This window comes from Caproiciproducens sp. MSJ-32 (genome assembly GCF_018918055.1).
GTDB lineage: Bacteria > Bacillota > Clostridia > Clostridiales > Clostridiaceae > Clostridium.
Genome location: NZ_JAHLPS010000073.1, coordinates 1 through 93,513 on the forward strand (window position 1 = coordinate 1; position 93,513 = coordinate 93,513).

Annotated in this window: 92 protein-coding genes and 18 tRNA genes; 104 read left to right on the forward strand and 6 right to left on the reverse strand. The window is 28.9% G+C overall.

Annotated elements, in window-relative coordinates; all coding sequences use genetic code 11:
* The first annotated feature begins 40 nt into the window (after positions 1-40).
* The 15 genes from KQI16_RS08400 to KQI16_RS08470 all read left to right on the forward strand — a co-directional run bounded on the left by KQI16_RS08400 (position 41) and on the right by KQI16_RS08470 (position 1,423).
* Positions 41-117 (forward strand) — tRNA-Asp (locus KQI16_RS08400).
* 4 nt (positions 118-121) lie between these two features.
* Positions 122-197: transfer RNA gene (locus tag KQI16_RS08405), tRNA-Thr, on the forward strand.
* 11 nt (positions 198-208) lie between these two features.
* Positions 209-294: transfer RNA gene (locus KQI16_RS08410), tRNA-Tyr, on the forward strand.
* A gap of 4 nt (positions 295-298) precedes the next feature.
* Positions 299-372 (forward strand) — tRNA-Gly (locus tag KQI16_RS08415).
* An 8-nt stretch (positions 373-380) separates the two neighbouring features.
* Positions 381-457: transfer RNA gene (locus KQI16_RS08420), tRNA-Arg, on the forward strand.
* Positions 458-461: 4 nt separating this feature from the next.
* Positions 462-538 (forward strand) — tRNA-Gln (locus tag KQI16_RS08425).
* Between the two features lie 6 nt (positions 539-544).
* Positions 545-620, forward strand: a tRNA-Lys gene (locus tag KQI16_RS08430).
* Positions 621-693: 73 nt separating this feature from the next.
* Positions 694-784: transfer RNA gene (locus KQI16_RS08435), tRNA-Ser, on the forward strand.
* An 8-nt stretch (positions 785-792) separates the two neighbouring features.
* Positions 793-884, forward strand: a tRNA-Ser gene (locus tag KQI16_RS08440).
* A gap of 11 nt (positions 885-895) precedes the next feature.
* Positions 896-972: transfer RNA gene (locus tag KQI16_RS08445), tRNA-Ile, on the forward strand.
* 4 nt (positions 973-976) lie between these two features.
* A tRNA-Phe gene (locus KQI16_RS08450) sits at positions 977-1,052 on the forward strand.
* 15 nt (positions 1,053-1,067) lie between these two features.
* A tRNA-Ile gene (locus KQI16_RS08455) sits at positions 1,068-1,144 on the forward strand.
* A gap of 7 nt (positions 1,145-1,151) precedes the next feature.
* Positions 1,152-1,227, forward strand: a tRNA-Trp gene (locus KQI16_RS08460).
* Between the two features lie 35 nt (positions 1,228-1,262).
* Positions 1,263-1,339, forward strand: a tRNA-Ile gene (locus tag KQI16_RS08465).
* Positions 1,340-1,346: 7 nt separating this feature from the next.
* A tRNA-Ile gene (locus KQI16_RS08470) sits at positions 1,347-1,423 on the forward strand.
* A 54-nt stretch (positions 1,424-1,477) separates the two neighbouring features.
* Here the strand turns inward: KQI16_RS08470 and KQI16_RS08475 are convergent.
* Positions 1,478-2,467 carry a ribonuclease H-like domain-containing protein gene (locus tag KQI16_RS08475; protein ID WP_216433561.1) on the reverse strand — a complete coding sequence of 330 codons (990 nt, stop codon included), beginning with the start codon at positions 2,465-2,467 and terminating at the stop codon, positions 1,478-1,480.
* A gap of 87 nt (positions 2,468-2,554) precedes the next feature.
* Between KQI16_RS08475 and KQI16_RS08480 the strand changes: the two genes are divergently transcribed.
* The 8 genes from KQI16_RS08480 to KQI16_RS08515 all read left to right on the forward strand — a co-directional run bounded on the left by KQI16_RS08480 (position 2,555) and on the right by KQI16_RS08515 (position 10,776).
* A complete protein-coding gene (locus KQI16_RS08480) occupies positions 2,555-4,156 on the forward strand; it encodes a gamma-glutamyltransferase family protein (RefSeq protein WP_216433563.1) in 1,602 nt (533 codons plus the stop codon).
* A 21-nt stretch (positions 4,157-4,177) separates the two neighbouring features.
* Positions 4,178-5,656, forward strand: coding sequence for a hypothetical protein (locus tag KQI16_RS08485; RefSeq protein WP_216433565.1), 1,479 nt, complete (start codon positions 4,178-4,180; stop codon positions 5,654-5,656).
* 86 nt (positions 5,657-5,742) lie between these two features.
* Entirely contained in the window at positions 5,743-6,741 is a 999-nt protein-coding gene (locus KQI16_RS13250) for an acyl-CoA dehydratase activase-related protein (protein WP_216433567.1), read from the forward strand.
* Positions 6,713-7,804, forward strand: a complete 1,092-nt coding sequence (locus tag KQI16_RS08495) for an acyl-CoA dehydratase activase-related protein (RefSeq protein WP_216433569.1) — start codon at positions 6,713-6,715, stop codon at positions 7,802-7,804. Before KQI16_RS13250 ends, KQI16_RS08495 begins: the two co-directional genes overlap by 29 nt.
* Positions 7,805-7,811: 7 nt before the next feature.
* The gene (locus tag KQI16_RS08500; protein ID WP_216433683.1) at positions 7,812-8,777 is read left to right on the forward strand and encodes an acyl-CoA dehydratase activase; all 966 of its coding nucleotides are present in this window, start codon (positions 7,812-7,814) and stop codon (positions 8,775-8,777) included.
* A 72-nt stretch (positions 8,778-8,849) separates the two neighbouring features.
* Positions 8,850-9,266 (forward strand): nucleoside recognition domain-containing protein, encoded by a 417-nt coding sequence (locus KQI16_RS08505; protein ID WP_216433571.1) that lies wholly within the window; start codon positions 8,850-8,852, stop codon positions 9,264-9,266.
* Positions 9,267-9,277: 11 nt separating this feature from the next.
* Positions 9,278-9,730: a nucleoside recognition domain-containing protein gene (locus tag KQI16_RS08510; RefSeq protein WP_216433573.1), complete on the forward strand. Its 453-nt coding sequence runs from the start codon at positions 9,278-9,280 to the stop codon at positions 9,728-9,730.
* An 11-nt stretch (positions 9,731-9,741) separates the two neighbouring features.
* Complete coding sequence (locus tag KQI16_RS08515; RefSeq protein ID WP_216433574.1) at positions 9,742-10,776, forward strand: HD-GYP domain-containing protein; 1,035 nt, start codon at positions 9,742-9,744, stop codon at positions 10,774-10,776.
* A gap of 37 nt (positions 10,777-10,813) precedes the next feature.
* Here KQI16_RS08515 and KQI16_RS08520 read toward each other — a convergent pair whose 3' ends face one another.
* Entirely contained in the window at positions 10,814-11,800 is a 987-nt protein-coding gene (locus KQI16_RS08520; RefSeq protein WP_216433575.1) for a hypothetical protein, read from the reverse strand.
* Positions 11,801-11,950: 150 nt separating this feature from the next.
* Between KQI16_RS08520 and KQI16_RS08525 the strand changes: the two genes are divergently transcribed.
* From KQI16_RS08525 to KQI16_RS08585, 13 genes are all read left to right on the forward strand, one after another.
* Positions 11,951-13,195: a hypothetical protein gene (locus tag KQI16_RS08525; protein ID WP_216433577.1), complete on the forward strand. Its 1,245-nt coding sequence runs from the start codon at positions 11,951-11,953 to the stop codon at positions 13,193-13,195.
* Between the two features lie 337 nt (positions 13,196-13,532).
* A complete protein-coding gene (locus KQI16_RS08530) occupies positions 13,533-14,138 on the forward strand; it encodes a lactate utilization protein (protein WP_132025689.1) in 606 nt (201 codons plus the stop codon).
* Between the two features lie 19 nt (positions 14,139-14,157).
* Positions 14,158-15,315: a cysteine desulfurase family protein gene (locus KQI16_RS08535; protein WP_216433579.1), complete on the forward strand. Its 1,158-nt coding sequence runs from the start codon at positions 14,158-14,160 to the stop codon at positions 15,313-15,315.
* Between the two features lie 6 nt (positions 15,316-15,321).
* A complete protein-coding gene (thiI, locus tag KQI16_RS08540) occupies positions 15,322-16,488 on the forward strand; it encodes a tRNA uracil 4-sulfurtransferase ThiI (protein ID WP_216433581.1) in 1,167 nt (388 codons plus the stop codon).
* 106 nt (positions 16,489-16,594) lie between these two features.
* Entirely contained in the window at positions 16,595-17,182 is a 588-nt protein-coding gene (locus KQI16_RS08545) for a TetR/AcrR family transcriptional regulator (RefSeq protein WP_216433583.1), read from the forward strand.
* Between the two features lie 18 nt (positions 17,183-17,200).
* Positions 17,201-18,580 (forward strand): radical SAM protein, encoded by a 1,380-nt coding sequence (locus tag KQI16_RS08550; RefSeq protein WP_216433584.1) that lies wholly within the window; start codon positions 17,201-17,203, stop codon positions 18,578-18,580.
* 274 nt (positions 18,581-18,854) lie between these two features.
* The gene (locus KQI16_RS08555; RefSeq protein WP_216433586.1) at positions 18,855-19,394 is read left to right on the forward strand and encodes a helix-turn-helix domain-containing protein; all 540 of its coding nucleotides are present in this window, start codon (positions 18,855-18,857) and stop codon (positions 19,392-19,394) included.
* 25 nt (positions 19,395-19,419) lie between these two features.
* Positions 19,420-20,478 carry a spermidine/putrescine ABC transporter ATP-binding protein gene (gene potA / locus KQI16_RS08560; RefSeq protein WP_202690613.1) on the forward strand — a complete coding sequence of 353 codons (1,059 nt, stop codon included), beginning with the start codon at positions 19,420-19,422 and terminating at the stop codon, positions 20,476-20,478.
* Positions 20,468-21,301: an ABC transporter permease gene (locus KQI16_RS08565; protein WP_216433588.1), complete on the forward strand. Its 834-nt coding sequence runs from the start codon at positions 20,468-20,470 to the stop codon at positions 21,299-21,301. The genes potA and KQI16_RS08565 overlap by 11 nt, the downstream gene beginning before the upstream one ends.
* Complete coding sequence (locus KQI16_RS08570; RefSeq protein ID WP_216433590.1) at positions 21,295-22,086, forward strand: ABC transporter permease; 792 nt, start codon at positions 21,295-21,297, stop codon at positions 22,084-22,086. Before KQI16_RS08565 ends, KQI16_RS08570 begins: the two co-directional genes overlap by 7 nt.
* Positions 22,083-23,129, forward strand: a complete 1,047-nt coding sequence (locus KQI16_RS08575) for an ABC transporter substrate-binding protein (RefSeq protein WP_216433592.1) — start codon at positions 22,083-22,085, stop codon at positions 23,127-23,129. Before KQI16_RS08570 ends, KQI16_RS08575 begins: the two co-directional genes overlap by 4 nt.
* A 137-nt stretch (positions 23,130-23,266) precedes the next feature.
* Positions 23,267-24,232, forward strand: coding sequence for a dipeptidase (locus KQI16_RS08580; protein WP_132025708.1), 966 nt, complete (start codon positions 23,267-23,269; stop codon positions 24,230-24,232).
* 30 nt (positions 24,233-24,262) lie between these two features.
* The gene (locus tag KQI16_RS08585) at positions 24,263-25,894 is read left to right on the forward strand and encodes an MBL fold metallo-hydrolase RNA specificity domain-containing protein (RefSeq protein ID WP_132025710.1); all 1,632 of its coding nucleotides are present in this window, start codon (positions 24,263-24,265) and stop codon (positions 25,892-25,894) included.
* A gap of 136 nt (positions 25,895-26,030) precedes the next feature.
* Here the strand turns inward: KQI16_RS08585 and KQI16_RS08590 are convergent.
* Positions 26,031-26,119, reverse strand: a tRNA-Leu gene (locus tag KQI16_RS08590).
* A gap of 163 nt (positions 26,120-26,282) precedes the next feature.
* Here KQI16_RS08590 and polA point away from each other — a divergent pair.
* From polA to KQI16_RS08785, 39 genes are all read left to right on the forward strand, one after another.
* A complete protein-coding gene (gene polA / locus KQI16_RS08595; protein ID WP_216433593.1) occupies positions 26,283-28,961 on the forward strand; it encodes a DNA polymerase I in 2,679 nt (892 codons plus the stop codon).
* Positions 28,948-29,565: a dephospho-CoA kinase gene (gene coaE, locus KQI16_RS08600; protein ID WP_216433595.1), complete on the forward strand. Its 618-nt coding sequence runs from the start codon at positions 28,948-28,950 to the stop codon at positions 29,563-29,565. Before polA ends, coaE begins: the two co-directional genes overlap by 14 nt.
* A gap of 18 nt (positions 29,566-29,583) precedes the next feature.
* Positions 29,584-30,237, forward strand: coding sequence for a lytic transglycosylase domain-containing protein (locus tag KQI16_RS08605; protein ID WP_202690614.1), 654 nt, complete (start codon positions 29,584-29,586; stop codon positions 30,235-30,237).
* Positions 30,238-30,263: 26 nt separating this feature from the next.
* The gene (locus KQI16_RS08610; protein WP_216433597.1) at positions 30,264-32,021 is read left to right on the forward strand and encodes a peptide ABC transporter substrate-binding protein; all 1,758 of its coding nucleotides are present in this window, start codon (positions 30,264-30,266) and stop codon (positions 32,019-32,021) included.
* Positions 32,022-32,059: 38 nt separating this feature from the next.
* A tRNA-Leu gene (locus KQI16_RS08615) sits at positions 32,060-32,143 on the forward strand.
* A gap of 79 nt (positions 32,144-32,222) precedes the next feature.
* A complete protein-coding gene (locus KQI16_RS08620; RefSeq protein ID WP_216433599.1) occupies positions 32,223-33,272 on the forward strand; it encodes a DNA polymerase IV in 1,050 nt (349 codons plus the stop codon).
* 318 nt (positions 33,273-33,590) lie between these two features.
* Positions 33,591-34,919, forward strand: a complete 1,329-nt coding sequence (gene rsxC, locus KQI16_RS08625) for an electron transport complex subunit RsxC (protein WP_216433685.1) — start codon at positions 33,591-33,593, stop codon at positions 34,917-34,919.
* A 1-nt stretch (position 34,920) separates the two neighbouring features.
* Positions 34,921-35,910, forward strand: a complete 990-nt coding sequence (locus KQI16_RS08630; RefSeq protein WP_442861806.1) for an RnfABCDGE type electron transport complex subunit D — start codon at positions 34,921-34,923, stop codon at positions 35,908-35,910.
* Entirely contained in the window at positions 35,911-36,486 is a 576-nt protein-coding gene (locus tag KQI16_RS08635; RefSeq protein ID WP_216433601.1) for an RnfABCDGE type electron transport complex subunit G, read from the forward strand.
* A gap of 21 nt (positions 36,487-36,507) precedes the next feature.
* Complete coding sequence (gene rsxE, locus KQI16_RS08640; protein WP_216433603.1) at positions 36,508-37,110, forward strand: electron transport complex subunit RsxE; 603 nt, start codon at positions 36,508-36,510, stop codon at positions 37,108-37,110.
* 18 nt (positions 37,111-37,128) lie between these two features.
* Positions 37,129-37,701: an electron transport complex subunit RsxA gene (gene rsxA / locus KQI16_RS08645; protein WP_216433606.1), complete on the forward strand. Its 573-nt coding sequence runs from the start codon at positions 37,129-37,131 to the stop codon at positions 37,699-37,701.
* Between the two features lie 11 nt (positions 37,702-37,712).
* Positions 37,713-38,513, forward strand: a complete 801-nt coding sequence (rnfB, locus tag KQI16_RS08650; RefSeq protein WP_216433608.1) for an RnfABCDGE type electron transport complex subunit B — start codon at positions 37,713-37,715, stop codon at positions 38,511-38,513.
* 205 nt (positions 38,514-38,718) lie between these two features.
* Positions 38,719-39,099, forward strand: coding sequence for a NusG domain II-containing protein (locus KQI16_RS08655; protein ID WP_202690651.1), 381 nt, complete (start codon positions 38,719-38,721; stop codon positions 39,097-39,099).
* A 15-nt stretch (positions 39,100-39,114) separates the two neighbouring features.
* Entirely contained in the window at positions 39,115-39,612 is a 498-nt protein-coding gene (locus KQI16_RS08660) for a Gx transporter family protein (RefSeq protein WP_216433611.1), read from the forward strand.
* A 15-nt stretch (positions 39,613-39,627) separates the two neighbouring features.
* The gene (locus tag KQI16_RS08665; RefSeq protein WP_132025736.1) at positions 39,628-40,209 is read left to right on the forward strand and encodes a Maf family protein; all 582 of its coding nucleotides are present in this window, start codon (positions 39,628-39,630) and stop codon (positions 40,207-40,209) included.
* 37 nt (positions 40,210-40,246) lie between these two features.
* Positions 40,247-40,936 carry a RadC family protein gene (gene radC, locus KQI16_RS08670; protein ID WP_330654186.1) on the forward strand — a complete coding sequence of 230 codons (690 nt, stop codon included), beginning with the start codon at positions 40,247-40,249 and terminating at the stop codon, positions 40,934-40,936.
* 26 nt (positions 40,937-40,962) lie between these two features.
* Entirely contained in the window at positions 40,963-41,994 is a 1,032-nt protein-coding gene (locus KQI16_RS08675) for a rod shape-determining protein (RefSeq protein ID WP_132025741.1), read from the forward strand.
* A gap of 11 nt (positions 41,995-42,005) precedes the next feature.
* Positions 42,006-42,842, forward strand: coding sequence for a rod shape-determining protein MreC (mreC, locus tag KQI16_RS08680; protein ID WP_216433615.1), 837 nt, complete (start codon positions 42,006-42,008; stop codon positions 42,840-42,842).
* Positions 42,843-42,850: 8 nt separating this feature from the next.
* Positions 42,851-43,360 (forward strand): rod shape-determining protein MreD, encoded by a 510-nt coding sequence (gene mreD / locus KQI16_RS08685; protein ID WP_330654184.1) that lies wholly within the window; start codon positions 42,851-42,853, stop codon positions 43,358-43,360.
* A 12-nt stretch (positions 43,361-43,372) separates the two neighbouring features.
* A complete protein-coding gene (locus KQI16_RS08690; RefSeq protein WP_216433619.1) occupies positions 43,373-46,708 on the forward strand; it encodes a penicillin-binding transpeptidase domain-containing protein in 3,336 nt (1,111 codons plus the stop codon).
* A gap of 89 nt (positions 46,709-46,797) precedes the next feature.
* Positions 46,798-47,418: a septum site-determining protein MinC gene (gene minC / locus KQI16_RS08695; RefSeq protein WP_132025747.1), complete on the forward strand. Its 621-nt coding sequence runs from the start codon at positions 46,798-46,800 to the stop codon at positions 47,416-47,418.
* 22 nt (positions 47,419-47,440) lie between these two features.
* Positions 47,441-48,235 (forward strand): septum site-determining protein MinD, encoded by a 795-nt coding sequence (gene minD / locus KQI16_RS08700; protein WP_216433621.1) that lies wholly within the window; start codon positions 47,441-47,443, stop codon positions 48,233-48,235.
* Positions 48,236-48,249: 14 nt separating this feature from the next.
* Complete coding sequence (gene minE / locus KQI16_RS08705) at positions 48,250-48,531, forward strand: cell division topological specificity factor MinE (protein WP_132025751.1); 282 nt, start codon at positions 48,250-48,252, stop codon at positions 48,529-48,531.
* A gap of 34 nt (positions 48,532-48,565) precedes the next feature.
* Positions 48,566-49,618 (forward strand): FAD:protein FMN transferase, encoded by a 1,053-nt coding sequence (locus KQI16_RS08710; RefSeq protein WP_216433623.1) that lies wholly within the window; start codon positions 48,566-48,568, stop codon positions 49,616-49,618.
* A 58-nt stretch (positions 49,619-49,676) separates the two neighbouring features.
* Positions 49,677-50,360, forward strand: coding sequence for a M23 family metallopeptidase (locus tag KQI16_RS08715; RefSeq protein ID WP_216433625.1), 684 nt, complete (start codon positions 49,677-49,679; stop codon positions 50,358-50,360).
* 95 nt (positions 50,361-50,455) lie between these two features.
* Positions 50,456-52,300: a TIGR03960 family B12-binding radical SAM protein gene (locus KQI16_RS08720; RefSeq protein ID WP_216433627.1), complete on the forward strand. Its 1,845-nt coding sequence runs from the start codon at positions 50,456-50,458 to the stop codon at positions 52,298-52,300.
* A complete protein-coding gene (locus tag KQI16_RS08725; RefSeq protein ID WP_132025760.1) occupies positions 52,297-53,025 on the forward strand; it encodes a TIGR03936 family radical SAM-associated protein in 729 nt (242 codons plus the stop codon). Before KQI16_RS08720 ends, KQI16_RS08725 begins: the two co-directional genes overlap by 4 nt.
* Positions 53,026-53,042: 17 nt before the next feature.
* Positions 53,043-54,299 (forward strand): Rne/Rng family ribonuclease, encoded by a 1,257-nt coding sequence (locus tag KQI16_RS08730; RefSeq protein WP_216433628.1) that lies wholly within the window; start codon positions 53,043-53,045, stop codon positions 54,297-54,299.
* A 91-nt stretch (positions 54,300-54,390) separates the two neighbouring features.
* Complete coding sequence (rplU, locus tag KQI16_RS08735; protein ID WP_132025764.1) at positions 54,391-54,702, forward strand: 50S ribosomal protein L21; 312 nt, start codon at positions 54,391-54,393, stop codon at positions 54,700-54,702.
* A 4-nt stretch (positions 54,703-54,706) separates the two neighbouring features.
* Positions 54,707-55,063 carry a ribosomal-processing cysteine protease Prp gene (locus KQI16_RS08740; RefSeq protein WP_216433630.1) on the forward strand — a complete coding sequence of 119 codons (357 nt, stop codon included), beginning with the start codon at positions 54,707-54,709 and terminating at the stop codon, positions 55,061-55,063.
* A complete protein-coding gene (gene rpmA, locus KQI16_RS08745) occupies positions 55,057-55,335 on the forward strand; it encodes a 50S ribosomal protein L27 (protein ID WP_132025768.1) in 279 nt (92 codons plus the stop codon). The genes KQI16_RS08740 and rpmA overlap by 7 nt, the downstream gene beginning before the upstream one ends.
* A gap of 161 nt (positions 55,336-55,496) precedes the next feature.
* A complete protein-coding gene (obgE, locus tag KQI16_RS08750; protein WP_216433633.1) occupies positions 55,497-56,768 on the forward strand; it encodes a GTPase ObgE in 1,272 nt (423 codons plus the stop codon).
* Positions 56,769-56,787: 19 nt separating this feature from the next.
* Positions 56,788-56,991 carry a hypothetical protein gene (locus tag KQI16_RS08755; RefSeq protein ID WP_216433635.1) on the forward strand — a complete coding sequence of 68 codons (204 nt, stop codon included), beginning with the start codon at positions 56,788-56,790 and terminating at the stop codon, positions 56,989-56,991.
* Positions 56,992-57,285 (forward strand): ribosome assembly RNA-binding protein YhbY, encoded by a 294-nt coding sequence (gene yhbY, locus KQI16_RS08760; protein ID WP_216433637.1) that lies wholly within the window; start codon positions 56,992-56,994, stop codon positions 57,283-57,285.
* A gap of 67 nt (positions 57,286-57,352) precedes the next feature.
* A complete protein-coding gene (gene nadD / locus KQI16_RS08765; protein ID WP_216433639.1) occupies positions 57,353-57,961 on the forward strand; it encodes a nicotinate-nucleotide adenylyltransferase in 609 nt (202 codons plus the stop codon).
* A gap of 12 nt (positions 57,962-57,973) precedes the next feature.
* Positions 57,974-58,546, forward strand: a complete 573-nt coding sequence (yqeK, locus tag KQI16_RS08770) for a bis(5'-nucleosyl)-tetraphosphatase (symmetrical) YqeK (RefSeq protein ID WP_216433641.1) — start codon at positions 57,974-57,976, stop codon at positions 58,544-58,546.
* Positions 58,547-58,552: 6 nt separating this feature from the next.
* Positions 58,553-59,491 carry an LCP family protein gene (locus tag KQI16_RS08775; protein ID WP_216433643.1) on the forward strand — a complete coding sequence of 313 codons (939 nt, stop codon included), beginning with the start codon at positions 58,553-58,555 and terminating at the stop codon, positions 59,489-59,491.
* Positions 59,492-59,523: 32 nt separating this feature from the next.
* Positions 59,524-59,868 (forward strand): ribosome silencing factor, encoded by a 345-nt coding sequence (gene rsfS / locus KQI16_RS08780; RefSeq protein WP_216433645.1) that lies wholly within the window; start codon positions 59,524-59,526, stop codon positions 59,866-59,868.
* 49 nt (positions 59,869-59,917) lie between these two features.
* Positions 59,918-60,298, forward strand: coding sequence for a RidA family protein (locus tag KQI16_RS08785; RefSeq protein WP_132025784.1), 381 nt, complete (start codon positions 59,918-59,920; stop codon positions 60,296-60,298).
* Here the strand turns inward: KQI16_RS08785 and KQI16_RS08790 are convergent.
* On the reverse strand, positions 60,193-61,608 hold the full coding sequence (locus tag KQI16_RS08790) for a D-alanyl-D-alanine carboxypeptidase family protein (protein ID WP_216433647.1): 1,416 nt from the start codon (positions 61,606-61,608) through the stop codon (positions 60,193-60,195). The genes KQI16_RS08785 and KQI16_RS08790 overlap by 106 nt on opposite strands.
* Before the next feature lie 182 nt (positions 61,609-61,790).
* Between KQI16_RS08790 and KQI16_RS08795 the strand changes: the two genes are divergently transcribed.
* The 9 genes from KQI16_RS08795 to KQI16_RS08835 all read left to right on the forward strand — a co-directional run bounded on the left by KQI16_RS08795 (position 61,791) and on the right by KQI16_RS08835 (position 69,855).
* Positions 61,791-62,423, forward strand: a complete 633-nt coding sequence (locus tag KQI16_RS08795; RefSeq protein ID WP_216433649.1) for a helix-hairpin-helix domain-containing protein — start codon at positions 61,791-61,793, stop codon at positions 62,421-62,423.
* Positions 62,424-62,436: 13 nt separating this feature from the next.
* A complete protein-coding gene (selD, locus tag KQI16_RS08800; RefSeq protein WP_216433651.1) occupies positions 62,437-63,468 on the forward strand; it encodes a selenide, water dikinase SelD in 1,032 nt (343 codons plus the stop codon).
* Positions 63,469-63,488: 20 nt separating this feature from the next.
* Complete coding sequence (selA, locus tag KQI16_RS08805; RefSeq protein ID WP_216433653.1) at positions 63,489-64,916, forward strand: L-seryl-tRNA(Sec) selenium transferase; 1,428 nt, start codon at positions 63,489-63,491, stop codon at positions 64,914-64,916.
* Entirely contained in the window at positions 64,917-66,839 is a 1,923-nt protein-coding gene (gene selB / locus KQI16_RS08810) for a selenocysteine-specific translation elongation factor (RefSeq protein WP_216433655.1), read from the forward strand.
* 16 nt (positions 66,840-66,855) lie between these two features.
* Complete coding sequence (locus tag KQI16_RS08815; protein WP_132025796.1) at positions 66,856-67,581, forward strand: response regulator transcription factor; 726 nt, start codon at positions 66,856-66,858, stop codon at positions 67,579-67,581.
* 127 nt (positions 67,582-67,708) lie between these two features.
* A tRNA-Sec gene (locus KQI16_RS08820) sits at positions 67,709-67,805 on the forward strand.
* 138 nt (positions 67,806-67,943) lie between these two features.
* The gene (locus KQI16_RS08825; RefSeq protein WP_132025798.1) at positions 67,944-68,147 is read left to right on the forward strand and encodes an alpha/beta-type small acid-soluble spore protein; all 204 of its coding nucleotides are present in this window, start codon (positions 67,944-67,946) and stop codon (positions 68,145-68,147) included.
* Positions 68,148-68,274: 127 nt separating this feature from the next.
* Positions 68,275-68,655 carry a universal stress protein gene (locus KQI16_RS08830; protein WP_132025800.1) on the forward strand — a complete coding sequence of 127 codons (381 nt, stop codon included), beginning with the start codon at positions 68,275-68,277 and terminating at the stop codon, positions 68,653-68,655.
* Between the two features lie 138 nt (positions 68,656-68,793).
* On the forward strand, positions 68,794-69,855 hold the full coding sequence (locus tag KQI16_RS08835) for a hypothetical protein (protein WP_216433657.1): 1,062 nt from the start codon (positions 68,794-68,796) through the stop codon (positions 69,853-69,855).
* Between the two features lie 79 nt (positions 69,856-69,934).
* On the opposite strand, the gene KQI16_RS08840 is transcribed toward KQI16_RS08835, so the two are convergent.
* Positions 69,935-71,131 carry an alanyl-tRNA editing protein gene (locus tag KQI16_RS08840; protein WP_216433659.1) on the reverse strand — a complete coding sequence of 399 codons (1,197 nt, stop codon included), beginning with the start codon at positions 71,129-71,131 and terminating at the stop codon, positions 69,935-69,937.
* Between the two features lie 256 nt (positions 71,132-71,387).
* Here KQI16_RS08840 and KQI16_RS08845 point away from each other — a divergent pair, with 256 nt between their 5' ends.
* Positions 71,388-73,838 carry a DNA internalization-related competence protein ComEC/Rec2 gene (locus KQI16_RS08845; RefSeq protein ID WP_286173005.1) on the forward strand — a complete coding sequence of 817 codons (2,451 nt, stop codon included), beginning with the start codon at positions 71,388-71,390 and terminating at the stop codon, positions 73,836-73,838.
* The gene (holA, locus tag KQI16_RS08850) at positions 73,828-74,886 is read left to right on the forward strand and encodes a DNA polymerase III subunit delta (RefSeq protein ID WP_216433664.1); all 1,059 of its coding nucleotides are present in this window, start codon (positions 73,828-73,830) and stop codon (positions 74,884-74,886) included. The genes KQI16_RS08845 and holA overlap by 11 nt, the downstream gene beginning before the upstream one ends.
* Positions 74,887-74,919: 33 nt before the next feature.
* Here holA and rpsT read toward each other — a convergent pair whose 3' ends face one another.
* Positions 74,920-75,198, reverse strand: coding sequence for a 30S ribosomal protein S20 (gene rpsT, locus KQI16_RS08855; RefSeq protein ID WP_216433666.1), 279 nt, complete (start codon positions 75,196-75,198; stop codon positions 74,920-74,922).
* A gap of 138 nt (positions 75,199-75,336) precedes the next feature.
* Here rpsT and gpr point away from each other — a divergent pair, with 138 nt between their 5' ends.
* The 18 genes from gpr (at position 75,337) to KQI16_RS08945 (ending at position 93,473) form a co-directional block, all read left to right on the forward strand.
* On the forward strand, positions 75,337-76,308 hold the full coding sequence (gene gpr, locus KQI16_RS08860; protein WP_216433668.1) for a GPR endopeptidase: 972 nt from the start codon (positions 75,337-75,339) through the stop codon (positions 76,306-76,308).
* Between the two features lie 86 nt (positions 76,309-76,394).
* Positions 76,395-77,567: a stage II sporulation protein P gene (gene spoIIP / locus KQI16_RS08865; RefSeq protein ID WP_216433670.1), complete on the forward strand. Its 1,173-nt coding sequence runs from the start codon at positions 76,395-76,397 to the stop codon at positions 77,565-77,567.
* Between the two features lie 66 nt (positions 77,568-77,633).
* Positions 77,634-78,182 carry a signal peptidase I gene (gene lepB / locus KQI16_RS08870; protein WP_132025816.1) on the forward strand — a complete coding sequence of 183 codons (549 nt, stop codon included), beginning with the start codon at positions 77,634-77,636 and terminating at the stop codon, positions 78,180-78,182.
* Positions 78,183-78,208: 26 nt separating this feature from the next.
* Positions 78,209-78,457: a hypothetical protein gene (locus KQI16_RS08875; protein WP_216433672.1), complete on the forward strand. Its 249-nt coding sequence runs from the start codon at positions 78,209-78,211 to the stop codon at positions 78,455-78,457.
* Positions 78,458-78,551: 94 nt separating this feature from the next.
* Positions 78,552-80,363 (forward strand): translation elongation factor 4, encoded by a 1,812-nt coding sequence (lepA, locus tag KQI16_RS08880; protein ID WP_216433674.1) that lies wholly within the window; start codon positions 78,552-78,554, stop codon positions 80,361-80,363.
* Between the two features lie 49 nt (positions 80,364-80,412).
* Positions 80,413-81,549 (forward strand): radical SAM family heme chaperone HemW, encoded by a 1,137-nt coding sequence (hemW, locus tag KQI16_RS08885; protein ID WP_216433676.1) that lies wholly within the window; start codon positions 80,413-80,415, stop codon positions 81,547-81,549.
* A gap of 120 nt (positions 81,550-81,669) precedes the next feature.
* Positions 81,670-82,713, forward strand: a complete 1,044-nt coding sequence (gene hrcA, locus KQI16_RS08890) for a heat-inducible transcriptional repressor HrcA (RefSeq protein WP_286173006.1) — start codon at positions 81,670-81,672, stop codon at positions 82,711-82,713.
* Between the two features lie 55 nt (positions 82,714-82,768).
* A complete protein-coding gene (gene grpE, locus KQI16_RS08895) occupies positions 82,769-83,329 on the forward strand; it encodes a nucleotide exchange factor GrpE (protein WP_132025827.1) in 561 nt (186 codons plus the stop codon).
* Positions 83,330-83,349: 20 nt separating this feature from the next.
* Positions 83,350-85,185 carry a molecular chaperone DnaK gene (gene dnaK, locus KQI16_RS08900; RefSeq protein WP_132025829.1) on the forward strand — a complete coding sequence of 612 codons (1,836 nt, stop codon included), beginning with the start codon at positions 83,350-83,352 and terminating at the stop codon, positions 85,183-85,185.
* Positions 85,186-85,267: 82 nt separating this feature from the next.
* Positions 85,268-86,395: a molecular chaperone DnaJ gene (gene dnaJ / locus KQI16_RS08905; RefSeq protein ID WP_216433678.1), complete on the forward strand. Its 1,128-nt coding sequence runs from the start codon at positions 85,268-85,270 to the stop codon at positions 86,393-86,395.
* 97 nt (positions 86,396-86,492) lie between these two features.
* Positions 86,493-87,440: a 50S ribosomal protein L11 methyltransferase gene (prmA, locus tag KQI16_RS08910; protein ID WP_132025833.1), complete on the forward strand. Its 948-nt coding sequence runs from the start codon at positions 86,493-86,495 to the stop codon at positions 87,438-87,440.
* Positions 87,441-87,442: 2 nt separating this feature from the next.
* A complete protein-coding gene (locus tag KQI16_RS08915; RefSeq protein WP_132025835.1) occupies positions 87,443-88,189 on the forward strand; it encodes a 16S rRNA (uracil(1498)-N(3))-methyltransferase in 747 nt (248 codons plus the stop codon).
* Positions 88,186-89,493 (forward strand): tRNA (N(6)-L-threonylcarbamoyladenosine(37)-C(2))-methylthiotransferase MtaB, encoded by a 1,308-nt coding sequence (gene mtaB / locus KQI16_RS08920; protein WP_132025837.1) that lies wholly within the window; start codon positions 88,186-88,188, stop codon positions 89,491-89,493. The genes KQI16_RS08915 and mtaB overlap by 4 nt, the downstream gene beginning before the upstream one ends.
* Before the next feature lie 77 nt (positions 89,494-89,570).
* On the forward strand, positions 89,571-89,915 hold the full coding sequence (locus KQI16_RS08925; RefSeq protein ID WP_132025839.1) for a histidine triad nucleotide-binding protein: 345 nt from the start codon (positions 89,571-89,573) through the stop codon (positions 89,913-89,915).
* 110 nt (positions 89,916-90,025) lie between these two features.
* Entirely contained in the window at positions 90,026-90,205 is a 180-nt protein-coding gene (rpsU, locus tag KQI16_RS08930) for a 30S ribosomal protein S21 (RefSeq protein WP_132025841.1), read from the forward strand.
* Positions 90,206-90,230: 25 nt separating this feature from the next.
* The gene (locus KQI16_RS08935; RefSeq protein ID WP_132025843.1) at positions 90,231-90,674 is read left to right on the forward strand and encodes a GatB/YqeY domain-containing protein; all 444 of its coding nucleotides are present in this window, start codon (positions 90,231-90,233) and stop codon (positions 90,672-90,674) included.
* 109 nt (positions 90,675-90,783) lie between these two features.
* A complete protein-coding gene (locus tag KQI16_RS08940; RefSeq protein WP_216433681.1) occupies positions 90,784-92,094 on the forward strand; it encodes an NfeD family protein in 1,311 nt (436 codons plus the stop codon).
* Positions 92,095-92,186: 92 nt separating this feature from the next.
* Positions 92,187-93,473, forward strand: a complete 1,287-nt coding sequence (locus KQI16_RS08945; RefSeq protein WP_191864955.1) for an IS110 family transposase — start codon at positions 92,187-92,189, stop codon at positions 93,471-93,473.
* Positions 93,474-93,513 lie beyond the last annotated feature (40 nt).

The following is a 93,513-nucleotide window of genomic DNA, read 5'->3' on the forward strand; positions in this document are numbered from 1 at the left end:
TATAATTTAAAATAAAATAATGATTGTAGCTCTATTTATTGGCCCGGTAGTTCAGATGGTTAGAATGCCAGCCTGTCACGCTGGAGGTCGAGGGTTCGAGTCCCTTCCGGGTCGCCATGTTGCTGGTGTAGCTCAATTGGCAGAGCAACTGACTTGTAATCAGTAGGTTGGGGGTTCAAGTCCTCTCACCAGCTCCATTAAATAACATGGAGGAGTTCCCGAGTTGGCCAAAGGGGACGGACTGTAAATCCGTTGGCTTAGCCTTCACTGGTTCGAATCCAGTCTCCTCCACCATGATGCGGGTGTAGCTCAGTGGTAGAGCCCCAGCCTTCCAAGCTGGTTGCGAGGGTTCGATTCCCTTCACCCGCTCCATATATTAAGCACCTATAGCTCAGTTGGATAGAGCAACGGACTTCTAATCCGTGTGCCGGGGGTTCGAATCCTCCTAGGTGCACCATAATTGGGGCGTAGCCAAGGCGGTAAGGCACTAGACTTTGACTCTAGGATTTCACAGGTTCGAGTCCTGTCGCCCCAGCCATTTTATGACCCATTAGCTCAGGCGGTAGAGCACCTGACTTTTAATCAGGGCGTCCGGCGTTCGAGTCGCCGATGGGTCACCAACTTTAGTATAAGTATTTGTATATTATTTAGATAAAAGCTAATATTTTATATGGTCTATATATAGGTTTTAATGGAGAGGTACCGAAGAGGTCATAACGGGGCGGTCTTGAAAACCGTTAGGGTCTTGTGGCCCACGTGGGTTCGAATCCCACCCTCTCCGCCAACTTTTATGGAGAAGTACTCAAGAGGCTGAAGAGGCTCCCCTGCTAAGGGAGTAGGTCCTTTATTAGGGCGCGAGGGTTCAAATCCCTCCTTCTCCGCCAATAATTACTGGGGGCCTTTAGCTCAGTTGGTTAGAGCGCCCGGCTCATAACCGGTAGGTCCGGGGTTCGAGTCCCTGAAGGCCCACCAACTAGCCCAGATAGCTCAGTCGGTAGAGCAGGGGACTGAAAATCCCCGTGTCGGTGGTTCGATTCCGCCTCTGGGCACCATTTGAATAAAAATTAGGGCCTTTAGCTCAGTTGGTTAGAGCGCCCGGCTCATAACCGGTAGGTCCGGGGTTCGAGTCCCTGAAGGCCCACCAATAGTTTAGGGGTGTAGTTCAGTTGGTAGAACGTCGGTCTCCAAAACCGAATGTCGTGGGTTCGAGTCCTGCCACCCCTGCCAGTTTGTTGTATTAAAATTAAATATGAAAAACACATGGGCTTGTAGCTCAGGTGGTTAGAGCGCACGCCTGATAAGCGTGAGGTCGGTGGTTCAAGTCCACCCAGGCCCACCATTAATTAGGGCCTTTAGCTCAGTTGGTTAGAGCGCCCGGCTCATAACCGGTAGGTCCGGGGTTCGAGTCCCTGAAGGCCCACCAATAAATAAAGACAGTAGACTTTGAAGCTAAGGTCTACTGTCTTTATTTTTTATATTAAAAATTAAGTATATAAAGCATTAATTGTTTGATTAATTTTTTAATATTTTTCATCTGATATTTGTTTTCTATCTTTAAAATAAAAACATCTTCTGGAAGCATGTATTCAGTCATATCTTCTAAATAAATGCTTGGAGGAAGTTTTGATTTGTTTATAAATAAGCATTTCTTAGTAGGAGTAATAAATCCTTCATTCACTTCTAGTTTTATAATCATATGGTTTTTATCTTTCTGTATAATATTAAAAGTATCTCCAAAATATATGAAATTTATATCTGGTTTTTCAACTAATATATTACAATATATATTTATAATATCACCAGTTAAATTTATTTCATCAATTTCTATAGAGATAAATTTATCATTGTATTCTATATCAAAATTTTTGATATTTTGTATTACATCAAATATTTGCATAATATCTAATAAATAATACAAATCATCAAAATTGTGTTTTAAAATTTTATCCTTTAATGTGTCATCTTTAGTGTTAATATATTCATAATAGAAATTTATGCAATCTTTTCCAGTATATTTGTCTTCTCTAAAAATATTTAAATTTTTTTCAATAGTTTTCAGTTTTAAATTATCAAAAGGAAGATAAGAGTCATATTTTTTTATTTTTCTATATATATCAAAACTGTCTGTGCTTGAAATATTATTATTTATTTTATGAATTTTGAATCTATGTTTAATAAAAGGTATATCAAAACTATCTCCATTATAAGTAACTAACAGATTAAACTTTGAAATAAATTTATTTACTTGTTCTAGTAATATGTGTTCTTCATTAATATTGTTAGCAAAGAATTGAGAAAGATACCAACTTTTATTTTTATTATTAAAATATACTAATCCAATTAAATATATTTGGTTAAATTTCCTACTAAGACCAGTGGTTTCTATATCTAAAAAGCACACATTTTTATCATGAAAGTATTTGTGCTTGTTAAACTTTGAGTTAATTAAATAATCATGTTTTTCCATATATGATTCTCCTTTAAGTTTACTATTATGATATAATAAAATTATATAAAATTATTTAAACATTATCAAACAAGAGGGAGATGAAATATGAAGTTTAATTATTTTGAACATAAATATCCTTCACGTAGAAATGTTATGTTTGCAAAAAATGGTATGGTTTCTACAACTCAGCCTTTAGCTGCAGAAGCAGGATTAGGGATATTAAAAAAAGGAGGTAATGCAGTAGACGCTGCTATAGCTACAGCAGCTAGTTTAACTGTTTTAGAACCTACTTCAAATGGGTTAGGAGGAGACGGTTTTGCAATTATATGGTATGAAGATGAATTATATGGTTTAAATGCTAGTGGATGGGCTCCAAGTAATATTAGTATTGATAAAGTAAAGAATTTAGGATACAATACTATTCCTAAATACGGCTTTATACCTGTAACTATTCCAGGGATGCTTTATGGATGGAGGGAAATGTCCAATAGATTTGGGAAACTACCTTTTGAGGATTTATTATTACCCGCAATTCATTATGCTCGAGAAGGATATCCTGTATCTCCTACTGTATCTTATAATTGGAATAAAGCATTTAAGCTTTATAAAAAGCAATTAAAAGGTAGAGAGTTTGATGAATGGTTTAAAACTTTTTCTATAGAAGGAAGAGCACCAAAACCAGGAGAGATATGGAGTTCAAAGGAACTAAGTTATACACTCGAGGAATTAGCTAAATCTAAATGCCTTTCATTTTATGAAGGAGACATAGCTGATAAAATTGATAAATTTTCAAGAGAATATGGGGGATTTATTACAAAGAAAGATTTAAAAACTTATAGACCAGAATGGGTAAGACCTATATCAGTTAATTATAGAGGCTACGATATATGGGAGTTGCCACCAAATACTCATGGGATGGTGGTATTATTAGCTTTAAATATACTTAAAAATTTTGATATAAATATAGATTCGTTGCAATCATATCATTATATGATTGAAGCTATGAAATTAGCTTATGCAGACGGTTTATATTATATTACAGATACAAGAGAAATGGGAGATAATCTTAAATATTTATTAGATGATAATTACGCATTAAGTAGAAGTAAATTAATAGAAAATAAAGCTATATTGCCAAAGTATAGTGCATTAAATAGTGGAGGTACGGTATATTTGGCAACTGGGGATAAATATGGAAATATGGTAAGTTATATTCAAAGCAATTTTATGGGATTTGGTTCAGGTTTAGTAGTACCTAAAACTGGAATAAGCCTTCATAATAGAGGATATACTTTTAGTCTTAATGATAAGGATTATAATCGATTAGCACCTAATAAAAAAACTTATCACACTATAATTCCTGGATTTATTACTAAAGAGGGTAAGGCTTTAGGTCCTTTTGGAGTTATGGGAGCATATATGCAACCTCAGGGGCATCTACAATCAATAGTCAATATGATTGATTTTAATTTAAATCCTCAAGAGGCATTAGATAAATATAGATGGCAATGGATAAAAGAAAAAGAAGTATTAGTTGAAGAGGATTTTCCAAAACATATTGCAGATTTTTTAATTAGAAAAGACCATAATATTCGATATTCTAAAGATGTAGGTAGTTTTGGAAGAGGACAAATTATTTTGAGAGATGTAAAAACATATATAGGTGGAACGGAAAAAAGAGCGGATGGACATATTGCAGTTTGGTAAATTATTGAGAGGTGAGAAGCAATGGTTGAAGAGAAAAAAGATAAAAATATGCTAGATGAAAAAAATATAAAAGAATTAAAAGATGATGAATTAAAGGATAAAATATTGGATATTAATGAGCTTCAATTATGTAAAATAGGCGAAATGTCCTATTACTATTTTATAAATACAAGTATGGATTTAATCCAATTAATTGAAGAAAATAATTTTTTTGAAAAATTAAATTCTAATAAAGAAAAAGAAATAATAAAAACAATTTTTGAACATGTTACAAATACTTTTAAAAAGTTAAATACAAGGATGAATGAATGTGAAATAGAAAATGAAATAAATATTTTACTCGATATGAGAGAGCAACTTTATAATCTACTTAAAAGTATCCGAGGTTATAAAATAGAATTATTTTATATTAAAGATTATATGGATTATTATATGATGAAATCTATTGGAGAAAAAGAATATAATAATATGCTAGTAAACCAAAATGAATTGGCTTTGATAATAAATAAAATCGAAAAAGTATTGGCAGATAATATAAATAATCATATTACATTTATAAACATTGTTTCCGATATATTAGAGATACTTCCTTTTAGAATGAGTAAATATAAGTATTTTGATGTAATAAAAGAAACTCTTTCTAGGAATTTAAGGGAATATCCAACAGATTTGGTAGAAAGTGAAATTGAATATTACAAGATGATTTTTGATAGTTCTACAATGGGAGATTATGGGGTGATGTTTGATGATTATTTTACCAATATACAGTTATTTAAAAATATTGATTATAAATCTTTATCTATAGATGAAATGGAAGAGCAATTTGATGAAATATTTAAATTAATATTAGAATTTGAAGAGATAGAAATGTTTATTATGACTTTAGGGATGTTAATAAATAGATTAATATCTATGTTATTAATTATTAGTAAATCTACATTAGATATTATAGATTCAAATAAATTGTATTCTATATGGGAAAAACAAGAGAGAAATTTTGATAAGCAAAGTATGTCTAGGTTGAAAAAGTTAACTGACAAGGCTTTTATTAATGCAGAAAAGGATTTAGTACAGTATGTAAAATATTTTGAAACTTTAAATAATGAAGCACTAAGAAGACCAGATTTTTTAGATGAAGAATTAAATAAAAAATTATTATTTACTAATAAAGTACTTACTTTTTATAATGATACAAGTTTAGTTGAATATGAGAAATTATTTCCTGAAGATGTAGAAATTATAAAAGAATATTATTTAAAACAATTAATAGATAGTTTAATTCAATATATAAATAGAAGCATATCTACAATGGACAATATTGAGAGAAAACTTAGAATGAGAAGACTGTTATCTGCAATGGAACTACCATTTAAAGATATAGATGAATTTATATCCTATATAGCATATTCATTAGATGAGAGAGTAGTTAGCAAAGAGGAAATATTATTTATAATAGAGATATTAAATAACTGGTTAGATAGTAGAGAAGAAGGGCAATGATTTTAGCCCTTTTTTATTTTGTATATTTATATAATATTTCTCATTCTTATTGGCAATAATAGATTAATGTAGAATGGAGGGATATTGTGCATAAAACAGTAGGCATACCTAGAGGTATGTTTTATTATGATTATTATTTTTTATGGAAGAAATTTTTTAATAATTTAGATGTAGAGGTGATTGTTTCAACAAAAACTAATAAGGAAATTTTGGATGCTGGTATATTTAACTGTGTTGATGAAGCTTGTTTACCTGTAAAGGTGTTTCATGGACATGTAGAGTATTTAAAAGACAAAGTAGATTATTTATTTATACCTAAATTTATAAGTTTATATAAGATGGAGTATTGTTGCCCAAAACATTTAGGTTTACCAGACATGATAAAACATAGCATAGAAGGATTACCAGAGATTATTACTCCTGTAATAAATTTGAGAAAATCAAATAAAAGTTTAAAAAAATCCATATTATATACAGGTAAATATTTTATAAATAGTAATTATAAGATATTAAAAGCCTATGATAAAGCTTTTAAAGAATTTGTAGAATATAATGAGCTATTAGATCAAGGGATTGTTTCTTTAAATGCCATAGAATTTGATAGTTTAAATATGAGACCAAATACTTTTAGTGAAAATCATGAAATGAATATATTATTATTGGGTCATTCTTATAATATATATGATGATTATATAAATATGAATATAGCTAATAAGCTAAAAAGAAATGGTATAGGGTTAATTACTGCTGAGATGATAAAAGAAGAAATTGCAAGGCAATACGCAACTCAGTTATCAAAACGAATGTTTTGGACGCATGGGCAGAGAATAGTAGGAAGTGCTTTTTATTTAATAGAAAAAGGAATGATAGATGGGATCATATATATATCAGCTTTTGGGTGTGGGTTAGATTCAGTTCTTATGGATTTAGTAGAAAGAAAAGCAAGGCAATATAAAGTACCATTTACTTTATTGACTATAGATGAACAAACAGGTGAAGCTGGAATAAATACAAGAATAGAGGCTTTTGTTGATATGTTAAAATGGAGGGATAATCATGAAGATAACATTTCCACATATGGGTAATGTGTATATAGCTACCAAAGCCTTTTTTGAAGAATTAGGACAAGAGGTGGTACCCCCTCCTATATGTAGTAGAAAGACTTTGGAAATAGGCACAAAGTATTCTCCAGAAACTATATGTTTACCATTAAAAATAATGACAGGTAATTTTATAGAAAGCATTGAAAAAGGAGCAGATACTGTATTATTGGTAGGAAGTTGTGGGCCATGTCGATTTGGATTTTATTCTACATTAGAGAAACATATATTAGAAGATATGGGTTATAATGTGGATTTTATAGTATTTGATCCTATATATGAAGGTATAAAACCTATAAAGGATAATATAGTAAAGGTTTTTAAGGTAGAAAGTATAGGGGAGTTAATAAGAGCAGGTAAATTGAGTTGGCAAATAATAAAAACTGCTGATTATATAACACAATTATCCAATAAAGTTAGAGCTTATGCTGTAGATAGCTATCAAGTGGATTTAATTATTAATAGCTATTATAGACAAATAGAAAAAGTATATGGAGGGGAAGAAACAATTGAATTGATGAATAAAACTATAGATAATTTGAACAAAATAAAGTTAGATAATAGCAAAGAACCTATAAAAATAGGACTCATTGGAGAGATATATACTATAATAGAACCTTTTGTCAATTTAGAAGTAGAAAGGAAATTAGGACATATGGGTGTTTTAGTGGAGAAATCTCTTACTCCGACTACATGGGTAGAACATCATATAGCAAAATTTCCTTTTGGTTCAAAAACAGAAAATGAAAAATATAGACTTGCTAAACCATATTTGGAGACTCTTGTAGGAGGTCATGGTCGAGAAACAGTGGGATCTGCTATATATTATGCTAATAAGGGTTTTGATGGAGTAATCCAGTTATTACCTTTAAATTGTATGCCTGAGATAGTTGCTAAAAGCATATTATGCAATGTAAGCAAGGATTTAAATTTTCCAATTATGACATTAATATTGGATGAAATGACAGGAGAAGCAGGTTATCTAACAAGATTAGAAGCTTTTGTAGATTTACTCAAGAGGAGAAGGGAGGAAAAGTCAGTTGGCTAAATATTATATGGGTATTGATGTTGGTTCTGTTAGCACCAATATTGTATTGATGGATGAAAATAATAATGTACAGTATAAAAAATATATGAGGACTCAAGGGAAACCAATAGAAGTTTTAAAGGATGGTATAGGGGAAATTGAGACATTAAAAGATGATATTGATATAATAGGAGTGGGAGTTACAGGGAGTGGAAGAAATTTAGCTAGTATAATTGTAGGTGCAGATGTGGTTAAGAATGAAATCACAGCTCATGCTGTAGCGGGATTAGATTTTCTACCTGATGTAAAAACAATAATTGAAATTGGAGGACAGGATTCAAAAATAATAATTTTAAGAGATAAGATAGTTACAGATTTTGCTATGAATACTGTATGTGCAGCAGGTACTGGCTCTTTTTTAGATAGGCAAGCTATAAGATTAGGTATAGATATTAGTGAGTTTGGAGACTTAGCTTTACAATCTAATAATTCTGTAAGAATTGCTGGTAGATGTGCTGTATTTGCTGAGTCAGATATGATACACAAGCAACAATTAGGGCATAATCAAGCGGATATAGCTAAAGGGTTATGTGAAGCTTTGGTAAGGAACTATTTAAACAATGTTGGAAAGGGAAAAGAGATACTTTCGCCTATTTTATTTCAAGGTGGTGTAGCAGCAAATGTTGGTATTATAAAGGCATTTGAAGAAATTTTTGGAGAAAAGATTTATATACCGGATAATTATGATGTAATGGGTGCTATTGGAGTAGCAATTCTTGCTAAAGAAGAAGTGAAAAAGACAGGTTATACAAAATTCAAAGGGATTTCAATTCATAAATCAAATTATAATGTAAATGGATTTGAATGTGAAGGCTGTTCTAATGTATGTGAGGTAATTGAAATAAGAGAAGATGGAAGAATTTTAGCTAGATATGGCGATAAATGTGGAAAGTGGTCTAATTCTTTAGAAAGTAAGGATTCAAAATTGGCATAACCTTAAGTATATACACTTAAGGTTTTTCTATGTTATAATATTTTTATATTAATGTAATTGAGGGGGAGACAATTGTATAAAGAAAGTATACTAAATGGTTTTAAAAAAGGCATATCCACTTTATGGGAATTATCAAAAGTAGTAGTCCCAGTTTATTTTTTTGTTACTTTTTTAGGGTACACTCCATTATTAAATATTATATCTAATTTTTTTGAACCAGGAATGAAATTGTTAGGACTTCCAGGTGAAGCAGCTGTACCTTTAGTATTGGGTAATTTTATCAATTTATATGCAGCAATAGGAGCTATGGCAAGTATAAGCTTATCTGCTAGACAAGCTACCATATTAGCTATTATGTTATCTTTTTCTCATAGTTTGTTGTTGGAATCTGCAATTGTAAAAAAAACTAGCGTTAACTTAGCATTAATAATATTTATAAGGATAATATTAGCTATATTATCCGGAATTATTTTTAACTTGATACTGTAGGAGGTATATATATGAATTTTAGTTCTTATTTAAAAGAGAGTACAATAGGTAGCATTGATTCAGTTTTATCTATGGCAAAGATAATAATTCCCCTTATGATAGTGATGGAAATATTAAAAGATGCAAAAATATTAGAAAAAATCTCAAAAAAGCTAAAGCCTATAGCAAAATTATTCGATATATCTAATGAGTCAGTTTTTCCACTTATGATTGGTATGGTTTTTGGTTTAATATATGGAGCAGGAATTATAATAGAAAGTATAGAAGAAGAGAATTTAAAGAAGAAGGATTTATACATAATTATAATATTTCTTGTTGCTTGTCATGCTATATTTGAAGATACTTTTATATTTGTTGCAGTAGGAGCTAATTTATGGTTACTTTTTTTTACTAGATTAACTGTAGCATTAGTAGTTGCTTATTTTGCATCCAAAGTTATTGATAGGGTTAAAAGGTTTAATTAAGGGGGTATTAAATGGTTAAAGTTTATACTAATGAGTTAAAGCCAGGAATGGTATTGTCTAAGGATGTAGGTAGTTTAAAAAGTGGAGCTATTTTAGCTTCAAAAGGTACAGTATTAAATAAAAAAATTATTAGAAAGATCCGAAATCAAGGGGTAAAATATGTTTTTATATATGACCCAGAAGAAGATTCAGAGGATATAAGACAAAATAATTTAATTATTAGATATGAGATTTTTTCAGATAAAGTAGAAAAAGTATTTTCAGATGTTAAACTAGGGAAAAAAATAATACTGAGTGAAATAAATGATGAACTGGATGAATTAATTGTAGAAATAATTCAAAATAATAATATACTAGGAAGACTAAGACAGTTAGAAGAAAAGGATGATTATACATTTAATCATAGTTTAAATGTTTCTATGTTAGCTACAATGATTGCTAAATGGCTTAATTACACAGATAAACAGATAAAACAAATAGCATTAACTGGTTTATTTCATGATATTGGAAAGCTTAAAATATCAGATGATATATTGCATAAACCAGGGAAATTAACAAATGAGGAACAAGAAATTATGATGAAACATCCAATATATAGTTATAATATACTTTTAGATACAGTGGGTATAAGTAAAAATATATTGGTTGATGTTCTTCAGCATCATGAAAGAGAAGACGGTAGCGGTTATCCTTATGGATTAAAAGGGGATAAAATTCATGAATATGCGAAAATTATTGCTGTTTGCGATGTTTATGATGCGTTGACATCAGATAGATATTATAAAAAAAAGATATCACCTTTTTATGCTGCAGAAGTATTAGAAGAACAAAGCTTTGGTATTTTAGATCCTAAAATTACTCAGTTATTTTTAAATAAAGTATCTGAATTTTATGTTGGATGCAAAGTGTTATTGAGTAATGGGAAAGAGGGAGAAATTATATATGTCCATCCTCAAAGACCAACTAGAACTATAGTTAAATCAGGAGATGAATATATAAATTTTTTAGAATCTCAAGATGTATTTATAGTGGATATAATAGAATGATGCTCCAATTGGAGCATCATTCTATTAATTTTTTGTACTAATCGAAAGTTTTAAAATCAATGTCTTCTGTATCTTCTATAAAATCATCTGCATCTAAGGAGAACTTTGGTTTACATGGTGGTCTTGGCTCTATGCTATCTTCATCTATTTGTTTAGGAAATAGAGATGGGAAAGTAGTACATATAGGGGAAATTTCTGGAGATAATTCTGGGTATCCAGTAGATAAAACACAAATTTGAACTGGTACTATAATTTTCTTTTCACAAGATATACATATTGCAATTATTAGATCTATGCTAATTTCACCTGTTTCTGGATTAATATTTATATCTCTTGAGATACTATTTGTTGCTAATCTAGTTTCACATAGTATATTACAGAATTCAGCAAATCTTGGGAAGAATGCTGAATTATATATTGAAGGTATACACAATTCAAAGAAATTAGTTAATTCCACTGGAGTAATTGGAACATTAGCAGTTAAAGTTATAGTTCTTCTTCTAGAACCAGAAGTTTGAATTATAGCATCAATTTCTACTATAACATTACCACTAATTCTTACTTTTTGAGTACCAAAAACTGGTGTCCCTTTTCCTTCTTTATCACATTCAGAAGTATCAGCAAATATTATTTTTTCAGATCTAAATCCATTTGGTCCTACTACTTCTATAGGGCTACCTTTTCCATCTTTTACAAATCGTCCTCCAGATAACATGGTTTCAGGCTCTACTAATAGATTGCGAGGATCATTTATATTTTCTGGATTAAAAAATTTTTTACATCTGATGTTTGATATTTTTATAATTCTAGCATTTCTACCTAACTTAGGTGTAAACCTTACATTATTTACAGTGCTCAATGCTTGTAAGTTAACTAAAGTAGCATCAAATACTTTTTGAACGAATATTGGTTCTACTTTAACATTTCTCAATGTGCCATCCCATTCACATCCAGCATTTCCCACACAACATCTATCTGTTACTCCTAAACTAATACTTTCAGGTTTAATATTTGAACAGTTCATATTTTTCCTCCTTCCAATAAACAGTATTAAATTTATGTCTCATTCATAATATATTCTTTTACCTTTGCAGTTGTTACATATATGAATAGGAATAATTTGTGATACATATTAATATCATTTAAAAGAAGTATAAATAGGTGGTGAAATAAAATGTTTTATAATGATAAAATTGTGATAATAAAGGATATTGAAAGCAAAATAATTATGTTTAGATTAATAAATCAAAATATAATTAAATATACTTTTTATAATACTGGAAACTTAGATGAAGAGAGTATAGTTGGTGAAAAAGTACATATGGATTTTGATGTTTCGATTGATAAAGAAAATACTATATTTGTTTTATATCAGGATATGTCATTTAATTTAATTTTAACAGTATTAAAAGAGGATCAAATTGAAAATATAAAATTAACTAAAGAAGCTATACCAGAAACATATAACTTAAATATAATTGTAAAAGATGATAGTATGCATATATTTTATTGCATTTCTCTGACAAAAAATAGCAATATCTATAGAATATATCATCATTATTATAATGGTAATTGTTGGAACACAAATATAGTAGACGAAATAAATTCAGGGGCGGTTTTAAACCCTTTTAAAATAGTGGAATGTGACAAAGGATTGATAATAGCCTATCATGATAAACAAGAGAATAATAATGTATATTTAAATTTTTTTAATATTATCAATAAAAAATGGGGAAAGAAGTTAAAGATTGTTGATAGTAATCAAGGATTATTATATTTAGATATGCTTTTAAAGGATAATAAATTACATATAGTATATTGTCAATATGATGAAAATTTAGTAGTAAAATATGAAAGATTTATTATTAATGACAAAATAATAAAGGATATAAGTGAGATATTATCTAATGAAGAAGGTATTATGTATCCAACTTTAGTATATTATGAAGATAAGCTTTGGGCGGTGTGGCTTGAATATGAAAATATAATGAGTAGATATAGTAAAGACAATGGTACTACCTGGAGTCCAATTTATCTATGGGAAGATTCAAGACAAAAAAAGATTGTTAGATATAAATATATAGATAAATCTTCTTATAATGAAGATTTATTAAATTATTCTTTTGGTAGCATAAAGCCACATGTTGAATTTATAGGATTTGGAAATATTGAGGATGCTATTGAAGTTCCATTAAAAAAAAAGATTTCATCCTCTGATATTTTGAATTCTTGTAAAGAGATAAAGAAGGAGATTCAAGAAATATATGATAGATTGGATTTATTAGAAAAAAATATAGATATTTCATTACAACAAGACGGTGTTAAGGAATTAAGACTATTAAAAGATAAAGTAAATCAAATAGAAGAATTTTTGATAAGAAGAACTAGAGGTTTTTACTTAAAGGATATAAATAGATAGGTGCATGCACCTATCTATTTATATTGAAACATATTATAATATTTATGTTTTTATAAATTGATGAATGGAATATACAAAAAATGAAAAAAGGCTCCAAAAGGAGCCCCCATCCATAGTGGATGTAAATAAACCGTTCAAAAGGGGTATTGGGAATAGAGATCTTATCTGAGGTTACCAGGGGGATAACCACGTACAAATTATAGCAAATTACGACAGAGTTTGCAAGGGTTTTTTTAAAAAAATTTAAAATAATTTTTTATATATCTTTTTCCTTTAATATTATGTAAATATCTTATATAATAATACTTATAACTAATAGGTTATTGGAGGGTCCACTATGGATAGAAATCTTTTATTAGCAAAATCAAATTTGGAAAAGAACGAATTTAAAGTAAAGATATTTGAAAGTATAGATGAAATGAAAAAAGATCTTTTAAATGAAATTGAAATTAATAAAACTATAGCTTTTGGTGGTTCAATGACATTATTTGACATGGGTCTATATGAGGATTTTAAAAAACGAGGTAATAAAATATTTTGGCATTGGAAAGCAAAAGATAAGGATAAAGAGTTAGAATTAGCTAAAAACAGTCAAATTTATATATCTAGTACTAATGCTTTAACCTTGGATGGGAAATTGGTAAACATAGATGGAGTTGGCAATAGAGTTTCTTCTATGTTTTATGGACATGAAAGAGTATATATAATAGCTGGTAGGAATAAAATATGTAAAGATTATGATGAAGCTATAGAAAGGGTTAAGAACGTAGCAGCACCTAAAAATGCTTGCAGATTAGATATTAATACGCCCTGTAAATTTACGGGAAAATGTAATAATTGTAATTCGCCTGATAGAATATGTAGAGTAGAGGTAATAATTCATAAAAATCCAACAGGAGGAGATATTCGAATTTATTTAATTGATGAAGAATTAGGATATTAAAATTAGATGAGGTGATATTTTGGAAGTATATTTAGATAATTGTGCCACGACAAAACCTAGAGAAGAAGTAATTGAAGAAATGTTACACGTGTTAAGGGAAGAATATGGGAATCCCTCATCTCTTCATAGAAAAGGTTTTAATGCAGAAAAAAAGATAGAAGAAGTTAGAGAAAACATTGGAAGATTTTTAAATGTTAGTAGTGATGAAATATATTTCACTTCTGGAGGCACGGAAAGCAATAATCTTGCTATTCAAAGTATAATAGATAAATGTCATAAGAAAGGTAAGCATATAATAACTAGTAAAATAGAACATCCATCAGTATTAAATGTTTTAGAATATTATGAACAAAAAGGATATGAAATTACTTATTTGGATGTAGATAGCAATGGATTAATTTCTTTAGAGCAATTTAGAGATAGTATTAGAGATGATACTATTTTAGTTTGTATAATGTTAGTAAATAATGAAGTAGGAAGTATACAACCAATTGATAAAATAAAGGATATTTTACGAAAAGAAAAGTCTAAAGCCCTGTTACATGTAGATGGGATTCAAGCTTTTGGGAAAGTACCTGTAAATATAAAAGGATGGGGAATAGATACTTTTTCATTTAGTGGACATAAAATATATGGACCTAAAGGAATTGGAGGACTATTTGTAGATAAAAAAATAAAATTAAATCCAATAATATTTGGAGGCAATCAAGAAAGAGGTCTTCGTTCTGGTACGGAAAATGTTCCTGGTATAGTTGGCTTAGGTAAAGCAGTTGAAATTATAGAGAAAAATTATGAAAAAGAAAGAGAAAAAGTAAAAAGAATAAAAAATTATTTCATAAAAAGATTGAGAGAGAATATTGAGCTTATTAAAATAAATAGTCCTATGAGTGAGAAATGTTCTCCATATATATTAAATGTATCTTTTAAATATGTTAAAGGTGAAGTGCTACTACATTATTTAGAGGATAAAGAAATATACGTATCTACTGGTTCTGCATGTTCTTCAAAGGGGACTGAGAAAAGTCATGTATTGAAAGCTATGGGGCTATCTTCTTTAGATATTGATGGAGCTATTAGATTCTGCTTTTCCTATGAAAATACAATAGAGGATATTGATTATACTGTGGATGTATTAAAAAATTCAGTAGAAGAAATACGACAAATAACTATGAGGTGATTGTAGGTGGATAAAGTAATAAGTGTTAGCTTAGGAGAGATCGCATTAAAAGGATTAAATAGAAAATATTTTGAGGATGAACTTATATCAAGAATTAAAGAAAATTTAAAGGATATAGGTTATGAAAGGATATATAAAGAACAAGGAAAATTTTATATTGAAGCACAGGAAAAAGATTTTGATATGATAATTTATAGATTAAAGAAAATATTTGGACTGGTTTATATAAGTCCTTGTATTAGAATAGATAAGAACATGGGAAAAATTGAAGAAGCTTCTATACAGATGATAGGGGAAAAATTATCCAATGAAAATATAAAAACTTTTAAAGTAGTTACTAAGAGGATAGATAAAAGTTTTCCAATTAAATCTCCAGATGTATCAAAAGAGATAGGAGCTGTAATATTAAAAGAGTATGATGATTTAAAAGTAGATGTTCATAATCCTGATATATATTTATATATAGACATAAAAGAAAATTGTTATGTGTATATAGACAAAATAAGAGGTTATGGAGGACTACCGGTTGGTACTAATGGTCATGGATTACTTTTACTATCAGGTGGGATTGACAGCCCAGTAGCTGGATTTATGATGGCAAAACGTGGGGTTAAAATAAGTGTTGTCCATTTTCATAGCTATCCTTTTACTAGTGAAAGGGCAGAGGAAAAAGTTAAAAAATTGGCTAAAATATTAAGTTTATATACTGGTCCAATAAAGTTTTATAGTGTAAATATATTGGAGATACAAAAGGAGTTAAATTCTAAATGCCCTGAAGATGAGATGACTATCCTATCTAGGAGATTTATGATGAGAATATCTGAAAGAATAGCAAATAAAAATCATATTAATGCCCTTATTACAGGAGAAAACTTAGGGCAAGTTGCATCCCAAACCATAGAAGGCATATCTGTTATTAATGCAGTGGTAAATATTCCTATATTAAGACCTTTAATTGGATTTGATAAGGTAGATATAATAGATTTAGCAAAGGAAATAGAAACATATGAAACTTCTATATTACCTTATGAAGATTGTTGTACTTTATTTTTACCTAAACATCCTGTAACTAGACCTAAATTAGAGAATATAGAAAAATCAGAGGGAAATATAGATATAGAAAGATTAATTGAAAATGCTTTAAAAACCATGAAAATATATGATATTTTATAAAGTATTAAATGGGAAAAAATGATATTTTATATTGACATACCTGTCGAATAAGTATAAAATATAATAAAGGCAATTTTCATCATATTGAAAGGAGGATAGTAATAAATTGCCTAAAATTGTAGATTATGATAAAAAAAAGCAGGAAATAATTGAAAAAGCTAAAATAGTGTTTGCAAAGCGTGGGTACCATGATACTAGCCTTTCTCATATATCAAAGAAATGTGGAATGGGTAGAACAACTATATATCAGTATTTTAAAAATAAAGATGAAATATTTTATCATACTGTAGGAAGTACTTTAGAAGAAATACAAACACAGGTTGAAGTAATAGTAACCAATGAAGAATTATCTTTTACAGAAAAGTTAAAACAAGTAATACATCAATTAACAGAAGGACAGGAGGATAATAACACATTTATATTGCTTTTAGAGACATTACTTATAATAAATAGAGGAACAAATGAAGTATTAGAAAAAATAAAGGACGATATCCAGAAATTAAAAAATACTATTGAAGACTTAATTAAAGGAGCTATTGAAAAAAAAGAAATTAAACCAGTAGATAGTAAAAGTTTTGCAGAAACTATCTATACATTTATTGAAACCTTTACACTTAAAAAGATTTCTAATAAAGGTGATTCAAAAGTTAAAGTTGAGTTTTTAAATCTATTAATTGATGGTTTAAAAATTTAAAATAAGGGGGGAGTTATAATGGCGAGTGTAAAACAATTAGTTAGCACTGCAGTGATAAATGAGGGGTTAAAATATATTGAAAAGGATCCAATGAAAAATATGCCTAAATTATTAGATTGGGCAGATAAACTTATTACAAGGGAGAATCATAAGAAATATCTTCAAACGTTTAGGGATATAGTAGCAAATCCAGATAGCAACTGGTATAAACTTATGGAAAGGTATTTTGATGAGTTATCCCCTGCATCAAGGAAAAAGTTTTTAATAAACTACATGGTAAATTCTGGTATAGTTGGTATACCTCTTCAAGATAAAGCAAAGAAAAAATATAATTGTAATATACCATGGGCAATACTTATGGATCCGACTAGTGCTTGTAATTTAAAATGTACTGGATGCTGGGCAGCAGAATACGATAAAACGGATTCATTAAGTTATGATCTTTTAGACAGGATTATAAGAGAAGGAAAAGAACTGGGAATTTATATGTATATATATTCTGGTGGTGAGCCATTAGTAAGAAAAGATGATTTGATAAGGTTAGCAGAGGAACATAGTGATTGTTCTTTCTTAGCATTTACCAATGCTACCTTAGTAGATGAAGAATTTGCTAAAAAACTAGGTGAATTAGGCAATTTTGGATTGGCTATTAGTGTAGAAGGTTATGAAGAAGATACTGATATGAGAAGAGGAAAAGGTACTTATAATAAGGTTATGGAAGCAATGGATCTATTGAAAAAAGAAGGAGTAATATTTGGTTTTTCAACTTGTTATCATAGATATAATACAGAATCAGTGGTTGATGAAGAATATGTGGATTTCTTAGTAGATAAAGGATGTATGTTTGGTTGGTATTTTACCTATATGCCAATTGGTAAAGATGCTGTTACTGACTTGCTTGTAACGCCTGAGCAGAGAAAATATATGTACCATCAGATAAGAGAGTTAAGATCTAAGAAACCAATATTTTTAATAGATTTCTGGAATGATGGAGAATATGTCAATGGTTGTATTGCTGGAGGAAGGAATTATCTTCATATTAATGCAAATGGAGATGTAGAACCTTGTGCATTTGTACATTATTCTAATGTTAATATTAAGGATGTAAGTTTAATAGAGGCATTACAATCTCCATTATTTATGCAATATAAAAAGAATCAGCCATTTAATGAGAATCATCTAAGACCTTGTCCTATATTGGATAATCCTGAAAAGATTGTAGAGATGGTAGAGGCATCAGGTGCTTATTCTACTCAACCAATAGATAGAGAAGATGCAAGAGAGTTAGCTGAAAAGACTAAACCTGCAGCTGAAAAATGGGCTCCTGTAGCAGATGAATTATGGGAGAAACATTTAGAAGAAAAATCTAAAGAGAAAGCAGAAGTTGCAAGTGAATAATTATAAATAAAAGCTGGGAAACCAGCTTTTATTATTTCTAACCAGTTAAATACTGGTTTTTTATTGAGTAAAATAATTTATATATTAAGTTAAGTAAGATAATCTGTTATCTAAAATGTGTCATAATTGTAGTAGTATGTATAAAGAAAATATTTTTTAATTTGTATTGACATTTTATTATATTAGTGCTTATAATGGTATAGTTAAAATAATAGTTTAGTAATTATAAACATATAGTTTAATATAATGTCAATTTATTGATAGGAGGATAAAGGTGAAAATTGGTGAAAAGATAAGACGCCTTAGAATAAAAAATTCTTTAACCCAAGAGGAATTAGCAGATAGATGTGAACTTACAAAGGGATTTATTTCCCAAGTAGAAAGGGATTTAACTTCACCTTCCATTGCTACTTTAGTAGATATATTAGATGGATTAGGGACAAATTTAAAGGATTTTTTTAATGAGATGGATGATGAGCAAATAGTATTTACTAAAGAAGATGTATTTATTACAGAAAATGAAGATTTAAAGTATAAATTGAGCTGGGTGATACCTAATGCCCAGAAAAATGTAATGGAACCAATTCTTGTAGAATTAAAACCTGAAGGGAAGACTAAGGAAGACTCCCCTCATGAAGGTGAAGAATTTGGATATGTGATTAATGGTAGCATTTTTGTTCATTTTGGAAATGAAAAGTATAAAGCTAAAAAAGGAGAAAGTTTTTATTTTAAAGCTAGTGCTAATCATTATATATCTAACGCAGGAAAAACAATAGCTAGGATTATTTGGGTGAGTACACCACCAAGTTTTTAAATAGCATTATAGAGGGGGTTATGATGTGGAAAAAATTCATGCCATAGACTTAAAAAATATATCAAAGGAATATAATGGAGTTCAAGTTCTTAATAATATAAATTTATATATTAGAAAAAATGAATTTTTAACATTATTAGGTCCAAGCGGATGTGGTAAAACTACTACTCTTAGAATTATAGGAGGATTTGAACAACCTACTGAAGGTCAGGTAATTTTTGAAGGAAAGGATATTACTAATTTACCACCTTATGAGAGACAAATAAATACTGTGTTTCAAAAATATGCTCTATTTCCTCATATGAATGTATTTGAAAATATAGCTTTTGGATTAAAAATAAAAAAACTTCCAAAGGATAAAATAAAAATTAAAGTTAAAGAAATGTTAAAATTAGTAAATTTACAGGGATTTGAAAATCGAACTATAGATTCCCTAAGCGGTGGGCAACAGCAGAGAGTAGCTATTGCTAGAGCTTTAGTAAATGAACCTAAGGTATTACTATTAGATGAACCTTTAGGTGCTTTAGATTTAAAGCTTAGAAAAGAGATGCAAACTGAACTTAAAAAGATGCAGCGAAAGGTTGGTATTACTTTCATATATGTTACCCATGATCAAGAAGAAGCACTTACTATGTCTGATACAATTGTGGTGATGGATAAAGGAACTATCCAACAAATTGGTACACCAGTTGATATATATAATGAACCTAAGAATGCTTTTGTAGCTAAGTTTATAGGAGAAAGTAATATTGTGGATGGAATTATGCATGAAGATTATGTGGTAGAGTTTGCTGGAAGAATATTTGAATGTGTAGATAAAGGATTTGATAAAAAAGAGAATGTAGATGTGGTAATTAGACCTGAGGATTTGGAAATAACTTCTCCAGATGAAGGGCAACTAAGGGGAATAGTTACTTCTGTTACCTTTAAAGGTGTTCATTATGAAATATTGGTGCAAGATGGAAATATTGAATGGATGATTCATAGCACTATCATGAAGCCTGTAGGTAGTGAAATAGGAATGAATATAATTCCTGAGAATATTCACATAATGAAGAAGGCGGTGGATCAATATGAGGACTAAGAGAATAGCCTATCCTTATATCTTATGGATGATCATATTTATAGTAGTACCCTTAGGTTTAATACTTTTATATTCTTTTACCACAGGAGATGGGGATATAAGAAATATTCAATTTACATTGGATAATTTTAAAAAATTTTTAGATCCTAGGTATATAGATGTATTATGGCGTTCTATAAATCTTGCATTAAAATCTACAGTTATTACTTTAATATTAGGATACCCTATGGCTATGATAATTTCAAAGGAAAATATAAAAAAGAGAAATGTAATGATATTATTATTTGTAATACCTATGTGGATGAATTTTTTATTAAGAACTTATGCATGGTTAACTTTATTGGGGAAAAATGGATTTATTAATTATATATTGACTAAATTAAGACTAAAACCTTTAAATTTAATATATAATGATGGAGCAGTATTATTAGGTATGGTATATAATTTTTTACCTTTTATGGTACTTCCCATATATTCAGTATTGATAAAGATTGACAAAAGTTTAATTGAAGCAGCAGAAGATTTAGGAGCAGGTAAGATAAAAGTTTTTACAAAAATTATATTTCCCTTAAGTATTCCTGGTATAATTACGGGGATTACTATGGTTTTTATGCCTGCAGTTAGTACTTTTGTAATTTCAAGATTATTAGGTGGAGGCCAATATATGCTTATTGGTAATTTAATAGAACAACAATTTTTAGGAACTGGAGATTGGCATTTTGGGTCTGCTATATCCATAATAATGATGGTTATAATATTAATTACTATGGCAATAACGGCTAAATTTGATAAAGATAATGAAGGTGGTGGAGGACTATGGTAAGTAAAGGAATGAAAAAGATATATACTTTTTTAATTTTTTTATTTTTATATGCACCAATTATTGTATTGATAGTGTTTTCTTTTAATAATTCTAAATCTAGGGGAGTATGGAATGGATTTACTCTAAAATGGTATGTTGAATTATTTAAAAATGATGAAATACTTATGGCTTTATACTATACATTAATAATTGCAGTTTTATCATCAGTTTTGTCCACCATAATTGGTACTTTTGCTGCTATAGGTATATATGGGATGCCTGGAATTAGCAAAAAAGTAGTATTAAATTTAAATTATTTGCCTGTATTAAACCCAGATATTGTAACAGCTGTATCCTTGATGACTTTATTTAGATTTATAAATGTGGAATTTGGATTTTTAACTATGCTATTATCTCATATTACATTTTCTATACCTTATGTAATATTATCTATACTGCCAAAGCTTAAACAGATGAACAAACATTTGGCAGAAGCAGCTATGGATTTAGGAGCCACTCCTTTTTATGCCTTAAGGAAGGTGGTAATTCCTGAGATAATGCCAGGTATAATATCGGGTGCACTTATAGCTTTTACGTTATCTATTGATGATTTTGTTATATCCTTTTTTAATAAAGGACCAGGAGTTACAAATTTAAGTATTACTATATTTTCTATGGCACGAAGGGGAATTAATCCAGTTATTAATGCATTATCCACTTTGATGTTTGTAAGTTTACTCATATTATTGTTAATAATAAATAGTAAATCATCAAATAATATTGGCGAAAGAGGCGATATAATATGACAAGGAATATAAAGATGTTAATTATAGTGAGTTTAATTTTAACTACTAGTATACTATTAACTGGTTGTGGTGATAAAAAACCTGTTCTTAATGTATATAATTGGGGAGATTATATTGATCCTTCTGTAATAAGAGATTTTGAAAAGGAATTTAATGTAAAGGTAAATTACAATACCTTTGCAACCAACGAAGATATGTATGTAAGTATAAAAAAAGGAGGTACTAGTTATGATGTAGCTTTTCCTTCAGATTATATGATTGAAAGAATGATAAATGAAGGCTTATTAGAAAAGATAGATAAGGAAAACATTCCCAATATAAAGTATATAGAGGATAGGTTTTTAAATTTAGAATTTGATCCAAACAATGATTATTCAGTACCTTATATGTGGGGAACTTTTGGTATTATATATAATAAAAACATGGTTTTAGAAGAAGTGGATAGTTGGAATATACTATGGGATGAGAAATACAAAGATCAAATATTGATGCTAGATAGTCAAAGGGATTCTATAGCTGTAGCTTTAAAAAAACTTGGATATTCTATGAATTCTAGGAATATAGATGAATTGGAAGAAGCTAAAGAAGAATTGATAAAACAAAAACCTTTGGTATATGCATATGTAGGAGATGAAGTAAAAGATATGATGATTGGTGAAGAAGCAGCATTAGCAGTTGTATGGTCAGGAGATGCAGTAGCCATGATTAGAGAAAATGATAATTTAGAATATGTTATTCCAAGAGAAGGAACTAATCTATGGTTTGATAGTATGGTAATTCCTAAAAATAGCAAAAATAAGGAGTTAGCGGAACAGTTTATAAATTTTATGAATAGACCTGAAATAGCTGCAAGAAATACCGATTATATTGGATATTCTACTCCTAATTACAAAGCCATGGAATTATTGCCAGAGGATATAATAAATAGCAAAGTAGCTTATCCTACTGATGAAGAAATAGGGGATGTAGAAATATTTAAAGATCCAAAGGATATTATTAAAGTATATGATGAAATTTGGTTGGAGGTAAAGGCACAAAGATAATTATTTAAGGGGTATGAGTTTAAATTTCAAACTATACCCCTTTTTTAAAATTTATAGAGAAATTTATGTTATTATAGATATATAAAATAAGTTATAGTATCATTAAAGATATAAGATTAATGAAGGAGGTAAGTTTTATGAAGTATATTGATTTTCATTGTGACACTCTTTTAAAGATCATAGATGAAAAGGGACAAAGTTTATATTCCAATACAGTGGCAAGTGTAGATTTTAAAAGATTAAAAAAGGCAGAAGCTATGGCACAATTTTTTGCAATATTTTTAATTGATAAGGACACATTAGAAGAAAAGTTTGATTCTGATGATGATTATATTAAAAAATTGGCAAAAATTTTGAAAGATGAAGTGGCTAAAAATAATGATATTATTTCTATGGCATATAATGCTGAAGATCTAATAAAAAATTATGCTTCGGGAAAAGTATCAGCTTTTTTAACCATTGAAGATGGAAGAAGTGTAGATGGGAAATTGGAAAAGTTAGATGAATATTACGATTTAGGAATAAGATTATTAACATTAACTTGGAATTATGAGAATTGCTTTGGCTATCCAAATTCTGAAGATTTAGATATAATGAATAAAGGTCTTAAACCTTTTGGTAAAGAGGCAGTTGAATACATGAATCATATAGGTATGATTATAGATGTTTCACATCTTTCAGATGGAGGATTTTATGATGTAGCAAAAATTAGTAAAAAACCTTTTATTGCGTCTCATTCCAACTCAAGGGAATTATCACCTCATCCAAGAAATTTAACCGATGATATGATTAAAATTTTAGCACAAAAAGGTGGCGTTATGGGACTTAACTTTGCACCCCAGTTTTTAAATGAAGATATATCTTTAAAAGATAGTAAGGTTGAACTTATGGTAAAACATTTAAATCATATAAAGAATGTAGGAGGAGAAGATGTATTAGCATTAGGTTCTGATTTTGATGGAATTGGCGGAAACTTAGAAATAAATAGCTCTGATAAGATGTATTTACTATTTGATGCTCTAAAAAAATATGGTTGGAGTGAAAGATTAATTGAAAAACTTGCATACAAAAATGCTATTAGAGTTATAGGAGATATTTTGTAATGTATAATAAATTTACAAGGGGGAATATCAGTGGATATTCAATTTTTTGGTGCAGCTAAGATGGTTACTGGTTCGAACCATTTAATTAAAACTGATAAGTATAATATTTTGATAGATTGTGGGATGTTTCAAGGTTCTTCAGAAATAGAAAGATTAAATTATGAAGATTTTCCCTATGATCCTCGTGATATTGATTATTTAATATTAACTCATGCTCATATTGATCATAGCGGAAGAATACCAAAGCTTGTAAAAGATGGATTTAAAGGTAAAATTATAACAACTAAACCTACTTATGATTTATGTAAAATAATGCTAAAAGATTCTGCTAAAATTCAAGAAGCAGATGTGGAATGGGAAAATAGGAAACGACAAAGAGCTGGTAAGGAATTTATAGAGCCTTTATATACTATTGAAGAAGCAGAAATTAGTTTAAAATTCTTTGAAACTTATTTATATAATCAAAGAATAAAAATAAATGATGATATCTTACTTAAGTTTAGAGATGCAGGACATATGTTAGGTTCTGCTATTATAGAGTTATGGATAAAAGAAAATGGGCAATATGTTAAATTAGTTTTTTCAGGGGATTTAGGTATGCCTGATAGACCAATTATAAATGATCCTGAGTATATTGATAGTGCTGATTATTTAATAATTGAATCTACATATGGAAATAGAGTTCATGAAAAATTTAAGGAAAGTGCAGAAAAATTGGTAGACATAATAAATAGAACAGTAGTAAAAGGTGGAACTGTAATTATACCTTCTTTTGCAGTAGGAAGAACTCAAGAAATTATATATGAATTAAATAAGCATTATGAGTATAATAATAATATTGAAGAATATATGAAAATTCCTATATATGTAGATAGCCCTATGGCTGTATTAGCTACAGAAGCATTTCAAGCTAATTCTAGTAGTTTTAACGAAGAAGCAAAAAAACTTATTTTAAAAGGAGATAATCCATTTATATTTCCAAACTTAAGATATATAAAAGATCAAAAGGAATCTATAGCATTAAATAAATATAAGTTTCCAAAAGTTATAATTTCTTCCAGTGGTATGGCTACAGGAGGCAGAGTAAGGCATCATCTAAAACATAATTTGTGGGATGAAAAAAACAGTTTAGTATTTGTTGGATATCAAGCAGAAGGAACTTTAGGTAGAATTATATTAAATGGAGCTAAAAAAGTAAAAATATTAGGGGAAGAGGTAGCAGTAAAGGCAGAAATATATGATCTGCAAGGTTTTTCTGGGCATGCAGATCAGTTAATGCTTATGGATTGGATAAGGAAATTTAAAACTAAACCACAAAAGATATTTATTGTTCATGGTGAAGAAGATGCATCGGAAGTTTTTGCACAGTTAATAGAAAAGGAATTTAATATAGAAACTATAATACCTAATTTAGGAGATAAATATAGTATTAAAAAAGAAACTGTAGAATTTACTGAAAGGGAATTAATTGAATCTCATGCTTTAAAAAGTGATATTTTAGAAGAGTTAGAAGATATATATCTTCAACTTCAATCTTTGAATAGAAGAAAATTCCAGTTAGTAGATCCTAAATTATTAGAAAAGAATTATGACACTATTAAAAATATATTAATAGATTTACAACAAAATTTAATGGATTTAAATATTATATTAGGGAAATAAGTTGTAGAAGGTGATGTAATGTCAAATAAAATAGAAGGTAAATTAAATAAAATAAGGGACTGAAATGTTTATAAAAACACAAAAAGCCATCTTCAATATTAAGAAGATGGTTTCATTATAAACTTAAAATTTTAATTGGTGCCGAAGGCGGGAATCGAACCCGCACGGAGTTTGAGCTCCATTGGATTTTGAGTCCAACGCGTCTGCCAGTTCCACCACTTCGGCGTATTGTTTACAAGGATAATAATAACATATATCTTAAAAATAATCAAGAATTTTTTATTTTTAATTTGTTTACTAGAAAGTACATTTATTATATACTTATAAATATGTAAGTTTTTAGTGAATTAATATTAATGTTTAAACATAATATATGAGGAGTGGTATTGTGAGTGAAGAAAAATTGATGGTTATAGATGGCAATAGCTTATTACATAGGGCTTTTTATGCTTTACCCTTATTATCAACTAAAGATGGAATTTATACGAATGGTGTTTATGGATTTTTAACTATGTTACATAAAATTCAGGAAGATTATGATATAGATTATATCTGTGTAGCTTTTGATAAGAAAGGACCTACTTTTAGGCACGAAGCTTTTGAACAATATAAAGCTAATAGAGACTCTACACCTAATGAATTAGCTTTGCAATTTTCTATACTAAAGGAGATATTAAACGCTATGAATATTCGTCAAATAGAATTGGAAGGTTATGAAGCAGATGATATAGCAGGAACTCTATCTAGAATTGGTGAAGAAAATGGAATGGAGGTAATATTAGTTACAGGTGATAAAGATTATTTACAATTATTATCTTCAGATAATATAAAAGTTTTAATAACCAAGAAAGGAATTACAGAGTTAGAAGAATATAGTAGAGATAAGATTATAGAAGAGTACGGTATTACTCCAGAACAATTTATAGATCTAAAAGGGCTTATGGGGGATAAATCAGATAATATACCAGGAATACCAGGGATTGGAGAAAAAACTGGCATAAAATTATTGAAACAATTTGGTTCAATTGAAAATATTTATGATAATATAGATGAAGTGGGAGGAAAGAAAACTAAAGAAGCTTTAATAGAACATAAAAATATTGCATTTTTAAGTAAAAAATTAGGGGAAATTATAAAAAACGTCCCAATTCAAATTTCCATGGAAGAGTTAAAGATAAAAGAACCTGATTGGAATAAATTAGTTGAACTTTATAAGAAGTTTGAGTTTAATAGTCTATTATCCAAAATACCTGATAGCAAATTAAAAATACAAGAAGAGTCTTCTCATAAAGTTAAATATAAATTAATAAAGGATAATAAGTTTAGAGATATTATAGATGAGCTAGATTCCAATGAAGAATTTGGATTTAAATTTGTATTTGAACATGAAAATTATATGAAAAGTTCTATGTTAGGTATAGGAATAAAGATTGCAGATAATTCACCTTATTATATTGATTTTTCAGAAAATAATATAGATGTTTTCATAACTACATTTAAAAAATATTTTGAATCTAAAGACATAAAAAAGTATGGTCATATGATGAAGGTTGATATAATAGGATTATTAAGGATGGATATCCATATAAAAGGTATTGAATTTGATACTATGATAGGAGAATATATATTAGATCCTGCACAATCGAATTATAGTGTTAATCAATTAGCTATGAAATATTTAAATAGCTCTTGTAAAGAAGAAGAGCAATTACTAGGTAAGGGTAAACACAAAAAAACTTACGGAGATTTATCAGTTGAAACTAGAGCAAAGTATGTTTCCACTATATTAGATTTGGTTTACAGAGTTAAAAAACCAATAAGGGAAAAGATAAAAGAATTGAAAATGGATTGCCTGTACTATGAAGTAGAATTACCTTTAGTAGAAGTATTAGCGGATATGGAATATAATGGATTTAAAGTTGATTTAGAAGTACTTAAACAACTAGGTGATGAGTTTGAATCTCAAATAAATAATTTAACAAATGAAATTTATGAATTAGCAGGACAAGAGTTTAATATAAATTCTCCAAAACAACTAGGTGAAGTGTTATTTGATAAGTTAAAATTACCTGTGATAAAAAGAACTAAGACAGGATATTCTACTGATGCAGAAGTATTAGATAAATTAAGAGGGCAGCATGAAATTATAGAAAAAATACTTAAGTATAGGCAACTGGTAAAGCTAAAAACTACATATATAGATGGGCTCATAAATTTAGTAGATGAAAAAACACATAAAATCCATTCAAGTTTTAATCAAACGGTAACCAACACAGGGAGAATTTCAAGTACTGAACCTAATCTACAGAATATACCTATAAAAACTGAGGAAGGTAGAAAAATTAGAAAAGCTTTTGTACCTAAATCTAAGGATTATGTTCTTGTAGATGGCGATTATTCTCAAATAGAATTGAGGGTGTTAGCCCATCTTTCTAAAGATCCAAAACTTATGGAGGCTTTTTTTCGGGATGAAGACATTCATACTAAAACAGCTTCTGAAATATTTGGTATCCCCAAAGATGAAGTTACTCCAGCAATGAGAAATAAGGCCAAAGCAGTTAATTTTGGTATAATTTATGGGATAAGCGATTATGGACTCTCTAGAGATTTAAATATACCTAGAAAGGAAGCAAAGGAATATATAGATAATTATCTAGAAAATTATAAGATGGTAAAGAAATACATGGAAGATATTATAGAAATAGGTAGAAAAAAAGGCTATGTAGAAACCATACTAAATAGAAGGAGATATGTACCAGAATTAAAATCTAAAAATTTCAATGTAAGATCTTTTGGAGAGAGAATAGCTATGAATACTCCAATACAAGGTAGTGCTGCTGATATAATAAAAGTTGCTATGGTGAAGATATATAAAGAATTAAAGGATAGAAATTTAAGATCTAAATTGATACTTCAAGTGCATGATGAACTTATTATTGAAACGCATAAGGATGAATTAGAAGAAGTAAAACAGCTTATGAAGTATACTATGGAAAATGCTATAAAATTAGATGTACCATTAAAGGTGGAAATAAAGGTAGGGAATAATTGGTATGAAACACAATAATTGTAAAATCATAGGAATAACTGGCGGTATTGCTACTGGTAAATCTACGGTTACATCTATGTTAATAGAAAAAGGATACAAAGTAATAGATGCTGACAAAATAGCAAAACAAGTAGTAAGCAAAGATTCTTCTGTATATAGAGAGATAGTTACTTATTTTGGAGAGGATATATTAAAAAATGATGGAACTATAGATAGAAAAAAACTTGGAAATTTAGTATTTAGAGATGAATACAGTAGAAAAAAATTAAATGATATAGTGCATCCTCATGTACTTTTAACTATAAAAGAAACTATAAAGAGAAATATGGAAAAAGAAAAGATTTTGTTTATTGATGTACCTTTATTAATAGAGGAAATAGATAATTTAAAAAAGTATGGAATAGTATTTGATGAGATATGGCTGGTTTATACAGATGAAAAGACTCAATTAAATAGATTGATTAGACGAAATGGTATAAGTGAAGAGGAGGCAATTTATAGGATTAAGTCTCAGATGCCAATAGATGTGAAAAAAAGATATGTTACAAGAATTATAGATAATAGAGGAGATAAAAAAAGACTCGAAGAACAAGTAGATGAAGTTTTAAAAGAAATAATATAAGATTTTGGAGGGTTACCTTTGATATGGAAGGGTAAATTATTTAAAAATGTACTAATTTTTTTAACAATATTTTTTAGTATGTTATTGATTATAAATTTATATTTTAATATCTCCTATCCTCTGTCATACAAAAATATAATTAGAAAATATTCTAAACAATTTGATGTGGATCCTTATTTAGTAGCAGCAATAATAAATGTTGAGAGTAATTTTAATAAAGATGCTATATCTTCTAAAGATGCCCGAGGGCTTATGCAAATTTCCCCAACTACAGGCAAATGGGCATCAGAGGTTTTAACAATAGAAAATTTTACTTTGGATAGATTATTTGAACCAGATGTAAATATAATGATAGGGACTTGGTATATAAATATGTTATCCAAAGAATTTAACAATGATTTATATTTAGTATTAGCAGCCTATAATGGCGGTAGTGGTAATGTAAGTAAGTGGCTAGAGGACAAAAAATATTGTGATGATGGAGAAAATTTAAGAAAAATTCCATTTAAGGAAACAGAGCAATATGTAGAGAAAGTGATTAAAAATTATGAAATATACAAGAAATTGTATGATGGTCAATTTGAAAATCTCAATGATGATAATAGTTCTTTGCTTATAATATTATTTCATAATATAAAAAAATTAATTAAAGCTTTTATAATATATAAATAATATAGATGGCAAAAGGGGGAGTGGATTTGAATTTTAATAAGGTGATACTTATAATATTGGCTTTAATCATGTTAATTGTAACAGTAGGATGTGAAAAAGATTTTCAAGATGACCATATGGTTGATTTAGATGTAGATGTAAATGTAGAAAAAGAGTATAAGCCTGAGTTTGGTGGTGAATTAATACTTCCTTTAACTATTATAAAAACATTAAATCCTTTAATAAACGAAAATGCAAGTTATTACTATTTTAGTAAACTTATATATGAAGGATTATTTGAGTTAGATGATAATTTGAATATTAAAAATCAATTAGCTGAAGATTATACTGTTAAGGACGGAGGAAGAGTAATTAGTATTAAACTTAGAGAAGATGTATTGTGGCATGATGGTGAAAAGTTTACGGCAGAAGATGTTGCTTTTACTATAAACACAATTAAATATGCTAATAATGATATTGGTTATAAAAAGATGTTTGATAATGCATTTGGCAGTTTCATAAATTCAGATATACGTAAAATTATAGATGTACAGGTGATTGATAGCTATAATATAGATATAATATTTAATAAAAAATTTAGTCATGAATTGGAAATATTGACATTTCCAATTTTACCAAAACATAAATTTGTATTAGAAAAGGAAGATAAAAATGCCTATATAAATGCATTAGCAGAAGAGGATTTTGTTCCTATTGGTACGGGACCATATATGTTTGAAAAATACGATAAACATAAAACTATTTTTTTAAAAGCTTATGAACAATATAGAGAAGGTAGACCTTATATAGATAGTATAGTTGGGAAAATGTTAGAGGATGATGAATTATCTTTAGTAGCTTTTGAAACTGGACAAGTTCATCTTACTACAGCTTTAGATATAGATTGGGAAAAATATGATCAAAACAATAGAATTAGAATATATGAATTTATTTCGCCTAATTATGAATTTTTAGGATTTAATTTTTCAAATAGTATTTTTAGGAAAGAGGGAAGTAATAAACTAAGAAAGGCATTTGCTTATGGGATAGACAGACAGTCTATAATTCAGAGGGTGTATTTAGGGCATGGGACTCAAACAGATTTACCAATTTACCCTAATTCATGGCTTTTATCAGAAGATTCTAATATCTATGGATACAATCCGTCCAAAGCCAAAGAAGAATTAGATAAATTAGGTTGGAAAGATGTAGATGGAGATGGGTTTTATGAAGATGAGCAAGGTAAAAAAGTTCAATTAAGGCTTATTACTAATTCATATAATCCTTTAAGATTAAAAGTGGCAGACATGATAGTAGAGAATTTGAATGACATAGGCATTTTTGTAGTTAAGGATTATCCAGAAAAAATACCTGAAAATATAACAGAGGAAATGAGAGAAGAACAATGGGAGCAAGTAAAAAACCGAATATTAAAAGGAGATTATGATATAGCCTTATTAGGTTGGCATTTATCAGTAATTCCAGAATTATCTTTTGCTTTTCATTCTACTCAAATAAAAGCAGGTACTAATTTTATTAGGTACAATAATAAAATGATGGATGAAGCTTTAATTGAAACTTTTATTTCAGTGAATAGAAATGATAAACTAAGAGCTTATGAAAAATTACAAACTATAATAAATGAAGATTTACCTTATGTAAGTTTGTTTTTTATAAATGAGGCTTTGCTTGTGGATAAAAAGGTTATGGGAGATATAGATCCAACATTTTTTAATATTTATAGGAATATTGAAAAATGGTATATACCTAAGGAATTTCAGCAGGAGACAGTTGATAAAAAATGAAAATGTATTATAATGTATATATACAACTAATATTAATTGCAGGAGTGGTGGAATAGGCAGACACGTACGCTTGAGGGGCGTATGGCACAGCCGTGAGGGTTCGAATCCCTTCTCCTGCACCAGATAAACACAGGTAGACGTTTCTCCTGTGTTATTTTTATAATATAGTATAAACAAATTATCATATTAAGGTGATAACTTATGACACATAGATCTATTATTCATGTGGATATGGATGCTTTTTATGCACAAATAGAGCAAAGAGATAATCCTAAATTAGTGGGTAAGCCTGTGATTATTGGCGGGACAAGTTCTAGAGGCGTAGTATCTACTGCTTCTTATGAAGCAAGAAGATATGGTGTTTATTCTGCAATGCCCATAGAAGCTGCAAAAAAACTTTGCCCAGAAGGAATATATTTACCAGTAAATATGGAAAAGTATAAGAAAGTATCAAGTGAAATTTATAATATATTTAAAAGGTATACTAAAATATATGAACCTATTTCCATAGATGAAGCTTTTTTAGATGTAACTGGTAAAGATGCTCTAGAAATTGCTAAAGCTATAAAAAGTGATATAAAGAATGAACTTAAACTTACAGCATCAGTAGGTATATCTATAAATAAATTTTTAGCAAAATTAGCATCGGAAGCAGATAAACCTGATGGGCTAACTATTATAAAAAAAGATGAAATTTTATCTTTTTTAAGACCTTTACCTGTTAATAAAATTTGGGGTGTAGGTCCTAAAATGAATAGAGAATTAAATAAACTAGGGATTTATTATGTAAGAGATATACAAAATTACGATATAGAAGTATTAATGTCATTATTTGGCAAATGGGGCAAAGAAATATATGAACTTGCTTATGGAATAGATGAAAGGCCAGTAGAGCCTAATAATTTAAGTAAATCTATTGGAGAGGAAAAAACTTTTTTGAAGGATGTGTGTGATGTAAATATATTACTCAAGGCTCTAAAGAATTATTCCATTAATCTTTCAAATAAACTTAAAAAAAGAGGATACTTAGCTAGAACCATTAGTATAAAAATAAAATACAAAGATTTTACTATAGAAAATAGAAGTGTAACATTAAGTATTCCTACAAGAGATGAAAATATAATTTTTGATACAGCTAAATATATATTATTAAACAAATTTAATATAAATAAGGAAATTAGACTTATAGGGCTTATCCTTTCAAATTTAATATATCCTGAGGATCCTTTACAGTTAAGTATGAAAATATAAAAGGAAACTATAGTTTTTTATATTTACAAACTATTATCTATATAAATTAATATATTATGAGCAAAATCTATCTTTAATAAATTAGACTATAATATTTTCATTCAATAATTAGCCTTAGGCATAATATAGTTAAAAATCTCAATACGTCTATAGAGTATACATATAGCTAAAATAATGTTATAATAAATTATAAGAAGATGTGGTATGAGCCCTTTTGGGTGTTAGAAGGTGTTTTTTAATTATAGCAGTTTAAAGGTAAAAAATGTTTTTGTTGATTATTAACTAAAGAATAGAGAAAATGAGGTGAAAAAGATGAGTTTGAAAAATCTTACTTTTAAAGGTGGAGTTATGGTGCCTGGATATAAAGAATTTACGAGAGAAAAACCAATAGAAAGGGCTATAGAACCTTCTGTTGTAGCTATTCCATTGCATCAACATACTGGTGCACCTTGTGAGCCAATAGTAAAGGTTGGGGATAGCGTGAAGGTAGGTCAAAAGATTGGGCAATCAGATGCTTTTGTTTCAGCACCAGTTCATTCATCTATATCTGGTATTGTAAAGAGCATAACTCCTATGGCTATACCTACAGGACTTACTGTTAATTGTGTAGTCATTGAGTCTGATGGGAAAAATGAATTGCATGAACTAGTAAAGCCTTATAAAAGTTTAAAAGAATTAACTTCTGAAGAAATAATAAATATAATAAAGGAAGCTGGTATAACAGGAATGGGAGGTGCAGGATTTCCTACTCATGTAAAACTATCACCACCACCGGAAAAAAAGATTGATACCATTATAATAAATGGTGCTGAATGTGAACCATATATAACGGCAGATCATAGAAATATGGTGGAAGAACCTGAAAAAATAATATTTGGTTTGAGAGCTATTATGAAAGCAGTAGTAGGAGTTGAAAAAGGAATTGTTGCTGTAGAAGAAAACAAACCTGATGCAATAGAAGCTTTAAAAAATGTTTGTAAGGATTATGAAAGTATCAAAGTAGTATCTTTAAAAGCAAAATATCCTCAAGGGGATGAAAAGAGATTAATAGATGCTATTTTAGGGCGTCAAGTCCCATCTGGTGGACTTCCAATGGATGTAGGAGCTGTTGTATGCAATGTATCTACTACTAAAGCTGTTGCAGAAGCAATAAGTATGGGAAAACCTTTGTATGAAAGAGTAGTAACTGTTACTGGAAGAGGTATAAAGGAACCTAAAAATTTAATAGTGAAAATAGGGACTAGCTTTAAGGATATAATAGAACAATGTGGCGGATTTACAGAAAACGCTCCGGGCAAGATAATTATGGGAGGACCTATGATGGGAATAAGTCAATTTTCAATAAATGTACCAGTTATTAAAGGTACAGGTAGCATACTGATATTAACAAAAGAAGAAGCAGAACCAGTACAAGTTTCTTCTTGTATTAAATGTGGTAAATGTGTTGAAGTTTGTCCAGTACATTTACAGCCACTATATTTAAGTACTTATTCTTTGAAAGAAAAGTTTGAAAAGGCAGAAGAATTTCATGCTCTTGATTGCATAGAATGTGGGGCATGTTCATATATATGTCCAGCAAAAAGGCCATTAGTTGAATCTATTCGTATTGCTAAAAGAGAAATAATTGCGAAAAGAAGGGGGATATGAAATGAAAAACAAAGCGGCAACTACTTCTAAAGTTGATGAAATGGACTTTGAAGGGATGTTATTAGTTTCTTCATCTCCTCATATAAGATCAGATGAAACTGTACAGAGGATAATGCTTGATGTAATAATAGCTCTAATACCAGCTATGATAGGAAGTGTCTATTTTTTTGGTATAAGTGCACTTAAGCTTATTTTAATTTCTGTTGCTTCATCTGTTTTGTTTGAAGCTTTAATCCAAAAGGCTTTTAAAAGAGAAGTTACCATAAATGATTTATCGGCAGTTATAACAGGAATTTTAATTGCTTTCAATTTGCCAGCCAATGCACCGTTGTGGTTACCAATAATTGGTTCAGCATTTGCAATTATTATAGTAAAGCAATTTTTTGGAGGATTGGGTTCTAATTTTATGAATCCAGCTTTAGCAGCTAGAGCAATGCTTTTAACATCTTGGCCTAACCATATGTCAAGTTTTACAGGACCACGACCTGATGTAATAACAACTGCCACTCCTTTGACTATAATGAAAACTGGTGGGACTCAGTTAACAGGATCAGAGTTACCTTCTCTTATGGATATGTTTGTTGGAAATATTCCTGGAGCTATAGGTGAAACATCTGCACTATTGTTATTGATAGGAGCTATATATTTAATAATAAGACAAGTTATTGATTGGCGAATACCAGTATTCTATATTGGAACAACTTTTATAATGTTAATATTATTAGGAGTGGAATCAGAGTTTTTACTTTACCATATATTAGGTGGAGGTTTAATCCTTGGAGCTTTTTATATGGCTACAGATTATGCTTCATCGCCTGTAACGTCTAAAGGTAGGATTATATATGGTATTGGAGCGGGGATACTTACTGCAATAATTAGAGTAAAGGGCGGATACCCAGAAGGAGTATCTTATTCAATTTTGCTTATGAATATAGCAACTCCAATAATTGAAAAAATTACAAGACCTAGAGTTTTTGGGGAGGTGAAGTAAATGAATGAAACATTAAAATTAGGATTAATATTGTTTATTATAACTGCTGTATCAGCATCGGTTCTAGCAGTTTCAAATAATATAACTTCACCTAAAATAGCAGAAGCTGATAGAATAGCAGATCAAAAAGCAAAAGCTGAAATATTACCCCAAGGAGATGAATTTAGACTATTAAGTGAAGAAAAATTCAATGAAATAAAAGAAGAATATCCTAATGTAACTGAAATATTTGAAGCTTATAAAGGTGAAAAATTAGTGGGATATACTATTAAAAACATATCAAAAGGTTATGGTGGGGACATAGAAATTATGACTGGGATATCAACAGATGGAATGATCACGGGAATTAAAATTTTAAATCATTCTGAGACACCTGGGCTTGGAGCGAATCTTACTAAACCACATTTTATAAATTCATTTAAAAATAAACCGATAGATAAAGAATTGGTAGCATCTAAAAGTCCAGAGAATGATAATGAAATACAAGCTTTAACTAGTGCTACCATAACTACTAATGCAGTATTAGATGGTGTCAATGTTGCTCGTGAAATATATAATTTAAAATTAGCTGATTAGCTGATAATGGAGGTGTAAATAGTGAAATTATCCAAAGTATTTTATAATGGATTAATAAAAGAAAATCCAATATTTGTACAATTAATAGGTATGTGTTCGGTTTTAGCAGTAACATCTTCAGCTGTAAATGGTTTGGCTATGGGATTGGCAGTTACTGGAGTATTAGTTGGTTCAAATTTAGTAATATCTCTTCTTAGAAAGGTAATTCCAGATAAAATTCGTATACCTGCCTTCGTAGTGGTTATAGCTACTTTTGTTACTATAGTGGAGATGTTTATGAAAGCGTATACTCAAGATTTATACAATGCTTTAGGTATATTTATACCATTGATAGTAGTTAACTGTATTATATTAGCAAGGGCAGAAGCTTTTGCATCTAAAAATGGGGTTTTAGCTTCAGTAGTTGACGGACTAGGCATGGGTCTTGGATATACTCTAGCTTTATTAATATTAGGTAGTTTAAGGGAAATATTAGGTGCTGGTAGTATATTTGGGAAGCAATTATTTGGTTCTTCCTTTGAGCCAGCATTAATTTTTATAATGCCTCCAGGAGCATTCATATTATTAGGAATATTGATAGCTATTTTCAATACTATTAGGAAGAAAAAATCAATTATAGAATAGGATTAGAGGAGGAGAAAAATGAATATATTTACAATATTGATAAGTACTATATTTGTAAACAATTTTGTATTGGCTCGTTTTTTAGGTATATGTCCTTTTTTGGGGGTATCTAATAAAACAGAAACAGCAACAGGTATGAGTATTGCTGTAACTTTTGTTGTTACTTTATCATCTATAATTACTTATGGAATTCAGAAAGGAATCTTAGATAAACTTGGATTAGAATATCTTCAAACTATAGTATTTATATTGGTTATTGCTGCATTGGTTCAATTTGTTGAGATGGTAATGAAAAAAACTAGCCCAACTTTATATAGTGCATTAGGAGTATATCTTCCTTTAATAACTACAAATTGTGTGGTATTAGGAGTTGCAATATTAAATATACAAGAAGGTTATAATTTAGTTGAAACTATATTTAATGCTATAGGTGCGTCTCTTGGATTTGGATTAGCTTTGATATTAATATCAGGGATAAGAGAACAATTAGAATTAAATGATGTACCAGAAGCTTTGGAAGGTTTTCCTATTGCATTAATAACTGCAGGTCTGATGTCTATCGCATTTTTAGGATTTAATGGACTAGCATAGGAGGTGAAATAATGAGCATTATATATCCAATTGCTGTATTAGGAGGATTGGGACTATTATTTGGATTAGGTTTATCTTTAGCATCTAAGGCTTTTTCAGTAGAAAGGGATCCAAGGATTGATGAGATAAGAGAAGTTTTACCTGGCGCTAATTGTGGGGCATGTGGTTATCCTGGTTGTGATGGATTGGCTTCAGCAATTGTTGCAGGAGAAGCACCAGTAGATGCTTGTAATGTTGGTGGTACACCAGTAGCTGAAAAAATAGCAGATATTATGGGAGTAAATGTTACGGAAAGTGTTAGATATGTTGCTACGGTACTTTGTCAAGGGGATTTTAATAAAGCTAAGGAAAAATATATTTATGATGGAATCATGGATTGTAGAGCACAGAATATGTTAGCTGGTGGGAGCAAATCTTGCTCTTATGGATGTTTAGGTTATGGTACATGTAAAGATGTTTGTGAATTTGATGCAATTCAAATTATAGATGGAATTGCAGTTATAGATAAAGATAAGTGTACTGCTTGTAAAAGATGTATAAGCGTATGCCCTAAAGGAATCATTGAACTAATACCCTATGAACAAGAGGTAATTATAAAATGTAAAAGTAGAGATCCAGGTAAAATAGTTAGAAATAATTGTAATATTGGTTGTATTGGTTGCGGAATTTGTGCTAAAAATTGTCCTCAAGAAGCTATTGAACTTGAAAATAATTTAGCAAAAATTGATTATGAAAAATGTGTTAATTGTGGAATTTGTGCAGAGAAATGTCCTACTAAAGCTATTTATGCGAATTTAAAAATAAAAAAATAGAAATTTCCAGTTAGAGCCTATATATAGGCTCTTTCATTTTTTAAGAAATTCATTTATAATAATAAGGTAAGGATAATTTGAGAACAGTAGAAATTTGAGTTTCAATAATTTTTTGGGATAACTTTAACTTGTAAACAAAAAGTATAAATGATAAACTAATTATGATATATTAGAAATCAACGCCTTAAGTTAAAGGGTGAACATGTTGACAAAAGGAGATAAATATCTGATAGTTTTTATTATAATAATTAGCTTATTATCACTAGTATATGTAAATAAATCAGCTTTAAATTATAATAAAAAATATATAAGTATTCAAGTAGATGGGAAAGAAATAAAAAAAATAATATTTGATAAGAATATTATTGGGAAAACTATTCCCATTAAAACAGAATTTGGTTATAATTTGATAGAAATAGGAGATGAAAAAGTTAGAGTAATTGAGGCAGATTGTCCTGATAAATTAGATGTGAAACAAGGTTATATATCTAAAGTGGGTGAAGTTATAGTATGTTTACCAAATAAATTGGTAATAGAGATAAAAGGCATAGATGATGAAAGAGATGTAGATTATATAAGCTATTAAAGGTGGATTACAATTATGAAAAGATTAAAAAAATTAATTTTTTTATCTTTATTGGTTTCTATTGGATTAGCTCTAGGGGTTGTTGAGTCAATGATGCCAGTGCCTTTTATAGTACCAGGAGCAAAATTGGGATTATCAAATATGGTTATATTAATTACTTTAGTATTATTTGGTTTTAAAGAAGCCATGATAGTTGGGATTCTTAAATCCATAATATTTACATTGATTGCAGGAAGTGTTTCAAGCCTTTTTTATAGCCTATCTGGTTTTTTATTAAGTTGCTTAACTATGTATATAGTATATAGAAATTTTTCAGAAGTATTTAGTTTAATAGGGGTTAGTATATTTGGATCAGTAGCACATAATTTTGCTCAGATAATAGTGGCAAGTATCATGATGAATAATATAAAAGTGTTTTCTTATTTACCCATACTTCTATTGACGAGTCTTTTTACAGGATATTTTATAGGATTGACTTCAATTTTTGCAATCAAAAATTTAAAAAATTTTTAGCTATAAGGTGATAAAATGAATACTATAGTACTTGCTTCTTCTTCACCTAGAAGAAGAAAATTATTAGAAAAGTATAATGTCAAACCCGTTGTAGTAAAATCGAATATACATGAAAAAATAAATTCCAATGAAACTATAGAACAAATAGCAATGGCATTAGCTTTTGAAAAAGCTAATCAATTAGAAGATAGGTTTTCTAATGGAGAAATAATTATAGGGGCTGATACAATTGTAGCTTGTAATGATAAAATTCTCGGTAAGCCTAAAGATGAATATGATGCTTTTAATATGCTTAAATTTTTAAGTGATAAGGAACATTTAGTATTAACAGGAATTTGTATCATAAAAGCTAATTCTAATATAAAAGTTATTGATTACGAGAAGACTATAGTTAAATTTAGAAAACTTAGTGATAAAAAGATACAAAAGTATATTGAAACTAAAGAATATATAGATAAAGCAGGAGCATATGGTATACAAGGATTAGGAGGAGTGCTGGTAGAATGGATTAAAGGTTGTTATTTTAATGTTGTAGGGTTACCTATATATAAATTAGACATTTTATTAGAAAGGCATTTTGACATAAGCTTATTATAATAAAGTGTGGTGGAATAATATGGAAAAGAGCACAGATATAAAAAAAACCTATACTATAAAGGATCTTCCATTGAATGAAAGACCTAGAGAAAAATTATATAAATATGGGGTTAAATCCTTATCAAATGCAGAATTAATTGCAGTAATTATTAGAACTGGTCATAGAGAAGATACAGCAATAGATTTGGCTAACAGGATACTAAGTATGGATAAAAGTGGAATAAGTTATTTATCGCATGTTACAGTAGAAGAATTGACAACCATAAAAGGAATAGGAAATTGTAAAGCTGGACAAATAATAGCAGCTATAGAGTTAGGAAAAAGGATATCTAGATATGGAGGAGAAGATAAGATAAAAGTAGATTCACCAATAGTGCTTGTACAGTTACTTATGGAGGAAATGAGGTATTTAAAAAAGGAATATTTTAAAATAGCAATTTTAGATACTAAAAATCAGATAATAAGTATTGAAAATATATCTATAGGTAATTTAAATGCATCTATAGTACATCCCCGGGAGGTATTTAATATAGCTATAAAGCGAAATGCAAATTCAATTATATTAATACATAATCACCCTAGTGGTGATCCAACTCCAAGTGAGGAAGACATAAACATTACACATAGACTTATAGATGCAGGAAATATAATTGGAATTAAAGTTTTAGATCATATTATATTTGGTGATAATAAGTATGTAAGTTTTAAACAAAGAAATATTATTTAGTTTAGAGAAAGGAAGGAGCAAATCATATGGGAATATTTAGTGCATTTACAAAAGATATGGGAATTGATCTTGGAACAGCTAATACATTAGTTTATGTGAAAGGAAAGGATATAGTAATTAGGGAGCCTTCTGTAGTTGCAATTCAAACTAATACTAAGCAAGTATTAGCTGTAGGTGAAGAAGCGAAAAAAATGATAGGTAGAACCCCAGGTAATATAGTTGCAATTAGACCTTTAAGGGATGGGGTTATTGCCGATTTTGATATAACTCAAAGTATGCTTAAATATTTTATACAAAGAGCAGTTCAAAGACGTTCTTTATTCCAACCAAGAGTGGTTGTATGTGTTCCAAGTGGAGTTACTGAGGTTGAAAAAAGAGCTGTAGAAGAAGCTGCTATACATGCTGGAGCTAGAGATGCTTATTTAATAGAAGAGCCTATGGCTGCAGCTATTGGCGCAGGGCTACCTGTGCATGAAGCAACAGGTAGTCTTATAGTAGATATAGGAGGAGGCACAACGGAGGTAGCTGTTATATCCTTAGGAGGAATAGTTACAAGCAAATCTATCAGAGTAGGTGGCGATGAGTTAGATGAGGCTATAGTAAATTATATTAAAAAAGAATATAGCTTAATGATTGGGGAACGTACAGCTGAGGATATTAAGATTACTATTGGCTCTGCAAATGTAAAAAACAAGGAATCTAAGATGAATATTAGAGGAAGAGACTTAATATCTGGATTGCCAAAAACAGTAACTGTTACGTCTAAAGAAATATACGAAGCAATGAGAGAGCCTATTTACAATATAGTAGATGCGATTAAATCTACGTTGGAAAAAACGCCTCCTGAGTTAGCCGCTGATATAATGGAACAAGGCATAATGCTCACTGGTGGTGGAGCACTACTTGATGGAATTGATTTATTGATAAAAAGTGAAACAGGCATGCCAGTTAATATAGCAGAGAACCCTTTAGATTGTGTTGCTATAGGTACAGGTAAAGCATTAGAAAGTATTGAAGTACTTAAAAAAACATCATATAATAACAAAAAAATGGGTTAATAGGTGATACTATGTTTTTTTTAAAAAAATATAAAAACAGAATGATAGTAACTGCAGTTGCTATCATTCTGATTATTATTATCGGTGTAACTAGTACTGAAAGAATGTCTTTAACAAAAGTAGAGAAGGTAATAGGAAATATATTTGCACCAATAGGAAAGTTTTTTTACAATATCAGTATGAAAGTATCAGATTTTTTTGCTTCCGTTAAAAATATAGGTAAATTAGAAACGGAAAATGAAGAATTGAAAAATAGAGTTATAGAACTAGAAGAACAAAATAGAAAATATGAAGATTTAATTGGGAAGTCTGATTATTTAAAAAATGAATCAGAACTTATGAAAAAAGCTAAGTATAATTTAATTCCAGCTCAAGTTATTGGGAAAGAGCCAGGAAATTGGTTTAATAGATTTGTAATTGATAAAGGTCTTAAAGATGGTATAAAAAAAGATGATACAGTAATACAAGCTGTAGAAACTGAAAAAGGCATAGTGGAAGAGGGAATTGTAGGAAGAGTTGTTGAAGTAGAAGATAACTTTGCTAAAGTTGTTTCTATAATTGATGAGAATAACAAAATTGCGTTTAAGGTAATTAGAACTCAGGATGGTGGAATAATTTCTGGTATTGTTGATGAAAAATTAAGTGGATATTTGTTTGACATGAAAGCAGATGTTATAAAAGGAGACAAGCTTTTTACTTCTGGACTTGGTGGTATATATGTTAAAGATATTTATATAGGAGAAATAAAAGATGTAGTAAAAAATGATGAGGATTTGATGAAAAATGTATATGTAGAACCAGCAGTAGATTTTAAAAAAATATATAGAGTTTTCGTTATATCAAAATAAAAGTTTAGGTGATTTTGTTGGAAATATTGATAATGTTATTAATAATAATAGGCAATTTTATATTACAAAGTACTGTGTTACCTCATATCAATATATTTGGTGTAACACCCAATACAGCCCTTATTATAGTAGTAGCGATAGGGCTTCTAAGGGGTAGAATATTTGGAAGTACAGTAGGTTTAATTATAGGTTTGCTGCATGATGTAATATTTTGTCCTGTAATAGGTGTAAATGGATTTATATATTTTTTTGTAGGTTATTTTGTAGGAATGACTGAAAATAAATTAGCAAAAGATAATCTATTGATACCTTTCCTGGCAACAGCAATTTCTACTATAGTTTATCATGGGCTTTATTATATTTTTATGTTTTTTTTAGGATACAATATAGATTTTTCTGTTTTTTTTAAAAATGTAGTGATATTGGAAACTTTGTATAATAGTTTGATATCCATGTTGATTTATAAGTGGTTTTCCAATATATTTATTGTACCTTCCATAAGGTTTACAAGGAGATAGGGGTGAGTTTGTTTGAAATTCTTAGAAAAACTAAAAGATAGATATAACATATTAATATTAATATTAGTTGTAATGTTTTTAACCCTTTCCTTTAGATTAGCAACATTAACTATTGTTCAAGGAGATTATTATAGAGATATTTCAGATAATAATAGGATTAAAGAGGTATATATTACTGCACCTAGAGGTGAAATACGTGATAGGAATGGGCGATTACTAGCAGGTAATAAGCCTAGTTTTACAGTACAAATATTAAAAGATGAGATAGAAATTAAAAATAAAAAAGATACCAATAATACTTTATTGACATTAATTAGATTATTAGAGGAAGATGGAGTAGATTATGTTGATGATTTTCCGATAAAGTTTAACATATTTAAATTCAGCAATGAGAATATGTATTTAACTGAAAATATGTCACCTGATGATAAAGTTATTGATATTATAATTGAAAATGATTTACTTTACTCAATTTTGGATACTTATTATATCTATCCTGATTACGAAGAGCATTTTCAATTTATAACGATAAACAAAGCAATAAATGCTTTAGAAAGTAAAGGTATAGAAGTACCAGTGATTGCTACGTTGACGTCTAATGGACTAACTATAAATTTTGATGAAACTAAAGATATAGATGTATGGAAAAAACAATATGAGATAGAAAGTGATGCGACACCTAAACAAGCCATAATAAGTCTTATAGATAAAAACAAGAATATTATAAGAAAAATAATTGATCATTCTATTTCTAGAGAATTGGTATTTAATATATTACAAGAGAGAAATTTAAGTCAAGGATTGATACTAGAAGAGTATTCTATAACCTATGACGAAGAATATTTACAACAGAAAAGAAGTTTAATGAAGGATTTTAACGACATTTCTTTTGATACAAGTGCAAAAGATGATTTTGTAAATATCGTAACATCAACTTCATTGAAAAATTTATTGGAAAAAGTTGTAGAGCAAGAAGATGATAAAGGAGATTCTATAAAGATAGTGCCTGGTAAATTGCTAATTGAAAAAATTGAACAGAAAGGATTAAATTCGCCAGTGGATATAGAAATAAATGAGGAAAATAATACAGTGTTATATGTCCATAAGGATAAGAAATTATCATCTAAAGAAAATCCTTTAGATACTTTAATTGCTTTTAGCAAAGAAAATGATTTACTTAAAGATTTTATTACAGATAATAAAATCAAGGGGATAGCTCAAGAAACAATATTAGAAAATGGAATTAATCCAAAGATATCCATATCAAAATGGGAATATGTTTCATTAATTAACAAAGAAGATTGGCTAGATAAATATAAAATATCTAAAAACAAAAATGCAGAAGAAATATTTTTATATTTAAAGAAATATTTTGAAATAGATGATGATTTGAGTAAATATGAAGCTAGAGCTATTATGTCTCTATATGATCAATTAGATAAACAAAAACATAGGGCATATCAACCTATTAATATTGCTTATGGCATAAGGGATTCAACAGTAGCAAAAATAGAAGAAGGCATGATGGAGATGCCTGGCATACAGGTATCTATAGAGCCAATAAGATATTATCCAGAAGGCGAATTAGCTGCTCATTTATTGGGTTATTTAGGGAAAATATCCCAACCATCAGAAATTGAAAAGTATGTAAATGAAAATAAGTATTCTCCTAATGATATTATAGGGAAAACTGGTATAGAAGAAAAATTTGAACATGAGCTTAGAGGAAAACCTGGAATAAAGAGAGTAGAAGTAGATGTGTATGGTAACACCACTAAAGTAATTAATAAGAAGCAAGCTATACCAGGAAACAATGTATATTTAACTATAGATGGGGAATTGCAAAAAGTAGCAGAAGATTCTTTAAAACATGCATTAGAAGAAATTCAAAAAGGTGGTACATTTAAAAGTAAGTGGGGAGATTATAAATTTGGAATTAATAGAAGTAAAGGAAGACCATATATTAATGCAACCTCTGGATCGGTTGTAGCCATAGATGTTAAAACTGGAGAATTATTAGCATTAGCTAATTATCCTGCATATGATCCTAATTTATTTTCTACAGGGATTTCTGATTCTGATTGGGTTTCTTTGTTCCCAGAAAATGAAAATGATCCATTAGCCCCAAGACCACTTTATAATATTGCAATACAGACTGCAATTCAGCCAGGTTCAACATTTAAAATGGTACCTGCCCTAGCTGCATTGGAAAAGGGATTTAGTCCCAATAAAACTATTAGAGATATGGGTTATATAGATATAGGAACTAAAAGATTTGGATGTTGGATTTGGCATTCTTATAAGGGTACTCATGGTTCAGTAAATCTATATGAAGCTCTTAGGGATTCTTGTAACTATTATTTTTATTCTTTAGCTTTTGGTAGAAATCCAAGAACTGGAGAGTCTTTAGGTGTAAGAGTAGATATAGAGGATATTGCTAACATGTCTAAAAAGTTAGGATTAAATGATAAAACAGGCATAGAAATAGATATTCCTAATGAAGTTGCTGGAGGAGTACCAGATCCTCAAAGGAAAATAATGACTACAAAGGCTATGTTAAAACGTTACTTAAATAACAATATTAAGTATTATATCAAAGAGGATGTTAAGTTAAAAGACGAAGAGATAGCAGAGAGAATTGATGAAATAGTAAGTTGGATTGAAGAGCCAGAGCCGATAACTAGAAATGAAGTGATTAGAAGACTTGAAGAGATGGGTATATATGCGGAAAAAGTGCTTCCTGGAGACAGAAATGGATTAGCTGATAAAATAAAATTTGATTATATGAATCAAGCTAGCTGGAATATTACTGATACATTAAATGTAGTTATTGGACAGGGTCAAAATGCATATACACCAATTCAAATGGCTAATTTTATTGCTACTATTGCCAATGGTGGATATAGACATAAAGTTACTGCTATAGATAATATTAAGAATTTCGATAATTCTAAAGTAATTATGGAAAATAATGAAAAACCAGAAAGAATTAAATTAAATAACTATGAAAACTTGGAACATGTGAAATTGGGTATGAAAAAGGTTTCAACAGAGGGAACAGCTAGAAGTTTGTTTAGCAATTTTCCTGTTACTGTAGGTTCTAAAACTGGAACTGCTCAAAAAAGTGGAATAAATCCTGCCACAGGTGATACTTATGATGATTATGCATGGTTTGTTGCTTTTGCACCTTATGAAGATCCAGAAATAGCAGTAGCTGTAGTACTATTCCAAGGAGGTAGTGGTGGATATGCTGGACCTATTGCTAGAGAAATTATAGCGGAATATCTTGGATTTAATGATACAGATGAGAAAGGTACACTTCCTTTTGAAATTGAATTGGCTAGGTAAATACCTTCCAATTCAATTTTTAAAATAAGAAGGATTTTCAAAATATATGAAGAAATATATATATAAGGGAAGATGGAGGTTGCATAAGAGTGAAAGAAGGACTGATTAGTTTTAAAGGTATCAAGGAAGGAATATATGTATATATAAAAGATGGAGAATTTCAGGATATATTAAATGAACTTGATAAAAAATTAAAAAATGGTTTAGATTTTTATCAAGAAGCAAATTTTTTAGGGATTAAAGCAGAAAAATTAAATTCAAGTCAAATTCTTGAACTATTATTTTTGATGAAGTATAGATATAATTTAAATATAATAGAAGAGGGATTAACTGATTATTTAAAAGCCCCTAAGTATTATACAGATATAGATGAAGGTATGACCAAATTTATACATTCAACTATAAGATCGGGTCAGGTTGTAGAATACAATGGAAATATAGTGATAATTGGAGATGTAAATCCAGGAGCTCTAGTTAAAGCAAAAGGTAATATTATAATACTAGGAACCTTAAGAGGGGTAGCCCATGCTGGAATAGATGGAAATAAAAATGCCATAATTGCTGCATATGATTTGAGACCAACTCAATTAAGAATTGCTAATATAATTAGCAGAAAGCCAGATGAGGAAGTAGCAACTTCAGGTATACCTGAAGTTGCTAAAGTAAAGGATGGGGAAGTCTATATAGAACCATATTTACCGAATAAATAATAGAGGGAGGAATGATGATAATATGGGAAAAGCTATTGTAATAACATCAGGTAAAGGCGGAGTAGGAAAAACTACTGCAACAGCTAATATAGGTACTGGATTAGCTATATTAGGTAATAAAGTTGTAGTAGTGGATACAGATATCGGTCTTAGAAATCTAGATGTTGTTATGGGATTAGAAAATAGGATAGTATATGATATAGTAGATGTAGTAGAGAAAACTTGTAGATTAAAGCAAGGATTGATAAGAGATAAAAGATATGATGGATTATTTTTATTACCAGCAGCTCAAACGAAGGATAAAACTGCTATAAAACCAGAGCAAATGTTGGAATTAATAAGTGAATTAAAAGAAGAATTTGATTACATAATAATTGATTCTCCAGCTGGAATTGAACAAGGTTTTCAAAATTCTATTGCTGGAGCAGATGAGGCCTATATAGTAACTACGCCTGAAATTGCAGCTGTAAGAGATGCTGATCGAGTTATAGGGTTGCTGGAAGCTAAAGGTATAACTCATCCTAAATTAATAATTAATAGAATAAGACAAGATATGGTGAAAAGAGGAGATATGATGAATGTAGAAGATATTGTAGATATTTTAGCTATAGATTTATTAGGAATAGTACCTGATGATGAGGCTATTGTTGTTTCCACTAATAAAGGAGAGCCTGTAGTTGTTGAAGATAGTCCACTATCTGCAAAAGCTTTTAAAAATATCTGTAGACGAATTACAGGAGAAGAAGTAGAGTTACTTAATTTGGAAGATTGTGAAGGTAAATTTAGTAAATTAATAAAATTACTTTTTAATAAGTAAAGGGGGTATAAAGCTTGGATTTTTTTAAAAAGTTAGGGATAAGAAATGAGCAGAGTAAAGATATAGCTAAAGAAAGGTTAAAATTAGTATTGGTTCATGATAGATCTGATTTATCTCCAAAATTTTTAGAAATGATAGAAGGAGATATCATAAGAGTCATAAAAGAATATGCTGAGATTGATGAAGAAGCATTAGACATTAAACTTACTAGAATGAGAAGAGAAACAGATAATATGCCAATGTCAGCTTTAGTAGCTAATATTCCAATAATCAAGATAAAGGATAATATAGGATAGAAAAGTATATAAAAATTATGGAGAGATATTAAGTATGAATTTTAAAAAAAACAGTATTTATGCAATATTTATATTATTAATAATTTTATTTGTTGTTGGTTGTACAAATAATCAATCTCAGCCCCTTGAGAAAACAGATTTTTTAATGGATACAGTTATTAATATAAAAATATATGATAATCAGGATAAAAAAATAATGGATATGGCTATGGATAGGCTGAAAGAGATTGAAAGTAGAATGAGTGTCACTATTGCTAATAGTGATATAAGTAAAATTAATGAAAATGCAGGTATAAAGCCTGTACAAGTTCATGAAGATGTATATTATGTAATAAAAAAAGCAAAATATTTTGCAGAATTGTCTCAAGGTGCATATGAGCCTACTATTGGTCCTTTAGTAGAATTATGGAATATAACTGATGTACATGGAGAAGAACGGAAGTCTATACCCACAGAAGAAGAAATAGAAGAAAAAATGAGTCTAATTAATTATAATGATTTGGTTTTAATGGAAGACAATCAAGTATATTTAAAAAGAAAGGGTATGAAATTAGATTTGGGAGGTATTGTGAAAGGTTACGCGGCAGATGAAGTTAAAAGGATATTTGAAAATAATGGAATTCAATCAGCTATTATAGATTTGGGAGGTAATGTTTATGCTTTAGGAGAGAAAGTTAATGGAGAGCCTTGGCGAATAGGAATACAAGATCCTTTTAATATTATTGGCAACTATATAGGCATATTAAGTGTTAAGAATCAATCTATAGTTACTTCTGGAGATTATGAAAGATATTTTTTATATAAAGGAGAAAGGTATCATCATATTATAGATCCTAAAACTGGTTATCCTGTGAAAAATGGATTAGCTGGAGTAAGTGTAGTATCAGATAAGTCCATAGATGGTGATGCTTTATCTACAGCATTATTTGTATTAGGAATAGAAGAAGGAACTGAATTAATAAATCAATTAGAAGACATAGATGAAATATTTATAACTAAACAAAAAGAAGTTTATATTCAAGAAAAACTAAAAGATAAATTTATATTAAAAGATAAGAATTTTAAATTAATATACAATCCTTATTGATAGGAATAAAACCCACCTTATATAAATATCATAGTAGTAGATTAAGGTGGGTGAAAATATGAATAAAAAAATATATAGTAATAAATATAGAGGAATTAAAAATTTTTTGAGAAAAAGATTTCATTATAAAAGGCAGTTAAAAAGATTTATATGTATATTAATAATATTATCTCTTATATTGATATTAAAAGTAATAAATAACAAGTTAACTTCCAATATAATACAGATTATAAATAAAGGGATAAATTATGAGTTTAGTATAAAAGGAGATGGGAAAAAAATATTAAATTATAGTAAAAAGTTATTAGAATTATCAGGGAAAACTTTAGAAGCATTAAATATAAAGAACAAGCCAATGTATTCTTCTCCTATAGAGGGAGCTGTATATAAACCTTTTGGAGAAGTTAAACATTTAGATGGTAGTGTAAATTTTAATAATGGAGTAGACATTATACCAAAAGATGAAAAAGAACCAATAGTTATCGAAAAGGGTATAGTGTCTAAAATAGAAGACAAAAACACTAAAGGTTATTTTGTAACAATACAACACGAAAATATGACAACAGTTTATGGATACTTGATAGAAGTATATTTGAGAGAAGGAGAAAGGGTAAATATAGGAGATAAAATAGGAACTCTTGGAACTAATAAAGATGGAAATAAGTATTTACATTTTGAAATATGGATTGATAACGTACCTGTAAATCCCATGGAATACATAAAATTTAGTAAGAGTATTTAAAACTGTCTTGGACAGTTTTATTTTTTCTATTAAAATTCTTTAAAAAGTGGTAACATAGTAATAGTATATATAATAAAAGACGAAAGGTGATACTTATGATAGATATAGAAAAATTTAATAAAATACTAAAAAGAGTAGAAAAACCTGCTAGATATATAGGTTTAGAAAAAAATTCAGTAAAGAAAAATTTAAAGGATATGGAAGTAAAATTTGCTTTTGCATTTCCAGATATATATGAAGTAGGTATGTCTCATCTAGGCCTTCATATATTATATAATTTGATAAATGAAGAAGAAGGAGTTGTTTGTGAAAGAGTGTTTGCTCCTTGGGTAGATATGGAAAAAGAAATGATTCGAGAGGGAATTCCTCTGTTTACTTTAGAAAGTAGGGAACCTGTAAAAAATTTTGATTTTTTAGGCTTCACTTTACAATATGAGATGAGTTATACAAATGTAATTAATATGTTACATTTAAGTGGTATTCCTATATTGTCAAAAGAAAGAGGTTTAGAGGATCCTTTTGTAATAGCTGGTGGTCCTTGTGTATACAATCCTGAACCATTGGCTGATATAATTGATTTTTTTGTGATAGGAGAAGGAGAAGAAGTTACATTAGAAATATTAAATAGATATAAAGATTTTAAAAAATCAGGAAAAGATAAACAAGACTTTCTTAAAGAAGTAAGTAAATTAGAAGGAATATATGTACCATCTTTCTATCAAGTAAGCTATAATGAAGATGGAACAATAAAAAACATGATGCCTCTAATAAAAGGGGCACCAAAGACTATAAAAAAAAGAATAATAAAGGATTTGAATAAAGCATATTTCCCAGAAAAATTAATAGTTCCTTATATAGAAATAGTTCATGATAGGATTCCACTAGAAATATTTAGAGGATGTACTAGGGGATGCAGATTTTGTCAAGCAGGGATAATATATAGACCAGTAAGAGAAAAAAGTATTCTTAAACTATTAGAATTAGCTGATAATCTTGTAAAAAATACAGGATATGAAGATATATCTTTAACCTCTTTAAGTTCTTGCGATTATTCACAACTTAAATTACTAGTATCAGAATTGATAAATCGATATGAAGAAAAAAAAGTTGGTATATCCTTACCTTCACTAAGGCTTGATTCTTTTAGCTTAGATATATTAAAGGAAATAGAAAAAGTAAGAAAAACTGGACTTACTTTTGCACCAGAGGCAGGTAGCCAAAGATTAAGAGATGTAATCAATAAAGGGGTAACAGAAGATGATTTAACAACAGCTGTATCCTATGCTTTTAAAGAAGGTTGGTCTAGTATAAAATTATACTTTATGATAGGATTGCCCACTGAAACAGATGAAGATATATTAGGAATTAAGGATTTAGGATATAAGGTTAAAGATATGTTTTTTAGTCAACCAAAGGATAAACGAAAGGGTAATTTAAAAATAACCTTAAGTACATCATGTTTTGTACCTAAACCTTTTACACCTTTTCAATGGGTAGGGCAGGATTCTATAGATGAGTTTAATAGAAAGATCAATTTGTTAAAGGACAACATAAAGGATAGAAAGATAACATTTAATTATCATGATCCTAAACTAAGCTATTTAGAAGCTGTATTAGCTAGAGGGGACAGAAGGTTAGGGAAAACTTTAATAAAAGCTTGGGAAAAAGGTTGTAAATTTGATGGATGGTCAGAATTGTTTGATTATGACAAATGGATAGAGGCTTTTTATGAAACGAAAGTTCAAGGCGATTTTTATGCATTAAGGGAGAGAGACTTGGAGGAAATATTACCTTGGGATTTTATAGATTCAGGAGTAAGTAAAGAATATTTGGTAAAGGAATATAAAAAAGCTAAAGCTCAAGAATTAACTAGGGATTGTAGACTAGGTTGTACAGGATGTGGAATTAATAAAAGTTTTTCAGGTGGTGTTTGTAATTGAATTTAAGAATAAAGTTTACTAAAAAAAATTATTTAAGATATATATCCCATCACGATTTAATGCGATTATTTAAAAGGGCATTTAGAAGAGCTGATATTCCAATAAAATACTCAGAAGGATTTAATCCTCAACCTAGACTTTCTATTGCTAATCCATTAGCATTAGGTATTGCTAGTTGTAGTGAATATATGGATATAGAGTTACAGGAAAGAATGTCAGAGCATGTATTTATGGATAGAGTAAATGAGGAACTTCCAGATGATATTAAAATTTTAGAAGTAAAATATATAGAGAACACTAAATCCTTGCCTTCGCTTATTAGATGGGGTTTTTACGAAATAGAGTTTAAGGCTAAAAATTTAAAAGAGGTTGAAGAATTAAAAAAATTGATAAAAAACTGGTTAAAAGAAGACGAGATATTGATGAAAAAGGTAAAACGTAAGGGTAATAAAGTTATTGAAAAAGAACTTAATATTAGAAAGTTAATAGGGAATGTAGTAGTTAAAGATAAAGATATAATAGATAGCGATATAAAAAAGGATGTCAATTGTATAGTTTTAAATTGTCTATTAAAGGCAGGAGATAAAGGAAATTTAAATCCTATGGATTTTATGTTATCAATGGACAAATATCTTAATTTAGATATTGATTGGGATACAGTAGATATTGTTAGATTAGCATTATTTATTGAAGAAGATGGGAAAATCAAATTACCCATTTATTGAGTAGGAGAGATATTATTATGAATTATATATTTATAGATTCCAAAGGTCTTGAAGAGAAAGTTGGAATTATTGAAGAAGGAAGACTAGTAGAATATTATATTGACAAAAAGAAGAATGAAAAATGCGTTGGTAATATATATAGGGGAAAAGTAATAAATGTGCTTCCAGGAATGGAAGCTGCATTTGTAGATATAGGTGAGAAAAAAAATGCATATTTGTATGTAAAAGATGCACTACCAAAAGATATGATTTATAAAAATTCTTATGTAAAAATTGAAAAAGTGATTAAAAAAGGGCAGGAAGTTATAGTACAAGTTTTAAAAGAATCTAGTAAAAACAAAGGTCCTAAAGTAACAACTCATATTACTTTGCCAGGTAGATATTTAGTATTGACTCCTTATTCTTCTAAAATAAATATATCTAGAAAAATACATGATGAAGAAGAAATTAAAAGATTATTGAAAATAGGTATGGAAATTAAAAAAGATGATATTGGATTTATTTTTAGAACTCAAGCAGAGGGTATAGAAAAGGATAAATTATTTGATGAATATACTAAACTTATTAATCTATATAGTAAATTAGAAAGAGAGAGAAATTTTTTACCTTGTCCTAAGTTACTATATAGAGATGTGGACTTAGGTTATAAAATAGTAAGAGATGCTTTTAATGATAAAATACACAAAATTATAGTCAATGATAAAGAAAAATATGATAGGCTATTGGATTTACAGGATATGATTTCTTCAGAGTTAAAGGATAAGCTTTTTTTTCAAGAAGATTTTACCGTAGAAAAGCAAGAATATATTATGAAGGATATAAATTTAGCATTGGAAAGAAAGGTACCTTTAAAAAGTGGAGGTTATATTGTAATTGATGAAACTGAAGCATTAACAGCTATTGATGTAAATACAGGTAAATATATTGGAAGTAAAAGTTTAGAGGACACGATAGTTAAAACTAATTTGGAAGCTGCAGAGGAAATAGCTAGGCAAATAAGATTGAGGGATATTGGAGGAATTATTATAATAGATTTTATAGATATGAAAAATAACCAGGATGTAAATGCGGTAGTAGCTGAACTGGAAAAATATTTAAGTTTTGATAGGAATAAAACTAATATAGTTGGGATGACTAAATTGGGATTAGTTGAAATGACAAGACATAAAGTAAGAAATAGTCTTGGTTATAACTTTATCAAAATATGTCCTTATTGCTATGGTAAAGGTAAAATTTTAGAAAGTGCTATTGACAAAAGGAGTTCAATCTGCTAAAATTTTTGTTTGTAGGTGGCCGCTCAGTATGGGTTTTTAAAGCATAGTCACCTAATACTGGCGAGACTGGTTAGAGGAGGTGCAATTAATAATGTATGCTGTAATTGAAACTGGTGGTAAACAATACAAAGTTCGAGAAGGAGATACAATTTTTGTTGAGAAGATTGATTCTAAAGAAGGAGATAAAATTGATTTTTCAAAAGTTCTTCTTATATCAAAGGAAGATGGACTTGTAGTTGGTAAACCTTATATAGAAAATGCAAAAGTAGAAGGAACTATATTAAAACAAGGTAAAGGCAAGAAGATTATAGTATTTAAATACAAACCTAAGAAAAACTACAAGAAAAAACAAGGACATCGTCAACCTTATACAAAAGTAAAAATTGAAAAAATAGTGGGTTAATTCTATGATAGAGGTAAAAATATACGTAGACAGTGAAGATAATATTATCAGATATACTATATCTGGGCATTCAGGTTATGATGTAAAAGGTCAAGATATAGTGTGTTCTGCTGTTTCAGTATTAGCTCAGAATACCTTAAATTCTTTAGTAGAAGTGTGCGGAATATCAGAGGAAAGAATAGATTATTCTATAAATGAAAAAAAGGGTTTTTTAGATGTTATTATTCCAAGTGAATTAGACAAAGATACTAAAATTAAAGTTGAAACAGTTTTGAAGACTTTAGAATTAGGAATAAAGTCCATTGTGGAAAATTATCCTAAATATGTTACTCTTAAATATGGGAGGTGTAGAGAATGTTAAAGCTTAATTTACAGTTGTTTGCTACTAAAAAAGGAGTAGGAAGTTCCAGAAATGGTAGAGATAGTAGAGCTAAAAGATTAGGTGTTAAAAGAGGAGACGGTCAATATGTGTTAGCTGGGAATATCCTTGTAAGACAAAGAGGAACTAAAATTCATCCCGGTAACAATGTAGGTAGAGGTGGCGATGATACTCTATTTGCTAAAGTAGATGGTATAGTTAAATTTGAAAGAAAAGGAAAGGATAAGAAACAAGTTAGTGTTTATCCTGCTTAAGAGTTAATATATTTTTATAGCTTACCTACACGGTAGGCTTTTTTATTTTAATAAAAAGTATTTATTGAATTGAGAATAAAATAATTAAAATTATTGACACTAATTGATAACTTGATATAATAAAATTATTGACAGTATAAAGAAAAATAGAGGATGATAATATGTTTATAGATGTTGCAAAAATTAAATTAAAAGCAGGTAAAGGTGGAGATGGTGCAGTAGCATTTAGAAGAGAAAAATATGAGCCAGCAGGTGGTCCTTTTGGAGGAGACGGAGGAGATGGCGGTAGCATAATATTGCAAGCTGATGAAGGAATAAGGACATTAATGGATTTTAGATATAAGCGTTTCTATAAAGCTGAAGATGGTGAAAGAGGTAAAACTAAAAAGCAATATGGGAAGAAAGGTCAGGATTTAATCTTAAAGGTACCAGTAGGAACATTAGTTAAAGATGCAGATTCTGGGAAGGTAATAATAGATATGAAAGAACATGGTCAAGTATATACTATTGCTAAAGGTGGCAAAGGAGGCAGAGGAAATGCTAAATTTGCAACATCTACTAGGCAAGCTCCTAAATTTGCTGAAACAGGTACAGAAGGAGAAGAGATAACTGTTATATTAGAATTAAAGTTATTAGCGGATGTAGGTCTGGTAGGTTTTCCTAATGTAGGAAAATCCACATTACTTTCTATTTTATCGGCAGCTAAACCTAAAATTGCAAATTATCATTTCACAACATTAAAGCCTAATTTAGGAGTAGTACAAATAGATGAAGGCAAATCTTTTGTAATAGCAGATATTCCAGGGCTAATAGAAGGTGCTCATGAAGGAGCAGGTTTGGGGCATGATTTTTTAAGACATGTTGAAAGGACTAGGGTACTTGTTCATGTATTAGATGCCTCAGGTATGGAAGGAAGAAATCCGATAGATGATTTTTATAAAATAAATGAAGAGTTAGTTAAGTATAATCCTAAATTGTCTAATAAACCTCAAATAATTGCAGCTAATAAAATGGATCTTCCAGAGGCTGAAGAATGGCTAGAAAAAATAGAAGAAGAATTAAAGCCAATGGGATATGAAATATATCCTATTTCTGCAGCTACTATGAAAGGAGTCGATGAACTTAAATTTGCTATATGGAATACTCTTTTAAATACAAAACCTGAATATGAAACTTTTGATGAAGAAATGGAAATTACTTTGAAAGAGCCAGAAAAAACTATAATAGTAAAAAAAGAAAATGGAAGGTATATTGTTGAAGGATCTTATATAGAAAAACTTATTAATTCTACCAATTTTGATGATTTGGATTCATTAAGATATTTTCAAAATGCGTTAAAACAAAAAGGAGTAGTGGAGGAATTAAAAAAATTAGGTATTGAAGATAACGATACAGTATTTATTTGTGGATATGAATTTGAATTTTTTGATTAATGGAGGTTTTGATTATACAATGAATTGTTATAATTGTGGTAATTGTAAAGAAAATCATCCTACTTATTACTGCTTAGCGAAAAATGAAGTAGTAATAAACAAACATTATAGACCTGAGGAGAAGTCTAGAACTGGCTGGAAAAAGGGAAATAAGGAGTATGAAGTTCATAGAAGAAAATCTAGAAAAGAAATAGAAGTTCAAAACGAAAAAGGAGTGTATTGATTGTTAACAGGGAAACAGAGAAGTTATTTGAAAGGGCTAGCAAATGGCATAGAACCCATTTTTCAAGTGGGGAAAAATGGTATTACAGAAAACTTTATAAAACAAGTTGATGAATCATTAGAGGCTAGAGAATTAATAAAGATAAAGGTATTGAATAATAGTCTTTTAGATGCTAAAGAAGTTGCACTAGAATTAGCAGAAAGTACTAAAGCTGAGTTTGTTCAAAGCATAGGGAATAAATTTATACTTTATAGAGAATCTAAAGATAATAAAAAAATTCAATTGCCTTTATAAATAGTCTAAACTTCAGAAGTTTTTCTGAAGTTTATTTATTAAAGCAAATATAAGTGGAGGAGATAGATTGAAAAGAAAAGTAGGAATTATTGGAGGAACTTTTGATCCTATTCATAATGGACATTTGATGTTAGCAGAATATTCTAGAGTCAATTTTAAATTAGAAGAAATTATATTTATGCCTTCAGGGAATCCTCCTCATAAGGAAAAAGGAATAGTTTCACCTATAATTCATAGATATAATATGACATTATTAGCAATAAACTCCAACCCTCATTTTGTACTATCAACATTAGAAATTAAAAAAGAAGAAGAAATAAATTATACAGTAGATACTATAAAAAAATTAAAAGAGATAAATAAAAACATAGATTATTACTTTATATTAGGAGAAGATTCCATAAAAGAGATTCATACTTGGAAAGATTATAATAAATTATTGAGAATGTGTAAATTTATAGTAGCGCCTAGACCTTATTCAGATAGAAAAACTTTAATGGACAAAGTAAATAGTTTAAATGTAAAGTACGGACATTCTATATATATACTTGATATGCCGTTAATAGAGATATCTTCAACAGATATTAGAAATCGAGTAAGCAAGGGATTGTCAATTAAATATTTAGTACCGGAAATAGTAGAGATGTATATACAAAAACATAAATTGTATATTTAATAGGAGGCTTTTATGATAGAACAATGGATGCATGAAAAATTAAAAAAAGATATAGGTGAAGTAAGATATAATCACTCCATTGGTGTTATGAATACTAGCATGGAATTAGCTAAACTTTATGGTTATCCTGAGGGAGAAGCTGAATTAGCGGGTTTTTTACACGATTGTGGAAAACTAAAAGATAAAATAAATTTGTTGAAAATTGCAAAAGAGTTTGATATAATTTTAGACAATGTTATGCAACATAATCCAGAATTAATTCATGGACCATTAGGTGAAAAAATAGCTATTAAAGAATATAAGGTGACTAATAAAAATGTTTTAAATGCTATTCGATATCATACAACTGGACGTGAAAATATGTCTTTATTAGAAAAGATAGTTTATATAGCAGATATTATAGAACCAGGAAGAAAGTTTGAGGGAGTAGACACAATTAGGCAATTAGCTTATGAAGACATAGATAAATGTTTATTGTATGCGGTAGACAGAACTATAGTATTTGTTATTTCAAAAGGGAAATTAATTCATTTAGATACAATAAAAGCGAGGAATCAGTTGATAATACTAAAAGATTTGGAGTGATTATGGATGAAAAAAACTTTTTTTAAAACTTTTTTTGTTTCTTTTATTGTTTTTTCTTTAATATGGAGTGGATTTATATATAAAACAGTTATAAAAGCTCAAAGTGAAGAAGATGAAGAAATATGTAACGAAAGTTTTATTGATAGACTAATGCATGATAAAGATGATATAACTTTTTTAATGCTAGGAGTAGATTCAAAAGATGTAAAAAATGCTACTAATGTTAGAACTGATACAATGATATTATGTAAAGCTAACAAATCTACGGGAGAAGTACATTTATTATCAATTCCTAGAGATACCAAAACTCATATTCGTGGTAGAAAGAATGAGGAAAAGATAAATCATGCTCATGTTTACGGAGGACCTGAACTATCTGTAAAAGCTGTTAAGGATTTATTAGGTATAGATTTAGAATACTATGTTAGAGTGGATTATAATATTGTAAAGAAGTTTGTAGATTTGATAGACGGAGTTGAAGTTTATGTTCCTATGGATATGAAATATACAGATCCAATTGCAGATCCACCACTATACATAGATTTGGAACAAGGTTATCAGACATTAGATGGGGATAAAGCTCTTCAATTTTTAAGATTTAGAAAAGGATATAAAGATCAAGATTTAGGAAGGATAAAAGCTCAACAACAATTTATTGAAGCAGTTTTAGAAAAAACTTTAAGACCTGGGAATATTGCAAATATTCCTCAAATGATAAAAGCTTATTACGATTATGTAGATACTAATATACCATTTGATGTGATGATGAAATTTGCTATGAATGCTAAAAACTTTAGTCCTGATAAGGTTAGTATGGCTACATTACCAGGAGAAGGAGAGTATATAGGTAATACATCCTATTTTATTGTGGATAAAGAGGAATGTATTAAATTAGTAAAAACAATGTTTATTGAGGATAAATCTGTTGAAAATATAGAGAAATAAGTAGTAATTTTCAATTATCAGGAGGTAATTAAGTGAAAGATATTGATAAAAGAGTATCTATCATAACAAAAGCTTGTTATGATAAAAAAGGATTTAATGTTAAAGTACTGAATTTAAAAAAAATAACACCTATGGCGGATTATTTTATTATTGCCAGTGGAAATTCTACAATTCAAACAGTTGCTATAGCAGATGAAGTTGAAGAAAAAATGGGAACTTCAGGATATTCTCTATTAGGTAAAGAAGGATATCAAACTGGGAGATGGATTTTATTAGATTTTGGAGATATAGTAGTACATGTATTTCACAAAGAAGATAGGGAATATTATAATTTAGAAAAACTGTGGGCAGATGGTGAAGAAATAGAATTGGATTAGATAATTTATTTTAAATTTATATAAATTTAAAGGGAGGATGAATAACATCATGAATATAGTACCAATAAATACCAATAAGGCACCAGGAGCTGTGGGTCCTTATTCTCAAGGAATAAAGGCTGGTAATCTCATATTTACATCTGGGCAACTTCCAATAGTTCCAGAAACAGGTGAATTATTAAAAGATGATATTAAAGAAGAAACAAGACAATGTTTAAAAAATGTAGAAGCTATATTAAAAGAAGTAGGAGCAACTTTAAAAAATGTAGTTAAAGTAAATATTTATATAGTGGACATGGATATGTTTTCATCTATCAATGAAGCCTATGAAGAATATTTTAACGAACATAAACCAGCTCGTTCTTGTATAGAAGTTTCAAGATTACCAAAGGATGGAAATATTGAAATAGAAGTAATTGCAGTATTATAAGTAGAGATATAAAATACAGAGTGCATTAAACCTTGCCTATATAGGCAAGGTTTAATGCACTCTGTATACAGAATTTCTCTTTTTTTTCTCAACCGTTTTCTTCTAAAGGATGAAATTTGGATTATACTTAATATCCCAATTACGATAATATACCATTTGTTTATAATTTTTTGTATTAAAGTTAATGGAGGAATTTTTTCAATATTTAATGTGGATATTATATCTACTTCTCCTAAAAATTGATCATTTAAATAATATTCTACTTTGCCTAAAGTTTGTCCATTTATTAATGGTGCTTCAATTACATCATTAAGATATATTTTTTTCTCTATTGTATTCATATTTCCTTTAGGTATTGAGGCAGTTAAATCTTCTTTTAAGATGCCTGCTACAACTGGATTAGTTCCATTAGATACTTCGATATTTTTTATAAATTGACCTTTATGTGCAATATGAACTTTTTCATAGTTATTAAATCCATAATTGAATAATTTATGGATATCTGAGTAAACTTCTCGCCCATTTGCTTTTAATACAACTGCAATTAATCTTTGATTTCCTCTTTCTGCTGAAGCTACTAGACAATTTTGTGCTGCTATTGTATATCCAGTTTTTATACCAGTAATTCCCTCATATTTTATTGGAACAATTTTCCCATCAACATCAATTTTCTGTGTACTATATAATAGTTTATTAGCTGATTTTAAATATCGTTCTTCATTTTTTTTATTAGTTACAGGTATGATGTAAGTATAATTTTTAACTATTTCCCTAAATATTTCATTTTCCATGGCATACTTAGCAATTAAACTTAAATCATAAGGAGTAGTAATATGGTTTTCGGCGGTTAAACCATTAGGATTAACGAAATTAGTATTAAGAGTTCCTATTTCTTTAGCTTTTTTATTCATAAGTTTTACAAATTCATTAATGCTACCAGAAACATGTTTTGCTAAGGCTAAAACTGCATCATTAGCTGATTCAATTAAAAGGGCATTTACTAAATCTTCAAATTTTACTCGTTCTCCAGGCTCTAAAGCAATGTGACTACCATCAGTAAGTTTTACAATTTCATCATCTATAGTAACATAATCATCCATGTTCCCATTTTCTATGGCAAGTATGCCTGTCATTATTTTAGTAGTACTAGCAGGATGTAGTTTCATATGAGGATTTTTAGAATATAAAATTTGTTCTGTATCCATATCTATGAGTATAGCGCCTTCTCCTGAAAGATTTAATTCTTCAGCATAGGATATATTATATGTAAATATTAAAAAAAGCAATATAAAATAAAAAAACTTTTTCAAATGTTCCTCCCTCCTTTTATATATAATCAAGTATATCAAAAATAAATATTTTTTTGAATATAAATTAAAAAAAACCATGAATAAAAAAGGGAAATTAAATATAAAGTCGAATATTTAAATTAGTGATTGGATGATTTTATAAGTTTAAATTATAAGTAGAGGGATTTAGGAGAGGTGAAAATATGGATTATTTTACAAAAAAAGAACAAATAGTTATAATATTATTGATATTAATTATTGTTTTAATATCTCTTTTTAATTTTTTAAAGAAAAATGATTCTTTGATAGGGAAGAAAATTGATGAAGAGAATAAAGAGAAAGTAGATCCTGAGGAATTAATTACGGAATTGGAAGAACAATTGGAAGATGACGTTGAAAATGGAGAAATTATCATGGTGCATATAAGTGGTGAGGTATATAATCCAGGTTTGGTAGAATTACCTCGTGATTCTAGAGTAATTGATGCAGTAAATTTAGCAGGAGGATTAAAAAAAGAAGCAGATTTGGATAGAATAAATTTGGCGAAGAAATTAGAAGATGAAGAAAAAATATATATACCAAAAGTAGGTGAAGATATAAACCCTGTTGAGAATTTTGTAGATATGCAATATGATAATAGTAGTGGTAAAATCAATATAAATATGTGTACTAAGGAAGAGCTAATGTCTCTACCAGGTATAGGGGAAGTATTAGCAGGAAGAATATTAGAATATAGAGAGCAAAATCAATTTAAAAATATTGAAGATATAAAAAATGTATCTGGCATAGGAGAAAAGAAGTTTGAAAGTATAAAGGAATTAATTACTACAAGATAAAGGAGTGAATGAAATGACAATTAGATTAACAGAATTAACAAAAACATCTGGCTGAGCTGCTAAAATCGGTCCCGATATTTTGGCACAAGTTTTGTGTCATTTACCAAAAAATTATGATGAAAATTTAATAGTAGGTTTGGATACTTCTGATGATGCAGCAGTTTATAAGATAAATGAAAACTTAGCATTAATTCAAACTTTAGATTTTTTTACTCCTGTAGTGGATGACCCGTATGTATTTGGGCAAATAGCTGCTGCTAATTCCTTAAGCGATGTATATGCTATGGGAGGAGAACCAAAACTAGCTATGAATATAGTATGTTTTCCTAATTGCTTGGATCCTAGTGTTTTAGTAGAGATACTAAAAGGGGGTTACGATAAAGTAAAAGAAGCAGGTGCTATATTAGTAGGAGGACATACAGTTGAAGATGATGAGCCTAAGTATGGATTATCAGTAGCTGGATTTGTTCATCCTGATAAGGTATTGACAAATAGTAATGCTAAACCCGGAGATGTGTTGGTTATAACTAAGCCTTTAGGTTTAGGTATTATTAATACTGCTATAAAAGGTGGTATAGCAGATAAAACTTCTTATGATGAAGCTGTAAAAGTAATGTCAACATTAAATAAGTTTGGTAAAGAAGCATTAGAAAAGGTAAAGGTTAATAGTGTAACAGACATTACTGGATTTGGGTTACTTGGCCATGCTCTAGAAATGGCTGAAAGTAGCGAAGTGACTATTAAAATTTACTACAAAGAAATTCCTTTAATTTCCAATACATTGGAATATGCACGAATGGGATTGGTGCCTCAAGGAGCCTATAACAATAGAGGATATATTGGAGATAATGTGAAATTTAACAATCAAATTCCTGAAGAAATGGAAGATGTATTATTTGATCCTCAAACATCTGGAGGGTTATTAATATCTGTTCCTCAAAAAGAAGTAGATCAACTGTTCAAAGCTTTAGCAAACAATCCCATATCTTATAGTATAATTGGAGAAGTGGTTAAAAAAGAAGAAAAATACTTAATTGTAGAATAAAATATAAGGAGAAGGGTTATATGAAAGGAAATAAAAATTTATATAGATTAATTCCAAAAGTTGATGATCTATTAGAAAATGAAGATATTAACAAATTATTAGATCTTATGCCAAGAAAGTTAGTAGTAGATTCAATAAGAGAAGAAATAGATTTAATAAGGGAGGATATAAAAAATAAAGTATTAGATGAAGATAATATAAAAGAGAGGATAAAACTATTACCTAAACTAATTAAAACAAGGGCTAATAGGAAAAATTCCTATAGATTGAAAAGAGTGATAAATGGGACTGGAGTGGTAATTCATACCAATATTGGCCGTTCTTTAATTCATAAAGATGTTATGGATAATGTAGTTGAAATTGCAACTAATTATTCAAATTTAGAATATGATTTAGAAAAAGGAACTAGAGGTTCTAGATATAGCCATTTAGAGGATATATTAATAGAGATTACAGGTGGAGAAGCAGCTATGGTTGTTAATAATAATGCTGCTGCAGTATTGTTAGTGTTAAGTACTTTAGCTAAGAATAAAGAGGTTATAGTATCTAGAGGTGAGTTAATAGAAATAGGAGGTTCTTTTAGAATTCCTGATGTAATGGAACAAAGTGGAGCTATTTTGGTATCAGTAGGAACGACCAATAAGACTCATCTTTGGGACTATGAAAATGCTATTAATGAAGAAACTGCAGCATTATTAAAAGTACACACAAGTAACTATAGAATATTAGGTTTTACCTCTTCTGTATCGGCAGAAGAATTATATAAATTAAAACAAAAATATAATATACCTTTAATAGAAGATTTAGGCAGTGGTGTGTTAATTGATTTATCAAAGTATGGATTGGAACATGAACCTACTGTACAAGATTCTATAAAAAGTGGAGTGGATGTAGTTACATTTAGTGGAGATAAATTATTGGGAGGACCTCAAGCAGGGATTATTATAGGTAAAAAGAAATATATTGAAGCCATGAAAAAGAACCCACTAACAAGAGCATTTAGAGTAGATAAATTTACAATATCTGCCTTAGAAGCTACCTTGAGACTTTATTTAGATGAAGAAAATGTTATCGAGAAGATACCTACTTTGAATATGTTAACCATGGGAATGGATGAATTAGAAAATAAAGCAAATATGCTGTATAATTTACTTAAAGCAAAAATTAAACATGATGATTTAATAATAGATATAGTGAACAGTTATTCTGAAGTAGGTGGAGGGTCTTTACCATTAGAAAGAATTCCTACAAAATGTATTAGTTTAAAATTTAAAAATTCAAATATAACTAAATTTGAAAAGTATTTAAGGGAATTACAAGTTCCTATAATAACTAGAGTATATAAAGATACAATATTCATTGATTTAAGAACAGTAAAAGAAGAAGAGTTTTTCATAGTGGTTGATGGCATATATGATGCTTTAAAGGAACTAGGAGGAGTTGGGTAGATGAAACATGTTATAATTGGAACAGCTGGGCATATTGATCATGGGAAGACTACTTTAATAAGAGCTCTAACTGGTAGAAATACCGACAGATTAAAAGAAGAGCAAAAGAGAGGAATTTCTATAGATTTAGGATTTACTTATTTTGATTTGCCCAGTGGTAAAAGAGCAGGCATAATAGACGTACCTGGGCATGAAAAGTTTATAAAAAACATGCTCGCTGGAGTTGTAGGAATTGATATAGTTTTATTGGTGGTGGCAGCTGATGAAGGAGTTATGCCACAAACTAGTGAACATTTAGCAATACTAGATCTTATTGGAGTAGAAAAGGGATTTGTAGTAATTACAAAATCAGATTTAGTAGAAGAAGAATGGTTAGAATTAGTTAAAGATGATATAAAAGATGAACTAAAAGGTACTTTTTTAGAAGGAGCACCTATTATACCAGTATCTTCTACTAAAGGTATTGGTTTAGAGGATGTTAAGGCGTTAATAGATAAATTGGCATTAGAATTAGAAGACAGAGAAGTGAATGATATGCCTAGACTTCCTGTAGATAGGGTATTTTCTATACCAGGTTTTGGGACTATAGTAACAGGTACTTTACTTTCAGGTAAATTTCATATTGGAGAAGAAATTCAAGTTTTCCCAGGAAATAGAATTGGTAGGATACGTTCTATGCAGGTTCATGATGAGGATACCGATGTAGCTTATGCAGGGCAGAGAGTAGCTATTAACATTGCAGGACTTAAAAAGGAGCAGATAAGTAGAGGAGATGTAGTAGCTCCTATAAATTCGATGAAAGAAACTTCTTTATTAGATGTTAAAGTTAAATTGATTGAAGGAATAGATCGTTCAATAGAAAATAGAACTCGTCTTCGTCTTTATATAGGAGCTAGAGAAGTTTTGTGTAGAATTGTTTTATTGGATAGAGATATATTAAATCCAGGTGAAGAGACTTATGCTCAATTAATACTGGAAGAGGAAATAGTAGCCAAAAGAGGAGATAGATTTATATTAAGATTTTACTCTCCAATGTTTACTATTGGAGGAGGGCAAGTATTAGAACCTAATCCGAATAAAAAGAAGAGATTTGATGAGAAGGTATTGGAAGAATTAAGAATAAAGGAAGAAGGGGAACCTGTAGATATTATAGAAAAAATAATACTAGATAAAAGCTCTTCTTTTCCTACTTTAAAAGAAATATCAATTTATACTGCTATGTTAGAAAATAAAATAAAAGAAGAAATAGAAAAGTTAATTCAAGAAAATAAAATTATACAATTTAGTTTAACTAAAGATTTGCATTTTATTCATATACAATATTTCAATCAATTAAAAGATAATATAATAGAAGAGCTTAGAGAGTTTCATAAAAAGCACCCTCTTAGGATAGGTATGCCTAAAGAGGAAATAAGAAGTAAGTTTTTAAATAATGTAAAACCAAAAATAGGAGATAGATTTATTGATTTGTTGATAGAGAAGGGCTATATAGAGCAACATAAAGAAAATATATGCATAAAAGGATTTAAAATAGAATACAGTCCTTCTCAGTTAAAGATAAAAGAAGAAATAATAGAAAATTATGTAATGAATAAATTTTTACCTCCTAAGCGAGAAGAATTGTATGAGAAAATTCAGGGAGAAAAAGAGGAAATAGAGCAGGTTTTAAATTCTCTTATAAATGAAGGGGAAATTGTTAAATTAAATGAAGAAATATTGGTGCATAAATTTGCTTATGCTGAAGCTTTAAAAATATTAAAAAAACATATAGAAAAAAATGGTTCTATTACTGTTGCAGAATATAGGGATGAATTAAATACGAATAGAAAAGTTGCTTTAAGTCTTCTAGAATATTTTGACCAGATAAAGATAACAAAAAGGGAAGGGAACAGAAGATTTTTTTCTAGAATTATAAATTCCTAATTTTGGAGTGATATTCATGGGCATGAAAATAATGGTTGTTGACAGGGATAAGTCTCTTATAAAAGCTTTAAAATATAGTTTAGAAAAAGATAATTATCAAGTAGATTCTGCCTTTACAATAAAAAAAGCAATAGAAAAAGTAAAAAGGAGAGATTATGAATTAATAATTTTGGAAATATTATTACCTGATGGGAATGGATTAAATTTATGCCAAACTATCAGGAAACAATCTCAAGTACCAATAATAGTGTTAACAGAAAAAAAGGAAGATATATCTAAGATATTAGCTTTAGAATACGGTGCAGACGATTATGTTACCAAGCCATTTAATATATTGGAATTAAAAGCAAGAATTAAGGCAATATTAAGAAGGGTAAATGTGGTAATTCCTCAAGTTGATAATCAAAGTATTAAGATAGATGATTTTGTCATAAATGCTTTAGGTAGGAAATTAACTGTAAATGGAGAAGATATAATTTTAACAGGCAAAGAGTTTGATTTGTTTTATATACTTGTGTCTAATCCTGGTAAAGTATTTACAAGAGAAGAACTATTGGAAAATATTTGGGGGTGTGAATATTTTGGAGATCTAAGGACTGTAGACGTACACATTAGAAGACTTAGAGAAAAAATAGAAAAGGATCCAGCCGATACTAAGTATATTCATACCAAGTGGGGAGCTGGGTATTATTTTGAAAATAAAAAAGATAATCTTAATAGGGAATTAAAAGATGAGGATTAAATTGATTTATTAATGGTAGCAAAAAGTAAGAAAATTCTATCAAAACTAACATTATTGACAAGACTTGACATGGAAATAAAAAATGCTATAATGTAGTAGTGTTTAAATATTATAGCATTTTTTATATGGGAGTAGATGGGTGCTGGTGTGCCCTCTGGTCTTCAAAACCAGTACGGGGCGTTAGGAGCGTCCTGGGTGGGTTCGATTCCCACATACTCCCGCCATAGTATATAAGCAGCTTATGCTGCTTTTTTTGTTTTTTATATTTTTTGTTTTCTCCTAAAATTGCCGTGTATTTTAATTATAGATATTAGATAAAATAATATAGAAACAATTTTAATTATATTATTTGAGGTGATTATATGAGTAGAATAGACCCTAATGCTATAAAAGCATTAAAAGAAATGAAATTAGAAATTGCACAGGAATTGGGTATATCTGAAGATTTTACGAATAAAGATAATATTAGTTCAGCTACTAATATATTTGCTGCTGGTCCTGTTGGAGGTTTAATGACTAGAAGATTGATAGAAATTGGAGAAAAACAATTGATAGATGAAGAATAGGATAGGGTTCCTATCCTATTTTCTTTTAAATAATTATAAAAAAACATATAAAAAAATAAAGCTTAATGATTTTTTATATTTCATGATATAATAAAATAGGTGTTACTCTTTAAAAGGGGGTTTTCATATGAATAAGACTAATATAATGGTATGTGTGACTCAGCAAAAGACTTGCGAAAGGCTTATTTTAAATGGTTATAAATTAGCTGAAGCAACAAAAGGTAAATTATATGTGATACATGTAGTAAATGAAAAGGATAAGTTTTTAAATAATGTAGATGATGGAGAAGCTTTAGAATATTTATTTAGAGTATCAAAAAAAGCAGGAGCTGATTTAACTGTGCTTAGATCAAAGGATGTGATACAAGCAATAATTAATTTTGCTAAAGATAACAACATTACTCATATGATTCTAGGAACTACTCCCAAAGAAAATAATTCTAAAGAATCAAATTTTGCATTAAAATTGCAGGAAAGTTTACCAAATGTGGAATTTATTATAATATAATTGTATATGAGCGTTAGTATCATTTATTTCAATTTGCTAATATTATTATAATTATTATAGTGCAAAGAATTCTATTTTATGCACATAATAAAACTAAAGGAATAAATTAATAATATATGTTTATTTAGGAGGTTTCATATGACAAAAGTTCGTAGAATGTTTCCAGGAGGTAATACTGCAGAGGGCTTTTACTCTTTTCATAATAATATAATTGGTAATAACAGAAATATGTTATATATATTAAAAGGTATGCCTGGTGGAGGTAAATCATCTCTTATGAAAGAAATAGGTAAGCAAGCTTTAAAAGAAGGTTATACGGTAGAGTATCATCATTGTCCATCAGATCCTAATTCTGTAGATGGTATAGTTATTGATGAATTTAAAGTAGCCATAGTAGATGGGACATTTCCCCATGTAATAGACCCTGTGTATCCAGGCTTAAAAGATAAATTAATAAACTTAGGTATTTTTATAGATTCAGATAAATTGAAAGAAAATGAACAACAAATTATAGATGCAAAGTTAAATAATAAAATTGCTTATAGAAAAGCATTTAGTTATTTTAAAGCAGCAAAATGTATTTATAAAGAAATAGAGGAGACCAACAAAATAGGAGTAGATTTTAAAAAGGTAAACAAATTAACTAAAACATTAATAGATGAAATTTTTTCTAGAGAAGCAAATATGGATTTTACATTTTTTAAAAAAAGGCATATGTTTTCTAATGCTAATACGCCAGACGGTTTCATAGATTATACTTCGACAATATTAAAAGGAGTTTCAAATATTTATTATATAGAAGGAGAAATAGGTACAGGAAAATCCACAATGCTAAGTAGAATTATGGAAGAAGCTGTAGTCAGAGGGTACTCTATGGAGATATACCATGATGCTACTATTCCTGATAAAATTGAATCGGTATTTATTAAGGATATAGATGTGTTTGTAACTTCAAATAGTCAATGTAAAGAAATTTCTCATAATAAAATAGATTTAAGTCAATATTTTGATGAAAGTGTAAAAGATGAAAAAGATTATAAAACATACGATTTATTGATTGGAAAAGCCATTTCAAAACTTTTAACTGCTAAAAAAAATCACGAGATATTAGAGAAATGCTATAGTTTAGCTATAGATTTTGAAGGAATAAATAAAGTTAAAGATAATGTATTAAAAGAAATATTCACAGTTTATATTTAAAAAATGTTATTTTAATAGTATGGGAAAGATTCAAAGGTTTATAAGTAAAAATCTTTCTCATACTTTAGGATAATAAATTTTATAATAAATTTATTATTTTTTCATAAAATTTTTCAAGTACAGAATCAAGTTCTTCTTGATTACAAGTTCCTTGAACTGTTTGAGGACTTCCTCCTCCTTTTATATTTATATTTTGTGCTATTTCATTATGAATATTTTTCATATTGACATTTATATTGGAACTACGACTAATTATATAATTTGCATTGTTTTTATTATTTAGTCCAAGTATCAATATATTGTTTTTTAATGTATTTATATGGAATACTATACTATTTATTTCCTTTGGTTCTATATTTTCAAATTTATGACATATAAAGTTTACGCCTTTTATTAAACGAGCTTTTTTAAGCAATTCTTGTGCTTTATATTTATATAGTTCTTCTCTAAGTGCTCTATTTTCTTTTTCTAAAACTTCTTTTTGAGAATATAATTTTTTTACTCTATCGTATACATTTTTATCTTTAGTAGACAATAGATTGCTTATATTTCTAATATAATTACTTTTCCAAGAGTAATCTATCAATGCTCTATTACCGCATACAAATTCTACTCGAATGTTTCCCTTATAATTTTCAACCTTTCGAATTTTTATTATTCCTATTTCTCCAGTATTTCTAACATGGGTTCCACAGCAAGGTGAAAAATCAATACCATCTATTTCAACTATACGAATATTAGAATTAACAATAGGTTCTTTTCTTACAGGAATTTTTTCCATATCTTTTTTTTCAACAATATATGATTTTATTTGAAAGTTAGAAAATATTATTTTGTTAGCAAATTCCTCTATTTTTTCTATATGGATTTTATTGATATTGGGTATATTTACATCTATATATACATATTCTTTACCTATATAAAATCCTACTGTTTCTCCATTATATAACTTATAAAATGCCGCTGATAATAGATGTTGTCCAGAATGTTGTTGTATATAATCAAATCTGTTTTCCCAATCTATAGATAATTGCACTTTATCACTATGTATATTATCCTTAACTACATGGATTATATCATTTCCTTCTTCATAAGTGTCCAATACCTCAATCCCATTAATAGTACCTTTATCGCCAGGTTGTCCTCCTGCTAAATTAGGATAAAATATGGTTCTATTAGTTTTTATGTAATACTTGTTATTTAAGTATTTTTTTTCTACAATTCGTGCATCAATTTGACGTAAATATGGATTTTCCAAATATATTTTTTCCGTCATAGTACACCACCTACCCTTTTTAACCGTTAATACTATTTTAACATTTTTAAAATAAAATCAATAGTTTTTTATTATTATTAGAATTTATTAAACTTATTTCTATATTATGTTATAATTACTTTGTAGGTATATTAGTGATATAAAGGAGGCTAAAATGATTATACGTTTATTAGGTATTATATTTATATTATTAGGTATTGTACTTCTAATAAGATCTTTAAGTAAAATAAATAAAGGATAATAAAGGTGTATTAATATGAAAAGTCCTTTTTTATATTTAAGTTTTTTCTTATTATTGGGAATAATATTTTCTTATTATATAGATATAAATACTATATTTTTATTGATTTTACTATTTATATCTTTATTTATTAATTTTATAGAGAATGAGAAAGGTAAATTTAAATCATTAAATTTATTTTTTTCTATTTTTCTATTGGGAATAATATTGACTAATTTTAAAACTATAGATAGTCAATTGCTTGAGTATAAGGATGCATTAGTAGAAATAACTGGAATAGTTGACGAGATTAAAATTATAGAAGAAAATGAAAGCAGATATATAGTTAAAGCTACTAATATATGTCATGATGGAAATAATAAAAAAGTTTCAGAAAAAATTCAATTAAAAATACTAGGAGAGAAAACATTATCTATTGGAGAGGAATTATTATTTAAAGGTGTACTAAGGGAACCTTTACCTAATACAAATCCCAAGTTATATAATCATAGATTAAAATTGCTTACAGAAGGAATATATACAAATACTACAATTAAAGATTATTCAATTATTCATGTAGATAAAGGAAATTTAAATTTTATCGATAGAATGAAATATAAATTTATAGAAAGTGTAGAAGGAATATTTGATTCATATTTAACGGAAAGAAATAGTTCTTTGATGAAAGCAGTTATATTAGGAAAGAGTTCTTATTTGACTGAGGATAATATAGAGAAATTTAGGCATTTAGGTTTGGCTCACATATTAGCAGTTTCAGGACTACATATAGGATTGATTACTAATATATTGACAGGATTACTTGGATATTTAGGAATAAATAAAAAATTAAATATAGGTATAACTTTGAGTGGAATATGGATGTATGCTTACATTATAGGAGGACCGCCTTCCGTAATAAGGGCTAATATAATGTTTACTATTCTATTTTTATCCAAAGTTTTTTGGCAAGCTTATGAATCAATAAATGCACTTTTTTTTGCACTTTTTATAATGCTAATAATAAACCCCTATTGGGCATTTAGTATTGGATTTCAACTATCATTTATTGCTACATTCTTTATATTGTATTTAACACCAAAAATAAAAATAATTTTTTATCCAAGTGATAATCAATTGATTAAATCTTTGAAATCTATTTTATCTGTTCAAATAGGTTTGTTACCAGTACAAGCGTATTATTTTAATAGGGTGCCTATAATTAGTATAGTAGCTAATTTATTAATAGTTCCTTTGTTTTCTATAGGTTTAATTTTAGGATTATTTTTATTATCTTTTTCTTATTTAATAGAACCTATAGCTCATTTTATTGGAATAGTAATTAATTTTTTGTTAGATATTCAATTTTATATTATAGATATTCTTGAGTGTTTCCCTTATATTGATTTAAAAGTTTCATCCCCATCAATAATGGGAATATTATGCTATTATATTTTGTTATTTATAGGCATGGGTATTATAAAAATATCCAATATAGATAAGAAAATAAGTAAGGTTATTATATTTTATTTATTATTTTTAATATTAGTAAATTTTTTGACTATGTATTTTGATCAAAGTATAGAGATAAGATTTATAGATGTAGGTCAAGGGGATAGCATATTAATAAAAACCCAAGGAGGAAACTATTTAATAGATACAGGAGGAAATTTATTTGGAAATTTTGATGTAGGTGAGAATATTCTTTTCCCATATTTAGAAAAAGAGGGTATATTTAAGTTAAAGGGTGTTTTCATTACTCATTATGATATAGATCATTGCAAAAGTTTACCTTATTTAATGGATAATATGAAAATAGAAAAAATATATATTGGTCATGAAAGATTGGATAATGATTTATATGAAGAAATTAATAATAAAGCTAAAGAAAAAAATATTCCTATTATATTGTTAAAAAGAGGTCATAAATTAAAATTGGATGATAATACTGATATGATAGTGCTTGGTCCTCACGAACAATTATTAAAGACTTCTGAAACTAGCAGTGAAAATGATTTGTCCTTAATTTTAATGCTAAATTACTATGATAAAAATATTTTATTTACAGGTGATATAGAGGATAAAGGAGAACGTATGTTAATAAACAATGCGACCCCTAAAGCATATTTTTTAAAAGTGCCGCATCATGGAAGTAAGACATCATCATCTATGGAGTTTTTAGATAAAGTTTCTCCAGAAGCAGCGTTTATATCTGTTGGTAGAAACAATATGTTTGGGCATCCTCATGAAGAGGTAATTAAGCGATATAACAATAGAAATATTCAACTATATAGAACTGATGAATCAGGGCTTATAACATTAACATTTAATAAAGAAAAATATCAAGTGTATTCTTTTTTAAAAGAAAAATTAAATATTATGTATGCAGTAAAATACTTTTATCCATATATATTTTACATTATTATTTCATATATGCTTATTAAATATTATATAATACTGGAGAAGGAGATGAAAATCATTGAATTATAAAGAATTAATAAGAAAAGCTAAGTCATTAGATTTAAAATCAGTTTATTTATTTTATGGAGAAGAACATTATTTAATTGATCATACATTAAATACTATTAAAGAGATATGCATAGATGAAGCTTTTGAACCTTTAAATTATTTGGTTATGGAAGGTAAAAATTTAAATTTTGAAGCTATTTTAAATGCTTGTGAAACTTTACCTTTTATGTCAGATAAAAAAATTGTTGTTATAAAGGATCATCCATTGTTTAAATCAAATAAGGATGTAGTAATTGGAGATAAAAATATTGAGGATTATAAAAATGAATTAGTTGATTATTTAGATGAATTAGAAGATTATCTATGCTTGATATTTATAGAGAAAACAACCAATATAAGGAAGTCCAATGCGTTGTATAAAAAAATTGCAAAAGTAGGGGACGTTATTGAATTTAAGAAATTAAGAGGGCAAGATTTAAATAATTGGGTAGAAAATAGTTTCAAAAAATATAATAAAAGTATATCAAAATCAGATATAAATTATTTTATTACACATTCTGCATATTTTGATCCCAATCAAGAAAAAAATTTATATGATTTAGAAAATGAAATAATTAAAATATGTAATTATTTAAGGGATGAAGAGAGAGTTAATAGAAAAATATTAGATTTGATAATGACAAAACCATTAGATATGAATGTGTTTAATATATTAAATAGTATAAGTCAAAAAGATGGTAAGAATGCCATAATCTTGTTTAATGAAATGTATATGTCTAATCAACCAGTTTTATTTATATTACATATGATAATTAGACAAATAAGAAATATGTTTAATTATAAAGTGTTAAGAGCTAAGGGTTATACTGATATGGATGCATATGAGAAGATGAAATTATCCAAATATGAATATCAGAAAGTTTCTCAACAGAGTAATAATTTTACCATATCTCAATTGGAAAATGCATTAAAATTTTGTTTACAAGCAGATAGAAATATAAAATTTAGTCTTGTTGAAGATAGATTAGCTTTAGAAATACTAATAGCTAATTTATGCTATAAAATTTAAAGTTAAAAAACTTCGGTGTTTCCGAAGTTTTTATTATACAGCTTTATTTAATTCAGCTTCGTTTAATTTCTTTGTTAATTTACTTAATTTTCTAGAAGCAGCATTTTTATGAATTACATTTTTATGAGCTGCTCTTTTAAGTTTTTTATCTATAATTTTAAGCAGTTCTTTAGCTTCATTAATATTTCCTTCCTCTAAAGCTGTATCAAATTTTTTAATATATGTTTTAATTTCAGATTTTCTACTCTTATTTATAGCTGTTTTTTTCTTAGTAATGCGGATTCTCTTTTCTGCAGATTTAATATTTGCCAATCCTTTCACCTCCCTAATCTTAACAACAGATATTTTACCATGAAGAAGAATAAATTGCAAGGATAAACAAAATTATTATACATAAAATATCAAAAATGAAGAAAAATAATATTAATAAGATATGAGGAGGAGATAAATATGGAGATTAGGACAGATTTAGCTATTGAGAACAGAGAACTGTATAAAGATGAGAAAAATGAAGAAGTGCCAGGAGTAGAAGTAAAAAAAGAGGAAGGACAGGATTATACAGTAACTAAGGTAAATATATTGAATCATGTGGGTGCTAAAATTATGTGTAAGCCCGAAGGATTATATATAACTATAGAAGTACCCAAGCTAAAAAACACAGATCAAGAATTAAGAGATGAAATTTCCCAATTATTAGCTAAAGAAATAAAAGGGATGGGATATAATGATAAACATACTAAAACTTTAATAGTTGGATTGGGTAATTGGAAAGTAACTCCTGACTCATTAGGTCCTAAGGTAATAGATCGAGTTATGGTAACAAGGCAATTTTTTGTTAACTATAATAAAGATGAAGACGAAACTGTAGCTAATGTTTCTGCTCTATCTCCAGGAGTTATGGGACTAACTGGTATAGAAACTGGAGAGATTATAAAGGGTATAGTAGAAAAAACTAAACCAGATTTAGTTGTAGCAGTGGATGCTTTGGCTTCTAGAAAAATGGAAAGAGTAAATACTACTATTCAAATAACTGATACGGGAATAAATCCAGGTAGTGGTCTTGGAAATAGAAGAATAGGTTTAAACAAGGATTATTTAGGAGTACCAGTATTAGCTGTTGGTGTACCTACTGTAGTAGATGCAGCAACGATGATAAGTGATACTATGGATATGATTATAGGTTCTATGAAAGACAAGGCTATTGTAGGAGGAGAGTTTTATTCTTTACTGGATGATATTTCAAGAGAAGAAAAGTATCATCTTATAAAAGAAGTGTTAGAACCTTATATGCCCAATGTAGTAGTTACACCTAAAGAAATAGATTTAATTATAGATGATTTGTCTATAATAATAGCAAATGGACTTAATATTGCACTTCATCATGGAATTGATTTAAAAGATGTAAATAGATATATAAGGTAATAAGATCTTCCCTAAGAAGTATCATATTTTTTATATATTAAGAATATAATCTATGTATTGAACACATAATTTTAGGGAGGATTTTTATGAAACAAGATAACATGAGAAATACTTATATAATATTAGTTTTGCTGTGTTTATTAGTATTTAACATAGGTACAATATTTATAAATATAATTGGCAATGAAGAAGATAAGGCAGAGTATAAGTCAGAACTTGTATTTAATCAATATTTACCTCAAGAAGTAGATAGTTTTTATATAACATTATTTGGGAGAACAAGCTCTATTATTAATTTATATAAGAATAAACAAAATATAAATGAGAGTTGGAAAAAGAATTTAATAAGTAGATTAGATATAAAGGATAGTATAAATAGATTGTTAAAAGCTCAATTTCCTTATGCAATTTCTTTTAAAGAAAACAACTTAGATATAGAAAAAGATAAGGTTAGTGATGATGATGCAGGCGAAAGTCCAACTATAATAGAAGATTTTATAATAATTGATCGCTTAGAGGAATATGAAGATTTCATAATTATAAATGATTCAGAAGGGAATGTAGACATAGAAAATGTACCTAAGCCCATAAATGTAAAACCATTAAAAATTGATAAAGATAAACCTTATATACTTTTATATCATACTCATGGTACAGAATCTTATTACGTAGAAGGAACGAATCAACATCATACAACTGACAGACGGTACAATGTAACTACTATAGGAGAGAAGATGGCACAGACACTAATAGAAAAAGGGCATAAAGTTGAACATGTAACGACATATCATGATATACCTTCTTATAATAAATCTTACTCTAGATCATTAAGTACTATAACAAAAAAGTTAGAAGAAAACAATAATTTAAAGATTTTGTTAGATGTTCATAGAGATGGATATGATTCTAATGATCCTAAAGTTACTAAGAATATGAAAAAATTATCGTCTAAAACTAAAGTTACAATTAATGGAAGAGATGTAGCTACTTTTTATTTTGTAATAGGACCTGATTCACCAAATAAAGAAGAAGTATTAAATTTTGTAAAATATTTTAAAGCAGTATCTGATGCTATGTATCCTGATTTATGTACAGGAATTTTAATAAAACCTAAGGGTAAATATAATCAATTTCTTTCTAATTATTCAGCTTTAATTGAATTGGGAAGCAATTTGAATACTATGGAAGAAGCTGTGGAAACAGCAAAGTTAGTGGCAGAGATATTAAGTGTTGTTATAGATAATATTGAGCAGAAATAACACTTTTTTTTAGTTACAAAAGATGATATAATATCAATAAACTTCTTGGTTAAGGAGAGGATAAATATGGAACAGAACAATAAAAAAGATGTAAAAAATGAAGTTTTAGAATGGGTAAAAAGTATCTTATTAGCTATTATTATAGCTGTATTAATTAAAACCTTTGTATTTAATACTACTTATGTATTGGGAAATTCTATGTATCCTACATTACATGAAAGAGATAGATTATTTGCAAATAAAATACCTTTATATTTTTCGGGACCTAAAAGAGGAGAGATAGTTGTATTAAAAGCTCCAGATGCTTCAAATAAAGATTATATAAAAAGAGTAATTGGGGTTGGAGGAGATACTGTTGCTATAATTGATGGGCAAGTTTATTTAAATGGGGAGTTATTAGAAGAAGATTATATAGAAGAAGGTTCCTATACTCAAGTATATGATGATAATTACTGGGAAGTTCCTGAAGGATATGTATTTGTACTAGGAGATAATAGAGAAGAAGGAGCTAGCAAGGATAGTAGATATTTTGGCTGTGTGCCTGTAGAATCTATAAAAGGGGTAACTTCTTTTAGATATTTTCCCTTTAATGAACGATTTGGAAAAATAGATTAAATTATGTATTAACTAGGGTGGTGTTTGTGGAGACTAGAATAGAAAAACGAAAACGCCAAAAAAAAGAAAAGAGAATAAAGAGATGTAGAGTCATAATTTTATTTTCAACCTTATTATTTCTTTATATGGGGATAAAAATAGTAAATGATAATATAATACATTTAGGATATTTAGATAATCCAACTATATTTAATATGAATATTAAACAAAATCGTTTAGAATTATTTGGGAAAAATTATATTATTGATTTAAAGGTTTTAAAAAAAGAAGATTAAAGACCAGGTTTTACTGGTCTTTTGTTTTACATCTAAGAGTATTTTTGATATAATTATTCTCTAAGGTTATTGAAACTTCTTAAGGAGGAAGAGTATGCAAAATAAAAAACAAAACAATATAAGGAATTTTTCAATAATTGCTCACATAGATCATGGAAAATCTACTCTTGCTGATAGATTAATTGAAAAAACAGGATTATTGACTTCAAGGGAAATGCAAGAGCAAGTACTTGATAGTATGGATTTAGAAAGAGAAAGAGGTATAACTATAAAGCTTAAAAATGTAAGACTTACTTATAAAGTTAAAGATGGAGAAGAATATATATTAAATTTAATAGATACACCAGGACATGTAGACTTTAATTATGAAGTTTCTCGATCATTAGCAGCTTGTGAAGGAGCTTTGTTAGTAGTAGATGCAACACAAGGCATTGAAGCACAGACATTAGCTAATGTATATTTGGCTTTAGAACAGGATTTGGAGATAGTTCCTATAATAAACAAAATAGATTTACCTAGCGCTAGACCAGATGAAGTAAAGAAAGAATTAAAAGAGGTCATTGGTATTGATGCAGAAGATGCACCTTTGGTGTCTGCTAAAGAAGGTTTAAATATAGAACAGGTATTGGAAGAAATAATTAAAAAAATTCCTGCTCCAAAAGGGGATGTGAATGCACCTCTAAAGGCTTTAATATTTGATTCTTACTATGATTCTTATAAAGGAGTAGTTTGCTATATCAGAGTATTTGAAGGATGTATAAAACCAGGTATGGAAATAAAGATGATGTCATCTAATAAAACCTATGAGGTAACAGAAGTGGGAATTACTACTTCAAAACAAATTGCTGTAGATAAGTTAGAAGCAGGGGAAGTAGGTTATGTATTAGCTAGTATAAAAAATGTGAAAGATGCAAGGGTAGGAGATACTATAACAGACAAAAACAATCCAACAGAAATCCCATTGCCAGGATATAAAAAAGTGGTTCCAATGGTTTACTGTGGTATATATCCTGCAGAAGGAGAAGATTTTAACTCCTTAAGAGATGCATTGGAGAAATTACAAGTAAACGATGCTAGTTTAGTATTTGAGCCAGAGAATTCTGCCGCTTTAGGTTTTGGATTTAGATGTGGATTTTTAGGACTTCTTCATATGGAAATAGTACAGGAAAGATTAGAGAGGGAGTTTGATTTAAACATAGTTACTACAGCTCCTAGTGTTATATACAGGGTAAAAAAGAAAGATGGGGAAATATTGTCTATACAAAATCCAACAAATATTCCTGAAGAATCAGAGATAGAATACATGGAGGAACCAATAGTTTCTGCTTCCATAATGACACCAGCAGATTATGTAGGAACTGTGATGGAGCTTTGCCAAAATCGTCGAGGTGTATTTAAAAATATGGAATATTTAGAAGAAAACAGGGTCATATTGTATTATGATATGCCTTTAAATGAAGTAATATATGATTTTTTTGATGCATTAAAATCAAGAACTAAAGGTTTTGCATCTCTCGATTATGAATTAAAGGGTTATCAACAATCAGACCTAGTTAAGCTTGATATATTGATAAATGGAGAGTTGGTAGACGCTCTTTCTATTATTGTTCATAAAGATAAAGCTTATGAGAGGGGCAGAACTATTGCTGAAAGGTTAAAAGAAGAAATACCTCGTCATCAATTTGCAATACCTATACAAGCTGCTGTAGGTTCTAAAATAATAGCAAGAGAAACTGTAAAAGCTCTTAGAAAAGATGTATTAGCAAAATGTTATGGTGGAGATGTTACAAGGAAGAAAAAATTATTAGAAAAGCAAAAAGAAGGCAAGAAGCGAATGAGACAAATAGGTGCAGTGGAAATTCCACAAGAAGCTTTTTTAGCTGTATTAAAATATGATGAAAAGTAATGCACACTTAAGTGTGCATTAAGTTTATAAATTGATAGGAGGCTTTTAGTTGAAACAAATAGGCATCTATATTCATATTCCCTTTTGTATTAGCAAATGTTATTATTGTGATTTTATTTCATATACTAAATCTAATGAAGAGGTAACTAAGTATATAGATTTTCTTCTAATGGAGATGGAATTGTATAAGGATATTTTAAAAAATTATAATATAAAGACTCTATTTATAGGTGGCGGTACCCCTTCTTGCATTGATGAAAGGTATATATTTAAAATATTAGACTATATATACAAAAATTATAATGCTTCAAATATAGAAGAGATTACAATAGAAGCCAATCCTGGTACGTTAAATAAGCCAAAATTAAAAAGTTATAAATCAATGGGTATAAATAGAATAAGTTTAGGAGTACAGTCGTTAGACGATAGGTTGTTGAAAAAAATTGGAAGAATTCATACTGCAATGGATTTTTATAAAAATTATAAACTTATTAGGGATTTAGGATTTAATAATATAAATGTGGACTTAATATTTGGTTTGCCTGACCAAACCATTTATCAATGTGAAAAAACTTTAAAGGATATGATAAAATTAGGAGTAGAGCATATATCTTATTATAGTCTTATACTTGAAGATGACACTTTATTAAAAAAGTGGTATGAAGATGGTAAAATAAATATGCCTTCTGAGGATAAAGAACGATGCATGTATCATAGAGGTATAGAATTATTAAGGGACAATGGTTATGAGCATTATGAAATATCTAATTTTTCTAAAAAAGGATATAGGTGCAAACATAATTTAATCTATTGGCGGTTAATGCCTTATATTGGATTAGGATTAGCAGCCCATTCTAATTTATATGGAAAGAGATTTTGGAATTATGATAATTTTAAAAATTACTATAAACAACTTAAAAATCACAAATTTCCTATAGAAGGAGAAGAAACAATTAGTAGAGATATGGAAATTTTTGAATATTTAATGATGGGTCTTAGATTAACGGATGGTATAGATAAAAATGAATTTTATCAGCGATTTAATATATCAGTAGATGAAATATATGGAAATGTATTTAAAAAGCATGAAAAAGGAGGATTAATATACATGGATGATAGATTTATAAGGTTTACTTCGTTAGGATTAGACCTGTCAAATATAGTGTACGTGGATTTATTGCCTTAAATTTTCTAAAAGGGTATTGACAAAATTAAGGAATAATGATAATTTAAAATTAGCACTCAGGCTTAAAGAGTGCTAATAAGTATTTGAAACATAAAACTGAGGTGATAATGAGGTGGTATTATGTTGGATGATAGAAAGATAAAAGTACTTCATGCCATAATAAATAGTTATATAGCCAGTGCAGAGCCTATTGGTTCAAGAACTATATCTAAGAAGTATAATTTTGGGGTTAGTTCGGCAACTATAAGAAACGAAATGTCAGATTTAGAGGATTTAGGATATTTAAGTAAACCTCATACATCAGCTGGCAGGGTACCTTCAGATAAGGCATATAGATTATATGTAAATCAACTTTTAAAAACGGAAAAGCTTACAATAGATACAAAAAAGAAAGAACAAATAAAAAAAGCTTTAATTAGTGAGGCTGATGAGATAGATGAATTAATTCAAAACTCTGCTAAAATATTATCTGCAATTACTAATTATACTGCATTAGCTTTATCACCTCAATTAAAGAAAAGTAAATTGAAACATATACAGTTAATACCTATAGATGATTCAGAAGCATTGTTGGTATTAGTAAATGATTCAGGGATTGTAAAAAATACTATATTTAAGTTAGATAGAAAAATCAATGATGACCAATTAACTATAATATCTAATTTTTTAAATAATAAATTAAAAGGGCTCACTATAGAGGATATTGGGAAAGAAATAGACAATAATGTATTTAAGGAGATGTATGAGTATAAGGAAATTATAGATAACATAATTCATATAATCAATAAAACTCTTAATGACACAGACAATGTAGAATTATATGCTGATGGAGTCAATAAAATATTTGATTTTCCTGAATATAAGGATTTAGACAAAGCAAAATCTTTCATATCTTTTATTGAAGATAAAGAGTTATTAGCAGATATACTGTTAAATAGCACGAATGAAGATGAAATAGAAATCACTATAGGAAATGAAAATATATATGATCCAATAAAAGAATGTAGCTTAATAACTACTACCTATAAATTAGGAGGAGTAACTATTGGAAAGATAGGTGTTATAGGACCTACTAGAATGAATTATCCTATGGTAATAAACACTCTAAAATTATTTTCAGTTAATTTAACAGAAGTATTAGAATTATTATTAAAAAAACAATAGAAAATTTAGAGTGTTACTCTAGATATAAAATAAAAGGTGCAAAAGGGGTGATGAAATGGAAAAGAAAGAAGATACTATAAAGGAGGATGTTTTAGATAAGGATAAACAGGATCAAGAAAAAGAAGAAAAAGAGGAATTAAAAGTTGATGAAAAAGATAAAGATTTAGAATCTCAATTAATTGAAAAAGATGAAAAAATTGAAGAGTTAACAGATCAATTGTTAAGATTGCAAGCAGATTTCATAAATTATAAAAATAGAGTTAAAAAAGATAAAGAAAAAACATATACTTATGCTATAGAGGATTTAATTAATCAATTATTACCTATATTGGATAATTTTGAAAGAGCTCTTGATAGCGTGGAGGAAGATAAAAAAGAGGATAGTTTTTATCAAGGTGTGAAGATGATATATGAACAATTTCTCAGAGTTCTTGAGGAAAATGGAGTAAGCGAAATTGAATGTGAAGGCAAAGTATTTGACCCTAACCTTCATCATGCTGTATTTGTGGAAGAAGTAGAAGATGAAGAAGAGGGAATTGTATTAGATGTATTGCAAAAGGGATATACGTTAGATGGAAAAGTAATTAGACCAAGTATGGTTAAAGTGTCTAAATAACATTTTAAGGAGGGATTTGTATGGGAAAAATAATTGGTATTGATTTAGGAACTACTAACTCATGTATGGCTGTAATAGAAGGTGGAGAGCCTGTTATAATTCCAAATGCAGAAGGAAATAGAACTACACCATCAGTAGTTGCTTTTACAAAAGATGGTGAAAGATTAGTAGGTGAAACAGCTAAAAGGCAAGCAATAACTAATCCTGATAGAACTATTATGTCAATTAAAAGAGAAATGGGTAAGGATTGGAAGAAAGTTATAGATGGGAAAGAGTATACCCCACAGGATATCTCAGCAATGATTTTGCAAAAGCTTAAAACTGATGCAGAAGCTTATTTAGGTGAAACTATAACTGATGCAGTAATAACTGTTCCAGCTTATTTTACAGATAGTCAGAGACAAGCAACAAAAGATGCAGGAAAAATAGCAGGATTAAATGTACGAAGGATAATCAACGAGCCAACAGCAGCAGCACTTGCATATGGATTAGATAAAGAAATAGATCAGCGTAAAATTATGGTATATGATTTAGGTGGAGGTACATTTGATGTTTCCATTTTGGAATTAGGAGATGGAGTAATAGAAGTATTGGCAACTAGAGGTAATAATCGTCTAGGTGGAGATGATTTTGATCAAGCTTTAATTGATTATATAGCTGAAGAATTTAAGAAGGAACATGGAGTAGATTTAAGAAAGGATAGTATGTCTTTACAGAGATTAAAAGAAGCAGCAGAAAAAGCTAAAAAAGAGCTGTCTTCTACAATGTCTACTAATATAAATTTACCATTTATAACTGCTACAGATTCAGGACCATTGCATTTAAATATGGATATTACCAGAGCTAAGTTTGAAGAATTAACAGCTCATTTAGTGGAAAAAACTATGGACCCAGTAAAAGAAGCCCTAAAAGACGCAGACCTTAAGCCTAGTGATATTGATAATGTAATATTGGTAGGAGGTTCAACTAGAATACCTGCAGTACAAGAAGCAGTAAAAAGATTAACAGGTAAAGAACCACAAAAAGATATTAATCCTGATGAGTGTGTTGCTATTGGTGCAGCTATTCAAGGTGGAGTATTAAGTGGAGAGGTAAAAGATGTATTGTTGCTAGATGTAACTCCTTTATCTCTTGGTATAGAGACTTTAGGTGGTGTAACTACAAAAATAATTGAAAGGAACACTACTATACCTACTAGGAAATCACAAATATTTACTACAGCAGCTGATAATCAAACTTCTGTAGATATTCATGTGGTTCAAGGGGAAAGAGAAATGGCACGTGACAACACTACTTTAGGTAGATTCCAGTTAACAGGTATACCACCAGCTCCAAGAGGAGTGCCTCAAATAGAAGTTACTTTTGATATAGATGCTAATGGTATAGTAAATGTATCTGCTAAGGATTTAGGTACAGGAAAAGAGCAGAAGATTACAATTACTGCTTCAACTAATCTAACTGAAGAAGAGATTGAACAAAAAATAAAAGAAGCGGAAAAATTTGCAGAAGAAGATAGGAAGAGGAGAGAAGAAATTGAAATAAGAAATAATGCAGATTCTATGATATATCAAACTGAGAAAATATTAAAAGATATAGGAGATAAGGTTTCTCAAGAAGAAAAATCCAAAGTGGAATCAAAATTAGAAGAGTTAAAGAAAGCATTAGAGGGCGATGATGTAGAAAAGATAAAGAGAAAGACAGAAGAGCTTACTCAAGAATTTTATAGTATATCTCAGAAGATATACGATCAATCAGGAGCTCAAGGAGGAGCTCAAGGTCCTGGAACAGATAGCTCCTCAGGTGATGATGACGATGTAGTGGATGCTGATTTTGAAGTAGTAGATGATGATGAATAGATTTTAAAAATTCAAAGCTAAATCCCTATTGGATTTAGCTTTGAATTTTGATAAAATTATCTATAGTTATAATTGAAGGCAGGTGTGTAGATTGAAAGATTACTATGAAATACTTGGGGTATCAAGAGACGCTACAGAAAGTGAAATAAAAACTGCATATAGATTTTTAGCGAAAAAATATCATCCAGATTTAAATCCCGGTGACAAAGAAGCTGAACAAAGATTTAAAGAAATAAACGAAGCTTATGAAGTATTAAGCGATTCAGATAAAAGAAGAAGATACGATACATTTGGTCATGCAGGAGTAAATGGTCAAGGAGGATATAGCCAAGATTTTGGTGGGTTTGGAGATATATTTGATGATATATTTGATATATTTAGTGGTGGTTTTACTCAAACTTCATCTAAAAGGAGAGGTCCAGTTAGAGGTGCTGATTTAAGATATAATCTGGATTTAGAATTTATGGAGGCAGTATTTGGAGCAGAAAAAGAAATACAGATAAGAAAAACTGAACAATGCGAAACATGTAGTGGTACAGGTGTAAAGCCAGGAAGCAGTAAAGAAACTTGCAGTAAATGTCACGGAACAGGGGAAGTAAGATATGTCCAACAAAGTCCTTTTGGACGTTTTGTTAGAGTAGCTACATGTGATCAATGTAATGGAACAGGAGAAGTTATTAAAGAAAAATGCACTGTGTGTTCAGGAACTGGAAAAGAAATAAAAAACAAGAAAATAAAAGTAAAGATTCCTGCAGGAGTAGATACAGGGTCAATTATATCTATTCATGGAGAAGGAGAAATGGGAGATAGAGGTGGTCCACCAGGAGATTTATATATATATATAAATGTAAAAGAACATGAATTTTTCAAAAGACAAGGAAATGATATATATTTAACAGTACCTATTTCATTTGTAGACGCAGCTCTTGGTGCAGAAATAGATGTTCCTACACTAGATGGAATGTCTAAATATAATATACCGGAAGGTACTCAAACTGGGACTAGATTTAGATTGAAAAACAAAGGAGTACCTAATGTAAGAGGAGTTGGAAGAGGTGATTTGTATTTTAATGTAGAAGTACAGGTACCTAAAAAATTAAATGAGAAGCAAAAGCAACTCCTAAGGGAATTTGCTAAAGAGAGTGGAGAGCATCATAAAGAAGGAAAAAAAGGATTTTTTGATAAGATGAGGGATGCTTTTGGGAATTGATCAATCACTCGAATTGGAGTGATTGTTTTTTAAGTTATGGTAATTTCATGTTATTTAGGGTATAATATTTTGAGATTCATAAAAAGGATGTGAAGCCATGAAATGGATTGAAGTTCAAATAAAAACCACTACTGAAGCAGAAGAGATGGTTGCAAATATAATGTATGACTTAGGTGTAACAGGATTAGCTATAGAAGATCCTAAGGATATATTAGCATTTCAACAATCGGAGAAAGATTGGGATTTTATAGATCCAAGTCTTATTAAACAGGATTATGAAGAGGTAATAATTAAAGCTTATTTTCCAGAAAGCGAGGATTTAATAGATAAAATAGAGCTTATCAGGGATAGTATTGAAAGAAATATTTATGATAATTTTGATAAACCCTTAGGACAGGTTACTATAACGGAAGTATATGAAAAAGATTGGGCAGAAGGTTGGAAAAAATATTACAAACCAATTAAAATTGGAAATAAAATAGTAATTAAACCTACTTGGGAACAATATCAAAATAAAGAAGGAGAGCTGGTAATTGAACTAGATCCAGGCATGGCCTTTGGAACGGGAGCTCATGAAACTACAATTATGTGCATAGAAATGTTAGAAAAGTATGTAAAAGAAGGACACATAGTGTATGATATAGGAACGGGTAGTGGAATATTAAGTATTGTTTCAGCAAAATTAGGAGCTAAACAAGTAGTAGGAGTAGATTTAGATGAATTAAGCATTAAGGCGTCTAAAGAAAATGTGAAATTAAATGATGTAGATGATATAGTAGATATACGAGCAGGAAATTTGTTAGATGCAGTAGAAGGAAAAGCTGATATTATAGTATCTAATATTATAGCAGAAGTAATTATAGAACTTATAGAATCTTTAAATGATTATTTAAAGAAAACAGGAATATTTATTGCATCAGGAATAATAACTGAAAAAGCAGATATGGTCATTCAAGCACTTGAGAGAAATAGTTATCATATAGTAGAAGAAAAAGTTATGGGAGATTGGGTTTCCATAGTATCTACTAAGGCAGAAGGTGAGTAAATGTGCATAGATTTTTTGTTGATAAAGAGCAGATTCAAGGAGATACAATTGAAATTGTTGGGAAGGATACAAACCATATTAAAGATGTTTTGAGATTAAAAAAGGATGATATTATAGAGATATCTTCTGGAGGAAGAGTTTATATATGTAAAATAATAAAATTTGATAACAAAAAAGTAATTACAAAAATAATTAAAAGTTTTCAAGGCAAGCATGAATCCCCTATTCATATTGCATTATATCAAGGTATAGCTAAAGGAGATAAAATGGATTATTTAATCCAGAAGGTAACTGAAATTGGAGTAAAAGAAATTTACCCCATAATTACAAATAGGACTATAGTTAAAATAAAAAATAAAAAAAAAGAACAATCAAAATTAGATAGATGGAGAGCCATAGCAGAGGAGGCTGCAAAACAAAGTAAAAGAGATTTTATACCTAAAGTTCAAAATATAATGAGTTTTAAGGAAATGTTAGATAAATTAGAAGGTGAAAAAAATATAATAGTGCCATATGAGATGGAAAAAAGTATATCTTTTAAGGATATTTTAAATAATATAGAAGGAGAAAAGATAAATTTAATAATTGGACCAGAAGGCGGATTTGAGAGAGAAGAAATACAGCTTTTAAAATCTGTTGGTGGACAAAGTATAACTCTAGGATCTAGAATTCTTAGAACTGAAACAGCAGGTTTAGTAGCATCAACTATTATATTATATGAGCTTGGTGATTTAGGAGTGATGAAATGAATAGAGTTGCTTTTTATACCTTAGGTTGTAAAGTTAATCAATATGAAACAGAAGCAATGCAAGAATTATTTGAAAAAAGAGGATATCAAATAGTAGAGTGTGATGAATTTGCAGATATATATGTTATAAATACATGTACAGTAACTAATTTAGGAGATAGAAAATCTAGACAGTTTATACGTAGGGCAAAAAAACTTAATAGAGATTCAATAGTTGCAGTAGTGGGTTGTTATTCTCAAGTAGCTCCCGATGAAGTGAAAAAAATGAAAGAAGTAGATGTAATTTTGGGGACAACTCATAGGGATAAGATAGTGGATTTATGTGAAAAAGCGATTTTGGAAGATAAAAAGATAAATATGGTAAAAGATGTAAATGAGCATAAAGAATTTGAAAATTTAAATATAGCAGATGTAAAATCTAAAACTCGAGCCTATATAAAAATTCAAGATGGATGTAATCAATTTTGTAGTTATTGTATTATTCCTTATGCTCGAGGTCCTATAAGGAGTAGAAATTTACAATCCATAATAGATGAGGCTCAAAGATTATCAGAAGCTGGTTTTAAAGAAGTTATATTGACAGGAATTCATGTAGCTTCCTATGGCAAAGATTTAAATTCAATTTCTTTGGTGGATGTAATTGAGGAAGTGGCGAAAGTAGATGGTATAGAAAGGATACGTTTAAGTTCTATAGAACCTACCTTAATAGATGATCAGTTCATGCGAAGAGTTATAAAAACTAATAAATTGTGTGATCATTTTCATTTATCACTACAAAGTGGTTCTGATGAAGTATTAAATAGGATGAATAGGAAGTATACAACTCAGCAGTATAAAGAAATAGTAAAATTGATAAGAGAATATATGCCCAATGTAGGAATAACAACGGATATAATTGTAGGTTTTCCAGGTGAGACTGACAGAGAATTTCAACAGACCTATGATTTTGTGAAGGAAATAGGTTTTTCAAGAATTCATGTTTTTAAATATTCCCCTCGAAAAGGTACTCCAGCAAGTAAATTTAAAAAACAAATTCATGGAGAAATAAAACAACAACGTTCAGACATGCTTATAGCTTTAGGAGATAAGTTAATGAAAGATTTTAATAAAAAATTTTTAGGTCATACCTTAGAGGTGCTATTTGAAGAAAATAGTAAAGATAATGCTGATTATATGGAAGGATATACTACTAATTATATAAGGGTTAAAGCCAAAGCAGATGATTCAATTAAAGGAAAAATACTTCCCGTAAAAATTATTTGTGAAAAAGATGATATTTTGATAGGAAAAATAGAGGAATTATAAAACTTGTATCGAATATATTAGATATAGGAATTGTGACCTAGTATACAGGAATGGATGAAAATAGAGGGGGTGAAAAGGTGACAGATTGTGTATTTTGCAGTATTATTGATAAAGAAATACCAAGTGAAATTATATATGAAGATGATAAGGTTATTGCCTTCAAGGATGCAAACCCTCAAGCTCCAATTCATTTTTTGGTAATACCTAGGGAGCATATTGAATCTTTAAATAGTATAGATGAAGAAAATTTAGAATTGATAGGTCACATATTCTATGTTATAAAAAAACTTGTAAAACAAATGGGTTTTCATGAAGAAGGCTATAGGATAGTAAATAATTGTGGAGAATTTGGAGGGCAGACTGTCTCTCACATTCACTTCCATGTATTGGGTGGGCGTAAATTTTCTTGGCCTCCAGGCTAATTACAAGTTGCAGAAACTATATAATCAATGTATAATAGTTTAGTATTGCATTTTGCTTATTATAGGTAATATGAGGTACTTTTTGCATTAGAGAGGGGAGGGAGAAGTAATTGACTGAAATAAAAGTTAGAGAAAACGAATCTCTTGATGATGCACTAAGAAGATTCAAAAAGCAATGTGCTCGTTCAGGTGTTCTTTATGAATATAGAAAAAGAGAACATTATGAAAAGCCAAGTGTAAAACGTAAAAAGAAAGCAGAAGCAGCTAGAAGAAAGAAAAATAAATATTAATTATTTTTAATAAGAAGGTGGATTTATGTCCCTTAAAAAGAAACTTATGGAAGATTTTAAGATTTCCATGAAAAATAAAGAAACAATTAGGAAAAATACTATAACTATGGTCAGGGCAGCTATTAAACAAAAGGAAGTAGATGAAAGGAAACAATTAGGAGATGAAGAAATAATAGATATAATCTCTAAACAACTAAAAGAGAAAAAGAATGCTATTGAAGATTTTAAAAGAGGAGAACGGCAAGATTTAGTAGAATTAACTCAAAAGGAAATGGATATTTTACTAGAATACTTACCTGAACAGCTAACAGAGGAAAAAATTGAAGAAATTGTAGTAAAAACTATAGATGAAATAGGTGCTGAGACCATGAAAGATATGGGATTAGTTATGAAATCTGTAATGCCAAAAGTGAAAGGCAGAGCTGATGGTAATACAGTTAGTGAGATTGTTAAGAAGCATTTAAAATAAAACCTGGGTTTTACCCCAGGTTTTATTTATATAAAACGAATAAATTAAATTTATAATATTTTTATTGTTTAAAAGTTGGGGTAGGAATATAATATAATAGGAGGTGGATATGTTGAAATGGAAGAAAACGCTGATTTTATTTATTTTTATCTTTTTATTATTAAATAATGTTGTTTCATCGGAGAATATAGGGGATGTATATGTAATTCCTATCAAAGGAGAGATTAATCGTGCCACATATAATTATTTAAAAACAACTTTAAATGATGTGTTGAAAAAAGATCCCAAAGCAATAATTTTTGAAATTGATACTTATGGTGGATTAATAGATGAAGCTGAAAAAATAAAAAATTTAATAATTGAGTTAGATATACCTACCATATCTTTTGTAAATAATAAAGCTGTATCAGCAGGAGTACTTATCACTATCTCCTCAGAGAAAGTTGTTATGTCCCACAGTTCAACTATTGGTTCAGCAGAGACTATTCCTAATAATGAAAAGGTATTATCCATGTGGAAAGGTTTTTTAAGAGATGTAGCCCAATTAAGGGGTAGAGATCCTAAAGTGATAGAAGCGATGGCAGATACTGATGTATATATTGAAGGAGTTTCGGAAAAAGGAAAATTATTAAATTTAACTAGTAAAGAAGCATTAAAACTAGGTGTTTGTGATTTAATTTCTAATAATTATGATGAGATGCTTCAATTTTTTAATATATCCTATGGGGATATAATTAAATTGGAGGAAAGTAAAGAATTAAAGGTATCTAAGATATTATCTAATCCTTATATGAATACTTTATTGTTGACTATAGGGTTTGTAGGCATGGTTATAGAGATTTTTACTCCTGGTTTTGGAATTGGAGGAACTATAAGCATATTAGGATTTGGATTATTTTTTGCTGGTAATATAATTGCTGGGTACTCTCATTGGACTTCTTTGGCAATATTTGTTGTTGGATTAATACTATTAGTAGTAGAAGCTATAGTACCAGGATTTGGATTACCTGGGATATCTGGTATAATACTAGTCATAGTAGGAATTATATTATCTATGGATACTTTGGTTTCAGCTTTAATACCTTTAAGTATAGCAATTATACTGACTACAATAATAACTATATTATTGGTTAAATTGGGACATAAAAGTCCTCATTTGGAAAAGATAGTGCTTACAACTCGTCAAGAGAATGAAGAAGGTTATTTAAGTGCTTATTCTAAAGATGAATACCTAGGCAAAGAAGGTATCACTGTATCAGAACTTCGCCCTTCTGGGATAATAGAAATAGATGGTAAAAGAATAGATGCTTTATCTGATGAAGGTTTTATACCTAAGAATACACCAGTAAAAATAGTAAGGGTGGAAGGACCAAAAATATTTGTAAGGAGCATTCCTGTAATAAATAAAAATCACATTTGAATAAAAAAATACCACCTGTTAAAATATAAGGTGTCAGGGAATTCCTGCAGGAAAAACTGACCCTTAAATTAAATAACAGGAGGTATTCTAAAATGAATTATACACAAAATGAAAAGATTAAGCAAATAGATATTGATACTTTAATTATTGGAGTTGATATAGCTAAACATACTCATGTTGCTAGAGCACAGGACTACAGAGGTGTAGAGCTTGGTAAAGCTCTTACATTTAATAATTCAATTGAAGGTTTTAAAAAATTAGTTAATTGGGCTAAAGATATTTGTATAGAGAATGAAAAAAACAAAGTAGTTGTAGGCATGGAACCAACAGGACATTATTGGTTTAACATAGGACATTTTCTAAGTGGAGAAAATATTAAACTAGTTCTAGTAAATCCGATGCATGTTAAAAAGACTAAAGAACTAGATGACAATTCACCTACGAAAAATGACTTAAAAGATGCTAAAGTAATAGCTCAACTAGTAAAGGATGGAAGATACTCAGAACCTGTCATTCCTGAAGGTATATATGCAGAATTAAGAGTAGCAATGGATGAAAGAGATGATATTAATAGAGAATTAGGTTCAATAAAAAATAAAATCCATCGATGGATAGATAAGTATTTCCCTGAATTTCCAACTGTTTTCAAAAATATAGAAGGAAAAGCTTCTTTAATAACACTTAGAGAATTCCCATTTCCTAAGGATATATTGAAGCTAGGGGAACAGGAAATAATAAATGTTTGGAAAAAAGACATTAAGAGAGCCGTAGGCCCAAAAAGAGCAAAGAAACTTTTAAAAGCAGCTAGAACGTCTGTTGGTATTCAAACTGGTATGCATATGGCCAAAAAACAGCTTATGAATTTGCTAGATAGATATGAAATGCTTACTAATCAAATGGAAGAATTGATGATATCTATTGAAGAAATATTATTTCAAATACCAGGAGCTCAAGAGATGCTTTCAATACCAGGTGTTGGTGTAACAACTGTAGCCGGATTTTTATCTGAAACAGGAGATTTGAATAATTATTCTCATCCCAATCAGATTCGAAAACTTGCAGGATTAAACTTGAAAGAAAATAGTTCTGGTAAGCATAAAGGAAAAACTACGATATCTAAAAGAGGAAGGCATAAATTAAGGGCTATTCTTTTTAAGGCAGTTATGCCAATGGTAAGTAAAAACAATGAGTTTAATGAACTCCATAGATATTATACAACACGAAATAATAATCCACTAAAAAAGAAACAATCATTAATAGCATTATGTAATAAATTGATTAGAATTTTATTTGCAATAGGTAAAAAGAAAACAATGTATAATTCAGAAAAATTATTAGGTGATATGAACTTTGAATTTTTAAATAAAAAAGTAGCTTAAAATAAAGGTGATATTATAGAGAACTGCAATATCTTAAGCT

What these genes read in the sequence shown, in the direction of transcription:
- KQI16_RS08530 (WP_132025689.1), top strand. Translation starts at nt 13,533, where the DNA reads ATGGATAGAAATCTTTTATTAGCAAAATCAAATTTGGAAAAGAACGAA.
- KQI16_RS08935 (WP_132025843.1), top strand. Translation starts at nt 90,231, where the DNA reads ATGTCCCTTAAAAAGAAACTTATGGAAGATTTTAAGATTTCCATGAAA.
- KQI16_RS08840 (WP_216433659.1), bottom strand. Translation starts at nt 71,131, where the DNA reads ATGACGGAAAAAATATATTTGGAAAATCCATATTTACGTCAAATTGAT.
- KQI16_RS08660 (WP_216433611.1), top strand. Translation starts at nt 39,115, where the DNA reads ATGAAAAGATTAAAAAAATTAATTTTTTTATCTTTATTGGTTTCTATT.
- grpE (WP_132025827.1), top strand. Translation starts at nt 82,769, where the DNA reads ATGGAAAAGAAAGAAGATACTATAAAGGAGGATGTTTTAGATAAGGAT.
- KQI16_RS08500 (WP_216433683.1), top strand. Translation starts at nt 7,812, where the DNA reads ATGGGTATTGATGTTGGTTCTGTTAGCACCAATATTGTATTGATGGAT.
- KQI16_RS08845 (WP_286173005.1), top strand. Translation starts at nt 71,388, where the DNA reads ATGAAAAGTCCTTTTTTATATTTAAGTTTTTTCTTATTATTGGGAATA.
- KQI16_RS08715 (WP_216433625.1), top strand. Translation starts at nt 49,677, where the DNA reads ATGAATAAAAAAATATATAGTAATAAATATAGAGGAATTAAAAATTTT.
- KQI16_RS08525 (WP_216433577.1), top strand. Translation starts at nt 11,951, where the DNA reads ATGTTTTATAATGATAAAATTGTGATAATAAAGGATATTGAAAGCAAA.
- KQI16_RS08730 (WP_216433628.1), top strand. Translation starts at nt 53,043, where the DNA reads ATGAATTATATATTTATAGATTCCAAAGGTCTTGAAGAGAAAGTTGGA.
- mtaB (WP_132025837.1), top strand. Translation starts at nt 88,186, where the DNA reads ATGAATAGAGTTGCTTTTTATACCTTAGGTTGTAAAGTTAATCAATAT.
- rsxA (WP_216433606.1), top strand. Translation starts at nt 37,129, where the DNA reads ATGAATATATTTACAATATTGATAAGTACTATATTTGTAAACAATTTT.
- KQI16_RS08565 (WP_216433588.1), top strand. Translation starts at nt 20,468, where the DNA reads ATGAGGACTAAGAGAATAGCCTATCCTTATATCTTATGGATGATCATA.
- coaE (WP_216433595.1), top strand. Translation starts at nt 28,948, where the DNA reads ATGAAACACAATAATTGTAAAATCATAGGAATAACTGGCGGTATTGCT.
- KQI16_RS08740 (WP_216433630.1), top strand. Translation starts at nt 54,707, where the DNA reads ATGATAGAGGTAAAAATATACGTAGACAGTGAAGATAATATTATCAGA.
- KQI16_RS08575 (WP_216433592.1), top strand. Translation starts at nt 22,083, where the DNA reads ATGACAAGGAATATAAAGATGTTAATTATAGTGAGTTTAATTTTAACT.
- rpmA (WP_132025768.1), top strand. Translation starts at nt 55,057, where the DNA reads ATGTTAAAGCTTAATTTACAGTTGTTTGCTACTAAAAAAGGAGTAGGA.
- KQI16_RS08775 (WP_216433643.1), top strand. Translation starts at nt 58,553, where the DNA reads ATGAAAAAAACTTTTTTTAAAACTTTTTTTGTTTCTTTTATTGTTTTT.
- KQI16_RS08835 (WP_216433657.1), top strand. Translation starts at nt 68,794, where the DNA reads ATGACAAAAGTTCGTAGAATGTTTCCAGGAGGTAATACTGCAGAGGGC.
- hrcA (WP_286173006.1), top strand. Translation starts at nt 81,670, where the DNA reads ATGTTGGATGATAGAAAGATAAAAGTACTTCATGCCATAATAAATAGT.
- KQI16_RS08755 (WP_216433635.1), top strand. Translation starts at nt 56,788, where the DNA reads ATGAATTGTTATAATTGTGGTAATTGTAAAGAAAATCATCCTACTTAT.
- KQI16_RS08825 (WP_132025798.1), top strand. Translation starts at nt 67,944, where the DNA reads ATGAGTAGAATAGACCCTAATGCTATAAAAGCATTAAAAGAAATGAAA.
- obgE (WP_216433633.1), top strand. Translation starts at nt 55,497, where the DNA reads ATGTTTATAGATGTTGCAAAAATTAAATTAAAAGCAGGTAAAGGTGGA.
- yqeK (WP_216433641.1), top strand. Translation starts at nt 57,974, where the DNA reads ATGATAGAACAATGGATGCATGAAAAATTAAAAAAAGATATAGGTGAA.
- KQI16_RS08485 (WP_216433565.1), top strand. Translation starts at nt 4,178, where the DNA reads ATGGTTGAAGAGAAAAAAGATAAAAATATGCTAGATGAAAAAAATATA.
- KQI16_RS08550 (WP_216433584.1), top strand. Translation starts at nt 17,201, where the DNA reads ATGGCGAGTGTAAAACAATTAGTTAGCACTGCAGTGATAAATGAGGGG.
- KQI16_RS08795 (WP_216433649.1), top strand. Translation starts at nt 61,791, where the DNA reads ATGGATTATTTTACAAAAAAAGAACAAATAGTTATAATATTATTGATA.
- KQI16_RS08515 (WP_216433574.1), top strand. Translation starts at nt 9,742, where the DNA reads ATGGTTAAAGTTTATACTAATGAGTTAAAGCCAGGAATGGTATTGTCT.
- KQI16_RS08675 (WP_132025741.1), top strand. Translation starts at nt 40,963, where the DNA reads ATGGGAATATTTAGTGCATTTACAAAAGATATGGGAATTGATCTTGGA.
- minD (WP_216433621.1), top strand. Translation starts at nt 47,441, where the DNA reads ATGGGAAAAGCTATTGTAATAACATCAGGTAAAGGCGGAGTAGGAAAA.
- KQI16_RS08510 (WP_216433573.1), top strand. Translation starts at nt 9,278, where the DNA reads ATGAATTTTAGTTCTTATTTAAAAGAGAGTACAATAGGTAGCATTGAT.
- lepA (WP_216433674.1), top strand. Translation starts at nt 78,552, where the DNA reads ATGCAAAATAAAAAACAAAACAATATAAGGAATTTTTCAATAATTGCT.
- KQI16_RS08815 (WP_132025796.1), top strand. Translation starts at nt 66,856, where the DNA reads ATGGGCATGAAAATAATGGTTGTTGACAGGGATAAGTCTCTTATAAAA.
- KQI16_RS08630 (WP_442861806.1), top strand. Translation starts at nt 34,921, where the DNA reads ATGAAAAACAAAGCGGCAACTACTTCTAAAGTTGATGAAATGGACTTT.
- prmA (WP_132025833.1), top strand. Translation starts at nt 86,493, where the DNA reads ATGAAATGGATTGAAGTTCAAATAAAAACCACTACTGAAGCAGAAGAG.
- KQI16_RS08495 (WP_216433569.1), top strand. Translation starts at nt 6,713, where the DNA reads ATGAAGATAACATTTCCACATATGGGTAATGTGTATATAGCTACCAAA.
- spoIIP (WP_216433670.1), top strand. Translation starts at nt 76,395, where the DNA reads ATGAAACAAGATAACATGAGAAATACTTATATAATATTAGTTTTGCTG.
- dnaK (WP_132025829.1), top strand. Translation starts at nt 83,350, where the DNA reads ATGGGAAAAATAATTGGTATTGATTTAGGAACTACTAACTCATGTATG.
- rplU (WP_132025764.1), top strand. Translation starts at nt 54,391, where the DNA reads ATGTATGCTGTAATTGAAACTGGTGGTAAACAATACAAAGTTCGAGAA.
- KQI16_RS08620 (WP_216433599.1), top strand. Translation starts at nt 32,223, where the DNA reads ATGACACATAGATCTATTATTCATGTGGATATGGATGCTTTTTATGCA.
- KQI16_RS08945 (WP_191864955.1), top strand. Translation starts at nt 92,187, where the DNA reads ATGAATTATACACAAAATGAAAAGATTAAGCAAATAGATATTGATACT.
- KQI16_RS08635 (WP_216433601.1), top strand. Translation starts at nt 35,911, where the DNA reads ATGAATGAAACATTAAAATTAGGATTAATATTGTTTATTATAACTGCT.
- KQI16_RS08580 (WP_132025708.1), top strand. Translation starts at nt 23,267, where the DNA reads ATGAAGTATATTGATTTTCATTGTGACACTCTTTTAAAGATCATAGAT.
- rnfB (WP_216433608.1), top strand. Translation starts at nt 37,713, where the DNA reads ATGAGCATTATATATCCAATTGCTGTATTAGGAGGATTGGGACTATTA.
- selA (WP_216433653.1), top strand. Translation starts at nt 63,489, where the DNA reads ATGAAAGGAAATAAAAATTTATATAGATTAATTCCAAAAGTTGATGAT.
- KQI16_RS08940 (WP_216433681.1), top strand. Translation starts at nt 90,784, where the DNA reads ATGTTGAAATGGAAGAAAACGCTGATTTTATTTATTTTTATCTTTTTA.
- lepB (WP_132025816.1), top strand. Translation starts at nt 77,634, where the DNA reads ATGGAACAGAACAATAAAAAAGATGTAAAAAATGAAGTTTTAGAATGG.
- KQI16_RS08520 (WP_216433575.1), bottom strand. Translation starts at nt 11,800, where the DNA reads ATGAACTGTTCAAATATTAAACCTGAAAGTATTAGTTTAGGAGTAACA.
- KQI16_RS08480 (WP_216433563.1), top strand. Translation starts at nt 2,555, where the DNA reads ATGAAGTTTAATTATTTTGAACATAAATATCCTTCACGTAGAAATGTT.
- KQI16_RS08720 (WP_216433627.1), top strand. Translation starts at nt 50,456, where the DNA reads ATGATAGATATAGAAAAATTTAATAAAATACTAAAAAGAGTAGAAAAA.
- KQI16_RS08785 (WP_132025784.1), top strand. Translation starts at nt 59,918, where the DNA reads ATGAATATAGTACCAATAAATACCAATAAGGCACCAGGAGCTGTGGGT.
- gpr (WP_216433668.1), top strand. Translation starts at nt 75,337, where the DNA reads ATGGAGATTAGGACAGATTTAGCTATTGAGAACAGAGAACTGTATAAA.
- KQI16_RS08570 (WP_216433590.1), top strand. Translation starts at nt 21,295, where the DNA reads ATGGTAAGTAAAGGAATGAAAAAGATATATACTTTTTTAATTTTTTTA.
- KQI16_RS08710 (WP_216433623.1), top strand. Translation starts at nt 48,566, where the DNA reads ATGAATTTTAAAAAAAACAGTATTTATGCAATATTTATATTATTAATA.
- KQI16_RS08475 (WP_216433561.1), bottom strand. Translation starts at nt 2,467, where the DNA reads ATGGAAAAACATGATTATTTAATTAACTCAAAGTTTAACAAGCACAAA.
- selB (WP_216433655.1), top strand. Translation starts at nt 64,917, where the DNA reads ATGAAACATGTTATAATTGGAACAGCTGGGCATATTGATCATGGGAAG.
- mreC (WP_216433615.1), top strand. Translation starts at nt 42,006, where the DNA reads ATGTTTTTTTTAAAAAAATATAAAAACAGAATGATAGTAACTGCAGTT.
- KQI16_RS08665 (WP_132025736.1), top strand. Translation starts at nt 39,628, where the DNA reads ATGAATACTATAGTACTTGCTTCTTCTTCACCTAGAAGAAGAAAATTA.
- KQI16_RS08830 (WP_132025800.1), top strand. Translation starts at nt 68,275, where the DNA reads ATGAATAAGACTAATATAATGGTATGTGTGACTCAGCAAAAGACTTGC.